We start from the raw sequence: 113,697 nt of genomic DNA, 5'->3' as shown, positions 1-113,697 counted from the left end.
CCAACCTATAGCGATCAAGTTCCTTCGGCTTCTCCATGAAGAGCCCACCACCGAGTAGATCCACGTATACGACGTCCAGTTCTCGGGAGGGGCCTCGCAGGACAGCGAAGCTGCCAACGGCCGCTGCATGTGCGCCCTTGGCGAAGGGCAGGACCTGCACAGTGACGTGCGGGCGTTCAGAGGTTGCCAGCAGGTGCTGGAGCTGCTCACGCATGACCTCGTGGCCACCTACCCGGCGGCGTAGTGCGGCCTCGTCCACGACGCACCAGATGTGCGGGGGCTCCTCGCGGTCGAGCAACTCTTGCCGCTTCATGCGGATGTCGACCATGTGCTGAACTTCCCTCTCCGGGCACTGCACCTCTGAGGCGCGATGCACTGCCTCGGCATAAGCACGCGTCTGGAGTAGCCCGGGGATGTACATGCAGGCGTAGTGGTCCTCGCGTACGACCTCGTCCTCCAGCGTGAGCATGAGGTTCATGGAGTCTGGGATCGGGTCTGCCAGCGAACGCCACCAGCCCTGAATCTTCGCTCCCTTCGCGAGCTCAACAAGGGCTTGGCGTTCCTCATCCGAGGCGCCGTACTCACGGCAAAGTGCATCGACGGCCGGCCACTTGACTGTGCCTTCCTTGGTCTCGTAGCGGCTGAGCGTTGCTTTGGAGATGCCGACGCGTGCGCCAGCCTCTTCGAGGGTCAGGCGCTTCAGCTCCCGGAGACGCCGGAGGTCAGCGCCAAGCTGGCGCCTGCGAGTGGTCGGTCCAACTGCCATGACATCGGCCCTCCGTGTAGATGCCTCTGATCGTCCTAGCCACCCGAGTGGGACGGCAAGAAGGTGTGCGCCGGGGGCGCGTGCAGTCGGCCAGCGCTCCCGTAGGTACTTGATGAGAGTTCCATTTTGAGAGTTTCAATGCAACTCTCTGTATGTCAGGTGTTGCGTGCTGCAACCGAGCTTCGCCGAGGAGGAGTTGAACGATGGGTTGTATGGCCGGTGTGATGAGGAAGCCTTGGCACCTCCCCTTCGTCGCACAGCCTGAAGAGGTGGCCGCGCTCCGTCGTGCCATGCGTTTTCATCTCGGGCTTTGGGGCTTGCATGAGGTCATCGATGACGCTCAGCTCTGCCTGAGTGAACTCGTGACCAACGTCGTCACGCATGTTGGCGCAGGCACTCCGGCCGCGCTCGCCGTCTCCATGAACAGCACCCGATTGAGGATCGAGGTGCATGACCCCGACGTCCGCGCACTGCCCACGCTGGTTGCGGCGGAGGCCGTCTCCGAGGCCGGCCGCGGCATGGCCCTCGTCGACGCCCTTGCTGCTCAATGGGGTGTCCAGCTCACGCCAGGTAAGAAGGTGACTTGGTGTGAGTTGGCGACCGGCTTGTCAACCGAGTATGGGCATTGTGGAGGGGCTCGGATCAATCGGGTTGAAGCGTTGCTAGTCGAGTACCCGGTGGGTAGTGCACGGCTGCAGAAGTCCGCGGGCGGCAGCGTCCTAGGTCTGGTCGCAGCGGAGCAAGCAGCTGTCGACCTGATTGCAGATCTGCTTCATTGGCTCAGAGCCCATGGCCGCGATGCCGACACCGCACTTGACCGCGCGCAGACTCACTTCGAGGCGGAGATCTCGGAAGCCGAGGGCAATTCGAAGTAGGGCTCGGGCCAACTGACGGAGCCGTCTGCGTGGGCTTGGGCGACGTGCTGCAACAGGAGGCTTGTGGGGTCTTGTATGTCTACCTCGGCCTCCTTGCCGAGTAGGCGGGTCGTGATGGGGATCGAGGGATAGTCGATGCCGAGCAGTCCGCATATATGCTCGAACTCGTCGTTTTTGTTGCCTTCTCCCAGGTTGGACTCGAGATAGTCGTGGAGGCGCGAGGTTATATCAAGCATGGCGTTACCGCTGTCAGATACGTGGTAAATGCCGCCTTGTAGGCTCTCACTACCGAGGAAGCCGATGATGAAGAGCCTCTCGACCTCGTATCGCAGCGCGTCTAGGCTGACGTTCAGGTCCTTGGATGCAGTTCTGTGGTTTCGGTAGCCCTGCTTCTTGACGTACGACAAGATCGCAATGGGGAGGCCGGGGCGCTTTGAGGCAGCGAAGCGCGTGACGTCCTGAGGGGTGAGCCCTCCCAGGGCCACCTGAAGGAGGAGATCCTTCGTTATCTCCTCCCTCAGGGAGGCGTAGATCGCCTCGCGAGACTTATCGTCACCTGCGTTGAAGTCCGCCGGAACCCAGAAGACGCGTAGACGTGACAGTCGATTCCGTAACGGGCCCCTTAGGTAAGACTGTGTTACTTCGGTGAACCGGGCCCGGTGTCGACTTTCGTGACGTGCGATATAGACGGCGGCGTGAATGTCCTCCTCATTGAGGAACGTTCTGAGGTCCTTGTCTATGCCGTCCCCGCCGTGCTGCCACAGAGTCTGACCTGCAACTACCTTCGACCAGTCCCTCTTGAGGTCGCACGAGAAGTCAAAGAGCTTTCGCTGTCCTTCTGTGTAGCCGAACAGTCTTGACTTAGATGCGCTTTCCATGATCCGTAATGCGGCGGATGACAGAAAATCGTGTTCCCTTGATGTCGCCATGGTGTCTCCTGGGGCAGTGGGGGAGCTTACTTTGCTGCGAACCTCGTGTAACCCGTGCCGTTCGGGAAGACGACGTCAATTCGCTCCGTGTGGAGAAGATTCAGCAAGTCATCCTGTGGCTTTTCGGGGAGCAGTACAACCAGTTGAGGGTTGCGCCGCTCGATGTGCCTCACGTAGTCCTTGAGTTGCCCGATTGCCGTGCGAACTTCCTCACGACTGCTGTCGCCCCTAACTGAGTAAAGCTCGTGCTCGGTGGCGTCATAGAGGTCAGTCTTGAGGATGGTTGTCGTGCCCGCGATCTTGATTTGGTACGCGTAGACCTCATGCTGCTGCTTCTTCAGAACATCGAGGTAATGTTCCCGCAGGTCTGATTGCCTGAGATCGGCTATGAGGCTCGGCTGGGCGGCGCGCCGGCTCTCTGAGACTCGTCTTCTCTTGGGCTCGACCATCCGTGGCTCTAGTATTCGACTTGTGGCTACGGCCGCTGACACCCGCTCGGCGTTTGTTGTGTCGGCACGCGTGATGATGTCCTTGGCGATGCGTTCGAACTCGCCTTTTGGACGGAGACGGAAGACGATGATGCGGCGACGCTCCTTCGCCTCGTCCAATGCCTCGCGCACGGTATACGGCTGCTGCGAGTCCAGTTCAAAGTCGCCAACATATCGCTGACGCTTCGCGGCGGACTTTGAGCCAGGTACCTTTCCCGATGCCATGAAGACGCGGAGAGATCTCCCCGTGTCTGCGTGGTACAGGACAGCCGCGTTGCGGGAGCCGTTCAGGCCGAGAAACGTTTGCTCGCCGCGGGTGCCCTGGCCGGTGTACTCGAATATCGGCCCCCGCTCGTCCTCTTCCTCTAGCCAGCCGTCCTCGTAGCCGTACTTCTTGCCGCTGTCATGGTCTACGTAGATGAGGATGTTTGGGGTGGAATCAGAGGGAATGATCCCTCCTTGTGTCCCACCGCCAAACAGCTTCTTCATCGCTGCGCGCGTGGTCATCAGCCCGGGCTTGATCGAAGCTAAGTCCATGGTCTGACGTTAGCCGATCACTCTGACACCGAGCGTGGTCAACTAGCTTGCGTTGATGGCCGCGTATGACCAGACGTCGGCTGGCAGTTCATGCTCCAGGCGCCATGTGATCGCCATCGGCTTGTTGCCCGTATGGCCTTCGTAGACGGCTGGCCCGAGCAGCATCCAAGGCTGAGACTTACCGATGTCGGTGTTCTTGTACCTGCGCATGAAGAGCAGGACGTGGCTGCCCCGTTGGGCGTGGCGCTGGTAGCGCAGGCCCGTGGGGGAGGTCTCGGCCGTCGAGTTTTGAGACTCCCAGTGGAAGAGTGTCGGGCTGAGGGCGTAGTCCCTGTATCGGACAGTGGGCGAGAAGTCCTTCTCGTTCTTCTCCAGCGTGATCAGGAGGGCGTCTGTCTGGAGGTCCTCGACCCACTGGACGCCTTGCGCGAACGACCTAGGCATCTGGCCGCCAAAGCGTGCTACACCGAGCGCCGCAAGGACCTCGGAGCGGTTATAAGCGCAGTGGACCTTGAGCGGGACTTGGCTGTGGCTGCCGGACAGGGGGATGGGGAAGTGATCCGCTTGTTCTATGACGTAGGACAGGACCTGGCGAAGCTCGTCGCGGACGACGGGTTGGTCGCGCAGTGCGTCGAGGCCTTGTTGGAAGCTGGTGAAACCGCCTGCGTTGTCCCACAAGTTGAAGAAGAGCATCCGGGCGTAGGCCTGGTCCGTGGGGTCTAGCTCGTCGTAGTCCGGTACTTCATCGGCGAGAAGCCGGAGGTACGCGTTGGCTCGCTCAGGGTCGTCGACGTGCAGGAAGGCGTGGACGCGTTTGAGAAGGGCCGATTCGCCGGTAGGAGCAGAAGTGTCGAGCAGGCCGGCTCGCCGCAGGATGGTCGTCCAGGAGTTGTCGCTCTTGTACAGCTCCTTGATCTCCCTACGGCTTTCTCGCAGGTAGTCCGTCAGCTGAGGCGTGTCGTAGGCCTTGACTTCGTTGACCAACGTCTTGACGGTGGCGCTGAGTTGGGTGCGAATGTTGCCAAGCACCAGGTCCTTGGCTTTGCCTTCCAAGATGATCTGGCATCCGGACGGCAGAAGCGGAAAGTCGTGCTCGATGTGGTCGACGAGCCGGTTCCTGGAGAGGTTCGTCAAGGCCCGGAACTGCTCTTCAAAGCGGAACTCCGCCCGATGCTGTCCGATGAAGTCGAGGACCGTGAGCACGGGCTTCATCTCAGTGCGCCGTAGCCCACGGCCTAGCTGCTGTAGGAAGACCGTGGCGCTGTTGGTGGGGCGCAAGAGGAGGAGAGTGTCGACATCGGGGATGTCGAGGCCTTCGTTGAACAGGTCCACGGAGAAGATGACCTGTAGTTTCCCCTCGCGTAGGTCCGCGAGTGCTTGAGCTCGTACGACGGCAGGCGAGTCGCTGGTGAGTGCGGCTGCTTGGAATCCGGCTCTTTGGAAGAAGTCCGCCATGAAGCGGGCGTGCTTCTTGTCCACACAGAATCCCAGTGCGCGCATCGCTCCGGGGTGGGAGATCTTGTCTCGGATCTGCTTGACGACGATGCGTGCGCGCGCCTGGTTGCCCGTATAGAGGTTGCCGAGTTCCTCGTCCGTGTACGTGCCCCGCTTCCAGCTGAGGCTCGTCAGGTCTGTGCCATCAGGGATGCCGAAGTAGTGAAAGGGGCACAGCAGGTCGTTTTCGAGTGCCTCCCAGAGTCGCATCTCGGCGGCGATGCGGCCGTCGAAGAACTCGTCCTGCACATTGAGCCCGTCCATCCGCTCGGGGGTCGCGGTCAGGCCGAGCAGTTCCTTGGGCTTGAAGTGATTGATAACGCGGCGATAGGTGGTGGCCGTAGCGTGATGGAACTCGTCGATGACGATGACGTCGAAGTGGTCCGCAGCCAGCTCCTCAAGTCGCTGGATGTTTAGGGACTGGACGCTGGCAAAGACGTGGTCCCACGCGTGCGGGTCCTCACCGCCGTAGAGCAGCTCGCCGAATGAGGCGTCGTCCAGCACCTCTCGGTAGGTACGGAGAGATTGCTTGAGGATCTCCTTGCGGTGGGCGACGAACAGCAGTCGGGGCCTGCGGTTGCTGAAGCCCTTAGCCAGGCTTCGGTAGTCCAGAGCTGCCATCACCGTCTTGCCAGTACCAGTGGCTGCGACCAGCAGGTTGCGGTTGATGCCTCGGAGTTCGCGCTCCACCCGTAGCCGCTCCAGCATGTCCTGCTGGTAGGGGAAGGGTCGTACCTCCAGCCCGGACAGGTTGATCTTCAAGTCAGCGGTGGAGGTGGCGCCACTTGCATGGGCTAGAGCTTGGTCGATGCGCTCGGCGTGGTGATCGGGGTCGTACGTCTCGAACGCGGAGTCGTTCCAGTACGCGTCGAAGGTCGCCTCGAATTTGTTGAGTACAGCCGGTGTGGCGATGGAGGATAGACGAACGTTCCACTCCAGCCCATCTAGGAGCGCAGCCTTCGACAGGTTCGAGCTGCCGACGTACGCGGTGTCAAAGCCTGTGTGCCGTCGGAAGAGCCATGCCTTGGCGTGCAGTCGAGTGGACCGGATCTCATAGTTGACCTTGACGGTAGCGCCGAAGTCGCGGACCAGACGGTCGAGTGCGTGGCGGTCGGTGGCGCCGATGTAAGTGGTCGTGATGACCCGGATTGGTACGCCCCGCTCCTTCGCGGCGCGCAACGAGTCCTCCAGGACGCGAATGCCGTACCACTTCACGAAGGCACAGAGCAGGTCGATGCGGTCTGCCGTAGCGAGTTCCGCCCTGAGCTCGGAGCCGAGACTAAGGTCTTCCGGAGAGTTTGTGATGAGCGAAGTCTCAGACAGGGGCGTCAGAGGACGTAGAGCGTAGACGCCCGGAGCTTCCTGTTTGGCCAGTGCCAGCAGCTGGCGAGGGCCTTCAACGATGGAGCTTGCACCCTCGGCATGGGCTTCGGTCGGGTTGTTCGCGTCGTTGGCCAACGACTCAAGGATGCGGTTCGCGGTCGTCACGCGTTCCTCGGGCGGAAGCTCGCTTAGTCGCTGACTAACTGCCTCACCGATGTAGCGAGCCAGCACGTGGGGCGACGACTCCGGCGTGACTTCAGCTTCGATTGCCTTCCAACCCGCAGCACTGAAACCTTCGAGCTCGTCGTGCAAGCCGTGGGTGATCAGTTTCTCGTAGAGCCCTGCGATCGGCTTCGACAGCCCCCCATGCTCGGCCACGACTGCTCCCCTGATCCCTCGTGGTTCTCGTACACGATCACTCGTGACGACATAGATCAGTTCTAACAGCAATCACTGTCATTTGAGGGCTGTACCAAAAGGTGACCTACGGTGCTGTTGGACCGCCCGCCTCCTGGCCAGTGTCGTGCCTCCACGCCCCGCCTCAAGGGCGCTCCAGCACGGGTGAGAAGCGAGCGGGCGGCCCGGGGAAGCGGGGGTTGGAGGTGGGCGGCGGGACTGGTGGCTGTCCAGCCCGGGGCGAGGGTGTACGCGGCAGGGGTGCGGCGCACGCCGGGGCGGCTCGGCGGCTTACGGCTCGGTCGGGGCGGCTGACGGTGACGGACGGGCCTGAGGCGGAGGTGGCCGGTGCAGTCGTTTTTGCCCCGCCGGCTCCTGCTGGTCGCAGTGGAGAGGGAGTGTGAAGCGGTCGCTCATCCCGCTGCCGGGGCGACGTAGATCGAGAGCTGTGTCGGACTTCCGCCGGTGTATCGGGCTTCGGCGAGGGTTGCGACCAGGTCGCGGAGGATGGTCAGCGCGATGGAGAGATCGCCTTGCGCGCCCGCGACGGGCCGGGCGTCGGGCCAGACGATGACCACGGGGGGATTGCAGTGCGTGGAGCTGGCCCCAGACCGAATCCGAGAGGGCGTCCCACAGCGTGCGGGAGGTGCCGAGCGGCGGGTCCAGGGGAAGTGCGTTCCGCACGGCCGCGAAGAACGCCTCCTTGTCGGTCCGCCCGGCGGTGGAGAGCGTGAAGACGGGAATGCCCTGGCGGGAGGCCTCGTCGAGGATCCCGGGAATGTCCGCTCCGGGAACCTCGTGGAAGCCTCTGTCGATCACCATGTTCAGAACCGCACCGGGGCGTCCCCGCCGGTCCGGATCTGGCCGCTGAGCAGGGTGTGAGCGGCCGGCGTCCGAGGGGCAGCAGGTCAGTCGGTGTACGGCCCGGGCTACTCCGCGATCTCCGTCCGTTCCCACCAGCGGTACACCGTCGCCGAGCCCTCCTCCGTCTCCTCGTGGCGGGTGGTGACCTTGTAGTGCTCGTAGCCGCCCATGTGGGGGATCTTGAGTTCTTGGCCGGGCGGGGTGACCGGGACGACCTTGCCTGCCAGGTCGTCCGGTCCGCCGTCCAGGAGTGCTTTGGTGGTCATACGTCCATTTTGCCCCGCGAGGGGGTGGCGCATGCTGGGGGCCGCGGCCGCCGGTCCTCGTCAGGCTGCGACCGGGCCGTGGCACTGGCCGTAGGGGCGGTCCGAGCCGCACCAGCAAGCCGAATCCTGCTGCGGGGGCCAGGCCACCGCTCGGCCCCGGGCCGCCAGGGTCGTCGCGTACTGGGGGAGCAGGGTGGGGTCGGACGGGGACGAGAGTTCCGAGGCGGCGAAGGCCTCGTAGGAGGGGACCGTGCCGGTGACGATGCCCAGATTCGGGGTGCCGGAGGACGCCAGTTCCCGGAGGGCGGACTCTATGGTCGCGAGGTGGGCCTCGTGGGACGGGTACTCCGTCTCCAGGGCCGGGTACGCCTCCAGGAGCTCCGTGAGCTCCGTGGCCGGCCAGTGGAGGATCGCCACCGGGAAGGGGCGGGAGAGGGCCTCGCGGTAGGCACCCAGTTCCGCTCGGAGGCGGTGGATCTCCGCTTCCAGCTCTGCCGGATTCTCCGAGCCCAGGGACCAGACGCGCTTGGGGTCGTGGAGCTCGTCCAGGGAGACGGGGAGGGAGTGGACCGAGTCGGCCAGGGCGTCCCACTCGTCGTGGGCCTTGCCCAGCATGCGGCGGACCCGGTGGCGGCCGAAGAGGAGGGGGTGGGCCGGCTGCGGGGGCTGCGGGACGCCGGTCAGGAGGTGGCGGACGGCCTCCGTGAACGTGTCGTGCGCTGCTTCCAACTCGTCGTGGTTCTCGAGGGCCTCCGCGACGATCACCCAGGGGGCCGGGTCTCTCGGGGACGCCGCCCGGACGCCCTCGATGATCGCTCTGGCCTCGGCCTCGTGGCCGTACTCCCAGAGGTTCGAGGCCTTCAGGGCGCGGACCAGGTGGGGGTTCTCCAGGCCGTCCGTGGAGGACAGCAGTCGGTCGTAGAGAGTCGTGGCCTCGGGGCGGTCGCCGGAGAGTTCCAGGTGGGCCGCGGCGCGCAGCAGCAGGGCCTCGGCGTCCTCGGGGTAAAGGCCGGCGGTCCGCTCCAGGCGTGCCGCCTCGGCGGTGTGGTCGACGTTCTCGGCAGGCGTGTCGGGGCGCATGGGGGACACCGTACTGCCGGGAGGTGACGAGCGTGAGAGATGCGCAGGCCGGACCCCCGGCCTGCCCCAGTTCCTCATGCTCGCCATCCCGGCTCCACGGTTCGCCCCGAACCGCCGCCGTGCCGAACCGCCACCGTGCGGACGCCGGTCTACAGCGTCACTCCGTCTATCTGGAGTGTCTGGACCGACTTCGCCGCGAAGGGGACGCTCACCGATTTTCCGTTCAGGCGGATGTCCGAGTGCGGGGTGTAGAGGTCGCCGCCGCCCGTCGTCACCGTGTTCCAGCGGGGGACCGCTCCTCCCGAGCCGCCCGTCACTGTGGAGAAGCGGGAGAGGTCGAAGGTGAGGGTCTGGGCGGAGGTGGAGGTGTTGACCGCTACCAGCACCAGGCGGCGGGACGTGGCGTCGTGGGCCGCGACCGCGTAGCTCACTCCTGTGTCCAGGATGGTCATGCCGGGGCGGATGTGGCGGCTGAACTGGGCGAGTACGTAGTGCTTCGTCTGGACGGTCGTCGGCTGGAGGGTGTTCGCGTCGTAGGCGATCATCGCCCAGCCGGTCGACGGATCCATGACTTGCCAGTAACACCACGCCGTGGGGTGCAGCCAGCGGAAGTCGTAGCAGAGGTTCGACGCCAGGGTCAGGCCCGTGCCGTCGCTGTCGCCCGTCTCGGAGTTCCAGAGTTTCTTGCGGGACGTCGTCACCACGTCCGTGTAGAGGAGGTCGCGGCGGCCGCCGGAACCCTGGTAGCCGTGCACGTTGACCTGGGAGACCAGGGCTTTCGTCGAGGAGTCGAAGGAGGACCAGGTTGAGCGGGCGGTGTCGTAGTTCGTCTCGTCCGAGGCCGCGATGCGGATGTTCGTCAGGCCGCGCTTGTCCAACTCGCTGCGCATGTAGGGGAGTACGGCGGCCTGGACCGCCGGGTCCAGATGGCAGCCCTCCTGGGTGCCGGTCGCGGTCCACCAGGTGGAGGCCGGCTCGTTGAAGGGGTCGACCGTCGCGAAGTTCACGCCCCAGTTGTTGCGTGCGTAGAGGGCTGTCGCCGCGAGGTGGGAGGCGTGCTGGCGGTAGTTCCAGGTCTGGAGGTTGTTGCCGCCGTTCGCGGCGCCCGAGGGGTTGTGGTTGGCGCACATCCACCACATGGGGGAGTTGGCGAAGAGTTCGGTGATCGCGCCGCGCTGGGTCGCCTTCCCGAGCATCGCGCGCTGGTTGGCGTCCGCCGACCACTTCCAGGCGGAGGAGGTGGGGTCCTCGTTGTTCCAGTCCTGCCAGAAGCCTTCGATCTGCTTGAAGCCGGGGATGTTGGGCGACTTCACCATCGTCTCGCCGCCCACGCTGTTCCAGCTGGACGCGCCGAGGTTGTAGCGGGCGATGTTGAGGCCCAGGCCGGGGAGGGAACGGCCGTTGTACGTCACCGACTTGGTGGTGAAGAAGAGGTCCGCGAAGTCGTCCCGGGCGCCGAAGACGTTGGCCCACCAGGCGAGGGAGGTGCCCCAGCCCTCCCAGGTGCCGTACGTGGTCGAGGGGGTGACGGCGATCGTGGCGTCCGCGTGTGCGGTGCCCGTCGCCAGGGCGCTGCCGAGGAACGTACCGCCTGCTGCGGCCAGCAGGGTTCTGCGTCGTATCACGGCTCCTCCGTAGGGGAGTTCGGGGCAGGCGCCGGTCCCCCCGGTCCGGCGTCGCGGGTCGGCCCGCTGATGGCATCGAGAAGCATCGGGTGTGGCAGGTGTGTTGTCGAGAGTTGTGACGAACCTTTCTAAAACCCGTGTACGAAGGGTCGGACGCGATCGGCGGAGCGATCCTGTATAACGAACTGGAGAGGAACGAACGGGGAGTCGGGCGAGTGCGCGTACGGGAGGAGGGGCAGATCGTGGTCCGTGGCTGGGCGAGTCTGCGTCCCGCTCTCGTGCTGCTCTTCCTCGTCCTGGAAGTGGCCCTGCTCGACACCGGCAGCCTCTCCGCCACCGTCGCCCTCGCCGCGACCGCCGCCGCCTCGGCCGCGCTCGCGGTGTGCGCCCTCCTCGGCTCGCGCTGCGCACCCGTCGTGCCGCGCACCCGGGTGCGTACGGCCATCCGCGACCGTGATCTCCGTACGGCCTTCCTGCCCCAACGCGACCCCGACGCCAGGGGGCGCACCCGGCCCCGGGCACCCGGTCACGCCCTCCGGGCGACCGTCGCGTAGGGGGCCTCCACCCATCTGACCCCCGCGCGGGTCGTCATGCCGCCATGCACGTTTCCGGCACGACGAGACCCCCGGAGGGCTCACCCATGTCCGTCTTCGCCAACCTGGTCGAGCAACTCGCCGACCTCCTTCAGCCGCTGTTCGGCGCCTCCGCGGCCGCCGCCGCGATCGTCCTGTTCACCGCACTCGTACGACTCCTCGTCCACCCCCTGTCCCGGGCCGCCGCACGCGGTCAGAAGGCCCGGACCGCGCTCCAGCCGAAGATCGCCGAGCTGCGGAAGAAGCACGGGAAGAACCCCGAGAAACTCCAGCGGGCCGTACTGGAACTGCACGCCGAGGAGAAGGTGTCGCCGCTCGCCGGCTGCCTGCCCGGGCTGCTCCAGGTCCCCGCGTTCTTCCTGCTGTACCACCTGTTCTCCAGCGACACGATCGGCGGCGAGGCCAACGCGCTGCTCGGTCACCAGTTGCTCGCCGCGCCGCTGGGCGGGCGGTGGGTGGATGCCCTCCAGGGGGGTGCCTTCGGGGGTGCGGGGCTCGTGTACGCCGGGTTGTTCGTGATCGTCGCCGGGGTCGCCGCGTTCAGCTTCCGGCTCAGCAAGCGCATGATGGCGGCGAACCCCTCCGTACCGGCCGCCGGTGGTGAGCAGATGGCGGGGCTCGGGGCGGTGACCAAGGTGATGCCGTTCATGTCCTTCTTCACGCTCGTCACCGTGGCGGTGGTGCCGCTGGCCGCCGCGCTGTACGTGGTGACCAGTACGACGTGGAGTGTGGTGGAGCGGGCTGTGCTGTACCGGTAGCCCCTGGCGCTCTACGAGTTTCGAAAGGATGATATTCCCGGAACTTCCGTCCTCCGCTCGCCTGATGCTGGTAGAAGAAGCCCCATGGCGCGGGCCGTGGGACACGGCCCGGGTGGGAGGCGGGGGACATGGGACGCAGGCATCTGGTGTACGTGCTGCCCGGAATCGGTGGCAGCGTGCTGGAACGGCCCGAGCACGGCACCGAACAGCCGAAGGTGGTGTGGGACGCGGGCTTCGGCGACATCGCCGGCCTGCTGTCCCGGCCGGGCCGACTGGCGCTGGACGAACCGCTGCGGGCGGTGGGGCTGATCCGCTCCAAGCGGCTGCTGCCGGGCTGGACCGTCGTCCCCGGCTACGAACGGCTGGTCGCGAACCTCCAGGCGCTGCCCGGTGCGGTCGTCGACACCGGGCACCCGGACCGGCGGAACCCGGCCGCCAACGTGGTGCTGTTCCCGTACGACTTCCGGCTCGGCGTCAGGCATGCCGCGAAGCTGCTCGCAGCCGACGTCCACGACCGGTTGAAGGATCTCGCCCCGTCCGAGCGAGTGGGGCGGGTCGTGGTGGTCGCCCACTCGATGGGCGGTCTGGTCGCCCGGTACTGGCTGGGCCCGCTGGAAGGCCGGCCGCTGTGCCGGGCCCTGATCACCCTGGGCACCCCGCACCGCGGCGCTCCCAAGGCCTTGCAGCTGCTGGCCGACGGCGTACGGGTGGCGGGGGTTCGGCTGGCTCCGGTGAGCGATCTGCTGAGCCAGTGGCCGTCGGTCAGCGAATTGCTGCCCCGCTACCCGATGGTCTGGGACACAGTCTCCGCGGCTCCCCTTTACCCCCACGATGTGCCCCTGGGCAGCCTGCGCCCCCTGGCGAAGCAGGGGTTCGCCCTGCATGAGGAGATCGAGCAGGCGTGGCAGGAGATGCCGCGCAGCGGCACCGAGCCGCAAGTCGTGCCCCGGCTGGGCTGGAGCCACCGTACGGCGGGCTCCGCGGTGTGGGACGGCCGTGCACTGAAGGTCAGCAAGAAGCTGCCGGACTGGCTGGAGCTGGCGGGCTGGGAGGAGGACCACGGGGACGGCACGGTACCGGCGATCTCCGCCGTCCCGGTGGAGATGGACGGCCACGACACCTCCGGCTGGCGGGCCCGTGATCGCCACGGCCCGATCGTCTCCGCCGGCTGGATCCCCGGCCTGGTCCAGGCCTACGAGGAACGGCAGAGGCTGTCCGCGGCCCGCGGTGAGGAACGCCAGGCCGCCCTCGGCCTGGACCTGGACGAACTCCACGCGCAGGGGTCCGCGATCCCGCTTCAGGTGCGGTTGCGTGGGGACGGCGTGCCGCCGGAGGCCACCATCGACCCGGGTTCGCTCGCGGTCTGGGCTTCCCTGCGCCCGGTGCACGGGCCTCGGGGCGCGGTCGCGGAAAGGCGACTGGAATGGGACCGCGACAGGGGCGGCTACGTCACCGAACTGCCCGGGCCGGAACCCGGCTTGTACGACGTGCGGGTGAGCGCGCGTGCCGTGCCCGGGGTCGGTGACCTGTCCGTGTCGGACAGCCTCGCGGTGGTGGCCCCATGAGCCTCATGAGCCCCAACAGAGCCGCCGGTTCGTGGCCCCGCTGGTCCCTCGAAGGGGAACCGGCCGCGCTGGCCAAGTACGTGCTGCCCGACGAGGTCGCCGCCCTGCTCCACCTGCCCGGGCCCCCTGCCGACAGCCGCCTCGGGCAGGCCCAGGCCGTCTACGAGGCGGTGGCCGGGGCCGGGATCACCTACTCCCATGAAGCACCTTCCGACGATCCCGGCCGGCAGGTCATCCGTCAGCCCGGCGAGGTGCTGTGGTGTCCCAAGCACGCCACCTGCCTGGACCTGGCCCTGATCCTGGCCGGGGCATGTCTCCATTCCGGCCTGCACCCCCTCGTCCTCGTCCTCGACCCGCCCCAGCCCGGGCGCGCCGCCCACGCCCTGCTCGGCGTGTGGATCGACGACCCCGACGACTCAGACGACCTCGACGGCATCCGGTTGCCGGATGCGGATGTGTGGGACGGCCGCCCCGACGGCTTCGACGAACTCGTCCAGACCGACCCGACGGGACCGTCGAGGCCGCTGCTGCTGCTCGACCCGGTCGGTGTCGCGCACGCCCTGCCCTCCTCACCCATCCTCGGCACCAGTGCCGCTTTCGCCGAGGCGGCTGCCGCCGGGGCCCGCTACGCCCGTGAGTGGAACTGGCGCCTGGCGGTCGACATCCGCCGCGCCTGGCGCGAACGCGACACCCACACCCCGGCCGACCGCCCCGACGACCAGCCGCTTCGCTCGCCGTACGTGGCCCTGGACCCGGAGGTCCACCGGCCTCTGCAAGCGCTGCGGGCCGAGCACAGAGTGGTGCCCTTCCAGGCCCGGGACGAGCTGACCATCCTCACCGACTGGTGCCACATGGTGGCCCAGGGGGCCTACACCGGCGTCACCGTCGTCCACGGTGTCGGCGGCGCGGGCAAGACCCGGCTCGCCCTGGAACTCGCCGACCAACTGGCCACCCACCACGGCTGGTACACCGGCTACCTGCGCGAGCACCCGACGGGACGGGACTGGCTGGGCACCGTCGTCTCGCCCACGCTCATCGTCCTCGACTACGCCGACGCCCGTACCGCCGACGCCGAACAACTGCTGACCATCCTCAAACGCCGCACCGACCGCGGCGCCGCACCCGCGATCGTCGTCATGACCGCCCGTGCCGTCGACGGCCAGTGGCTCACCGCCCTGCGCGGAACGTGGAACCGAGACGGTCACCTCGTCCGCGAGAGTGCCCCTCTCCACCTGCCGCCCGAACACCCCGACGGCGCCGCACTTTTCCGCCGCGCCGCCCGCACCTTCCACCATGGTCCCGATGAGGACCTCGACCTCGAGGCCGCCGACCGGGCCGCCCCCACTGACTGGACCACCCTCGACTACGTCCTGCTGGCCTTGCTCGCCGCCCGCAGCCCCGGTCGGCTGCCCACCACCCGTGAGGATCTGTACGAAGAGGTCCTCACCCATGAACGCGCCTACTGGGCCCAGACCTACAGGAAGAACGCGAGGCTGGGCCGAGACGCCGACGCGCCTCTCGACGTCCTCAACCGGGCCGTCGCCAGCCTCACTCTGCGCGCGCCCACCACTCGCAAAGAAATCAATGTCGCCCTGCGCGCCGTGGAGGAGCTTTCCGACGCCGCCGAATGGCGCGAGACCATCCGCACCACCCTGACGACCTGTCTGCAGCCCGGCCCCGACGAACCTCTCGTCCTGCGCCCTGACCCCATCGCCGACCACCTCACGCTCCACCAACTCCGCGACGACGAAGACTTGCTACCCGGGATCCTGGACGGCCTCGACGACGATCGTCTCCTGGTCGCCCTGCGCCAGCTCAACCGTGCCGCCATGGCCGCGCCTGACAGCGCCACACGCATGGTGACGGCCTGGGTCAGCGGTGGTCCAGAGCGATGGAGGCCTGTCCTCCAGGTCGCCGCGGAACAAGGCGGTACCGCGCTGGCCGCTCTCCACCAGCTCGTCGACGACGAGCCGGCGGTGCCCTGGCTGGACGACCTTTCCGACGCCATTCCCTTCGCCACGATCGTCCTACCCGAACTGGGCCTGCACGCCGACCTTTGGCGCTTGTCGATTCTGCGGGCCGATGACACCACCCACCCCGCCAGGCTTGCTGAACAGCTCCAACGCACCAGCCATCGCCAAGCCGCTACCCGGGACTGGCGGGCGGCACTTGCTTCCGTGACTGAAGCTGTCGACCACTACCGCACTCTTGCTCAGGCCGACCCTGATCCGTATCTGCCGGATCTTGCAGGCGCTCTGAACAACCTCTCCGTCCGGCAGCGTGAGGCCGGGGATCGGCGGGCGGCGTTGGCTTCGATCGCCGAAGCCGTCGAGATCCGCCGCACCCTTGCCCAGGCTGACCCTGATGCGTATCTGCCGGATCTTGCGGGCGTTCTGAACAACCTCTCCGTCCTCCAGAGTGACACGGGGGACCGGCAGGCGGCACTCGCTTCCATCACCCAAGCTGTCAACCACTACCGCACCCTCGCCCGGACCAGCCCTGCTGCCTACCTGCCCGACCTCGCTACGTCTCTGAACAACCTCTCTGTTCACCAGCGTGAGGCCGGGGATCGGCGGGCGGCGCTGGCTTCGATCACCGAAGCCGTCGAGATCCGCCGCACCCTTGCCCAGGCCAGTCCCGCTGCCTACCTGCCCCACCTGGCCGCCTCCCTGAACAACCTCTCCGGCTATCAGGGGGAGGCCGGGGATCGGCGGGCGGCGCTGGCTTCGATCACCGAGGCTGTCGATCATTACCGCAACCTCGCTCAGGACAGCCCTGCTGCCTATCTGCCCGACCTCGCCATGTCTCTGAACAACCTCTCCATCCAGCAGGGTGAGACCGGGGACCGGCGGGCGGCACTGGCCTCCATCACTCAAGCTGTCGACCGCTACCGCATTCTTGCTCAGGCCAGCCCTGCTGCCTATTTGCCGGATCTCGCCGTGGCTTTGAACAACCTCTCTGTCCGGCAGAGTCAAGCCGGGGATCGGCAGGGGGCACTGGTTTCGATCTCCGAGGCTGCCGATCATTACCGCCGCCTTGCTCAGGAGAGCCGTGCTGCCTATCTGCCCGACCTCGCCGGCTCTTTGCACAACCTCTCCAGCTGCCAGGCTGGGATCGGGGATCATCGGGCGGCGCTGGTTTCGATCACCGAAGCTGTGGAGATCCGCCGCACTCTTGCTCAGGAGAGCCCTGCTGCCTATTTGCCGGATCTCGCCATGTCCCTGAACAACCTCTCCATCCAGCAGGGGAGGACGGGGGATCGGCGGGCGGCGTTGGTTTCGATCTCCGAGGCTGTCGATCATTACCGCACTCTTGCTCAGGAGGACCCTGCTGTCTATCTGCCGGATCTCGCCATGTCCCTGAACAACCTCTCCGGTTGTCAGGGGAGGACCGGGGATCGGCGGGCGGCGCTGGCTTCGATCTCCGAGGCTGTCGACCACTACCGCACTCTTGCTCAGGAGGACCCTGCTGTCTATCTGCCGGATCTCGCCATGTCCCTGAACAACCTCTCCGGCTATCAGAGTGAGGCTGGGGATCGGCGGGCGGCGCTGGCTTCGATCAGCGAAGCTGTGGAGATCCGCCGCGCTCTTGCTCAGGAGAGCCCTGCTGCCTATCTGCCGGGCCTCGCCATGTCCCTGAACAACCTCTCCATCCAGCAAGGCCAGATGGGGGACTGGCAGGCGGCACTGGCCTCCATCACCCAAGCTGTCGACCATTACCGCCGCCTTGCTCAGGAGAGTCCAGCTGCCTATCTGCCGGATCTCGCCGGCTCTTTGAACAACCTCTCCAACCGGCAGGGTGAGGCTGGGGATCGGCGGGCGGCGCTGGTTTCGATCAGCGAAGCTGTGGAGATCCGCCGCGCTCTTGCTCAGGAGAGCCCTGCTGCCTTTCTGCCGGATCTCGCCGTGGCTTTGAACAACCTCTCCATCGAGCAGGGTGAGGCTGGGGATCGGCGGGCGGCGCTGGCTTCGATCAGCGAAGCTGTGGAGATCCGCCGCGCTCTTGCTCAGGAGAGCCCTGCTGCCTATTTGCCGGATCTCGCCATGTCCCTGAACAACCTCTCCATCCACCAGGGTGAGGTTGGGGATCGGCGGGCGGCGCTGGCTTCAATCTCCGAGGCTGTCGATCATTACCGCCGCCTTGCTCAGGAGAGCCCTGCTGCCTTTCTGCCGGATCTCGCCATGTCCCTGAACAACCTCTCCATCGAGCAGAGTGAGGCTGGGGATCGGCAGGTGGCGCTGGTTTCGATCACCGAAGCTGTCACCTACCTCCGCCCCCTTGCTCAGGCCAGCCCCGCAGCCCATTTGCCCGACCTCATCATGGCCCTGCGTAATTTCTCCAACCAACAGAGTGTCATAGGCGCCGCCTCTGCCTGGGAGGGCGCTATCTCCGACCTGGGACTCAACCCACTTGCCCAAGCGGAACTTCGAGCCCAATACGCCGCGTACCTCGCCACACACGCGGACTCCGGCCTTGCCGCCGAAGAACTGGTCCGGGCGGCGCATGCCTGTGGAGTCGGCGACCGGCCGGCCTTGAGCCGGGCCAGGCAACAGGTACGAGGTGTTGCCATGAGCCTGGGTCTCCGGGATCCGCGACTTCCGGACTGGGCCGTGGACCCCCTCCCCGACAGCGTTCTGGACCTACTCGACCAGTGGGCCCACGTCACCGACTGGCCCACCACCGAAGCTTTCCTACGCGCGCATGCCGACCGGCTTCGACAACCGGACTTCCGGCATCACCTGGAACTGGCAGCGGTTCTCGCCCCCGGGACGCCTGCCATCGACTTCCTCATCAGCGTCCTCGGACATGTCGACACCGAAGGCCTCGACACTGTCCTGGACCGTGGAAGGCACGAACACGAGGTCCGACAGACGCTCTCCGAGTGGATCGCGACTCCCACCTGGACGGAGTCGAAGGACTTCCTCGATGAGCACCGCAGCACCCTGAGCACACCGGAAGTCCAGACCTTGCTCGCCGGAAAAGATGAACCGGAAGCGCGCCAGCACCTGGTCATCCTCCAGCTGGCAGAAACCCTCTCCCACGACCAGGTCTACGAGATCGTCACGGACCTGGACGCCGCGACCGAGCACGCCTTCACCGCCGTCGACCAGGCAGATGTCCCGCTCCTGCATCGCGTCCTGGCCGCCCACGAGGACCTGCTCGCCGGCATCACCGGGGCGTTCTTCGCCACCGTGGCGGCCGTGGCCAGCGGCGACACGGACCAGGCGCGCCGGCTCGCCCAGGCCATCGCCGAGCACGGCACGGACACACAGTGCCGGGCCTACGCGATCCGGCTCCGACGGCTCGTCGCGCTCGCCCCCGATCTGGCCGAAGCGGGCGAACTGGCCGACCTCATCCACCCCGACAAGCCTGCCTGATCAATCGTTGCTCCGATGGTCCAGCACGTGAACTGGGTATTGCGGAGTGACCTCCCAGCTTGGAGGATCGACCAGTCCTCCGATGGCTGCCCCGCCGCATCCGGGCCGCACGCCTCCGGCGGGCGCCCGCGATCTAGGGAGACGTGATCATGAAGCTGCTGCGAGTCGGTACGGCGGGGGCGGAGCGGCCCGCGCTGCTCGACGCCGAGGGGGCCCTGCGGGACCTGTCGGGCGTCGTCGCGGACGTCGACGGTGCGCTGCTCGCGGACGAGGAGGCGCTGGGCCGGGTTCGTGCCGCCGCCGACGCCGGTGAGCTGCCCGTCCTGGATGCCGCGGGGTTGCGGGTCGGGCCGCCGCTGGGGCGGATCGGCAAGATCGTCTGCATCGGGCTGAACTACCACGACCACGCGCGCGAGACCGGTGCCGAGCCGCCCTCCGAGCCCGTGCTCTTCATGAAGGCACCGGACACGGTGGTCGGGCCGAACGACACGGTGCTCGTGCCGCGCGCGTCCCGCAAGACCGACTGGGAGGTCGAGCTGGCCGTCGTCATCGGGCGTACGGCGAGGTATCTGGAGTCCGCGGAGGAAGGGCTCGCGCATGTCGCCGGGTATGCGGTGGCGCACGACGTGTCCGAGCGGGAGTTCCAGATCGAGCGGGGCGGGACGTGGGACAAGGGGAAGAACTGCGAGACGTTCAACCCGCTCGGGCCGTGGCTGGTGACGGCGGACGAGGTGCCGGATCCGCAGAACCTGTCGATGCGGCTGTGGGTCAACGGGGTGTTGAAGCAGGACGGGACGACGGCCGAGCAGATCTTCCCGGTGGGGGAGGTCGTGCGGTATCTCAGTCACTTCATGACGCTGTATCCCGGGGATGTGATCAACACCGGGACGCCGGCGGGGGTGGCGCTGGGGGCGCCTGAGCCCAAGCCGTTCCTTCGGGGCGGCGACGTCGTGGAGCTGGAGATCGAGGGGCTCGGGCGGCAGCGGCAGGAGTTCAAGGACGCCTGAGGGGTGGGGAGCTGCGCTTCGCCCGGCGGCTGCAGGGCGTGTGTGGCTTGTCGCGCAGTTCCCCGCGCCCCCAGGAGACGAAGGTCAGTCCAGCAGGGACGCCAGCTCGCGCCAGGCCTTCCGCGGAAGGGCGTCCCGCGGCTGGTCGTCGACCACCTGGAGGGCCACGTGGTCCGCGCCCGCCTCGAAGAACGTGTCGATCTTGGTGCGGATCGCCGTCTCGTCGCCCCAGGCGAACAGGGCGTCGACCAGGCGGTCGCTGCCGCCGTCCGCGAGGTCGTCCTCGGTGAAGCCGTGGCGGAGGAAGTTGTTGGTGTAGTTCGGCAGCGGGAGGTAGATGCCGAGGAACTCGCGGGCGAGGGCGCGGGCCCGGGTCGGGTCCGTCTCCGGGACCACCGCCAGTTCCGGGGCGAGCAGGGGGCCCTCGCCGAGGAGTTCGCGGGCGCGGGCGGTGTGCTCGGGGGTGACCAGGTAGGGGATCGCCCCGGCGGAACGGTCGCGCGTCAGCTCCAGGCTCTTCGGGCCGAGGGCGGCCAGGACCCGGCGGTGCGCGGGCAGCCCGGCGGCGTCCAGGCCGTCGAGGTAGGAGACCAGGGCCGAGTACGGGCGGCGGTACTGCTCCGCCCGCTTGGCGTGGCTGACGCCGAGGCCGAGGAGGAAACGGCCGGGGTGGGTGGCCTCCAGCTCGGCGAAGCTCGCGGCGGTGGCGTCCGGCTCGTGCTCCCAGATGCTCTGGATGCTGGTGCCGACGGTGAGCCGTGAGGTCGCCTCGATCAGCGGGGCGGCGTTGGCGGCGGAGGTGTTGCCGCCCAGCCAGACGGCGCCGTAGCCGAGTTCCTCCAGTTCGGCGGCGGCCTCGGCGAGTTCGCCGCGCCGGTCCGGGTCCTCCGAGCGCAGGCCTACGCTCCAGATGCCGTACCGGCCGACGGTTTCCTTCAGGGCGGTGGTCATCGGTTGCGATCCCTCCGGTTGGGCGCCGTGTTCGATCATGCGTACAGCAGGTGCCAACCGGAGGGGTCCGGTGGTAATTCCGTCCTCACCGTTCCTGGTTGCCCTGCTTGCTCAAGTACTCCTCCAGCGCCTCCACCACGAGCCGGTGGTCCTGGAGCTGCGGCAGCCCGGACACCGTGACCGCGCCGATCACGCCCACGCCCTCGACGGTGATCGGGAAGGACCCGCCGTGCGCCGCGTAGGTGTCGGGGTCGAGGCGCGAGGACTCCTCGAACGTCGTGCCCTTGGCGCGGAAGCGGGCGCCGACCAGGTAGGACGGGGAGCCGTAGCGCTCGACCACCCGGCGCTTGCGGGCGATCCAGGCGTCGTTGTCGGGCGTGGAGCCGGGCAGCGCCGCGTGGAAGAGCTGCTGGCCGGCGCGGTGGATGTCGATGGCGACCGGGGCCTGCCGCTGCCGGGCCGTCTCCACGAGGAGCGAACCGAGCGCCCAGGCGTCGTCGTACGTGAACCGGCGGAACACCAGGCGGCGTTCCTCCCGCTCCAGCTCCTCCAGGCTCGGGGTGAGCTCCGGGTGGAACTTGGGGCCGAGTTCCTGGTGGTGGGAAGGGTTGCTCTTGTGTGTCACAGCGTCACCGTCACCTTCTCGCGGGCCGAACGACGGGCGGCCTCCAGCACGTCCAGGGCGGCGGCCGCCTCCACCGCGGTCACCGGGTTCGGGGCGCCCTCCAGCAGGGCCTTCGCCACGGCCGCATAGTAGGCGGGGTAGTCGCCGGGGAGGGTCGGCTCGGGGCGGCCGCCGCCGGTCACCGGGGACTCACCGGAGCCCACCCGGCCCCACAGCGACTCGGGCTCCACACCCCAGTCGGGCCCCGGACGGTGGCCTTCGCGCAGGGCCGCCTCCTGAGGGTCGAGGCCGTGCTTGACGTAGCCCGCGGCGGAGCCGAGGACGCGGAAGCGGGGGCCGAGCTGGGCGGTCGTCGCGGAGACGTAGAGGTGGGAGCGGACGCCGCTGGTGTGCGTGATCGCGATGAACGTGTCGTCGTCCGCCTCGGCGCCGGGGCGGCGCACGTCCGACTCCGCGTACACGGTGGCCGCCGGGCCGAAGAGGACCAGCGCCTGGTCGACGACATGGCTGCCCAGGTCGTAGAGCAGACCTCCGATCTCTGCGGGGTCGCCGGACTCCCGCCAGCCGCCCTTCAGTTGCGGGCGCCAGCGCTCGAAGCGGGACTCGAAGCGATACACGTCGCCCAGCTCGCCGTGGGTAAGCAGCTTGCGCAGGGTGAGGAAGTCGTTGTCCCAGCGGCGGTTCTGGAAGACGGAGAGGAGCAGGCCGCGCTCCTCGGCCAGGGCGGCGAGCTCCCGGGCCTCGGCGGCCGTGCCGGCGACGGGCTTGTCGACCACGACCGGCAGTCCGGCCTCGAGGGCGGTGGTCGCGAGCGCCACGTGCGTCTTGTTCGGGGACGCCACGACGATCAGGTCCAGCTCGGCGGCCCGTTCGAACAGCTCGTCCGGTGTCGCGGCGAGGCGTATGCCCGGGAACTCGGCGCGGGCCTGCTGCTGCCGTTCGGGGCTCGAGGTGACCACCGTGTCGAGGGTCAGGCCCTCGGTGGCGGCGATCAGCGGGGCGTGGAAGACGGAGCCGGCGAGGCCGTAGCCGACGAGGCCGACGCGGAGGGGCGAGCCGGGGGTGCCGGACGTGCCGAGCGGGGTGCCAGTCATGCGCCCCACTTTCGCAACGCTGTTGCCAAAGTGCAAGCGCCGGGGACAATGGGGGCGTGAACAGGGCGGACGAGCGTACGGGCGGGGCCGGCGGCATGCGCGCGGCGGGAGCGGCCGGGGCCGGGGTGAACCTGCTCGCCCTGCGCAGCCACAACACCGCGCTGGTGCTCGACCTGCTGCGGACGGCCGGGCCCGAGGGCATCAGCCGGCTCGAACTCGCCGAGCGGACCCGGCTCACCCCGCAGGCGGTCAGCAAGATCACGGCCCGGCTGCGGGAGGACGGTCTCGCGGTGGAGGCGGGGCGCCGGGCGTCGACCGGGGGCAAACCGCGCACGGTGCTCCGGCTGGTGCCCGAGGCGGGGCACGCGGTCGGGGTGCATCTGGACCGGGACGAGGTGCGGGTCGTGCTGATGGATCTGCGCGGGGCCGTGGTGGGGGAGCGCCGGGCCCCGCTGGACCTGGGGGCCGGGGCGGGGGCCGTGCTGGCGGCGGTGACGGGGGTGGTGCGGGAGACGGCGGACGAGGTGCTGTCCGCCGTCCCGGCCGTCGGGGCCGGTGCGCTCGCCCGGGCCGGTTCCCCGCTGGGCGTGGGCGTCGCGCTGCCCGGGCCGCTCGACCACACCCGGGGCGTGCTGCACCGGGTGACCGGATTCCCCGAGTGGGACGGCTTTCCGCTGCGGGAGGCGCTGGCGGAGCGGCTCGGGGTGCCGGTGGTGATCGACAAGGACACCAACGCGGCGGCGCTGGGACTGGCCGCCGGGGGAGAGGGCGGCTCCTTCGCCTACCTGCACCTCGGCACGGGGCTGGGGGCGGGTCTGGTGATCGGGGGCGGCGTGCACCGGGGTGCCCGGACCGGGGCGGGGGAGTTCGGCCACCAGGTGATCCAGCTCGACGGCCCTCCGTGCACCTGCGGTGACCGCGGCTGTGTCGAGGCGCTGTGCCTCGCCGCGGTGGCGCGCGGCGACACGGAGGAGGCGGCACGGGTCCTGGGCGCCGGGGCGGCGAACCTGGTGGGGCTCCTGGACATCGACGTCGTCCTGCTGGGCGGCCGCACGGTGGGCGCGACGCCGGAGCCCTTCGTGCGCGGCGTCGGCGCGGTACTGGGGGCGCGGGCCCGGCGGACGGGGCAGGACGCGGTGCCGGTACGTGTCGCGGCGGGCGGTGGGCGAGTCGTGGCCGAGGGGGCGGCTCAGTTGGTGTTGGGGCCGGTGTTCGGACGAGGGGACGGCTGAGGGGCTGCGTGCCTTGGATGCGGACGGGGTGTGGCGGCCGTGGAGGCGGTGTCCGGGAAGATCCGCCACAGGTGGTACTCCAGAACCGTCCGTACGTCCGCGAGCGAGCGGCGCCCGTGCAGGACGTCCAGGCCCAGCCCGACCGCTCCCGACACCAGCAGGTCAGCCTCGTGGGCCCGGTCGATGCCCGGTGCCGTACGCCCTGCCGCCTCGCCCACCGCGATGATGTCCGCCACGAGCCGTTCCAGCGGCTGCTCGGCGGCCAGGAAGACCTGCGCGAGCTCGGGATCGGTCAGGCTCCGCGCGTAGTACGCCGTGAACACGCGCAGGGCGAAGGCACGTTGCTCGTCCAGCGGCAGGAACTCGTCCAGCACCGCCCGCAGCAGCGCGCCCGGCTCCGTCAAGTCGTACGGGATACGCCCCTGGGCCAGCCGCTCGTTCTCCTCGTGGAGCAGGCGCAGCGCGTCGACCAGCAAGGCGTGCTTGGAGTCGAAGTGGTACTGCACGACCCGTAGCGACACCCTCGCCTCCGCCGCGATCCTGCGCATGCTCGCCGCGTCCAGCCCCTGCTCGGCCGCGATGCGCCACACCGCCTCGGCGATCCGCCGCCGCTGACGCGCCCGGACCTCCGTCGGCCGGGACACGGGGGGCGTGCCCGGGCCGGGAAGCGGCTGCCTGCGCCGGCGGTAGGCCCGCGCCTGGCAGCTCCGGGAGCAGTAGACCGGCGGCCGGCCTCGACCTGGACGAGCCGTGGGCTTTCCGCACACCTGGCAGGTGCGGCCTTTTTCGTCACGCATCGCCTCACGATAACGCGTTGAGAAAGTGTGATGTAAATCGAGAATTCTCCCTGAGACAGGGCGGTTCAACTCTCGCTGATTGGTACGTTCGTAACGTCTCCTCACACCGCTCCCCACAGAAGGGAAACAATGAAATACGACGTCCTTCAGGTTCTCGGCATGGTGCTGCTGGTGGTGTGCGCCCAGGCACTCGTCCGGCTCGTCGTCGACGACGGCGAGCGGGGGCTGCTGGGCGGGCTGCCCGGTGGGTTCCTTCCGCTGCTGCTGGCCTACGCGGTGCTCACCGCCGCCGGTGTCCTCCTGACCGGCTGGGCCCACTCGCGTGCGAAGGCCCTGGGGCGTCGCTGAGGCGCTGCCCTTCCGCACTCGGGCACTGCCCCGCTGTCCGCCGGCCGCGTGGATCCGTACCGCTTTTCGGGTCCCGTTCCGGGCGAGTCGGCTTGCCACCGGCCTCATCCGGCAATGTCACATGTCCATGCGACCCTGCACGCCCGCTCACCTCTGCCTGGCGGCGGCAGCCGCCGTCCTGCTCACTGGTGCCCACCCGGCCTACGCGGACGACCCGGCGCCCGCCTGCGCCGCGCCCGACGACCACACGTTCCCGCTCACCACCCGTGTCCACGGCGGGCCGCACTCCTACGCGGCCGGGGGCGGGTTCGGGACCTGGTACCTCGACCTGACGAACACGACCGACCGGCCCTGCACCGGCATCCACCCCGTCGTCGTGCTCGTCGACGCCAAGCGGGCGCTGGAGCCGTCCCAGCCCCGGCTGGAGTTCTTCGAGGGGGCCCGGCCCCACACGGTGCGGTTCGAGAAGACCGGCGAGGACGAACTCGTCGGGGCGCTGGCCGACGACGAGGCGCGGTTCGCCGGGTTCACCGTCGGTCCGGGGAAGACCGTCACCGTGCGGATGCGGCTCGCCATCACCTCGGACGCCGTGCCCAACGCCGTCACCGCCAACGCCGCCGTCGTACAACGGCACGACGACGACGGGGACTGGGTGGGGCAGTCGAACGACTACCGGTTCGGCATCGACGGAGGCGGCCCGGACGACGGCGGCGACACAGGCGATACGAGGGACGACGACGGGACCGACTCCCACCCGGAGCCGGAGGCCACCGCACCTGAGCCGGACGCCACCGCGCCGGACTCGCACGCCACCGCGCCGGAGCCGGAGGCAAGCGCTCCGGAGTCCGAGGGGACCGTCCCGCCCCGCGAGGACCGGTTCCCCCTCGCCGAGGAGCTCGCCCGCACCGGAACCGGCATCAAGCTGGCCGCGGCCGCCGCCGTGCTGCTCACCGCGGGCGGGGCCCTGCTCCTCGTGCGCCGCCGCCGCTGAGACGATCGGCCGTCCCGTCCCTCGGGACGCCGGGAGCCGACCGTTCCGCAAGATCCGGCCACTGTTTAGGCTGGGGCTGCCTGGACCGCGCACGGCAGGAGACCTCGCACATGGCAGACCGCAAGCCCATCGAGTCGTGGCTCACCGACATGGACGGTGTGCTCATCCACGAGGGTGTGCCGATCCCCGGCGCCGACGCCTTCCTGAAGAAGCTGCGCGAGTCCGGGAAGCCCTTCCTGGTCCTCACCAACAACTCGATCTACACGCCGCGCGACCTGCACGCCCGCCTGAAGCGCATGGGCCTGGAGGTGCCGATCGAGAGCATCTGGACCTCGGCCCTGGCCACCGCCCAGTTCCTGGACGACCAGCGGCCGGGCGGCTCGGCCTACGTCATCGGCGAGGCGGGCCTCACCACCGCGCTGCACGACATCGGCTACATCCTGACCGACCACGAGCCGGACTACGTCGTCCTCGGCGAGACCCGCACCTACTCCTTCGAGGCCATGACGAAGGCGGTGCGGCTCATCCTCGGCGGTGCCCGCTTCATCTGCACCAACCCCGACGAGACCGGCCCGTCCACCGAGGGCCCGCTGCCCGCGACGGGCGCGGTGGCCGCGCTGATCACCCAGGCGAGCGGGAAGAAGCCGTACTTCGCGGGCAAGCCGAACCCGCTGATGATGCGGACCGGACTGAACGCCATCGGGGCGCACTCCGAGACCAGCGCGATGATCGGCGACCGGATGGACACCGACGTGCTGGCCGGCATGGAGGCCGGGATGCAGACGTTCCTGGTGCTCACCGGGCTGACCCGGCCCGAGCAGGTCGAGGACTTCCCGTACCGGCCGTCGCAGGTCGTGGACTCGATCGCGGACCTCGTCGACCGGGTCTGACCTGGGCCGACCTCCGAAAGCGGGTCGCCCGCGCCCAAACCCGTCGTCACCCGTACGGAGCAGGAACCGCGTCCCGGAGGATGCGATGACCCTCTGAGCGGGGGAGGCTCCAGTGGTCTGGAGGTTCACGATGGGTTCCCTGAGAGTCACTGTCTGTACGAGCGTCCTGGCCGTGACCGCCCTGACCCCGGCGGCGTACGCGGCGGACACGGGGGGCGTCTCGGTGATCCCGGCGTCCCCCGCGCCCGGCAGTGATGTCACGCTCCGCGTGACCGACTGCGCGGAGCGGACGGCCGTCGCCGCCTCGTCGGCGTTCGTCGCGGACGCGCGGCTCGCCACCGTCACCGAAGGTGAACTCGTGGGCGAGAGCCGCGTCCGCTCCACCCTCACGCCGGGCACGTACACGGTGAAGGTCACCTGCGGGGCCGCCGAACGGACCGGCACGTTCACGGTCCGCGGACGCACGGGCCAACAGCCGCCCGCACCCGGAGCCGCACCGGGAGCCGCCTCGGGTCGGGTCGGCCGGCCCCCCGCGCCCGGGACCGCCGGGCGGCCTCCGGCACCGGGGACGGCGATTCAGCCCCCCGCACCTGGGACGGCCGGCCGGCTCCCCGCGCACTCGCACAGCAAGGCCGGGCAACTCCTCGCACCGGAACCGGAGGCGTCCGGACAGCTCCCGGCACCCGGCACGGCCGGTCAGCCCCCCGCACCCGGGACCGCCGGACGGCCACCCCTGCCCGAGGGCGGTGGGCAACCGTCCGCGCCCGGACACGACGGGCACTCGTCCACCCCCCTGCGGCCGGGCGCGCACGCCTCGCCCGTCGCTCCGGTCGCCGCCGGTGGCGGTGGCGCGGCGGACCTCGTCGCGGCGGCGGACCGCGGGACCGTCCCCGGCACCGCCCGGGGAGTGAGCCCGGGAACCGCCCAGGGAGTGGTCGGCCTGGTACTCGCGGGTGTCGCCGCGCTGGTCATCGCGCTGGGCGGCCTCCGCCGCAGCCGTGGAACGGAATGACCATGTCCGACCAGTACTCCGACCAGTACCAGGATCAGCTCAAGGGACGCTCCTCGGGCACCGGCCGCCTGCTCGCCGGTGTGGCCTGGGTGGTGCTGCTGCTCGGGCTGTGGCTGTGGGGCCGTGAGGTGACCGACGTACGGCACGGCGTCTCCGCGCCCGCCACGGGCGACATGGCGGCGGCCGGACGCCCCCCGGACGTCAAACTGCCCCCCGCGCACCGGCCGCTGCGGGACGCACTGCCGCAGCGCGTCGACATCCCCGGACTCGGCGTCCAGGCACCCGTCGTGGCGCGCGGCCTGGACGCACGCGGGGCACTCGATCCGCCGCCGTACGACCAGCCGGGCGTGGTCGGCTGGTACGCGGGCGGGGCCACGCCCGGGGCGCCGGGCACCGCGCTGATGGTGGGTCACGTCGACACCGCCTCCCGGCCCGCCGTCTTCTACAAGGTCAGTGCCATGCGGCCCGGCCAGACGATCCGGGTGGTCCGGGCCGACACCGAGGTCGCCGAGTTCACCGTCGAGTCCGTCCAGATCCTCACCCGCGACCGCTTCGACGCCCACCAGGCCTACGGACCCCGCAAGTCGGGCCGGGCCGAACTGCGCCTCATCACCTGCGGCGGCAGCTACGACCGTACGACCCGCAGCTACACGGCGAACGTGGTCGTCTCGGCGTACCTGACGGGAACCGGCCGGTAGGGGGCTTCTGCGGAACGGCCACCTGACCCGGTCGGCGACCCGCTCCCCCTGAAGTCGCCGACCGGGCTGGTCCTCGACCGCGCGCGCACGGGCTGCGGGAGTGACCCGGCGAACTGCGCGGGAGGCTGCGGGAGCCACGGCGGGTGAATCTCTGGCCGGAGCCGGGCGTTGCTGAGAAGACTCTAGGACCAACGGGCCGCCCGGGCCTAGAGGTTGAATGACGCCAAGTCCCGATACGGTGGCGCTGCGTCACCGCGCAGGCCGGGTTCGGCCTCGTGCGCCGCGGGACGTATGTCAGGATTGAGACTTGGAACGGTGCACCCAAGGGGGAGTTGGATGTACGGCAGCAGGGGGGCCGGGGCGTCCGCCGCGAGGCGGATCTCCACAGCGGTGCTGGGGGCGGCACTGCTGATCACGGGATGTTCGTCCGGCGGAGGGGACGGAGCGGACAAGGACGCCGACGCGGGCGCCGGGATCACACAGCAGCCCAAGGGGACCGCCCCGTTCTGGGTCAACCCGGACGGCACCGCGGCCCAGCAGCTCGCGGACCTGGAGGAGTCCGGCAAGAAGCAGGACGCCGAGCAGATCCGGAAGATAGCGGAGCAGCCGGTCGCCGAGTGGATCGGCCCGGACAACCCGGAGGAGCAGACCCGGGGCTTCACCGAGGCCGCCGACAAGGCCGGCCGGACGGCACTGCTCGTCCTCTACAACATCCCGCACCGCGACTGCGGCCAGTACTCGCAGGGCGGCGCCGCCGACGGCAACGCCTACCGCGCGTGGCTCGACGGCGTGGCGGCGGGCATCGGCGACCGGTCGGCCACGGTCATCCTGGAACCGGACGCCCTGCTGCACCTCGTCGACGGCTGCACCCCGGAACAGTTCCACGAGGAACGCTACGACCTCCTCAAGGGCGCCGTCGGCAAGCTGAAGTCCCTGAAGGACACGAAGGTGTACCTGGACGCGGGCAACGCCGGCTGGCAGCACCCCGACCAGATCTTCGAGCCGCTGAACCGGGCCGGTATCGCCCAGGCCGACGGCTTCTCCGTCAACGTCTCCAACTTCTACTCCACCGAGGAGTCCATCTCCTACGGCAAGCAGCTCTCCGCCAAGGTCGGCGGCAAGCACTTCGTCGTCGACACCAGCCGCAACGGCAAGGGCCCCTACACCGGTGGCAAACCCGACGAGCGCTGGTGCAACCCGCCGGGACGCGCGCTGGGGGAGACGCCGACGACGAAGACGGCGGACCCGCTGGTCGACGCCTACCTGTGGGTGAAGCGGCCGGGCGAGTCGGACGGGGAGTGCAAGGGCGGGCCCAAGGCGGGGCAGTGGTGGGCGGACTATGCGCTGAAGCTCGCGAAGGCCAGTTCCTAGAGGTCGGGGCAGACGTTCTCGACCTGGTCGGGGTCGACTGCCAGGTCCTTTTCCCCCTCGGTGAGTTCCCGTTCCGCGAGGGCGCACAGCCGGTCCATCCAGCGGTCGGGGTCGAGGGGGATCACCGAGGTGCGGGAGCCGTCGATGATCGTGAGCGACTTGCCGTCGGTGCTCGGTGAGATGACGGAGCCGTAGCCGACGTAGTAGCGGTAGGTGTCCTGGCGGTTCGCCACGTCCCAGACGACTTGTTCGCCAGCTGCGGTCGTGGTGTGGAGCATGCGGTCGCCGAGGAAGCGGCCGAGGTAGTAGACGCCGCTGGATGTGAGGTCCTTGTTGAACTTCTTCTCCCGTACGTCCCAGAGGCGGACCAGGCCGCCGGAGTACTGCACGGCGAGCAGCTTTCCGTCGGGGGACAGGCTGAACGACCGGATCGGCCGGTCCTTTTCGGGGTTCTTCTTGAACCACCTCGTGAACTCTCCGGTGGTGAAGTCCCAGGTGCCGAGCTCGTCCAGCGTGCGCACCAGTGCCTGCGGTTTGCCGGGAACGGCGGTGGCGAAGGTGCCCGCTGCCTCGTTGGCGAGCTGTGCGGGTACCTGGGCCCTGGGCTGGTAGGTCTCACCGTCCGGCTTACCGGTGTCGAGCCGCCAGCGGGAGACGTACGACAGTCCCGAGATCACGGCGTGGTCATCGTCGGAGAAGCTCAGGTTGATCCACGACGGAGTGAGACCCGTGAGGCGGTCCGGGCCGACAGCCGTGAGCTCCTTCGGAGCAGGCAGCTTGAGGACGTGCTCTTCGGTGAGGGAGTCGTCGTCGATTCGCCAGACCAGAACCGTGCGCTGGTCTTCGGCGATGGTCAGCATCCTTCGCCCCTCCGGGCTGAAGGCGGCGTACATACGTGCCAGGGGCTGCGACGGACGCGCGGTCGCGAGAAGCTTGCGATGCGCCAGGTCCCACAGTTGGAGCCCCGTGCCGTTGGAGTCGACGACCGCCATCCTGCCACTCGGTCCGTCCGGCGTACGGATGCGGTTGAGGAGGACGTCGGTGTCGAAGGACGTGGGTGGCCGGACCCGTACGGTGACGATGCTGCCGCCGATCGCGACGGCGGCACGCAGGTCACTGGGGGGCCCGGCCAGTGCGACCGCAGGAGAGTTCGCCCGGCCGGTGATGTTCTGGTCCTCCGGAGCGGCGGCGGGGGCGTCGAACGTGGCCGGCCAACCCTTCTCCAGGTCGACGACCAGGAATCGCATTCGGCCGAGGTCGGTACCGATACGGCCGGTGGGGTTGACCAGGTAGCGGCCCGTGGCGTCGAGCCGGGGTGTGTTGAGCGGGCACAATCCTTGGAAGCTGCTGTTGTTCCAATTGCGGAAGCGTTGAGGCGACTCACCGAGCCGCCATGCTTCGAGAGCACCTTGAGCCGTGCAGGTGACCAGGACACCGCCGTTGCCGCTGACCGTCGCGGAGGCTGCGGTCTGCTCGCCCCAAGGGCGATGCAGCGCACCGTCCTTGAGATCCCATGAGACCAGCCGGCCTCGAGCGTCGTCCGTGTCGGCGTCCTCGGGCACTGTCCGCGCCACCACCGTGTCGTCCGCGCCGAACCAGGCCTGTGCGACGTCCCAGCCCTTCGGCGGGCTGAGAGTGCGGCCCGTGCGGTGACCGTCGCTCGTGTTCCAGACGAGCACGCCCTCTCTGGGGATCGCGGCGAGGATGCGCTTGCTGTCCCCGGCGAAGCGCAGGTCGTGGACCCGGCGGGGGTTGTTCTCGACGGCCTTGTCCTGGCGAAGTGTGACCGGCCGCAGTTTCCCGGAGGAGGACGGGACTCCGAGGGAGATCACGCCCCAGTCGGTCGCCCTGGCCACGATGCGGCCATCCGGCGAGACGGCCGTACGGTCGTTGTTGGCTCTCTTGGTGAGCCTGACGGGTTTGGGCCGGGCTTTGCCCCGCAGGTCGAGTTTCACGAAGTCCCCGTTGGCCAGCACGGCGTACGCGAACGTGCCGTCCTCCGTGAGCGTGACGTCCTCGACGTCGTTGCGGTTTTCCATCACGACCCGCTCGACATCCTGCAAGCGCAGATACTGCGCCAGCAGTGCCGAGCGCGCCTCGGGCCGTGCCTCGGCCCGGTACGCCCCGACCGCGTACAGCGAGGAGATGGTCAGGGATGCGCTGTCGAACGATGCGGCCTGCTGCGCCAACCGGTCCGACGCCAGCCGCCGCTGCTCCGTCAGCAGGTTCAGATACAGCACGGACACCACCGTCGCCGCCACCACGGCCAGCACGGTCACAACGGCCCACAGCACCCGCAGATACCGCTTCCGGCGCTCGGACCGCGCGGCCTCCTGCTCCTTACGGGCCCGCAGCCCGACACTCGCCTCGATGAACTCCCGGTCCTCGTCCGTCAGTTCGTCACGCCGCTCGGCGAGCGACTGCTCCGCCACCGACAGTGCCGGATCCTCCAGCAGCAGCCCGTCCGGCCGCCCCTCCCGCCACCACCGGGCGCGGTCGTACCGCAGCTCCCCGCGCCAGGCCAGGAACGCACGGTCCTTCTCCAGCTGATCGGCCAGCGGCTGCCAGTGCTCGATGAGGGCCTCGTGGGCCAGCTCGACCGTCTCGCCCCGCTCGGGATCCGCACCCAGGACGAGGACCCGCTCCTCGGCGAGCGCGCCGGCGACGGCCCACCGCTCCTCACCCGCCTCGCGGCGTGAGAGCCGGGCGCGCAGGGCGGTGCCGCTGCCGGGCGGCAGCTGTATCAGGGCGCGAAGCAGTCCGGCCGCGACCTCCGGTGTCGTACCGCGCAGCGCCCGCTTCCACGCCGAGTCGGCCCTGCTGCTCAACACCCCGGCGAGCCCGCCGAGTTCGTCGTAGGTGTCGAGGCGGAGCCGGCCGCCGACCTGGCGTTCCCACAGGGTGGTCAGGACGAATCCGAGGAGGGGCAGGGCTCCGGGGCGGCCCGTCGCGTCGTCGATGAGCCGGTCGGCCAGGCCGCTGTCGTACTCCACCCCGGGGAAGGCGCGCAGGGGCAGCCGGACCACCTCGGTGAGCTGCTCGCGGGTCATCAGGCCCAGCTGGTGCGCGGGCGCCCCGCCGACCAGGCGGCTCAGCTCCGGGTGGCGCAGGGCCGCGTCCTGGAAGTCGGTGCGCAGCGCCACCAGGACCGCCACCCCGGGGTGCCGGCAGGCGTCGAGGAGGGCGTCCACCAGGGCGCGCAGCTCCTCCTCGGGACGCAGCAGCAGGGCCTCCGCCTGGTCGATCGCCAGGACGAGTCCGGGGGCCGACCGGTGGGCGCGCAGCTCGTCGCGGACCACCGACGCGTCCGGCAGGCGGCCCTCGGCGCGCAGCGTCACGACCTCTACGTCCTGCTCCTTCAGCCGGGGGAGTACGCCCGCCATGAGGAGGGAGGACTTGCCGGAGCCGGAGGGGCCGGTCAGCGTCACGCAGCCGTCGGGTGCGGATCCGCGCGGGCGGAGCAGGTCGACGACCGCGGTGACGTCCTCGTCCCGGCCGAAGAAGTGCGCGCTGTGCTCCTCGGTGTAGGGGCGAAGCCCCGGGAAGGGGGAGTCGGGGGCGAGCAGTTCGGCCAGTTCCGGGAGTTCGTCGAGGATGGTGCGGGTCGGGATGCAGAAGCTCTGCCCGCGGTGCGCCGGCGAGATCGAGGCGACGATGCCGACGACGGCACCGAGGTCCTCGTCCCAGACGGCCGAGCCGCTGAAGCCGGGCTGAACCGGGTCGGTCTGTCCGTCGAGCGGCGACATCTGGAGTCGGCCCGTGCCGGTACGGCCCCGCAGCCGGGCGGTGTGCCAGCCGCCGCCCGTGTCGTCCCTCGGCAGTCCGAAAACGATGGCCGTGTGGTCCCAGACGTCCCTGGGCGCCACCATGACGACCGGCCGGGCCTCGGGCAGCGGGCGGGACAGGGACAGGACGGCCACGTCCCCGGTGCCGTTCGCGCGTACCGGGACCCAGTCCCGTACGACGGCCTCGGTCTCCTCGCCCGTACGCAGGACCAACCGGACCCGCACCGGGTGCTCGGGGCGTTCCTCCCGCCGCGTCGGCAGGCCCGCGGCGTCCAGTACGACATGGGCGCAGGTCAGCACCAGCGTGGGCGCGACGATCACGCCCAGGCCGCCGATATGTCCGTCAGCGCCCGTGACCTGTACGGTCGCGGCGGCCAGGACGTCCTCGGCCACCGGACCCGACGTGGTCGACTCGGTCATCTCCCGTTTCCCCCGCCACCGTTGACCACACGCCTTGCCGATGTCGTACCGAGAGCACACCAGACCGGGCGCTGCCGTCAAGAACGTTTCCCGTCACCCGGACATGCGGAAGGGGCGCCCTCCTCACCGGAGAGCGCCCCCAACCAGCCGATTCCTACGGCACCTTGACCCACTGGGCCTTGCTGGGCGTGCCGTCGGCGTTTGTCACGAACAGCATGTACCAGCCCGACTGGACCAGGTTCCGGTTCTCCGGCACGGTCACCTTCAGTTTGTCGCCGGACGCCTTGAAGTCCAGGGCGATCGACCGCTGGTCGACGTCCGTGACGTGCGTGGCGGCGCTCGGGCGGATCAGCCGGACCTTCTTGACCGACTGGGCGTCCGAGGAGGTGAAGGTGCCCGTCCCGCCGCGCTCGATGGTCTGCGGCCCGCCGGACAGCGAGGGACGGTTCCCGTCGCCGTACAGGTACGGCGGCGTGTAGATCTCGATGCGCTGCTCGAACTCGCCCGGCTTGGTGTTGGCCTTGTCCGCGTAGAGCGAGTCCGAGCCGAAGAACATCACGCGGCCGTCGGGCAGCAGGATCGACCCGGAGTGGTAGTTGCGGCCGACCAGCGGGTCGGCGACCCGCCGGAGCTCGTTCTTCGCCGTGTCGTAGAGATGCGCCTGGAAGATGTTGGAGTCGCCGCGGCCGCGGTAGTCCTCCGAGCCGCCGGAGACCAGCACGCTGTCGTCCGGCAGGATCGAGGCGTTCGGGTAGCGGGTGCCCTTCTCCAGGGACGGGCCGTCCTTGAAGCGCGGGTCCGGGTCCTTCAGGTCGACGATCCGGGTCTTCTCGCTGGACTGCGCGGACTCGCCGACGCCGCCGCCGCCGACGACCATGTACTTCTCGTCCTGGGCCGGCGGCAGCAGCACCGTGCCGGACGTCTCCATCAGCTTGGGGTCGCTCAGGCCCGGGATCTTCGTGAACTTGTTGGTGTCCACGTCCCACACGCCCGGCTCGCGGCCCACGTTATCCGGCCCGTAGCCCGCGTTCGAACCCGAGTAGAAGACCTTGCCGTTCTGCATGAGGAACAGCGCCGGGTAGGTCGGGAACTGCCGGACCTTGCCGGTGTAGGTCCACTTCTTGGTCTTCGGGTCGAAGACCTCGTTCTTGCCCGGGACCAGCTGGCCGATGTCGTCGAGGCCGGAGACGCTGAGGATCTTCCCGTCGCTCAGGGTGGTGAGCGTCGGGTACCAGCGGGCCTCCTTCATCGGGTCGACCTTGATGTACTTCTCGGCTATGGGATCGAACTCGAAGGCGTCCCGGATGCCCTGGAAGTCCTTCTTGTCGAGGGCGAGCTTCTGGGCGATGCCGTAGGTGTTGCGGGCGTCGTCGCCCTTGAGGCCGGTCACGCGGTAGTTGTCCTGCGTGCCCGTCTCGTACTTCTTCCCGCGCTTCTGCGCCTCGACGTAGATACGGCCGAGCCCGGGGTCGTTGCGCAGGAACCTGCCGGTCGCCTTGTCGAAGACCTTCTTCGCGCGCGGCACGAGGACGGGGTCCTTGGAGACGAAGGTCTTGCCGTTCTTCTTGCCCGTGAACCTGGTGCCCGCGGGCAGGGTGATCGGCTGGTCCGGGTTCTCGTTGTGGACGATCATCAGGCCGCCGGCCTTGGTGACGTCACCCTTGAGCTTCTCGTACCGCTTGGTGCCGCCCGCGATGAGCAGGTTGCCGTTGGCGAGCTGCGTGTGGCCGGTGCAGAACAGGTCGGCGGGTGTGGGGACCTTCTTGATGGTGCCCTTGACCGGGTCCCAGATCCGGGTGTCGAACTTCTTCGCGTCGAAGTTGTCCTGGTTGTTTCCCGAGCCCGCGACGAGCAGCACCTTGCCGGTGCGCAGCAGCGCCGCGTGGATGGTGTTCTGCCGGTACTCCTCGGGGAAATCGACGATCTCCCACTTGCCGTTCGCGGCCTTGTACTCCGGCTTGTTGATTGTGTACTGGTGGTATTTCTCGGTGCCGAAGCGGTAGAGCCACGGCCCGTTCATCCCGGCCAGCGCGAGTACCACCGCCGTGCCGATCGCGAGTCGACGGGCCCGGCGGCGGCCTGCACGGTCGTTCATTCCTTACGTCCCCCAAGTCCACCAAGGGCGATCTGCATGGTCTGGTCGGATCCTCCGACCTCCCCGTTCGCGCCCGGGGCGGCGGCCCAGCTGGGCTTGTGCTGCGGGGCGTGCGCCGCGGGCTGCTGCGGGATGGGCAGCGGCTGTGTGCGGTTCGGGCCCGCAGGGTCCTGCGGCTGCTCCCCGGCGGGGGCGGCGGGCTTCTTCGCGTCCTGCCGCAGCTGCCAGCGCCAGGCGAAGACCGGCGAGGCGGTGATGAGCAGCGCGAAGGTCGCCCAGATGATCATCGCGGGGTGGGAGTGGCCGAAGACGAAACCGGCGGTGATCGAGGCGGCGAAGATCAGGATGAAGTACCAGTGGTAGCGGAACGTGCCGAACCAGCGGTCCGGGCTCGCCGAGTCGCCCTTGGGCGTCACCACGAACTTGCTCTTGCGCCGCAGCACGGAGTCGATCAGCGCCTTCGCGTACAGCGGCGCCGACAGCGCGGACATCACCATGCCGGCCACACCGCCGGAGCCCTCCGGCTCGTGCGGCGAGACGTTGTGCCGGCGGTTCCAGACGTACAGACCGATCTGCAGGGCGGAGGCGTTGCCGTAGAGCATCAGCCAGACCGCCGGGTCGATGTTCACACCCGAGGCGCCCATGCCCAGGAACAGCGCACAACTCAGCGCAGCCAGGATCCAGTTCATAGCCGACATCGGATAGAAGATGATCATCATCGTGTAGTTGAAGAGCTTGCTCGGCGGCAGCGAGTACCAGCCCTTCCAGTACTGCTTGAGGATCGTCTCGTACGTCCCTCGCGACCAGCGCATCTGCTGGGTGAAGAAGTCCGTCCAGGCGCTGGGGCCCTCACCGACGGCGAGCACGTCCGGGGTGTAGACGGAGCGCCACTTGTTGCCCGTCGCCGGGTTCTTGTGGCGGTGCATCTCGAAACCGGTCGCCATGTCCTCGGTGATCGAGTCGTACAGACCGCCGATCTGCTTCAGCGCCTTGATGCGCACGGCGTTGGAGGTGCCGACGAACATCGGGGAGCCGTAGCGGTTGCCCGCGCGCTGGATCAGCGCGTGGAAGAGGAACTGCTGCGACTCGGCGGCCTTGGTGATGGGGTTGTCGTAGTTGCCGTAGACCTGCGGGCCGATGACGAAGCCGACGTCCGGGTCGCGGAAGAAACCGAGCATCCGCTCCAGGTAGTTGGGCAGCGGCACGTGGTCGGTGTCGACCGAGGCGAAGAAGTCGTAGTCGTCGCCGTGCGCCTCAAGCCAGGCGTTGTAGTTGCCGTGCTTGGTCTTGGCGCGGTGCGGGCCCTTGGCCTGGTTCCACTTCGCGACGCCCTTGCGGGAGAAGTGGTGCACGCCGAGGCGCTCGCAGACCGCCTTCACGTCGGGGTCGTCGCCCTCGTCGAGCAGCCACACGTGCATGAGACCCCGGTGACGGATCCTCACCGCCGCCTCCAGGGTCTTCGTCACCATCTCCAGCGGCTCCTTGCCGGGCACGAAGGAGGTGAGGAAGGCCACTCTGGTGCCGGTCTCGGGCACCACCGGGATCGGGTCGCGCGCCACCAGCGTGGCGTGGGCGTTGGACAGCACGTTCATGCAGCGGAAGAACTCGATCAGACCGATCGAGACGAGCATGACCATGTCGAGCGCGGGCAGCCAGTCGAAGGCCGGGTAGTCGCGCTCGGTCCAGTGCTCGGGCTGGAGCAGCCAGAACAGCAGCACCAGGGAGAGCACCGGAGCCGCGGCCAGCATCAAGGCCACCCGTATGCGGTGCGGCTCCTGGGAGATGAGGGAGCGGTACTGCACCCGGTAGGGCTTGCCCGGGTCGGGCTGGGTGAGGGGGCCCGCGAGCCGGCTGTAGTGCTCGTAGTCGTATCTCGGCAGAGTCTTCTTGATCCGCCGGAAGGTCCCCGTGGTGCTCATCCGGTGCGCCGGCACCCTGAGCTGGGTGGTCTGGGACGGGTCGTGGTCCTGTCGGGCGCCCGTCGGCCTCGACGTCATGAGTCATCCCCCCACACGCGAAAGAGCCGCGTGTTTCGTCGCTTGCTTCCGTCTGCGACCGGTCCCCCTCGACCTTCACAGACGTATCAGTGGTGGATCGCGGTCACCACGTCTTCCACACCTTATAGACATGGCAACGCGACCTTCCGGTTGCATGATGCCCCCCTCGGCATCGCTCCTTGAGCGGGGGCCCCTACCCCCGCCCAGTCGGCAACCGGCCCTTTTGCCCCCCAACTGCCGCGAATCCGCAGCATCTTGAAAAACCAGATGACCAGGGTTCTACGGCGTCCATCATGATCGCAAGACGCGAAACCCGGTGTTTACCGGTCATACGCGTTCATTGTGACGGGTGTGGGGGAGCTGTGGAGCGGTTGTGGACAGGCGGGCGCGGATGTTCCCGAAGTGCTCTCTTATGGCCTCCTCCGCGCGCATCGCGTCACCGGACCTGACCGCGTCGAGGATCTCCCGGTGCTGCCGGCAGGTCACCTTCGGATCCTGCGGCTCACCCCCGAGGTCCGTGCGGACCCGGTGGAAGGCGTCCCAGAACGCCTCCAGGACCTCACTCAGCAACACGTTGTCCAGCCCCCGGTAGAGGGTGGCGTGGAAGGCGCGGTCGGTCTCGGCGAGGCCGGCTCCGTGCGCGGCCTCCTCTTCCATACGGTCGACCAGCGCATCCAGTTCAACGAGATCCGCATCCGGTATCCGGCCTGCGAGCCGGGACACCAGCCCCGTCTCCACGGCCTCCCTGAGCTCCAGCAGCTGGAGCAGGGAGTCCTCGCCCCGGTAGTGCCCGGCGACCGTGCGGAAGGCGAGGCCCTCGATCATCGGGGCCAGGGACATCGGGCCGACGTAGGTGCCGAAGCCGTGCCGGATCTCCACGATGCCCATCGCCTGGAGCGCCTTCAGTGCCTCCCGCACCGAGTTCCGGCTCGCGCCGAGGTACTCCATCAGCTCGGGCTCGGTCGGCAGCGGGGCCCCGGAGGCCAGCCGGCGGTCGATGATGAGCTTCTTGATCCGCTCCTGGAGGTCTCGCGCTGCCATGGCGAGAGGGTAGCGGTCGGACCGCGCCGGGGCTGACCACGGGCATACGAAAAGCCCCCCGCTTCCGCGAGGGGCTTCCGGTCGGTGCGCCGCCAGGGACTCGAACCCCGGACCCGCTGATTAAGAGTCAGCTGCTCTAACCAACTGAGCTAGCGGCGCTCGCTGACGTCATAACTCTACAGGACGCCCGGAGGTGCTCCTGACCACCCGGCCCGGTGCCGGGACGTCCCGGCCGAGGCGTCCGGTTACATCATTCGGACCGTCAGCATGCGCGTCCGGAAGACAGTTGCGAAACTGACGACGTCCCGCCCGGACGCGCACTCGCGCGGCCATTTCCACCGGAAGTGTGAGGGGAATCGCATGGAGTCTCCGGTATTCGAGCAAATCGACCCGGCGAGCGACTGCGACTGTCCCGGCTGCGTCCACTGGCGCCGTGCCCTGCCGCGTTCCCGGACCGGCCGCATCACCGCTCACCCGGCCGCCCGCCGGGCCCTCGCCCTGGCCGCCATGGCCTCGGCGGCGTTCGGCGCGAGCCATGCCGTCCCGGCCGTGGCCGCCCCGACCGCGTCACACCGTCCAGGAGTTTCCGCAGGTGACGAGCGTGACACCCCCCAGGGCGACCAGGCTCCGCTGCACGGGCCCGACGGCCGTCCGGTCAAACCTCCCGCCTCCGCCGAACCCGTCGCCATCACCCGCGCGGAGATCATCAGCCGGGCCAGGACCTGGGTCGCCGCGAAGGTGCCGTACAGCATGAACAAGTACTGGTCCGACGGGTACCGGCAGGACTGCTCGGGCTATGTGTCGATGGCCTGGAAGCTGCCCGGAAACGAATGGACGGGCAGTCTCGCCCAATACGCCGAGCGGATTTCCAAGGAGGAACTCCAACCGGGCGACATTCTGCTGTTCCACAATCCGGCCGACGCCCAGAGCGGCTCGCACGTCACCATTTTCGGCGGCTGGACGAATTCCGCGCACACCTCCTACACCGCCTACGAGCAGGCCCGCCCGCGCACCCGCCGCAAGACCACCCCTTACGCCTACTGGACCGACTCCAGCCGGTACGTCCCTTACCGCTACAAGGGCATCACCCAGGAGCCGGCCAAGGGACCGGACTCGGGACCGGTCGCGGGGGCGGAGCCGGGGTCGGCTTCGGGTGCAGCTTCGGGGCCGGGTGCGGGGCCGGGCTCCGGGTCGGCTTCAGGGACGACCTCGGGATCGGACTCGGGGTCAGCTTCTGGACCGGCCTTGGGATCGGACTCGGGGTCAGCCTCGGGGTCGGGCGCGGGGTCAGCTTCGGGGCCGTCCTCGGGGGCAGCTGCGGGGTCGGACTCCGGGCAGGTGCCCGGATCAGGTCCGGGAGCAGGCTCGGGACCAGGCTCGGACCCGGCGGCCCCCGGACCGGCCCAGGGGCCGGAGAGAGGGACGCCCGGCGCACCGGCCACCGTCACGCCGTACCCCGGTGCGGTGTATTTCGGCCCCGGCGCGAACAACAAGTACGTCCTGCAGCTCGGCCGCATGCTCGTGGCCCGCGGCGCCGGCGCCGCCTATGGCTCGGACCCGGGGCCGCGCTGGTCGGACGCCCACCGGCGGGCCACCCGGGCCTTCCAGCGGGCCCAGGGCTGGAAGGGCGCCGACGCGGACGGACTGCCCGGACCGCGCACCTGGGATCTGCTGGTCAGCGGCAAGGGCAAGGACGTCGGACCCGGGGCGGTCGGACCGCGGTCCTCCTCCCACGGCGTCCCCGGCTACCCGGGGCGGGCGATGTTCCGGCCCGGAGCGGCCAACCCGCACATCACCCGGATGCGGAAGCAACTGGTGCGCAAGGGATTCGACAGGTTCTACGCGACCGAGCCGGGGCCGCGCTGGAGCGAGGCGGACCGGCGAGCCGTCGAGGCCTTCCAGCGCACCCAGGGCTGGCGGGGCGGAGCGGCGGACGGCTTCCCGGGACCGGAGACCTGGCGGCGGCTCTTCTCCTAGCCCCCTGGGCCTTTGACGACAGGGGCGACCGGCCCTGTGACCGTTGTGACGCAGCTGGCGCGGAGGCTGGAGGCACGCATGAGCACGACCACGTCCCACCCGTCCGAGCCCGACGGACCGGCCGGCACGCAGGCGAGGCCCGGCAGGCTCATCCAGAACGAGTCCACCACCGAGATCCCCGTCCACCTGCTGTTCCGCGACGAGCCCGACCTGGCGCCGGGACCGCCGAAGCCGGCGGTCGTGGGCCGCGGGCAGGGCACGGGGGAGCAGCCGCGCCTGAGGCGCCCGGCCGTGGCGGCGCGCCCGGTGCCACGGATCGACGCCGACCTGGTGGAGCGCTCCGCGCGGGTGCTGCCAGGTGCGGCGGGTGTACTGGCGGGGGTGTGCGGGGCGGCCGGTTGCGTGGCCACCTCGTGGTGGGCCGGGGTGCTGCCGCCGCTCGCCCTGGAGGCACTGCGGCTGCCCGCGCACGCCGGGGCCGGGCCCGGTCCCGCGCAGTGGGCGGCGTACGCGGGAGCCGGGGCGCTCGGTCTCTTCGGGTTCGGCGGGCTGGCCCGGGGCCGGACCGGGCGGGCCTGGGTGCTCGACCTGTTCGGCCGTTACCGGGGGACCGTCCGGCGCTCCGGCCTGCTGTGGGTCAACCCCTTGTTGCTGCGTCGCCGGGTGGACGTGCGGCTGCGGCACTGGCGCAGCGAGCCGGTGCCCGCCGCCGACGGCTGCGGGGTCGCGGTGCGGGCGGTCGTGCTGGTGGTGTGGCGGGTGCGGGACACCGCGCGGGCCACGCTGGCCGTCGAGGACCACGAGAGGTATCTGCGCGAGTGCGTCGAGGCGGCGCTCGCCCGGGTGCCGGTCCAGACCCCCGGCGGGACGAAGGGCGCCACGGACGCGGCGGCCGAGGCACTCACCCGGCTGGTGGCGGCGGACACGGACCCGGTCGGCCTGGAGGTGTTCTCGGTGCAACCGCTCCGGGTGGAGTACGACCCCGAGGACACGCTGACCCGGCTGACCGTGCGGGGGCTGGTCGAACTCGACGACTCCGAGCGGAAGGCGCTGGTGAAGGACCTGACGGCTGCGTTCCGCGCGGGACGGGGAGAAACGGGCCCGTGATTGGTATGGACATGTTCAACTAGCGCCCATACTCTCAGACTTGGTCTAGACCTACCTGCACGGCTCACTGAACCTCCCCCACGTTCTCCAGGAGCGGCAGCATGCGTACCAGGACCAAGTTGTCCGCAGCCGCGGTGGGACTGGCCACGACCGGAGCCCTCGTACTCTCCTCCGGCGGAGCCAGCGGCCACGGCTACACCGACCTCCCCGTCAGCCGGCAGAAGCTCTGCCAGAACGGCACCGTGACCAACTGCGGATCCATCCAGTGGGAGCCGCAGAGCGTCGAGGGCCCCAAGGGCTTCCCGGCCTCCGGCCCGGCCGACGGGCAGATCTGCAACGCCGGCCTCGGCCAGTTCGGCCAGCTCAGCGCACCGCGGACGCCGTCCGGCGGGGCCTGGCCCACGACCAGGGTGACGGGCGGCCAGAACTACACGTTCCGCTGGCAGTTCACGGCTATGCACGCCACGACCGACTTCAAGTACTACGTCACCAAGCCGGGCTGGAACCAGAACCACAACCTGGCCCGGTCCGACCTCAACCTCACGCCGTTCTTCACGGTGCCGTACAACGGCCAGCGGCCGCCGTCGACGCTCTCCCACAGCGGCAGGCTGCCGACCGGGCTGAGCGGGCATCACGTCATCCTCGCGGTGTGGACGATCGCCGACACGGGCAACGCGTTCTACGCCTGCTCGGACGTGACCTTCTGAGGTTCCCTTGAGTCACCGGCGCGGCCGGCGTGGGTAGGTTCCTCCCACGCCGGCCGACCGATGGCCGCGCAGGGCCTCGGGGGAGCTCATGGAAACCTTGTTCTACGTCGTGCCCGCGCTCATGATCGCGGTCGCCTCCTGCGCCGCGGTCGCGGTGATCCGCCGCTCCGTCCGGGTCGGCCGTGCCTGGAACAGCGGCCTGACCGCCGAGGCGCGTTGTCTGCGGACGTACACCACGACGAGTGGTGGCGGTGACAGCTCGGTCCACACGACTCTGCACCACGTCTACGAGTTCACCACCCGCGAGGGCCGCGGCGTCCGGTTCGAGGAGCAGGGTGGGCCGGGGACGACCCTCGAGGGCGACATCGTCACCGTGCACTACCCGGCCGACCGCCCGGAGCACGCCACGGCCAGGCCCCCGGCGCCGGGGAGGCTCGCTGCGGGCACGGGATGCCTGCTCGCCTTCCTCGGCACGTTCATCCTCTTCGCGATCGGCTTCATGGTGGTGACGCACGCGATGTTCTCCGCCGTCGGCGACTTCCCGCAGCCGTAGCGCTCCACATCTGACGGTACGTCAATTACCGTGCGTCCTCATGGAGTCCACTACGGGACGCACGGTCGCGGAGCTCGTGGCGGCCCGGTGGGGTGACCACCGGCCGGGGTTGTTGTCCGAGGGCGTGGTGCTCACGCAGCACGAGGTGGCGGCCGGGGCCGCCGCCCGGGCGGCCCTCCTTGCCGACCTGCTGCCACCCGGCGCCGAACCCCACCTCGGCGTGCTGCTCGACAACACCCCCGAATTCCCGCTGTGGCTGGGCGCGGCGGCCCTGGCCCGGGCGGCGGTCGCCGGCGTCAACCCCACCCGCCGGGGCGCCGAACTCGCCCGCGACATCCTGCACACCGAGTGCCGGATCCTGGTCACCGACCGATCCCACCTGCCGCTGCTCCAGGCCCTGGACCTGCCCGGCGTACGCCTGCTGCTCACGGACACGGCCGAGTACGCCGACCTCCTGGCCCCCTACGCGGACGCGCACCCGGATCCGTCCCTCGTCGTCCCGCACGACCGCTTCCTCCTCTACTTCACCTCCGGCTCGACCGGCGCTCCCAAGGCCGCGCTCTGCTCCCAGGGCCGTCTGGCGGCCGCCGGACGCTCGCTGGCCGGTCAGTTCTCCCTGACGCCGGACGACGTGCACTACCTCTGCATGCCGCTGTTCCACGGCAACGCGGTGATCGCGGGCTGGGCACCCGCCCTCGTCACCGGGGCCGGCGTGGCACTGCGCCGCCGCTTCTCGGCGTCCCGCTTCCTGCCGGACGTGCGCCGCTACGGCGCGACGTACTTCACGTACGTGGGCCGGGCGATCCAGTACGTGCTGGCCACCGAGCCGAGCCCCGAGGACCGCGACAACCCGCTCCGGCTGGGCTTCGGCACGGAGGCGGGCGCCGTGGACGCGGCGGCCTTCGAGCGGCGGTTCGGGGTGCGGCTGGTGGAGGGGTACGGCTCGTCGGAGGGCGGGGCCGCGGTGCAGTGGTCGCTGGGAACACCGCCGGGGGCGGTCGGCCGGGCCGCACCCGGGCTGGTCGTCCTCGATCAGGAGACCCGCGAGGAGTGCCCGCCGGCCCGCTTCGACGGGGCGGGGCGGCTGCTCAACGGGGACGAGGCGATCGGCGAGCTGGTCAACCGGGGGCCGAGCCCCTTCGAGGGCTACTGGCGCAATCCGGCGGCGGAGGCGGAACGGCGCAGGGCCGGCTGGTACTGGACGGGTGACCTCTTCTACCGGGACGCCGACGGCTACCTCTATTTCGCCGGCCGCACCGACGACCGCCTCCGCGTCGACGGCGAGAACCTGGCCGCCGCGATGATCGAGAACATCCTCGCCCGCTACGAGGGGGCCGCCGCCGTCGCCGTGTACGCGGTGCCGGACCCGGTGACCGGCGACCAGGTCATGGCGACGATCGCCGGCACGTTCGACCCGCTGTCCTTCGCGGAGTTCCTGCTCGCCCAGCCCGACCTGGGCACGAAGATGGCGCCCCGGTTCGTGCGGGTGGTGGAGCGGATGCCGGTGACGGCGACGAACAAGATCCACCGTGCGGCACTGCGGAAGGAGGGCGTCCGATGCGCGGATCCGGTGTGGTGGCGGCCGCCGGGGGAGTGCGTCTACCGCAGGCTGACCAGCGCTGACCTCGAACACGCCGAAGGGCCTCCCGCTCCCACGAGAGGCCCTTCACCGGTGCGCCGCCAGGGACTCGAACCCCGGACCCGCTGATTAAGAGTCAGCTGCTCTAACCAACTGAGCTAGCGGCGCATGACTCTCGCCGACCGCCGGAACCGTGTTCCGCGGTGGGCGACGGGAAAATACTACCCGGTCCCGAGGGGTGCTTCTGACCACCCGGCGCCGGGCTGCGACCGGGCCTAGATCGCCATGGACAGCAGCACCGGTGCCGCGTTGCGGTTGAGGGTGTCCGCGGCCTGGCGCAGGCGGTGGGCGTGCTCGACCGGGAGGGACAGGGCCAGGCAGCCGACGGAGGAGCCGGCCGTGATGGGGACGGCGGCGCAGACCGTGCCCACCGCGTACTCCTGGAGGTCCAGGACGGGCACGGTGGGCGGCTGGGCCTCCAGCCGGGACAGCAGCAGCCGGTCGCTGGTGATGGTGCGCGAGGTGAGGCGGGCCATCTTGTGCCGGGCGAGGTGGTCGCGGCGGCCGGCGTGGTCGAGCTGGGTGAGCAGGCTCTTGCCGATGGCCGTGGCGTGGGCCGAGGAGCGGAAGTCGACCCACTCGTTGACCTTGGGGGTGGCGGGGCTGTCGGCGTACTGGGTGATGCTGATCTCGCCGTCGACGTACCGGCTCATGTAGACGGCGGCGCCGACCGAGTCGCGCAGCCGGTCGAGGGTGCGCTGGAGCTTCTCGCGCAGGGTCTGCTCGTGGTGGTGGGCGGAGCCGAGGCGGGCCAGGGTCTCGCCCGTGACGTACGCGCCGTCGGCGATCTGCTCGACGTAGCCCTCGCGGCGCAGCATCCGCAGGAGCGTGGTCAGTCGCTCCGGTCCGATGCCGGTGTGCCGGGAGAGGTCGGTGTCGGTGACTCCGGTGGAGCTCCGCGCCACGGTCTCCAGGACGCGCAGGGCTTCCTGTGCCGAGTGGTACGGGGTGGTCGGCGGCTCGTGCTTCAGCGCCACGGTGGTCTCCCCCTGCGCTTGCTGTTGGGCCGAATCCGGACAGCGAATCCCCTCCACGATAACGAACAATGGGCTTGTGGAGAGCGGGGGTTGACAAGATTCACGGGGCCCGGGACCGGGGCATCACCCTTCTGGCATATGCCAAGAGCATGCCCCGATCGCCGGGCCCCGCGTCGGGCCTGGTCGCACGGTGTAGTCAGAGCACCGCGCTGAGGAACTCCCGCGTCCGGTCCTTCTCCGGCTCGCTGAAGATCTTCTCCGGCGGACCGGCTTCGATGACCCGGCCCGAATCGAACATCAGCACCTGGTCGGAGATGTCCCGGGCGAAATTCATCTCGTGGGTCACACAGAGCATCGTGATGTCCGTGGAGCGCGCGATGTCCCTGAGGACGTCGAGCACGCCCGCGACCAGCTCCGGGTCGAGCGCGGAGGTCACCTCGTCCAGGAGCAGCACCTGCGGCCGCATCGCCAGCGCCCGGGCGATCGCCACCCGCTGCTGCTGCCCGCCGGACAGCTGTGCCGGGTGGGCGTCGCACTTGTCGGCCAGGCCCACCATGTCCAGCAGGCCCTTGGCCCGTTCCACCGCCTCGTCCTTCGACATGCCGAGGACGGTGACCGGCGCCTCGGTGATGTTCCGCAGCACCGTCATGTTCGGGAACAGGTTGAACTGCTGGAACACCATCCCGATCTTCTTGCGGACCTCGCGGACCTCCTTGTCGGAGGCGGGGAACAGCTTCTGCCCGTCGACCGTGATCGTGCCCTCGTCGGGCTTGAGCAGGGTCATCAGCAGCCGCAGGATCGTCGTCTTGCCGGACCCGGACGGGCCGATCAGGGTGACGTGCTTGCCGGCGTCGACGGAGAAGTCCAGGTGGTCCAGGACGGTGTTCTGGCCGAACCGCTTGGTGACCTGCTCCAGCCGGATCAGCTCGCCGCCGCTCCTGGCGGGGTTCTTCTCGGGGTTGGGGAGAGTGTCAGTGGACAAGGCGTCGCTCCAGGGCTCGCAGGAGAAGGGAGGCCAGATAGGAAATGACGATGAAGGCCGCTCCGATCACCGTGAGCGGCTCGGTGAACTGGAAGTGCTCCTGCGAGAACAGGCGCGCGTGACCGAGCATCTCCAGGACGGTGATCGCCATCAGCATCGGCGTGTCCTTGAGCATCGCGATGACGTAGTTGCCGAGCGCGGGGACCACCCGGCGCACCGCCTGCGGCAGGATCACCGCGGTCCAGGTCCGTCGCAGGGGCAGGTTCAGCGCCGTCGCCGCCTCCCACTGGCCGACGGGTACGGCCTCGATGCCGGCGCGGTAGACCTGCATCGTGTACGTCGAGTAGTGCAGCCCGATCGCGAAGACACCGGTGCTCAGCGCCGAGAAGGTCAGGCCCCACTCCGGCAGCACGTAGAAGAGGAAGAACAGCTGCACCAGCAGCGGGGTGTTGCGGACGAACTCCGTGACCGCCCCGACGGGCCAGGTCACCCACCGCGAGGGCACCCGCATCAGCAGCGCCCACACCAGGCCCAGCACGAACGAGATCAGCGAGCCGAGCACCAGGATCTGGAGGGTGACCAGCAGGCCCTTCCAGAAGTCCGGCATGAAGTCGGATACCGCGCTCCAGTCCCAGTTCATGCGACACCGCCTCCGACGCCAGTCGTCTGCGGACGGCTCAGCTCCTGGGCGGGTGTGCTCCCGGCCGGCTTGCCGACTCCGCCCTTGAGCTTCTTCTCCAGACCGCGCATGACCCGGGTGAGCAGGAAGGCGATCGCGAAGTAGATGAGCAGGATGTAGGTGTAGATCTCCGCGCTCTCCTGGAGCGCGAGGCGCACCAGGTTGCCGCTGAAGGCCAGGTCACCCATACCCATGATCGACACCAGCGCGGTGCCCTTGAGCAGTTCGATGAGCAGGTTGGAGAACGGCGGGATCATCTCCGGCACCGCCTGCGGCAGCAGGATCAGCCGCATCCGCTGCCAGGGCGTGAAGCTGAGCGCGATCCCGCCCTCCTTCTGCGCCGGGTCGACCGCGTTCAGCGCGCCGCGCACGATCTCCGAGCCGTACGCCCCGTAGGTCAGGCCGAGCGCGAGCGTGCCCGCCCACAGCGGCACCAGCTGCCAGCCGAAGGCCGGGGGCAGCACGAAGAACACCCAGAAGATCATCACCAGGGCCGAGGTCCCGCGGAACACCTCGGTGTAGAAGCCCGCGAGGAAGCGGACGATCCACAGCCGGTGGGTGCGCGCGACGCCGACCACGAAGGACACGGCGGCCGCCATCAGCGCGCTGCAGACGAGCAGCTGGATCGTGACCCAGACGCCCTTGAGTACGAGTTCCCACAGTCCCGAGGTCATCCGCCGCAGAGCTCCTTCGCGGTCAGATCCGTCATCTCGGCCTCCGTGAATCCGAAGGGCTTGAGGATGCGGAACAGCTCACCGCTCTTCTTGAGCTTGCGCAGCTCCACATTGAAGGCGTCCCGCAGGTTGCTCTCCGTCGGCCGGAACGCGAAGGCACCCCCGTCGACGTGCGGCTTGCCTTCCACGAGCGGCTTGAACGGCTCGGTGGACTCCGCCTTGGCCGACTTCTTCACCACCTCGCGTACGGTGAGCGCCGTGCCGGCGAACACGTCCACGCGTCCCGCCTCGACGGCGTTCAGCCCCGCCACCTGGTCCGGGACGATGAGGATGTCGCTCTCCTTGTACCCCGCCTCGACGGCGTACTGGATCTCGGCGTAGCCGGTGCCGGTGGCGAACTTCGCCTTCTTCGCGACGACGTCCTTGTAGCTGTGCAGCCCCTTCGGATTGCCCTTGCGCACGATGAACGCGTCGAGCATCTGGTAGTCGGGGTCGGAGAAGATGACCTGTTCGCAGCGCTCCGGGTTGACGTACATCCCGGCGGCGACGACGTCGAACTGCTGGGAGTTCAGGCCCGGGATCAGGGAGCCGAACTCGGTCGGCACGGGCTGTACCCGGTCGATGCCGAGGCGCTTGAAGATCGCCTTGGCCAGTTCCGGTGCCTCGCCGGTGAGCTTGCCGTTCTTGTCGATGAAACCGAACGGGATCTCGCCGGCGATACCGAGACGGACGACCCCGGCGGCCCGGAGCCGGTCGAGCAGGTCGCCGCCTTCCGTGCTCGACGCGGTGGCCACCCGGCTGCATCCCGTGGCGCCCAGCGCGCCGAGCGCCGCGACCCCCGCGAGCAGCGACCGGCGTGTGGGCCCGGATGCAGATCCGGACACGGTCTGGGACTTGGGTTCCGGACTTCTCAGTGGGCTTCTCTGTGGTGGAGCCATGGGCGCGCGGCTACCCGAACGCATCAGAGTTATGCCGACTTTTTCGAGCCCCGCACGTATCCCCGTGCGCCCTTGACCGCGGGGGCGCCGGGCACTCCCATGGAGGCATGGCTGATCGCTTCATCGAGGTCTCCCTGGTCAAGCGCGACGTGACCTGCACGGCAAGGCTGCTGGACGACCGTGCCCCGATCACCTGCGCGACCGTCTGGGACGCCCTTCCGCTGTCCGGTGACGTCTACCACGCGAAGTACGCACGTAATGAGATCTACGCACTTTTCCCGCCCTTCGCCGAAAAAGAGCCGCCTCTGGAGAATCCGACCGTAACTCCCATTCCGGGCGATCTGTGTTATTTCGCCTTCGCGGGGACGGAGTTGGGAACGAAGTCCTACGGCTACGACCGAGAGGTCCAGGCCGGAACCACCCTCGTCGACCTGGCCCTGTTCTACGAACGCAACAACCTGCTGCTGAACGGCGATGTCGGCTGGATCCCCGGCATCGTCTGGGGCCAGGTCGTCGAGGGCCTGGACGCCATGGCCGAGGCGTGCAACGACCTGTGGCGGTCGGGAGCGGCGGGGGAGACGCTCAGCTTCAAACGGGCGTAGGCCCGGCGCCGGACGCCACCCCGGCCTCGTACAGCGCGTGGGCCGCCCGCAGCACCAGATCGTCCCGGTGCCGGGCGGCCACGAGCTGCAGACCGATCGGCAGACCGTCCCCGTCGGCGCCGACCGGCACGCTCGCCGCGGGCTGCTGGGTCATGTTGAACGGATAGGTGAACGGGGTCCAGCCGGTCCACCGCCGGTGGCCGGATTTCTTCGGTACCTCGGCGCCCGCCTCGAACGCCGTGATCGGCATGGTCGGGGTGACGAGCAGGTCGTAGGTGTCGTGGAAGCGGCCCATCCGGCGGCCGTGGTCCATCCGCACGTCCACCGCCGCGAGATAGTCCAGCGCCGAGTAGCGGGCGCCCTGCTCGCAGATCTCCCGCAGACCCGGGTCCAGCAACGCGCGCTGTTGCGGGCCCAGATGCTGGGTCACCCGAGCCGCCCCGCTGAACCACAGGGTGTGGAAGGCGTCCACCGGGTCGGTGAGGTCCGGGTCGGCCTCCGTGACGTACGCGCCGAGCTCCGCCAGCCGCTCCACCGCCCGCCGCACCGCCCTCGCGACCTCCGGGCGGACCGCCACCTGCCCGCCCAGCGACGGCGAGTACGCCACGCGCAGCCCGCGCACCCCGCCTGTCAGGCCGTCCGTGTACGAGCCGGGCGGCGGGGCGAGCGCCGACCAGTCACGCGAGTCCGGATGGCCGATGACGTCCATCAGCAGCGCCGCGTCCGCCGCGTCCCGGGTCATCGGCCCGACGTGCGCCAGCGTGCCGAAGGCGCTCGCCGGGTAGAGCGGCACCCGTCCGTACGTCGGCTTCAGCGCGAAGATCCCGCAGAACGACGCCGGGATGCGCACGCTGCCGCCACCGTCCGTGCCCAGTGACAGCGGGCCCGCGCCGAGCGCCACGGCCGCGGCGCTGCCTCCGCTCGAACCGCCCGCGGTGCGCGACCGGTCGTACGGGTTGCGGGTCACGCCGCTGAGCGGCGAGTCCGTCACGCCCTTCCAGCCGTACTCGGGGGTCGTCGTCTTGCCGAGGAACACGGCCCCGTGCTCCCGCAGTCGGGCCACCGAGGGCGCGTCCTCGTCCCAGCGGCCCGCCGGGTCCACCGCCTTGGAACCACGCAGGGTCGGCGCGCCCCGCAGCAGCAGGATGTCCTTCACCGTGACGGGCACGCCGTCCAGCAGCCCGAGCGGCTCACCGCGTCGCCATCGCTCCTCCGACTCCCGGGCCCGGATCAGCGCGTCCTCGGCGGTGAGCCGGACGAAGGCGTTCACCTCCGGCTGGATCGCTTCGGCCCGCTCCAGCGCCGCGCGGGTCGCCTCCACGGGACTCCACTCGCCCTTGCGGTAGCCGTCGAGGAGCCGTACGGCGGTCAGGTCGGTGAGCTCGGTCATCCACCCTCCAGGGAACGTCAGTGTCCGGGTACGTACCCACGCTGCTTGTCGACCACGTTCTTCAGGGGCTCCCCGGCCGACCACAGCTCGTACAGCTCAATGAACTGAGTACCCAGTTCATCGCGCCAGCCGACGATGTCGCCGCTCATGTGCGGGGACACGATCAGCCCCGGGACCTGCCACAACGGACTGTCGGGAGCCAGCGGCTCGGACTCGAAGACGTCCAGGGCGGCGCCCGCGATCCACTGCTTGGCCAGGGCCTCGGCCAGCGCGTCCTCGACGACCAGCTGGCCGCGGCCGATGTTGACGAACCGGGCGGACGGCTGCATCACGCCGAAGCGGCGGGCGTCGAACATGCCCCGCGTCTGCTCCGTCAGCGGCGCCGCCGCGATCACCCAGTCGGCCCGCGCCAGCAGCCGGTCCAGATCCTCCGGGCCGTGCACGCCGGTGCGCGGGGTGCGCCCGACGAGCGCGGTCGTGATGCCGAGCGCCCCCAGCATGCCCGCGATCGCCCGGCCGATCGGCCCCGAGCCGACCACGACCGCCCGGCCTCCGGCGACCTTCTGCGACTCGCGGTGCCGCCAGGTCCGCTCCCGCTGCAGCTCCAGTGTGCGCGGAAGGTCCTTCGCCATCGCCAGCACGAGGGCCGCCACGTACTCGGCGATCGGCTGGTCGAAGATGCCGCGCGCGTTCGTCACCACGGTGTCGGAGGCGGCGAGTTCCGGACACATCAGGTGATCCACACCGGCGCTCGCCGTGTGCACCCAGCGAGGCCGCGGGCCCTCGCCCGGCCAGGCGTCCCGTACGGCGTGCGAGGTGAAGTCCCACACCAGCAGTACGTCCGCGTGCGGGAGGCGCTCGGCGAGGCCCTTGGCGTCGGTGTGTTCGACATGGGCGCGGCCGGTGAGGCGGCCGAGGCGGGGCAGGGGTTCGGCGTCCAGGACGAGCAGGGTGGGGGTGGGCATGAGCAGCCGTTTCTCCAGCCGTACGGCGGGGCGGCCGGGCTTCGGGGCGCCGGCCGGGGACGACGAGTTAACCAGGTGTTGACCAATGAGTGATCCGGGCGGATTGACCACGCTCGCACCGGAACCTACCGTCGTCAACACGGGCGTTTCCACGATCCGTTGCACTTCGGTTGCCCAGTGTGAGGCCGGTGCCCTGCATGGACGTCTCTTTTCTCGGCGGGCCCAGCCCGCAGCGCGGGGTCGGCGTCGTCGCCCCCTTCGACTTCGCACTCGACCGCGAGCTCTGGCGCTGGGTGCCGGACGAGATATCCCTGCACATGACACGAACGCCCTTCGTGCCGGTCGAGGTCAGTCTCGACCTGGCACGCCTGGTCAGTGAGCACGAGACCCTCGGCGAGGCGGTGCGCACGCTCAACGCGATCGCCCCCGAGGTCGTCGCCTACGCCTGTACGTCCGGCAGTTTCGTCGGCGGGGTGATGGGCGAGCGCGCGATGTGCGACGCGATGAGCCGGGCCGGTGCCGTACCGGCGATCACCACCTCGGGCGCGCTGCTGGAGGCCCTGGTGGAGCTGGACGTCCGGCGGGTGGCGCTGGTGACGCCGTACACGGTGTCGGTGACCCAGTCGCTGGAGGCGTACGTCGCCCAGGCGGGCGTCACGATCTCCGGGTGCGCCTTCATGGGCCTGACCCGGCACATCTGGAAAGTCCCTTACCGGGAAGTCGTGGACATGGCGCGGCAGGCCGTACGCGGCGACGCCGACGCCCTGTTCATCAGCTGCACCAACCTGCCCACCTACGACGTCATCCCGCAGCTGGAGGCCGAGCTGCGCATCCCGGTGATCTCGGCCAACCAAGTGACGATGTGGGCGGCGCTGCGCCGACTGGGTACCCGTGCGGTGGGACCGTATCAAGCGCTGATCAATCCCGAGGCGCGGTCCGGTCTCGTACCGCCGGGGGCGGACCCCGGTCCCGTACTGCCGGAAGAAGAGCAGCAGCAGGAAGGCTGGACATGACAGCAGTGGGCTTTCTCTACCCGGGGCACTCCGCCGAGGACGACTATCCGCGCATCGAGCAGTTGCTGGGCAGTGACATCCGGGTGGACCTGGTGCACACCGACATCGGTGAGGACGCGCACCGGGTGGACGCGCTGCTCGAGATGGGTTCCGCCGGGCGGCTGGCGGCGGGTGTCCAGGAGCTGCGGCACGCCGGTGCGGAGGCTGTGGTGTGGGCCTGCACCAGCGGCAGCTTCGTCTACGGCTGGGACGGCGCGCAGGAGCAGGTCCGCACCCTGGCCCAGACGGCCGGCATGCCCGCGTCCTCGACGTCCTTCGCGTTCGCGCACGCGGTACGGGAGCTGGGGGTGCGGCGGGTCGCGATCGGCGCGACGTACCCGGAGGACGTGGCGCAGCTCTTCGCGGCGTTCCTGCGCGCGGACGGCGTGGAGGTCGTGTCCGTCAACAGCTCCGGCATCATCACGGCCGCCGAGGTCGGCACGTGGGGCGAGACGGAACTCCTGGCCCTGGCCCAGAACTCCGACCACCCCGACGCCGAGGCCCTCCTCCTGCCCGACACGGCCCTGCACACGGCGGCCCACATCCCGGCCCTGGAGAAGACACTCGGCAAGCCGATCCTCACCGCCAACCAGGTCACGGTCTGGGAAGCCCTGCGCCTGGCGGACCGCCGCGTGAACGCCCCGGAACTGGGCGCCCTGTTCACGAGGGAGCCGATCGTCCAGGCATGAGGCCGGGGGCGGTCCTCGCCGTCCGCGGCAGCTGCCGCGGACGGCGAGGACCATCCGGACAAGGCGAATCGGCGTTCGGTGCCCTCGAACTCGTGCCCCATGTGGGCCGGAATCGGTCCTACCCCTTCAGTGGCGCAAAAGCGGGCATATGTGTGCGAAAAGTCGACCAAGAGCTGAGGAATGCTCAACTCCACTGAAACATCCACCGCTTGAGTTGACCGAAAGCGCGTTCCCCCTCCGGTGTTCGCCCCGTGCACACTGGCCACGTCCGCAGCCACTCGTGCCGTGAAGGACGATCCCGATGGCCGAATCCGAGCCCTTCAGATCCCGTGTAAGCGCTGTCCAACTCTCCGGGCGCCTGTTGTGCTGGAACCTGGGTGCGGCGATGATCACTGCCGCGGTGGACGCCGTACTCGATCCGCACGCCCGCTGGTGGGGTGCCGTGTGGACGCTGCCGTGGTACCTCTTCTGCGCAGCCGCCCTCGTGTGGGGTGTCCTCCGCGCCCGCGAGAAGGCAGGCCGGCGGCCGCCGTCCGAAGAGGTCCGGAGCGACTGGGAACAGGCGGCCTGACCGGCCGCCCGGGAATAACCGGAGACAGTCTCCTGTTAACGCCGGACGACAGCACACGGCCGACAGCAGGAGGCACCCCACCGTGGCGGCAGACGACACACGCGGCGACGAGATCCGCGGCGCGGCGCAGGGCAGCGCCCCCGTCCCCCTCTCCGTACTGGACCTGGTCACCGTGGGGGCCGGCCGCACCGCCTCCGACGCGCTGCGCACCAGCGTCGACCTGGTCCGCCTCGCGGAGGCCCGCGGCTTCCACCGCTACTGGGTCGCCGAGCACCACTCCATGCCGGGCGTGGCCTCCTCGTCCCCCGCCGTGATCCTGGCCCACCTCGCCGCCCACACCGGCCGCATCCGCCTCGGCTCGGGCGGTGTGATGCTGCCCAACCACGCCCCGCTCGTGATCGCCGAGCAGTTCGGGACGCTGGAGGCGATGGCCCCGGGCCGGATCGACCTCGGCCTCGGCCGCGCGCCGGGCACGGACGGCGCCACGGCCGCCGCCCTGCGCCGCACCGACCGGCTGAACGAGGGCGCCGACGACTTCCCCCAGCAGCTCGCCGAGCTGACCCGGTTCCTCGACGACGACTTCCCCGACGGGCACCCCTACCGCCGTATCCACGCCGTACCGGGCCCGGTCCAGGCGACCAGCCCCGGCGGCGTCCAGTCCCCGCACCGCCCGCCCCTCTGGCTGCTCGGCTCCTCCGGCTTCAGCGCCCGGCTGGCCGGTGTCCTGGGACTGCCGTTCGCCTTCGCCCACCACTTCTCGGCGCAGAACACCGTCCCGGCCCTGGACCTGTACCGGGAGTCCTTCCAGCCGTCCGCCGTGCTCGACGAGCCGTACGCCCTCATCGGCGTCTCCGCCCTCGCCGCCGACGAGGAGAAGGAGGCCCGCCGGCAGGTGCTGGCCGCCGCCCTCAGCATGGTCCGGCTGCGCACCGGACGCCCCGGCCTCGTGCCCAGCCCGGAGGAGGCGGAGGCCTACGAGTTCAGCCCCGTGGAGCGCGACTTCGTCGACTCCTGGAACGCCAACGTCATCCACGGCACCCCGGACGAGGTCCGCTCCGGCCTGGACGACCTCGCCAAGCGCACCGGCGCCGACGAGCTGATGATCACGGCCAACGCACACGGCGGCGACGTACGCCTGCGCTCCTACGAGCTGATCGCCGACGCCTACGGTTTGCCGACACCCGCCTCGGTCTGAACGTCCGGCGTCCCCAGCAGCTCGGAGATGCGGTCCGGCGACACCGGGCGGGAGTAGAGCCAGCCCTGTCCGGTGTCGCAGCCGATGCGCCGCAGCCGGGTCGCCTGCGCCGAGGTCTCCACGCACTCGGCCGTGACGGTCAGCCCGAGCCGGTGGGCGAGCTGGATCATCGCCTCGACCACGACCTCGTCGGCCGGGTTCGGGCGGGTGGCCGAGTCCCGGTCGTCGTACTGGAAGCCCCGGACGAAGGAACCGTCCAGCTTCAGCACCGACACCGGCAGGCGGCTCAGGTACGCCAGGTTCGAGTAGCCCGTGCCGAAGTCGTCGATGGCGATGCGTACGCCCATGTCGCTGAGCGCCTTCAGGGCCTGCAACGGCCGGCCCGCCGAGCCCATCACCGCCGACTCGGTGAGCTCCAGCTGAAGCAGGCCCGGCGCAAGGCCGGTCTCCGCGAGGGTCTCGGCCACGTCCGCCACCAGGTCGGAGTCCCACACCTGCCGGACCGCCACGTTGACGCTGACGAAGATCGGCGGCTCGTCCGGGTGGTCGAGCTGCCAGCGGCGCGCCTGCCGGCAGGCCGTGCGCAGCACCCAGCGGCCCAGCGGAACGATGGAACCGTCCTCCTCGGCCAGTCCGATGAACCGATTCGGCGTCAGTACGCCGAACTGGGGATGGTTCCAGCGGACGAGCGCCTCGACCCCGTGCAGCCGGTCGTCCTCCATGCCGACCAGCGGCTGGTACTCGAGCTGGAACTCACCCCGGTCGATGGCCGGCCGGAGCGTGGAGACGAGGGCCTGACGGGTCATGCGGTGGGCGTTGCGCTCCGGGTCGAACAGCGTCCAGCGGGACTTGCCGTCGGCCTTCGCCCAGTAGAGGGTCGTGTCGGCGTCCTGCACCAGCGCGGTCGCGGTGGTTCCCGCCGCGTGCCGCTCCACCACCCCGATCGACGCCGAGACCGACAACCGCCGGCCGGAGATGTCGAACGGGTCCTGGATCGCCTCCAGTACCGACTCGGCGAGCTCGGCCAGTTGTTCGGTGCCGGTGGAGTCCTCGACGAGCAGCGCGAACTCGTCCCCGCCGAGCCGCGCCACCAGCGGAGCGCTGGTGCGTGAGTGACCGGACGCGTCCGCGCAGCGCGTGAGGCGCTCGGCGACGGCGGCCAGCAGCCGGTCGCCCACCCGGTGTCCGAGGGTGTCGTTGATGGCCTTGAAGCCGTCCAGGTCCAGGTAGCACAGCCCGATCCGGCCGGTGCCGCTCTGCTCGTACGACTCGGCCTCCAGCGCGGCCGAAAGCCGTTCGAAGAACAGCGTGCGGTTGGGCAGCCGGGTCACCGGATCGTGCATCTGCAAGTGCCGCAGCCGGGCCTGGAGTTCGCGGCGGCCGCTGATGTCGGCGACCGACAGCAGCACGCCCCGGTCCTCGGCGGGCAGCGGCGCGACCGTCACCTGCACCCACAGCGAGTGCCCGTCGGGGTGCTTGAGGCGGCGCGTGCAGCGCAGCCGGGACTGCCGGCCGCGCAGCACCTCGCCGTAGGCGTGCCAGGTGCGGGCGTCGGAGGTGAGGTCGACCAGGTCGGCTGCGACGGACCCGGCGAGCTCGTCGGGGGAGGTGCCGAGCAGCGCGGCGAGCGCGTCGTTGGCGCTGACCACCGTCCCCGCGCGGTCGACGACGGCCATGGCGAGCGGAGCGGCCGTGAAGACGGAGCGGTACGGCGGACGCGACGGGGGCTCGGTACGGGGAGACGTGTCGATCTCACTCTCTGTGACGACCGGCCGGTCGAGGTCTGCCGCGGGCGCCGGCCCTTCGAAGGTTCCGCTCACCGCTCGCTCCCGCATGTATTCGATCTCTGTCCGTGCAGGAAAGGTCAGGAAAGTGTGCCGATCATAGAGGCTGGCCCCAGGGCCTTCCAGCCGGTGTCCAGTGTCCCCGGTCAACCCGCCCTTCTGCCAGATCGTTTCTGCTCAGCCCTGGACGGCTTCTTCAGGCCCCCGACCAGTTGTGACGTTCTGTGAGTGTTTCCAGGGCATCGGCTTCCGCAAACTTTCGGCTCCTTCACCCGACTGGTGCAGGCAAACAGGGCGCAGTACGACAAATCACAACAGGCTGGGTGCGGTGTCCCGTGAACCGCACCCGGAGGTGGCCGTGCCGCGTCAGTTCCCGCGCGCCCGACTGCGCAGCACCGCGGCCGTGTTCACCACCATGTCGGCCCTCGCCGCGACCTCCCTCGGCACCGGGTTCTCGGCCGCCGAGCCCGACTCGGCCGAACCCTGCGCCCTGACCCGCACCGACGCCCACCACTCGGAGGGCCTGGACACCTGGAACGCCGCCTATCCCCGCCCGGCCCGGGCCCTGGACGCGGTCATGGTCTTCCTGTCCTTCCCGGACGCCCACCCGCTGACCACGCCGCAGGAGCTGACCGCCGACCACTTCCCGGCCACCACCCGCTTCTTCGAACGTGCCTCCTACGGCCGCTTCACCCTGCGCCCGCACCCGCTGCGGAACTGGATCCAGATGCCGAAGCCGTCCACGGCGTACGACATACAGCGCGACTGGAGCGCCACGCACCGGGCCGCCTACCTGCGGGACGCGCTGACCGCGGCCGACCCGCAGGTCGACTTCTCGCGCTACGACGTCGTGTACTTCGTCGCCGACCCGGACGCACCCGGCGTGGACTCCGACGCGACCAAGGTGGTGAACCTCACCGCCCCGCTGCGGGCCGACGGCGCCGACCTGCGCCGGGTCGTGACGGTGTTCGAGCGGCATCCCCCGGACCGGCTCGTCCTCGCCCACGAGACCGGGCACGTCTTCGACCTGCCCGACCTCTACCACCGGCCGGTGGACGGCAAGGGCGACTGGGACACGCACGTCGGCGACTGGGACCTGATGGGCAGCCAGTTCGGACTGGCCCCGGACCTGTTCGGCTGGCACAAGTGGAAGCTGGGCTGGCTGGACCAGCGGCAGGTGCGGTGCGTGCAGGACGCCGGGCCCGCCCGGCTGACCCTGGAGCCGCTGGCGGCGGGGCCCGGAGTGGCCGTGACGGGTGCCGCCGGAGCGCCGACCTTCGGGCTGGGGCGGGGCACCAAGCTGGCGGTGGTGCGCACGGGCCGCGACAGCGTGCTCGCCTTCGAGGCGCGCGGGCCGGTGGGCAACGACCTCGGCGCGTGCCGGCAGGGGGTGCTGGTGTACCGGGTGCGGGGCGAGGCCCAGTCCGGCGGTGGGCCCATCGAGGTGATCGATGCCCATCCGCGCACCGACGCCTGCTGGGAGAACTCGGTCTACCCGCCCCTCGCGGACGCGCCCATCGGCGTCGGGGAGAGCTTCACCGTGCCGGGGGAGGGGGTGCGGGTGGAGGTGGAGGGGAGGACCGCCTCGGGGGCGTGGACGGTGAAGATCACGGCCGGGCGTTGAGGGGGCATGCGAAAGGCCCCTCGCTCGCGCGAGAGGCCTTTGCTGTCTGTGCGCCGCCAGGGACTCGAACCCCGGACCCGCTGATTAAGAGTCAGCTGCTCTAACCAACTGAGCTAGCGGCGCCTGCTGACGTCGTAGACCTTAGCACCCTGGTCGGCGGGAGGAAAAATCGATATCCGCACGGCGGAGCGGGCCGCCCGGACGGCCGCCCAGAGCAGTACCTCGGGGCCGGGGAGCCAGGGCTGACGGGTGTCGGGGGCGACGAGCCAGCGGGCGGGGGAGGCCGTCTCCGCGGGGGGCGGCACGGTCACCGCGTCGCCGGTGCCATGGCAGAGAAGCGGGGGGACGGCGGCGGTGCGCCGGGCCTCCCCGGTGTCCCGGGGGCGGGCGCCCCACTCCTCCCACTCCAGCAGTGCCGGCAGCCGCTGGGCCGTGCCCGGCGCGGCGAACAGCAGCATCCGGCCCCGGTACTCCGCGACCGGACCCGAGCCGGGGCCGTCGTCCCACAGCCGGTCGAGCATCCGCCGCCCGAACATCGCGGGCGCGCTGACCACGTCGAACACCGAGCCGCAGGGCAGCACGACCGGCGCGTCCGGGCGCTCCTCCCAGAGGGCGAGCGTGCTCCGGGGATACGTTCCTGCCGAAGCGAGCCAGGCGGCTCCGTCCGGGGTGACGTGTGAGGCGTTCCATGCGCTGCTCATGCCGCCCATGTCTACCGGCGGTGAGTACGCGGTTCCCGAGGGTTGCGGGAAAACGGGACAGGAGGGGGTGGGAGGGAGTATCTTGCCCGCCTGGCATATGCCACGTAGATCGGCAAGGCTGCAGCGGCCGGTCTCACACCGGGTCGACGGGCCCCCGGCCCTCGCTGCCGCCGCGCATCAGGTCCCGGCCGAACTCGACCATCTTCTTGGCGTAGTCCTCGGTCCACTCGGCCCGCTCGGCGATGTCCGCCGCCGTCAGCCGGTCGAACCGCCGTGGATCGGCCAGCTGGGCCGCCGCCACCGCCTGGTACTCCACCGCCCGGTCCGCCGCGGCCCGGAACGCCAGCGTCAGCTCCGTCGCGCGGGCCAGCAGCGCGCGGGGGTCGTCGATCGACTCGAGGTCGAAGAAGTGCTCAGGATCGGAGGCCGCCTCCGCGGGCTCGAAGAGCAGGGGCGCGGGGCGTAGCCGCGGTTCGTTCCGACGCGGCGTGGGCTCCGCCATGTCTTCTCCTCCTCGTACGTCGCGCTGACCCTCCCGGTGGAGTGGGCCACCGTCCATTGTCTCGCGGGCGCGCAAGTGGGCATCGCGATAGTGGTACGGCGCCCACACCACCCGGCGTTCGCCCACAAGCGGGTTACGGACGCCACACCAGCCGATGTTCGGCCAGATCGCGGAGCAGCCCGCAGGCGGATGTGTGTTTGGGACGGGTCAGGGCCGCCACACCACCCGGTGCTCCGCCAGCCGAGCCAGCACCGCGTGGTTCGCCTCCCACCCGTCCGGGAACTTCACCACTGTCCCCAGCTGTACCGGCTCCGTCGACGGATAGTCGTCCAGGAGGTCGCTCACACCTGCCCGGCAGACCACGATGCACGCGTGCCGGTGGCGGGAGGCCAGGACGCAGAGGCGGCCCGTCTCCAGGTGGAAGGCGGTGGCGTCGGGGCGGCCGGAGAGGGGGTGGAGGACGACCGTGACGTCGTACTCACGGCCCTGCAGCCGGTTCGCCGTGTCCACGATCACGTCCTTGACGCCGAGGCCGGCCAGTGCCGCGCGCACCGCCGCCGCCTGGTCCCGGTGGGCCGTGCCCACGGCGACCCGGTCGGCCGTCAGGGGCGACGGGTCCGGTGAGCGTTCCGACGTCGCCGCGCCGCCCCGGTCCAGCAGACGTCGTACGACCATGGCCACCGCCCGTACCGCCTCCGGGTCCGTGCGCGGGGTGTGCCGCGCGGGCAGCTCCAGCAGGCCCCAGCCCGACTCGGCCGCCTCGTCGATCACCCGGTCGGGGCCCGAGCGGTCCGACGGCACGGCGAAGGACAGGCCGCGGTCGCCGGGGCCGGTGCCGCTGCGGAACGGCGTGTACGGGTAGAACGCGTCCGAGACCAGGGGCGCCGCGGACGCCGGAAGCCGCCAGGAGACCGGCAGCCGATGCTGCGGCAGGTCCGGGTTGTGCGCGAGCAGCGTCGTGACCGCCGAGGCCGACGGGTCGTACGTGAGGCCCGCCCACTGCTCGCCGCCGACGATCGAGAACGGGTCCAGCTGCCCCGGGTCGCCCACGAACAGCGCCCGCTCGAACAGCCCGGCCACCGCGAGCAGCGCGTCCGAGCGCATCTGGTACGCCTCGTCGACGATCGCGTGCCGCCACGGTTCGTCGACCTTGACGTGCCCCCATTTCGCCGCGGTCGAGATCACCACGGCCAGCCCGGCGAGGTCGGCCGCCTTCGCCGACTTGCGGACGTTCTGCAGATCGTCGAGCGCCCTGTCGTACGGGTCGGCGTCACTGCTGTGCAGCCGCCCGACCGGCAGCTCGGGGTTCTTCTCGGCGAGCCGCAGGACCAGGTCGTCGACCTGGGCGTTGGTCTGTGCGACCACCATCAGCGGATGGCCGGCCTCGGCCAGTTCCAGGGCGGCCCGGACGACGAGCGTGGACTTGCCGGCACCGGGCGGCGAGTCCACGACGACACCGCGCGCGGTGCCCTGCAGCGTGTCGTGGAGGATCGCGTCGGTGGCCCGGCCCGCGGCGGCCGAAGGGTCGAACACCGTGGTCACAGCACATCCTCCTCGGTCACCGGGTCCGCCGCCTCCAGGGTCGCCTCACCGGGCGGCCCGCCGTGCGTCCACGGCGTCTCCTCCGGGTCCGGCAGCTTCGCCCCGCCCCGCTGCTCGTGCTCGAAGAGCGTGAAACAGACCCGGTCGCCCTTCTCCGGCACCGACCCCGGCTCGGGCTCCTTGCCGCGGCCCATCTTGTCGAGGACCCGCAGCACCACGTACGCGCCGTTCTCCTCGACCCCGACGAACTCCGCCGACTGCGGCTTCCCGCCCAGCGACCGGTACACCTTCGTCCGCTCCCCAAGGTGCGGCCGGTCGTCCGTCCGGACCGTGACCAGGGGCCGCGGGCTGGGCCGCTTGCCCTCGCTGTACGCCATCACGACATCGGTGACCTCGCCCGCGAACGCCTCCCCGGACAGCCGCCGCCCCGCCATCACCAGCGGGTCGTCGAGGGCCTCCTGCGCCTCCAGCCGGGCCTGCTCGCGCTCGCGCGTGGCGAGCTTGTTCGCGGCGGTGACGGCGTCGTCGCGGCGCGGCTGCGGCGGCTCACCGGCCAGGACCCGGTCCCGGTGGCCGGTGAACGACCAGCGGTCGCGTGTCCACCGCTCCTCGACATGCGCCCCCGCGGGCAGCTCACGCAGCAGGTCCAGCCCCCGCCACACCGCGTCCCAGGTGGGCCGGGTGCGGCTGAACACCAGGTCGCGGATCTCCCGCTCGGCGGCGGTCAGCACCCCGAACCGGTCGTCGGCCTGCAAGCCGTCCTCGGCCGAGGCGAGGGCCGTGCGGGCACGGTCGTAGCGCTCGATGGCCGGGGCGAGCAGCTTGTTGTCGAACGCCGGGTCGGTGGCGGGACCGGCCGGGGGACACGTCAGCTGGCCCCGCTCGTCCCGCTCCAGCTCGGCCCGCAGCGCCGCCTCGGCGCCAAAGACGCCCTCCGGCGGATCGATCCAGGCGAGCAGCGCCCCGAGGTGCTGGTCCTCCAGTGTCGACTGCCCGGTCGCCCAGTGCCGGCCGAGGACGTCGGTCACGGCCAGCAGCAGCGAGGAGCCGGGCACCCGGGCCCGCTCCCCGAAGTGCGTCAGCCACCGCCCGAGCAACGGCACCCGCGGCGGCGCCGGATAAGGGGCCTCCGGGTCCTGCTCGGCCGTACGCCGGAAGCGCGTGGAGCGCCCCAGCAGCCGCACCAGGTCGATGCCCGCCCGGCTCGGCACGATCAGCTGCGGGGCGTCCGCGCACAGGTCGACCTCGACCTTGACCCGCTTGCCCGTCTCCGGATCGGTCTCGGTGCGCTCGGCGGCTTCCACCACCTCGGCGTACGCATCGACGTACGGCAGCACCACATCGGCGAGTTCGGCCAGGAACGCGAACCTGAGGTCGCGGTCGCGGGGCTGCGGGACGGCCAGCAGCCGCGGCGCATCCCGGTCGGTGCCGACCAGCGCGCCGAGCGGGGCGCCGGTCTCACCGGCGGTGGTGAGCGGCACGAACACCAGCGGGTGGTCGGACAGGTGCCGGTGCCGGACCGTCGCGGCGGGCTGGGCACGGCCCGTGCTGACGGCCTCGAGCCGGGCCAGGGTGGAGATCAGCGACACGCCGCCTCCAGCGCCCTGGGCGCTCCGCCTCCGGGGCGCCTCAGCCGGTGTCGAGGGGACGATCGTGCTCGACCCTTCGGGCCTCCGCGCGCTCGCCCCCTCGACACCGGCGCGCCCCTCCGGCTCCGCGCGTGCCTCGGCACGCAGGGCCGCCGCCCGCCTGAGAGCCGCCACGGCAGGATCGCCGGGGTCGCCCGCCTCGCCGCGGGCCGCCGCGAGGACGTCCTCCACGGTCGTCAGCCCGCCCAGCTCCGCCCGCACCGGGCGGCCCAGCGAGGTCACCGCACCCGCCTCACGGGACCGGGTCCGGCAGTGGAAGGCCAGCTCGCACGTGGACAGGCACTCCGGCGCGTACGCCGCCGGGACCGACTCCACGGCGGCCGTCAGCTCGTCGCCGGGCAACTCGGGGGAGAAGCACGTGCCCTCGGGGAGCGCCTCGGCGATGTCCTCGATGCGGGTGAGCCTGGCCAGCTGGCGGGCCGTCACCGCACGCTGCTTACGGATGTCGACGGCGGACGCCGCCGGCAGGTTGGAGAAGTCCCGGGGGCAGACGAGGAGGATCCGGTGCCGCACGCGCGGGGAGGACTCCAGCCGGGCCGCCACCTCCTCCAGCGCCAGCACGTACACCGCCGCCTGCCGGGCCGCCGCCCCGACCTTCGCAGGGTCGGCCGAACCGTCCAGCAGCGGGAAGGACTTGATCTCGACCACGGTCCAGCTGCCGTCCGGATGCACCACCACCGCATCCGGTTCCAGGAACGCCGGGGAGCCCGCGACGTCCAGCGCGAGCATCGGGTGGTCCAGCAGCGTCCACGCGCCCGAGTGCTCGGTGGCCTCCCGCAGCTCCAGCTCCGTACGGGCCGTACGCCCCTGGGGGCCGCTCGCGGTCAGGTCGGGCACGCGCGCCTGGTCGGGCGGCTCGGCCGTCCGGTCGAGCTTCTCGTGCACCAGCCGCAGCAGCTCCGCACCGCCGTCGGCCTTGACCTTCGCCTCGAACGCGTTGCCCCGCGTGAGCGCGAACTGAGACTGGCCGAAGACCGAGGGCGAGCCCAGCGCGCTCGCCAGATCCGCCTTGTTCACCCCGGCGCCGTCGAGGATCGCGCGCCGCGCACAACCGGGGTTGGCGGCGAGGGCCGCCAGTGCGCGCGCGTCCAGCGCCTTCGCGGGTACGTCCGGGCCGCGCAGCTCAGCGAGCCGGTGCCGGAGCGCCGTCCCCCGCGTCCTGGGGAGAGGCACTGCCGGCCTCGGCTCCCGCTCCGAGCCGCGACTCGCGCTGCCGTGGAATTCGCTCACCCGCGGAAGTCTGGCATCCGGCACTGACAATCGAGGAACCCGTGGCGGAAGAGGCCGCCGTGACCGGCGCGACTCGCGGTACGAACCGCCCCCTGACCCGGTCCGCCGCGCGCATCACGAACGGCGCCAGCAGCAGTCCGGCGCCCATGACGGCCGCGCCCGCGACCGCGTCGAGGAAGTAGTGGTTGGCGGTGCCCATGACCACGATGGTCGTGATCAGCGGGTAGGCGACACCGGCTGCCTTCGCCGTACGCGTGCCGCCGTAGCGCCAGAGCATCACTCCGCACCACAGGGCCCAGCCCACGTGCAGACTCGGCATGGCCGCGTACTGGTTGGTCATGCCCCCCATGCCGCGCGGGGCACTGGCCGCGCCGCCCCACCAGCCGTACGAGCTGTACTGCGCCATGGTGTCCACGAAGCCGTGACTCGCGTCGAGGAGCCGGGGCGGGCAGGTCGGCATCAGGGTGAAACCGATCAGGCCGATGAGAGTGGACGTCATCAGCCAGGTGCGCGCGGCGCGGTAGCGCACCGCACGCGAACGGAAGAGCCAGACGAGGATCACCGGCGTGACCAGGTAGTGCAGCGACGCGTACCAGAAGTCCGCCGGTATGCCTATCCAGGCCTCGCGGGTGAAGAGACGGTTGAGCGGGTGCTCGAAGTTGAGATACAGCGCCTTCTCGATGCGCAGGAGCGCCAGGCCGTTGTCGACCGCCCCGGAGACGTCGCCCCGGGCCAGGAGCCGGCCCGCCGTGTAGCACGCGTACACCAGCAGGATCAGTGGCAGCTCGGTCCACCAGCGCAGCCGGGGCGCAGGGGCCGCCTCGGTGCCCGGTGTCTCGGTGTGCGGCATCCGATCGCCCTCCCCCTTCGTCGTCACGCGGCTCCCGCCTGGCCGGTCGTGTCACCTTACGGCGTGTGTGCGCGCCCTGGGGGCGCCCTCCGGTCCTCGAAGACGCAGAGATCGCCCCCCGGGTTGCCCATGACCAGCGTGCGCGATGATGGACGGGTTCCGCTTGCGTTTTCCTCCCGGAAAGGTTCCCCATGGCTCCGCGCATCCTGCTGGCCCGCCACGGACAGACCGAATGGTCACTGTCCGGCAAGCACACCGGCAGGACCGATGTACCCCTCCTGGAGGAGGGCAGGCGCGGAGCCAAGCTGCTGGGCGAGCGCCTGCACCGGGCCCCCTACGACGGTCTGCCCGGTGTCGAGGTGCGGACCAGCCCGCTGGTACGCGCGCGTGAGACCTGCGAACTTGCCGGCTTCGGTGACCGTGCGCGCACCTGGGACGCGTTGCTGGAGTGGGACTACGGGGCGTACGAGGGCATGACCCCCGCGGACATCCAGGCCGTCCGGCCCGGCTGGCTCATCTGGCGCGACGGTGTCCCCGAGGGGGAGACGCTCGCGGAGGTCACGGCCCGGGCGGACGAGGTGGTCTCCTGGGCCCGCTCCGAGGACCGTGACGTCCTGGTCTTCGCCCACGGGCACGTCCTGCGCTCCCTCGGGGCGCGGTGGCTCGGCCTGCCGATCGACTTCGCGGCGCGGATACGGCTGAATCCGACGTCGTTGTCGGTGCTGGGGTGGGCGTACGGGGAGCCGGCGATCGAGAGCTGGAACGACTTGGGGCACCTGGTCTGACCGAGGCCGGGTTGGGTGCGCAACCCGGCGCTGCGGGGTGCCGCTGCACCCACCCTCCCCCAAGCTCTCGACTTCGCTCGAGCAGGGGGGACCCCCATCGCCCCAGCGGCACGACTGCCCGCAGTTAGGTCATCCGTGGCACTGACGCATGCCTCTCCAGGAACGCCGACACCCCCGAAGCCCGGCGATGCGGCAGCAGCACCCGTGCCGTGGCCGCCAGCATCGTCTGGATCCGGGACGACTGGACCTCCTCCAGCAGATCCAGCACCCGCATCCCCGCCAGGGCCGCCTCGTCCGGCCGCCCACCCCGCGCGAGGTCGTCCGCCAGCTCCGCCGTGTACAGCGCGATGTTCCGCTTGAAGTGCGGATCCTGCAGCTCCGCCGCCCGCCGCGCGTGCCGTGCCGCCCGGGGCCAGTCGCCGAGCGTGGACCAGCACTGCGCCTCCAGACCCTCCAGTTCGGCCTCTCCGTAGAAGGACATCCACTCGGGATCGGCGTCCGAGGGACCCCGTTCGAAGAGGGCCTGGGCCCGGGCCATGGCCTGCTCGCAGCCGACCCGGTCGGCGAGGCCCGCCCAGCCGCCCGCCTCGCGCAGCGCGAGCAGCGACATCAGCCGGGCCGAGCCCACCGGCCGGGCGACGCGCTGTGCGGCCTGGGCGGCCCGGACCGCCTCACGGGGCCTGCCCGCGTCGCGCGCGAGGAACGCCGTGTTGCAGAAGGCGTGCGCCTCCAGGCCCGGGTCGCCGGTCATCCGGGCGGTCGCCAGTGCCTCCGCGTAGTGGGAGCGGGCGTCGTCGAAGCGCCCCGAGTCATGGGCCAGCCAGCCCACGGAGATGGCCAGTTCACCGGCGCCCGAGTAGAGCCGGTCCGCCGTGGTCTGCCGGGTCGTGCCGGCGTCCAGCAGGGCGTAGGCGGCGCGCAGCGGGGCCGCGGCACGGCGGTAGAGGCCGTCGGCGCCGTGCCGGTCGTCGAGCAGCCGGATGCGGCGGACGGCTTCTTCCAGGGCGCCCGCGTCACTGGCCCCGGCGCGGCGCACGCGGCGTTGTGCCGCCGAGGCGTCGCGGGCGAGGCCGACGGGCCCCAGCGAGGCGGCGGCCACGGTGGCGCCCCCGGTCATGAATGCGCGACGTAGCACGTCGCTCTCCTCGTAGGTGTCGTGCGGGTGGTGCGGGTCGTACGGGTTCTCCCTTTCATACGGCTCACACGCTCCACTGGGTTCATGGGTGGCGTTCGCCGGGTTCGCGGCGCACGTAAGAGGCGTGTCCTCGGTGTCGCGCGCCCGGCGCCCGCGTACCGACGAGCGGGGCGCGAACCCCAGGTCGGTGAGCGTGCGGCCCGGGAACATGTGCCGGAACACCCGTTCGTAGGCGTAGTTGGGACAGCGGATCTCACCCGCCTCGACCCGGCCGATGTACCGCGCGTCACAGCTGACCTGTTCGCCGATCTCGAGTCCGGCCCGGCGGATCGCCGCGGCGAACTCGGCCGGTGAGCGCTGTCCGCGCAGTTGCCGGAAGGCGAGGTTGGGCCGCAGTGGCCGGTTGGGTTGAGACGAGGTCACCGTTGACGACGCCATGGCCGGGTCCTCTCGTGCGAACCGTCGAACCATGCCGGGTTCGGGGCAGCTTGTACGTGTTGTCCGTATGGTCTGCCCCGTGCCCGGCGGGCAAGAACGTACCTGCTGTGCCGGAGTCGCCACGCTGGGTTTGGCTACAAACCGGATATCTCATGCGTGATCTGCCATGAAGTGCCATCCTTTGCGGCCGACTTTCCCCGTAGCCCTTGACGCCCCGCCGCGTTGAACCCTGCGGACCGGGAGGCCCCCGACTTCCGACCGCTCGTCCAGACAGGGGTTCCGTGGTGGAGGCCGGGATGGCGACCAGCCAGATCAACGATCCTCGTACGCCGCCGAGTACGCCGGCGGCCGGCTGCGACGTGGTCACGGTGCCGGCCCGGCAGGGGCTGGAGGCGGTCGACATCCTGCGGCGCGGGACCGGTGAGGCGGTCGGGCCCGTGCTGCACGACGACGGCGGTGGCACACTCGGCTTCCTGGTACCGCCGGGGACGGCCGCGGCGTGGGACGTGCCGGGGAGTACGTGCACGGAGACCGACGGACGCGGACTGGTCCTGGCCCCCGAACCCCCGGTGCAGGGCTCGGACTGGCTGCTGCCGCCCGGCGAGGCGGACCTCGCGACGGATCCCGCGGTGCTGCGCAAGGCCCTGGGGGAGGCGGCCCGGACGATCAAGGCGGCGGACAGCTGCCGCTGACGCGACCGGACAGCACCGAGCCGCCGCTGCCCGCTGAAAAGCTGCCCCTGCCGCTGTCGCTGTCGCTGCCGCCCGAGCGTACGTTCTGCTTAGCCGCCCACCCTGATAATGACCCCATGGGAAAGTCCAGGGGCGGTCGGCGCAGGCAGGCCGGTGCGGAAGCCGTCGTCGAGAGAGTCGACGGCGGTCTGGCCGAGCTGATCCCCGACCGCGACCGGGCCCGGGCCTGGACCCTGCTGATCGACGGAGCCCCGCAGTCGCACGTCGACCTGGACGACCCGGCCTACCTGTCCTTCGAGTACCAGCGCCGGCTCGGGCACGTCATCGACCTCGTCGCCCCACCGGGCCGGCCCGTGCACGCCGTGCACCTCGGAGGCGGCGCGCTCACCCTCGCGCGGTACGTCGCCGCCACTCGCCCCCGCTCCACCCAGCAGGTCGTCGAGCGGGACGCCCCCCTCGTGCAACTGGTCCGCCGAGAGCTGCCGTTGGACGCGGGCAGCCGGGTCCGGGTGCGGTCCGTCGACGCCCGCGAGGGACTCGCCAAGGTGCCGGACGGCTGGGCCGACCTCGTCATCGCCGATGTCTTCAGCGGGGCCCGGACACCGGCACACCTGACCTCGACCGAGTTCCTCGACGAGGTACGCAGGGCCCTGAAGCCCGGCGGCGCCTATGCCGCCAACCTCGCCGACGGGCCGCCGCTCGTCCACCTGCGCGGCCAGATCGCCACCGCCGCCGCCCGTTTCGAGGAGCTCGCGCTGGTCGCCGATCCGGCGGTGCTGCGCGGCAAGCGCTTCGGGAACGCCGTCCTGGTCGCCTCCGACCACCCGCTGCCCGTCGCCGAACTGACCCGTCGCGCCGCCTCCGACCCGCACCCCGGCCGGGTCGAACACGGCAGGACGCTCACCGACTTCACCGGCGGGGCCGTACCCGTCACGGACACCGCCGCGGTGGCGTCCCCGGCGCCGCCCGCATCGGTGTTCAGATGACCCCTATCACCCCGTACGGCGCTCAGTAGGTCCCGATCTCCACGCGCGGCGGCCCGTCGTGCCAGGTGCAGAAGACCGACACCCGGTCCGCGCCCGAGGCGAACTCCACGCGGATCCACGACTCCGTCTTCCACACCTGCATCGACCAGCCCGAAGCCGGTGTCGCCGAGACGAGGGACGCGGAGACCGGCCCGAGGTCGAAGGCCGCCCGGCCGCCGTCGGTGTCGTAGCTCCGGATCTGACCGGTGGGGGAGGGACTCGCACTGGCCGGCTTCGAGGGGATGGGGCTCGGCTTGCGGGGCTCGGGCGGCGTCGCGCTCGGCTTCCGTGGCGCCGGACTCGTCCGCCGCGTCGGCGGCGCCAGTGCCTTCGACTCCTGCCGGGCCGCTTCGGCGGCCTTGACGGGCAGGGCGCGCGGCGGGTCGTAGACCGTGCCCGCCATCACCGTGTGCACACCCCACCACGACAGCGTGACCGCCGCGCCCGTGGCGAGCAGCCAGGCCAGTACGTGTACGAGTCCTCTGCGCATCGCGGGCCATACTGCCTCACGCGCCCCGCGAGTTGTCACCGAACAGGAGTCTCGCCAGGGCAGGTTGTCCCCAGGCGAGGAGTTGTCCACAGCCCCGCACCGGCTTGTTCGAAATGGCGTACGGTGCGGCGCATGGCAAGTGTGCTCGTGGTCGAGGACGACCAGTTCGTACGCTCCGCGCTCATCCGGCATCTGACCGACGCCTCGCACACCGTGCGCAGCGTCGGCACGGCGCTGGAGGCGCTGCGCGAGGTCGCCCACTTCCGCTTCGACGTGGTGATCCTGGACCTGGGACTGCCCGACCTCGACGGGTCCGAGGCCCTGAAGATGCTGCGCGGCATCACGGACGTCCCGGTCATCGTGGCCACCGCCCGGGACGACGAGGGGGAGATCGTGCGGCTGCTGAACGCGGGCGCGGACGACTACCTGACCAAGCCGTTCTCCGTCGAGCACCTGTCGGCCCGCATGGCGGCCGTGCTGCGCCGCGCCCGCTCCGGCGCGGCGGAGGGGGAGCCGTCCCCGGTGATCCGGGTCGGCGGCCTGACCGTCGACCCGCTGCGCCGGCAGGCCGAACTGGACGGCGGGCGACTCGACCTCACCCGCCGAGAGTTCGACCTGCTCGCTTTCCTGGCGCGGCGGCCCGGTGTGGTCGTCCCCCGCAAGGAACTGCTCGCCGAGGTGTGGCAGCAGTCGTACGGTGACGACCAGACCATCGACGTCCATCTGTCCTGGCTGCGCAGGAAGCTGGGCGAGACGGCCGCGAACCCGCGCTATCTGCACACCCTTCGGGGCGTCGGGGTGAAGCTCGAACCGCCGGGGGCGGAGGCGCCGCGATGAGGTGGGCCCTGGTCAAGGTGGCACTGGCGGTGACCTCCATGGTCGTGCTCGCCTTCGCGGTCCCCCTCGGACTCGTCATCCGCGAGCTGGCCCGGGACCGTGCCTTCTCGGGCGCCGAGCGCGAGGCCGCGGCCGTCGCCCCGGCCCTGTCCATCACCACCGACCGCGACCAGCTCGAACGGGTCGTCGCCGCCGCCGGTTCCGACTCCGGGATGGCGGTGCACATACCGGCGGGCGACGGTCAGGAGGCCCTCGAACTCGGGCGGCGGCGCGCCGCGGACGAGGACATCGCGGCCGTGCGGAAACTGGGCCGCGCCTCCACCACCGGCGTCGCGGGCGGCTCCACGCTGCTCCAGCCGGTCGCGCTCAGCACCGGTGAGATCGCGGTCGTCGAGGTGTACGTGCCGGAGGCCGAGGTCACCAACGGTGTGGGCACGGCGTGGGCGGTGCTCGCGGCGGTGGGTGTCGCGCTGGTCCTCGGCTCGGTCGCGGTCGCCGACCGGCTGGGCGTGCGGATGGTCCGGCCCGCCAAGCGCCTGGTGGAGGGGGCGCGGGAACTGGGGGAGGGCAAGCTCGGGGCCCGCGTGCCCGAGGAGGGGCCGACCGAACTGCGGCTCGCGGCGGTCGCGTTCAACTCGATGGCCGACCAGGTCGTCCAACTCCTGGCGAACGAGCGGGAGCTGGCGGCCGACCTGTCCCACCGGCTGCGCACACCCCTGACCGTGCTGCGGCTCAACACCGCCTCGCTCGGCGAGGGTCCGGCCGCCGACCAGACCCGGACCGCGGTCGAGCAGCTGGAGCGCGAGGTCGACACCATCATCCGTACGGCCCGGGAGGCCAAGCCGCAGACGGCCGCGGCCGGTCCGGGCGCCGGATGCGACGCGGCCGAGGTGGTCCGGGAGCGGATGGCGTTCTGGTCGGCGCTCGCGGAGGACGAGGGCCGCAAGTGGCGAGTGGCCGGGGCCGACCGGCCCGTGCGCATACCCGTGGCCCGTAGTGATCTGGCCGCCGCGCTCGACGCGCTGCTCGGCAACGTCTTCCGGCACACCCCGGAGGGCACCGCCTTCGCGGTCGACGTGCACAACGGCGAGGACGCGGTGATCGTCCTCGTCTCGGACGCGGGCGCCGGCATATCCGACCCGGAGGCGGCGATGGCGCGGGGCCGCGGCTCCGGGAGCGACGGCTCGACCGGGCTGGGCCTGGACATCGTGCGCCGGCTCGCGGAGTCGACCGGCGGGGATGTCCGGATCGGGTCCTCGGTGCTCGGCGGGACCGAGGTGCGGATCTGGATCCAGCCGGCCGGCCGGGCGCCGGTGGGCAGGGGGCACCGGCAGCTGCGGCGCAGGCGGCCGGGCAGGCTGGCCGCCGCCTTCAAGCAGCACTGATCCCTCCCTACCCGCGGGTCGGTCACGTTTCGACAAATGAATTCGACGCCTCTTGACGCATGAACGGACATACGGCTGTTATTGCGCCACCGTGTTCGGTCAAGTTGATTTCTGGTCGATTAAGACCAGGTTTCACGCCACACCCTCGTGGCCGAACCCTGCACCCAGGAGCCGTTCATGCACGACCACTCCCTCTCCGGACTGTCCCTCCCCGCCCCCAGCCGCCGCACCCTCCTGCGCGGCATGGGCGGCGCGGCCCTCCTCGGCGCGGGCATACCCCTGCTGAGCGCCTGCGGCGGCAGCGGCACCGCCGCGGACCCGAAGACGGTCACGCTCGGCTCGAACTCCTCGGACGCCGTCCCGAAGAAGGCGTTCGCCGAGATCTACGCCGCCTTCGCCAAGAAGTCCGGCATCAAGGTCGACGTGAACACCAAGGACCACAACACGTTCCAGGAGCAGATCAACTCCTACCTGCAGGGCACGCCCGACGACGTGTTCACCTGGTTCGCCGGCTACCGCATGCAGTTCTTCGCGGCGAAGAAGCTGGCCGCCCCGATCGACGACGTGTGGCAGAAGATCGGCGGGGACTTCCCCGACGCGATGAAGAAGCTCAGCAAGGGCGAGGACGGCAAGTACTACTTCGTGCCGCTGTACACGTACCCGTGGGCGGTCTTCTACCGCAAGAGCGTCTTCGCCCAGCACGGCTACAAGGTCCCCACCACCTGGGACGACTTCGTCGCCCTGTGCAAGCGGATGCAGAAGGACGGCCTGGTCCCGATCGCCTTCGGCGACAAGGACGCCTGGCCCGCCATGGGCACCTTCGACCAGATCAATTTCCGCACCAACGGCTACGACTTCCACGTCGACCTGATGGCGGGCAAGGCCTCCTGGAACGACCCCAAGGTGCGCAAGGTCTTCGACCACTGGACGGAGATCCTCCCCTACCACCAGCAGGGCGCGGTGGGCCGCACCTGGCAGGACGCGGCACAGACCCTGGTGGCGAAGAAGGCCGGCATGTATCTGCTGGGCACCTTCGTCGGCCAGCAGTTCACCAACAAGGCCGATCTGGACGATCTTGACTTCTTCGCCTTCCCGGAGATCGACCCGCAGTTCGGGCAGGACACCGTCGAGGCGCCCACCGACGGCTTCATGCTCTCCAAGGCCCCGAAGAACCGCGACGGCGCCGTCAAGCTCCTGGAGTACCTGGGCACCCCTGAGGCCGAGCTGATCTACCTCAAGGCCGACTCGAGCGTGGTGGCCGCCTCCACCAAGGCCGACACCTCCTCCTACACCGCGCTCCAGAAGAAGTCCTTCGAGATGATCTCCAGCGCCAAGAGCCTGACGCAGTTCATGGACCGCGACTCCCGGCCGGACTTCACCTCCACCGTGATGCAGCCCGCGCTGCAGAACTTCATCCGCAACCCCAAGAACGTCGACAGCATCCTCTCGTCGATCGAGCGCCAGAAGAAGACGATCTTCGCGTCCGCATGAGCACCGACACCACGAAGTCCCCGCAGGCGGCGCCCCTCGTGCCGCCTGCGGGCACCGCACCCGTCAAGAAGCGCCCCGCACACGGCCACGGCCGCCTGCTGACCCGTCGCGACCGCGTCACGCTCGGCCTGATGGCGGGGGTGCCGACGATCCTGCACGTCGCCCTGGTGTGGCTGACGGCGCTGGCCTCCATCGCGCTGGCCTTCACCACCTGGGACGGCATCGGCTTCGACTCCATCACGTGGGTCGGCCTGCAGAACTTCCGGGAACTGTTCACCAGCAACCCGCAGTTCTGGCCCGCCGTCGAGCACAACGTCATCTGGTTCGTCGTGCTGATCCTGCTGCCCACGCCCTTCGGCCTGTTCCTCGCCGTGCAGCTGGACAAACGGATCCGCTTCAGCCGCGTCTACCAGACCGCGTTCTTCCTGCCCGTCGTGGTCTCGCTCGCGGTCACCGGATTCGTCTGGCAGCTCGTCTACAACCCCGACACCGGCCTGATCAACAGCATCATCGGCGCCAACGAGCCCGGCCACTACATCGACTGGATCGGCAACCCGGACCTCAACCTGTGGGCCGTCCTGGTCGCCGCCTCCTGGCGGCACGCCGGCTACATGATGATCCTCTACCTGGCCGGCCTGAAGAGCGTCGACCCTTCCCTGCGCGAGGCCTCCGCCCTCGACGGCGCGAACGAATGGCAGACGTTCAAGAACGTCGTCTTCCCGACGCTGCGCCCGACCAACACCGTCGTCCTGGTCGTCACCATCATCGAGGCGCTGCGCGCCTTCGACCTGGTCTTCGTCTTCAACAAGGGCGCCCAGGGCACCGAACTGCTGTCGATCCTGGTGACCAACAACATCATCGGCGAGTCCAGCCGCATCGGATACGGCTCGGCCATCGCCGTCGTGCTGCTGGTGATCTCCCTCGCCGTGATCATCCCCTACCTGATCGCGACCTTCCGGAAGGAGCGGCGCGCATGAGCCACGCCCTGGTGAGCAAGCAGCGCACCCCCGTCCGCCCCGCCCGGATCCTGCTGCACACCTTCCTCGTCGTCACGGCCCTGGCCTGGCTCGCCCCCCTGCTGTGGGCCCTGCTCGCGGCCATGCGTCCGTACGCGGAGACCAGCACCAAGGGCTACGTCTCCTGGCCCGACAAGCTGAGCTTCGACAACTTCACGGCCGCCTTCCAGCAGTCGGACATGCTGCACTACCTCGGCAACACCCTGATCATCGCAGTGCCGGCCGTACTGCTCACGCTGCTGCTGTCCTCGATGGTCGCCTTCTACGTCAGCCGCTTCGACTTCCGGCTCAACCTGTTCCTGCTGCTGGTCTTCACGGCCGGCAACCTGCTGCCCCAGCAGGTCATCATCACCCCGCTGTACCGGCTGTACCTGCTGATCGACCTGCCCGGCATCACCATGAGCGGCAAGCTCTACGACTCCGCCCTCGGCCTGGTCCTGATCCACGTGGCGTTCCAGTCCGGCTTCTGCGCGTTCGTGCTCAGCAACTACATGCGCTCCCTGCCGCACGAGCTGACCGAGGCCGCCCTCGTCGACGGCGCCTCCGTCTGGCGGCTGTACTGGCAGATCGTCCTGCCGCTGTGCAAGCCCGCGATGGCCGCCCTCGCCACCCTCCTCTCCATCTGGATCTACAACGACTTCTTCTGGGCCATCGTCCTGATCTCCACCGGCCAGAACATGCCGATCACCTCGGCGCTGAACAACCTCTCCGGCCAGTACTTCACCGACCCCAACCTGGTCGCCGCCGGCGCCCTGCTCACCGCGATCCCGACCCTGATCGTGTACTTCGTGCTCCAGCGGCAGTTCGTCAGCGGCCTGACGCTGGGCGCCAACAAGGGCTGACCTCTTCCGAAAGCGGCCCGCTGACGACTGCGGCGAGTTTCCTACTTGTTTGATAATCTCGACCCATGGGTGAAATTCCGTACGGCGTCGGTGAGGGGCCCGCTACCAGGGTCAGCCTCTCCCTTCCGGAAGGGACAGCGGAGGCGATCCGGCGGCGGGTCGGCAAGCGTGAGTTCTCGGCGTTCATCACGGACGCCGTCGAGCGTGAGCTGCGGGGTCAGATCCTGGACGAGTACCTCGCCGACTACGAACGCCGCAACGGGCCGATCTCCGAACACGAGCAGGAACGCGCGCGCCAGGTCTTCGACGAGGTGTTCGCCGAGGAGGGCCAGTGGCCCGCCGCAAGCTGAGTCACGAAGGCACTCTCGTGCTCGACTGCGAGGGGCTGTCCGGGTTCATCGGTGATCATGAACCTGTCGTCGCCCTGGTTGCCGAGGCGCGCAAACGGGGGATGGAAGTGGTCATCAGCGCGCTCACCCTCATCGAGGCGGTCCACCACAGAACGGACAGGGCTCGACTCGCCTGGGTCCTCTCGGGCCTGCGGATCGTGCCGATCGGCGACGAGGAGGCCAAGGCCGCCTCGGCCATGCTGATCAGCGCGGGACTGCACGGGCACACGTACGCGATCGACGCGGCAGTGGCGGAAATGGCGCTGCGCCAGCGTCGTCCGGTGGTCATGCTCACCTCTGACATCGACGACATGTCCAAGCTCTGCGGGGACAGGGTGCGTCTCGTCGCCGTCTGATGACGATCGCTTCGGGCGGACGCGAAACACACGGGGCGCGGCACTCCCCTAAGGTGCCGCGCCCCGTCCCCCCCGCCCCCGAGGCGGCTGAACCGCCTCCGAGGTGGCTAGACCGCCCCCACCTCCGGCAATGCCCCCGCCCGCGCAGCCCGCCCGTACCAGCGGGCGCTCGTCTTCGGGGTGCGCTCCAGCGACGCGTAGTCCACGTACACCGCGCCGAAGCGCTTGCCGTAGCCGTACGCCCACTCGAAGTTGTCCAGCAGGGACCACAGGAAGTAGCCGCGGACGTCCGCGCCGTCGGCGATCGCGCGGCGCACCGCGGACAGGTGGCCGTGGAGGTAGGCGACGCGCTCCGGATCGTGCACCCGGCCGTCGGAGTCGATCTTGTCGTCGTAGGCCGCGCCGTTCTCGGTGATGTACAGCGGCAGCCCCGGCGCCTCGCGGGTGTAGCGCATGATCAGCTCGTGCAGGCCCGTCGGGTCGACCGTCCAGCCCATCTCGGTGCGCTCGCCGGGAGTCTGGTGGAACGCCACGTCGTCCACGCCCGGCCACGGCGAGTGCTCGCTCGCCCCGTGGCCGTCGGCGCGCGGCCCCTTCGCGTTCGGGTCCGCCGCCGACACCAGCGAGGGCGTGTAGTAGTTGAGGCCCAGTGCGTCCAACGGCTGGTTGATCAACGCCAGATCGCCGTCCAGGACGTAGTCCCAGTCCGTGACCCCGGCCGTCGCCACGTACAGCGACTCCGGGTAGGCGCCGTGCAGGATCGGGCCGTGGAAGACCCCGCTGGCCAGGTCGTCGATCTTCCGGGCCGCGGCCAGGTCCGCCGGCTCCTGCGAAAGCGGCCGCACCGCCGCCGAGTTGAGGGCGACCGCCACCTGGTTGCGGGCCGGCATCACCGACCGCAGCGCGGACACGCCCAGCCCGTGCGCCAGGTTCAGATGGTGCGCGGCCCGCAAGGCGGCAGCCGGATCCGTACGGCCGGGGGCGTGCACCCCGGAGGCGTAGCCGAGGAACGCGCTGCACCACGGCTCGTTGACCGTCATCCAGTGCTCCACACGGTCGCCCAGCGCCTCACCGACGATCCGCGCGTACTCGGCGAAACGGTGCGCCGTGTCCCGCTCCGGCCAGCCGCCCGCGTCCTCCAGCTCCTGCGGAAGGTCCCAGTGGTAGAGCGTGACGGCCGGCTGGATGCCCTTCGACAGCAGCTCGTCGACCAGCCGGCGGTAGAAGTCCAGCCCCTTCTGGACCGCCGGGCCGCGCCCCGTCGGCTGCACCCGGGACCAGGAGACGGAGAAGCGGTAGGCACCCAGGCCCAGCTCCGCCATCATCGCCACGTCCTCGCGGTACCGGTGGTAGTGGTCGACAGCGATGTCACCGGTGTCGCCGCCCTCGGTCTTGCCCGGCGTATGGCTGAAGGTGTCCCAGATCGACGGCGTACGGCCGTCCTCCCGCACCGCACCCTCGATCTGGTACGCGGAGGTCGCCGCGCCCCAGAGGAAGGTGGGAGGGAAGGTCACCGAAGTGGCCGGGTTCTCGGAGTCAGGCATGGAAGCGCTCCCATTGGAGGTCGTGAGACCGACGGTGGAGGGGGGAGGGGGAGGATGAGGGGCCGGAGCGGCGCTGACCCGGCCCCACGGACGGCGGGTCAGCCCTTCACGGCACCCTGCATGATGCCGCCCACGATCTGCTTGCCGAAGATCGCGAACACCAGCAGCAGCGGCAGCGTGCCCAGCAACGCGCCCGCCATGATCAGGGACTGGTCGGGCGTGTAGCCGCGGCCCAGACCCGCGACCGCGACCTGCACGGTCGGGTTGCCCATCTGGGTCAGCACCAGGAACGGCCACATGAAGTCGTTCCAGGTCTGCACGAACGTCAGCATCCCGAGCACGGCCATCGCCGGCCGCGCCGCCGGGAACACCACGTGCCACACCACCCGCCAGCTGCTCGCCCCGTCGACCCGGGCGGCCTCGATGATCTCGTCCGGCAGCGCCTGGATCAGGTACTGCCGCATGAAGAACACACCGAACGCGCTCACCAGCGACGGGAAGATCACCGCCTGCAACTGGTCCGTCCAGTCCAGCTTGGCGACCATCATGTACAGCGGGATCACGCTCAGCTGCGGCGGCACCATCATCGTGCCGATCACGATCAGCATCAGCGCGCCACGGCCCCTGAACCGCAGTTTGGCGAAGGCGAAACCGGCGATCGTCGACAGGAAGACGATGGTCAGCGCCGAAGTGCCCGCCACGATCGTGGTGTTGAAGAACGCCTCGCCCAGATTGGCCTCGTTCCAGGCGATCTCCAGCTTGTCGAACAGCCCCGAGCCGAACCAGAACGGCGGCGGCGTCTGCGCGAGCCGCTGGTTGTCGCGCGAGGCGGCGATCGCCGTCCACACCAGCGGGAACAGCGACACGATCGTGAACACGATGAGGATCGCGTACGCGATCGGACCGCCGTGCAGCGTCCCGCCGGCCCGCGCGGACTTCGGCAACCGGGGGCGTTTGGCAGTCTCGACGGGCTTGGTGTCCGGGGGCGTCACAGTCGTCGTCACGGCCACACTCCTTAACTACTGGCGCGCAGCCGGCGCGAGATGACGTAGTTGACGATGCCGATGACGATCAGGATCAGGAACATCGTCCAGGCGATCGCCGAGGCCCGGCCCAGGTGCTGGGCCACCCAGCCCTGCTCGTACAGGTACAGCCCGAGCGTCTGGAACTGGTGCTCCGCGCCGCCGGACGCCCCCTTGTTGACGTCGAACAGCAGCGGCTCACCGAAGACCTGCGAGGCTCCGATCGTCGAGACGACGGCGGTGAACAGGATCGTCGGGCGCAGCGCCGGCAGCGTCACATGGAGGAACTGCTGCCAGCGGTTGGCCCCGTCCAGCGCCGCCGACTCGTACAGGTCCTGCGGGATCGCCTGCATCGCGGCGAGGTAGATCAGCGCGTTGTAGCCCGTCCAGCGCCAGATGATGATCGTCGAGACCGCGATCTGCGAGGGCCACTTGTCGTTCTGCCAGTCGACCGGGTTGATGCCGACCATGTCGAGCAGCCAGTTGATCATGCCGTAGTCACGGCCGAAGAGCAGCACGAACACCAGCGAGGCCGCGGCGATCGACGTCGCGTACGGCGCGAGCATCGCGACCCGGAAGAACGTCGAGGCCCGCAGCTTGTAGTTGAGGATGTGGGCGATGCCCATCGCCATCAGCAACTGCGGAACGGTGGAGATGATGCCGATGGTCAGGGTGTTCTTCGCCGCGTTCCAGAAGAACTCGTCGTCGAAGATCCTGGTGTAGTTGCGCAGTCCGACCCAGTTCATGTCGGTCGGCGCCGTCAGTTCCACCTGGTGCAGCGAGGCCCAGCCCGTGTAGATCAACGGGAACAGGCCGAACGCGACGAACAGCAGGAAGAACGGGGAGACGAAGGCGTACGGGCTCCAGCGGATGTCCCGCTGCCAGCGACGGGACAGCCGGTCCCGGCGCCGCCGCTCCTTCTCCACGGCCGCGGCGTCCCCGGGCGGGCGACCCGGGGCCGCGCCCCCCTCCACGGGGGGCGCGGCGGTGTCGTGACGGGTGGCCATACGGGTCACTGGTCCAGCTTGTTGTCGATGGTCTTGACCGCGGAGTTCCAGGCCTCGTCCGCCGACTTGCCCTTCGTCACCAGGAACACGCCGTTGTCCGACAGACCCTGCATGATGATCTGGTCCTTCGGGCCGATCACCTGGACCGGGGCGCCCTTGGCGGCCTCGGCGAAGACCGTGCCGATCGGCTGGTCACCGGTCATCTCGTTCTTCGCGCCGGTCACTTCGGGCCTGGTGTAGGCGGCCGGGGTGCTCGGGAAGTTGCCCTGCACCTTGAACAGCTTCGCCTGCTGCTCCGGAGCGGTCAGCCAGGCCACCAGCTTCTGGGCCTCCTTCACGTTCTTGCCGCTCTTCGGCACGGTGAGGAAGGTGCCGCCCCAGTTGCCGCCCTTGGGCGCCGCGGCCACGGCCCACTTGCCGGCCGCGTCGGGCTGCGACTTGCCCTTGATCGTGCCGAGCATCCACGGCGGGCAGGAGATCGTGGCGAACAGGCTCTTGGAGATCGTGGTCTCCCACGACGGCTGGAACTGCGTCTGCGACTGGACCAGCCCCTTCTCGGCGGCCTCCGAGGTCAGGTCGAAGGCGGCTTTGACGGCCGGGTTCGTCTTGTAGATGACCTTGCCGGAGGCGTCGTAGAACTTCTCCTTCTCGCTGCCCAGGATCGCGTTGAGCAGGCCGCCGGGGGAGTCCATGAAGTAGGTGCCCTTGGGGGCCTTCGCCTTGTACCGCTCGCCGACGGAGACCAGCTTGGCCCAGTCACCGGCCCACAGCTTGCCGACCTCGGCGGGGTCCGTGGGCAGCCCGGCCTTCTGGTACAGGTCCTTGCGGTAGCAGAGCGCCATCGGGCCGACGTCCGTGCCGAGGCCGATCGTCCGGCCGTCCTTGGTCGTGGCCTGCTTCCACTTCCAGTCGAGCCAGGTGTCCGGCTTCACGCCCGAAACCTTGGACATGTCCTCGAGCTTGTCGGACTGAGTGGCCGTGACCTCGGCTATGTTGGCGACTTCGACGGCCTGGACGTCGAGCAGGCCGCTGTTGGTGGTGAGGTGGTTCAGCAGCGCCGGGTAGTAGTTCTCGTTCCGCTCGATGACGTTCTCGGTGATCTTGATGTTGGGATTGAGCTTCTCGTACTCGGCGTAGAGGCCGGATTCCTTGAAGCCCATGGTGCCGAAGAGCCCCAGCGAGATCGTCGTCTTGCCCTTGCCGTCTCCGTCCGACGAGCCGGAGCCGTCGTTTCCGCCGTCGTCGGCACAGCCGGCCAGCAGCCCGGCGCCCAGCGACGCGACGGCCGCGAGAACCATCGCCTTGCGGGCGGTTCGGATGCGTGCTCGCATGTCGTCCTCCTGTTGCCCTGACGTGCCGACCCCCCGGCCAACTGCATGTTGGACCCGTTTTTTACTCGCTTCGGCGCGGGCGGGGAACGTGCGGGTTGTGTATGTGTCAGGTACTGTGGGAGCGCTCCCACCAGTGATGTGTTGAAGGTTCGCGGGTCGGGGCGGGGGTGTCAAGGGACCGGACAGGGAGATATGCGTTCAGTTATCGGGCTGTTAACTGGCCCCCGACCGGGAACGGTTGCCGCCCGGGGCGGCGGTATCCAGCCAGTCGATCAAGCTCGTCCGGTGGAAGCGGAAGGCCCGGGGCGGCAGCCCTCCACAGCGGTCACTTCCATCGGCGGGCCTGTTAAATTCCAGGCCAGCCGCAGAGTGCGGGTCTGGACGGGAAGGCGGAGCCCATGGCAAGCCACGGAGCGCGGGGCCGAAGCGGTGGCCGGCCCACCCTCGAAGAGGTGGCGGCGCGCGCCGGTGTCGGCCGCGGCACCGTCTCCCGGGTGATCAACGGTTCGCCGAGAGTCAGTGACGCGACCCGGGCGGCGGTGGAGGCCGCCGTCGCGGAGCTCGGCTACGTCCCCAACACGGCGGCCCGCGCCCTGGCCGCCAACCGTACGGACGCGATCGCGCTGGTCGTGCCCGAGCCGGAGACCAGGTTCTTCGCGGAGCCGTACTTCTCCGACATGCTCAAGGGCGTCGGGGCGGAGATCTCCGACACGGAGATGCAGCTGCTGCTGATCTTCGCGGGCAGCGACCGGGAACGGCAGCGGCTCGCCCAGTACCTGGCCGCCCACCGGGTGGACGGTGTGCTGCTGGTCTCGGTCCACGCGGACGACCCGCTGCCCGACCTGCTGGCGCAGCTGGAGATCCCGGCAGTGATCAGCGGCCCGCGATCGTCGGCGGAGACGCTGCCGTCGGTCGACTCGGACAACTACGGCGGTGCCCGTCAGGCCGTCGAGCACCTGCTGTCCCGCGGCCGCCGCCGGGTGGCCCACATCACCGGCCGCCTCGACGTCTACGGCGCCCAGCGTCGTGTCGACGGCTACCGCGACGCCCTGAGCGACGCGGGCCACGGGGTGGACGAGGCGCTGATCGAAGGGGGCGACTTCACGGAGGAGGGCGGCCGCCGTGCCATGGAGGCGCTGCTGGAGCGCCACCCCGACCTGGACGCCGTCTTCGCCGGCTCCGACGTCACCGCGGCCGGCGCCCGCCAGGCGCTGCGCGAGGCCGGGCGCCGCATCCCCGACGACGTGGCGCTCGTCGGCTACGACGACTCCGCCATCGCCCGCCACATGGACCCGCCCCTCACCAGCGTCCGCCAGCCCATCGAGGAGATGGGCCGACGGATGATCGACCTCCTCCTCACCGAGGTCGCCGACCGCCGCCCCCTGGCGTCCCGGGGCCTGGACCGGCGTCAGATGGTGCTCGCCACGGAACTGGTGGTGCGGTCGTCGTCGTGACGGCCCGTCCTTTCCCCCGCCCAACTGGCGCTCGGGAGAAGCGCGGTCACGTCCTCGCCGGTACCGGACGGCGGAGCAGGTAGGCGGCCGCGACCGACACCAGCACGGCCATACAGGCGATGAACACCAGCCCCGCGCCCTCCAGGCCGATCGGGTGGGTCAGGAGGCCCACGCCGATCACCGGGAGGGAGATGCCCGTGTAGGCCACCACGAACAGGGTCGAGATGACCTCCGCGCGCTGGTGCCCGGGAGACGCGGCGGCCACCTCGGCGAGCGCGCCGCGGAACGCCAGCCCCTGTCCGACCCCGCCGACGATCGCGCTCAGGACGACCAGCGTCAGGAGGCCCCACCGCAGCGCGCCCGCGAGCAGCGCCAGTCCGGCGAGGAGTCCGGCGCAGCCGAGGGGGAGGGAGCGCCGGACGCCGACCACACCTACCGCCAGTTGCCCCGCGGTGGAGGAGAAGAAGGCGAGCGCGACGACCAGACCGCTCACCGCGTGGTTGTGCAGGTCCAGGGACCGGGCGAGGAAGTCCGGGCTGACCGAGGTGAACAACCCCAGCAGCGCGAAGCCGACGAACGAGGCGATCGCCGCGGGCGCGAACACCGCCCGCACCTGCGGGGGCAGCGCGGGACGCTGCGGCCGTACGGTGCGCAGCGGCCGCCGCTCCCGCACGGTCTCCGCGAGGCGCAGCACGACGAGGGCCGCCCCGGCCACCAAGCAGAGGTGGACGACGAACGGCAGGTACAGCGGCCAGTCGGCGTACTGCGCCAGCACTCCGGACAGCAGCGGACCGATGCCCAGTCCGCCCATGTTGGCGGCCGTCGCCACGAAGGTGGCCCGGGAGGTGCCGCCCTCCGGCGCCAGTTCCATCACGTAGGCCGTGGCGGCACCGGTGAACAGCCCGGCGGACAGCCCCGACAGCAGCCGTCCCGCGTACAGCCAGTCCAGCCCGGTGGCGCAGAGGAAGCAGACGGCGCTCGCCGCGGCGAAGGCCAGTCCGCACAGCAGCACCGGGCGCCGGCCCACGGCGTCCGAGGCGTTGCCGACCAGCAGCAGCACCGCGATGACCGCGAAGGCGTAGAGGGCGTACACCACGGTCACCGTCAGGTCGGAGAACCCGAACTTGGCCTGGTAGAGGGGATAGAGGGGCGTCGGCAGCGTGGTGCCGGCCATGCATACGGCGAACACGGCCCCGCCGAGCACACACGCATGCCATCCGCGATGTCCACCGTCCATGGCGCCGACCGTAACCGCGACCGTCGCCAGGGCCGGGACCGGCGCGCAAAAAGCTTCAGCCGGTGGCTTCTGTCGAAACCACCGGCTGATCGCTCAGGGTGAGTGACGGGACTCGAACCCGCGGCATCCTGGACCACAACCAGGTGCTCTACCAGCTGAGCTACACCCACCATGACCGGCTTGGAGGTCAGTGACTTCCCCGACCGGCCGAGAAAAAGTGTACAGGGTCCGAAGGGGTGCTCGCGCACGCCTTTCCCGGCGCCCCCCGACGGGCCCCTGTCGCGCCTACTGAGCAGGCAGAACGTGCTTCGCGGCGATCGTCTTCGCGGTGTCCGAGTCGGGCCCGGGCTGCGGGACGAAAAGGGCCTCGCGGTAGTAGCGCAGTTCGGCGATGGACTCGCGGATGTCGGCGAGCGCGCGGTGGTTGCCGTTCTTCTGCGGGCTGTTGAAGTACGCCCGCGGGTACCAGCGGCGGGCCAGCTCCTTGATCGACGACACGTCGACGATCCGGTAGTGCAGGTAGTCCTCCAGCGTCGGCATGTCGCGCAGCAGGAAGCCGCGGTCCGTGCCGACGGAGTTGCCGCACAGCGGGGCCTTGCCCGGCTCCTTGACGAACTCCCTCACGTACGTCAGGACCCGCTCCTCGGCGTCCTGCAGCGTCGTGCCGTCCGGCAGCTCGGCGAGCAGCCCGGACGCGGTGTGCATCTGACGCACCACCTCCGGCATCGTCTCCAGCGCCCGGTCCGGCGGCCGGATGACGATGTCCACTCCTTCGCCGAGCACGTTCAGCTCGGAGTCGGTCACGAGGGCGGCCACTTCGATGAGCGCGTCGTCCGACAGCGAGAGGCCGGTCATCTCGCAGTCGATCCACACCATGCGATCGTTCATGTGTCTCACCTTACGGCGGGCCGCCCCGGGCCGAGCCGGCGGTGCGGTGACCTCGTGGGCAAGGCCCGGCGGGCCCCGGAACGGAAGCCGGGTCCGCGGAGGCTTCACCCCGCGGACCCGGTCACCCGATCATGTCGCGCTGCGTTGCCCCGGCAGGCTCGCCCGGGACGATATGTACGCTTCCCGACCGTTGTCCGACGCGGCCGAGGCCGACAGCGCCGGGGGCGCCCCGATCGCACCGGCCGCCGCCGTTCGGCGGGACTGGATCGGGACGGGGTGCTCCGGGTGGAGGGAGCCGGGCGGCTGGCCCGGCTGACCGGGGTGGCCCGGGTGGGTGGAGTGGCCGCCCGGGACGCCGGACCCGGGCCCGCCCTGGGCGGCCTCGGTGTCCTGGGGCCGCTCGCCCTGCGGGCGCCGGGCCCGGTAGGCGGCCCGGTACGCGGCCGGGGACGAGCCCAGCTGGCGGCGGAAGTGCCCGCGCAGCGCGACCGGCGACCGGAAGCCGCAGCGCCCCGCCACCTCGTCCACCGAGTAGTCCGACGTCTCCAGCAGGCGCTGCGCCTGGAGCACCCGCTGCGTGATCAGCCACTGCAGCGGGGCGCTCCCGGTCAGCGAGCGGAAGCGGCGGTCGAACGTACGGCGGCTCATGTACGCGCGTGCCGCCAGCGTCTCCACGTCGAACTGTTCGTGGAGGTGCTCCAGCGCCCAGGCGACGACCTCGGCCAGCGGGTCGGCGCCGATCTCCTCCGGTAAAGACCTGTCGAGGTAGCGCTCCTGGCCGCCGCTGCGGCGCGGGGGCACGACGAGCCGCCGGGCCAGGGCACCGGCCGCCTCGTTGCCGTGGTCGGTGCGCACGATGTGCAGGCACAGGTCGATGCCCGCGGCCGTGCCGGCCGACGTCAGCACGTCGCCGTCGTCGACGAACAGCTCCCTCGGGTCGACGTGCACCGACGGGTAGCGCTTGGCCAGCGTCGGCGCGTACATCCAGTGTGTCGTCGCGGGGCGGCCGTCCAGCAGGCCGGCCGCCGCGAGGACGAAGGCGCCGGTGCACAGCCCGACGATGCGGGCGCCCTCCTCGTGGGCCCGGCGCAGCGCGTCGAGCGCCTCCTCCGGTGGCGGAGAAGTGATCGAACGCCAGGCCGGTACGACGACCGTGCCCGCGCGGGAGATCGCTTCCAGGCCATGCGGTGCGCTGAGTTCCAGGCCCCCTGTGGTCCGCAGCGGGCCGTCCTCACCCCCGCACACCAGCAGTCGGTAGCGCGGCACCCCGGCGTCCTGGCGGTCGATCCCGAACACCGACAGCGGTATGGAACTCTCGAAGATGGGGCCGCCGCTGAACAGCAGCACCGCGACGATCTCCTTGCGGCGTCGCCCGGAAAGCTTCCGGGCCACGGCTTCCGGCGCGGCAGTGGAGTCGTGGCTCATACTGCTAAGCCCCCCTCGGTGGTCGCGGCTCCTCGGTTGTGTCGCTCCTGCACGTTTCCCCTCGGTCCTGCACGAGTCCCCCGCCGTAGACAGTCAAGATCGAATCTACTGTGTCCCGTCGCGCCGAGTTGGCCGGTTCGGCACTCGGCAGATTGTCGACTTGGCAACTTGGCGTGAAGCATTCGATCACGAAGCGTTGCACTCGTGGGGCGTGCAGGGAAGTGCGCCTTGTCGCGGTGGCCAATCCACGTAGGGTGCGCAGGGCCCTGGAGGCCCTTTCCGTGCAGGTCAAACGGGGGTTGGGGGGTGGTGGGGCACGGTGATGCACGGGTGCGAGAAGTTGGCTGAAAACCGACGTGCACGTGCACGGAAACCGGTCAGCTGACCGGTGTATCTCCTCCGGTGTGCCGTCCGCCACGGTGCGACCCCGTTCCGGTGCGGTGGTGCCTGCCCCGGTGGGGCGCCCGGTCCTCGGCCGCCATGCGCGCCGCGCCGCGCTCGGACTGGCGCAGCAGCACCCGGCAGGCGCCCGTGACGGCCGCGAGGCCGAGGGCGGTGCCGGCGGCACCGGCCGGCGAGGTGCCGTACCCGAGGAGCACGACCGGGACGAGCAGGCAGCTGAAGGCCGCCCAGCGGACCACCTCCGTCGCGGTGTCCCGCGGCGGCGGGGTCCCGCGGTCCGCCTCGGAGGCGGGGCGTGGTCCGGACATGCGTGCTCCCTGTGGCGTGGCTCACGGGGTTCAACGCTCGGCCCCCGGGGCAGGTCACTGTGCGACCGGATGACCCCGGATCACCCTCAGGGGTAAGTGAATCCTGTGCAAACCGCCTGTACAGCGCAGCAACCATTGCGTTACGGGCGTCGCCTCGTGCATGCTCCCTGGAACCCGCACGCACGGCGGGCGGGGTCTGGGCTAAGGAGGCGTGCCGCCGTACCCTTGGGGGTATGGGGTTGGGAAGACCATTCCCGGACACAGCTCCGCCGCACTCTGTCGTCCCCCATATAAGGATCACAACGCCGAGACAGCCATGGCCGGTCACGAATTCTTCGAACCCGCGGACCGCAAGCGGCCCGTCGCCGATCCCACGGCGGCCGAGCCCCTGGCGGCGGAAGAGCCACGCCATTCCTGCGATCCCGCCTTCAAGCACGGCGTGGTCGTCGGTTTCGACGGCTCCACCTCCAGTGAGCGCGCCCTGGCGTACGCGATCGGCATGGCCCATCGCTCCGGCTCGGGCCTGATCATCGTCCATGTCGCCAACCGGCTGCCGACCACGGTGTGGGCCGGCTGTGAGCCGCCCGTCTTCGTGGACGTGCCGGACCACCGGACCGAGGTGCTCGGTCTCGAGCTGGCCTGTGCGGACTACCTCGCCGAGGTTCCCTGGATCCTGGTCGAGCGCGGCGGGGACATCTGCCACGAACTCGAAGAGGTCGGCCGGGAGTACGAGGCCGACGCGATCGTCGTCGGGTCGACCCACGGCATCGTCGGACGGATCTTCGGCTCGGTCGCCGGGCGGCTCGCCAAGCGGGCACAGCGGCCCGTCGTCGTCATTCCCTGACGCTCAACTCCCTTGGTGCGACGCGCGAATCTACTCGTGCGTACTAGGTGCTTTGTGCCCTTGTGAAGGGCATATACGGGACACCGCACAACTGCACATGCACGAAGGGAGCCCCGCCGTGGACAAAGACGTCTCCGCGGGAAGCGGAACCACGACCGTGGTCGGTCGACTCGCTCTTGGAATCACCCTGTTGGCCTTCGGGCTGGGGCACGCCGATGTGATCGACGGGGTGTCAGCCGCTGACGCCGTGTCAATCGCCCAGTACGTGGGCGGGATCGCCCTCTTCGTCGCCGGGATGATGGCTCTCCGGGAGCGGGACTTCGCCGAGGGTACGGCGTTCCCGGTGCTCGGGGCGTTGTGGTTCACGTGGGCCGTGTCCGACACGGCCTCCGGCAACGAGGCAGGGCTGTTCCTGCTGTTGTTCGCCCTCGTGGCGCTTTCCCTGACGCTCGCGGGAGGGGATCGGCTCGGGCAGGGCGTGTACGGGCTGTTCTTCGTCGCCCTGTTGCTCATGGCGATCGCGAGTTTCGCCGGCAACGACGGGCTCGTGAAGGTGGGGGGCTGGTTCGCCGTCGCCGCGGGTGCGGTGGCCTGGTATGCCGCTACCGCGGTGTTGGCGCACTGGCCGACTGTTCTGCCTCGACGTGCTGCCGGCCGGGGGGTGACGGCCACCGGTTAGCTGCGCCGGCTGGGGAGTTGGGCGGCTTCCCGGCGATGAAAAACGGACCCCCCGTGCCTGGTGGCAGCGCGTGGGGGTCCGTCATCGCCCCTAAAAGAGGGTCACTTACTCAACCGTCACCGACTTCGCCAGGTTCCTCGGCTTGTCGATGTCGCGGCCCAGGGCCAAGGCCGTGTGGTACGCCAGGAGTTGGAGGGGGATGCCCATCAGGATGGGGTCGAGTTCGTCCTCGTTCTTCGGGACGACGATGGTTTCGTCGGCCTTCTCCTGGTGCTGGTGGGCGACCGCGAGGATCTTGCCGCTGCGGGCCTTGATCTCCTCCAGGGCGGCGCGGTTCTTCTCCAGCAGGTCGTCGTCGGGGACGATCGCGACCGTGGGGAGGGCCGGCTCGATCAGGGCCAGCGGGCCGTGCTTGAGCTCGGAGGCGGGGTAGGCCTCGGCGTGGATGTACGAGACCTCCTTGAGCTTCAGCGAGGCCTCGCGGGCCACCGGGTAGCCCCGCACACGGCCGATGAAGAGCATCGAGCGGGCCTCGGCGAACTGGAGGGCCAGCTTCTTGACGTCCTCCTCGTGCTCCATGATCTCGGCGATCTGCGCGGGCAGCTTGCGCAGGCCCTCGATGATGCGCTTGCCGTCACGGACCGACAGGTCGCGGGTGCGGCCGAGGTGCAGGGCGAGGAGCGCGAAGGCCACCGTGGTGTTGGTGAAGCACTTCGTGGAGACCACGCAGACCTCGGGCCCGGCGTGCACGTAGATGCCGCCGTCCGCCTCGCGGGCGATCGCCGAGCCGACCACGTTCACCACGCCCAGGACCCGCGCGCCCTTGCGCTTGAGCTCCTGCACGGCGGCCAGGACGTCGTAGGTCTCACCGGACTGGGAGACCGCGACGTACAGGGTGTCGGGATCGACGACCGCGTTGCGGTAGCGGAACTCCGAGGCCGGCTCGGCGTCGGCGGGGATGCGGGCCAGCTCCTCGATCATCTGGGCGCCGATCATGCCCGCGTGGTACGAGGTGCCGCAGCCCAGGATCTTGACGCGGCGGATGCGCCGGGCCTCGCGGGCGTCCAGGTTCAGGCCGCCCAGGTGCACGGTGGAGAAGCGGTCGTCGATGCGGCCGCGCAGCACGCGGTCCACGGCGTCGGCCTGCTCGTGGATCTCCTTGTGCATGTAGGTGTCGTGGCCGCCCATGTCGTAGGAGGCGGCCTCCCACTCGACGGTGGTGGGCTCGGCGGTGGTGCGGGTGCCCTCCGTCGTGTACGTGCGGAAGTCGTCGGCCTTCAGGGTGGCCATCTCGCCGTCGTCGAGGGTGACGATCTGGCGCGTGTGGGCGACCAGGGCGGCGATGTCCGAGGCGACGAACATCTCCTTCTCGCCGATGCCGAGGACGACCGGGGAGCCGTTGCGGGCGACGACGATCCGGTCGGGGAAGTCGGCGTGCAGCACGGCGATGCCGTAGGTGCCCTCGATGAGCCGGAGGGTCTCGCGGACCTTGTCCTCCAGCTTCGTGGCCTGCGAGCGGGCGATCAGGTGGGTGAGGACCTCGGTGTCGGTCTCGGACAGGAACTCGACGCCGTCCGCCTCCAGCTTGCGGCGCAGGTCGGCGGCGTTGTCGATGATGCCGTTGTGGACGACGGCGACCTTGCCCTCGGCGTCCAGGTGCGGGTGCGCGTTCACGTCCGAGGGGGCGCCGTGGGTGGCCCAGCGGGTGTGGGCTATGCCGGTCGTGCCCTTGAAGCGGGCCGGGACCTTGGCCTCCAGGTCGCGGACGCGGCCCTTGGCCTTGACCATCTTCAGGCCGGACGCCTTCGGGGCCGTGACGACGATGCCCGCGGAGTCGTAGCCGCGGTACTCCAGGCGCTGGAGGCCCTCCAGCAGGAGGGGGGCGACGTCACGCTTCCCGATGTAACCGACGATTCCGCACATGTACAGGTATTCCTCAGCCGTAGACGATACGCCGCAGCTGCCGGAGCGAGAGCTCCGGCGGCGCCACCGCGCGATATTTCAGATCCGCCCCGATCCGCTCGAAGATCGCCGCGTTCACCAGGCCCTGGGCCTGGAGCTCGCGGTGGCGGCGACGGACGTACTCCTCGGTCGTCTCGTCGAACCAGGCGAGCACGTCCTGGATCACCCGCAGTGCCTCGCCCCGGTTGAGAGGCGTGGACCGCGTCAGGTGATCAACGAGTTCGTCGTGCACTCGCTAGATCCTGGGGCACCGGCGGCACTTTCGCAAGGATCCTGCCCGGTTTCGGGCAGATGGCTGTTGGGGATCTTTGGGGGAACGTTGAACCTGTCATGAGCGCTTGTTCGCGAAGCGTCCACCGGACGTCCCGCATCCCGTTGCCCGAGGCGTCGATTTTTGGACGCCATGGACATTCCTCGTATGGGCGTACCCGAGCGGCTCGCCGAGCGCATGAGTATGGCCGAGCAGCACGAGTACCTGCGCGCCAGATTCTCCCGGCGCACGATGATCAGAGGCGGTGCCGTCACGCTCGGCGCCGTCGCGGGTGGCGCGTTCGTTCCCGGCGCCACCGCCCAGGCCGCCGTTCCCACGGCGCGCACCGCTCCCGCGACCGAGGCCGTCGACGGCGCCTTCGTCGCCCCCTTCGGCCGCCACCTCGCCTACGGCAACGACCCGCGCACGGAGATGACCGTCTCCTGGCAGGTCCCGGTCGCCGTCAAGAAGCCGTTCATTCGCATCGGCGCCCACCCCACGGACCTCTCCCGGAAGATCGACGCCGAGGTCCGCACCCTCTTCACCCCGGCCGGTGTCGGCGCGAGCGGCGACCACACCCAGTACTACCTCCACGCCCGGCTGACCCACCTGCGACCGGGCCGGACCTACTACTACGGCGTCGGCCACCAGGGCTTCGACCCGGCCGAACCGCACCTGCTGGGCACCCTCGGCACCTTCACCACCGCCCCCGCGCACAAGGCGCCCTTCACCTTCACGGCCTTCGGCGACCAGGGCGTCAGCTACCACGGCCTCGCCAACAACAGCCTGCTGCTCGGCCAGAACCCGGCCTTCCACCTGCACGCGGGCGACATCGCCTACGGCGACCCGACCGGCCAGGGCAAGACCTCCGACACCGGTTTCGACTCGCGCACCTGGGACCAGTTCCTGGCCCAGACCGAGACGGTCGCCAAGTCCGTCCCGTGGATGGTGTCGTACGGCAACCACGACATGGAGGCCTGGTATTCGCCGAACGGCTACGGCGGCGAGGAGGCCCGTTTCAGGCTCCCCGACAACGGGCCTGACAAGAAGCATCTGCCGGGCGTCTACTCCTTCGTCCACGGCAACACGGCGGTCATCTCGCTCGACCCCAACGACGTGTCCTTCGAGATCCCGGCCAACCTCGGCATCTCCGGCGGCACCCAGACCAAGTGGTTCGAGGCGCAGCTGAAGAGGTACCGGGCCGCGAAGGACGTCGACTTCGTCGTGGTGTTCTTCCACCACTGCGCCTACTGCACCTCCACCTCGCACGCCTCGGAGGGGGGTGTGCGCCAGGAGTGGGTGCCGTTGTTCGAGAAGTACCAGGTGGACCTCGTGATCAACGGTCACAACCACCAGTACGAGCGCACCGACGTGATCAAGGGTGACAAGGTCGCCAAGAAGCTGCCGATCGGCGGCACGGCGTACCCCGAGACCGAGGGCGTGGTGTACGTGACGGCGGGCGCGGCCGGCCGCAGCCTGTACGCGTTCAGCGCGCCCGACTCCTACGAGGGGCACGAGCACGAGGTCGACTCCGTGGCTTCCTTCGTGAACCTCAAGGACGGCAAGCAGAACGAGACCGTCGCGTGGTCGCGCGTGCGCTACCTGAACTACTCGTTCCTGCGCGTGGACGTCACTCCCGCGCCGAAGGGCCACTACACGACCCTGAAGGTGCAGGGCATCGCGGAGACCGGCGACCGGATCGACCACTTCACGGTGGCCCGCCGCGCCAAGTAGGACCGGGCGGCCCGGGCCGGGCTTCCGCGTCCGGCCCGGACCGCAACGGATCTCCGCCGCGGGGTGGATTGTCTGCCCCGACTCACGAGAGAGTGGTCCAGACCTCTTGGGGCTCTACGGCTCATGGAAGGGACACGCTTGTGAGAGACGGCCGTGTGAGACAGCACCACAGAACGCTCCGCCTTCTCGGTTCCCTGCTGCTGGTGGCGATGGGCGTCTCCGTGACAGGGGCCACCCCCGCGGCGGGGGCATCGCCCACCCCGCTCGACCGCGTGATCCCCGCGCCCGCCTCGGTCGCGCCGGGCGGGTCCCCCTACCGGATCACCCGAGGCACCCACATCCGCGTCGACGACTCCCGCGAGACCCGCGGCATCGGCGAGTACCTCGCGCGGATCCTCCGCCCCTCCACCGGTTACCGCCTGCCCGTCACCGCCCACGGGACCGGCGGTATCCGACTGCACCTCGCCCAAGGCCCGTTCGGCGCCGAGGGCTACCGCCTCGACAGCGGCCGCGAGGGCGTCACCATCACGGCGGCCGAACCCGCCGGCCTCTTCCACGGCGTGCAGACCCTGCGCCAGCTGCTCCCGGCGGCCGTCGAGAAGAGCTCCGTCCAGCCCGGACCGTGGCTCGTCGCCGGCGGCACCGTCTCCGACACCCCGCGCTACGGCTGGCGCGGCGCGATGCTCGACGTCTCCCGGCACTTCTTCACCGTCGACCAGGTCAAGCGCTACATCGACCAGCTCGCCCTCTACAAGATCAACAAGCTGCATCTGCACCTCAGCGACGACCAGGGCTGGCGCATCGCCGTCGACTCCTGGCCGCGCCTCGCGACGTACGGCGGTTCCACGGAGGTCGGCGGCGGTCCCGGCGGCTTCTATACCAAGGCCGACTACCGGGAGATCGTGCGCTACGCCGCCTCCCGCTACCTGGAGGTCGTCCCCGAGATAGACATGCCGGGCCACACCAACGCGGCCCTCGCCTCCTACGCCGACCTGAACTGCGACGGCGTGGCGCCCCCGCTCTACACCGGCACCGAGGTCGGCTTCAGCTCGCTGTGCGTCGGCAAGGAGGTCACGTACGACTTCGTGGAGGACGTGATCCGGGAGCTCGCCGCGCTCACGCCGGGCAGGTATCTCCACATCGGGGGCGACGAGGCGCATTCGACCAGCCATGAGGACTACGTGACGTTCATGGAGCGGGTGCAGCCGCTCGTCGCGAAGTACGGCAAGACGGTGGTCGGCTGGCACCAGCTGACCGGGGCGAGCCCCTCGCGGGGGGCGTTGGCGCAGTACTGGGGTCTGGACGGTACGAGTGCGGAGGAGAAGGCGCAGGTCGTGAAGGCCGCGCAGAACGGGACGGGGCTGATTCTGTCGCCGGCCGACCGGGTGTATCTCGACATGAAGTACACCAAGGAGACGCCGCTGGGGTTGTCCTGGGCGGGGTACGTCGAGGTGCGGCGGTCGTACGACTGGGATCCCGGGGCGTATCTGCCGGGGGTGCCCGGCGGGGCCGTGCGGGGGGTCGAGGCGCCGATGTGGTCGGAGACGCTGGAGAACTCCGGGCATGTGGAGTTCATGGCGTTTCCGCGGTTGCCGGGGGTTGCCGAGTTGGGGTGGTCTTCGGCGGCTTCGCATGACTGGGAGCGGTACAAGGGGCGGCTTGCTGCGCAGGCTGAGCGGTGGGATGCCCTGGGGATTGAGTGGTATCGGTCGCCGCAGGTGCCGTGGGGGTCTGGCGGGCGGTGATGCGCCTGCGGGTGCGTGGGGGCTTGTCGCGCAGTTCCCCGCGCCCCTAAAAGATTGCGCAGTTCCCCGCGCCCCCAAGCATGACGAGCACCCCGGAGGACCGTACTCCGGGGTGCCCGTCTGTCTGTGGGGTCAGAACTGTGCGATGGGGTTTTTCAGGTTGCCCACCAGCTGGAGGGCGCCGGACGGGTCCGAGAGGTCCACCATCTGTTCGTTGTTGCGGAGCTGGAGGCGGTTGAGGCAGGAGAGGGCGAACTCGGGGGCGAACATGTCGTACTGCTTGAACTTGTCGGCGAGTTCCGGCGTCGACTCCTGGTAGGCGCGGGTCACGTCCGCGACCGTGCGCCAGAAGTCGTCCTCCTCCAGGATCCCCTCGGAGGCGAGGTTCGCCGCGAGGAAGCGGAAGAAGCAGTCGAAGACGTCCGTGAAGATCGACAGGAGCTTCTTGTCCTCCGGGACCTCCACGCGCAGCCGCTCCACCGTCGGCGGCAGCACCGCGTCCGGGTCCATGACGGCGATCTCCTCGGCGATGTCCTTGTAGATAGCGCGCTGCACGACCCCGTCCTTCAACACCAGGATGACGTTCTCGCCGTGCGGCATGAACACCAGGTCGTAGGCGTAGAAGCTGTGGAGGAGGGGCGTGAAGTAGGCCTGGAGGTAGCGGCGCAGCCATTCCTTCGGAGTGAGGCCCGACTGCTCGATGAGCGCGCCCGCGACGGAGGCGCCCTCGTGGTCGACGTGGACCAGGGAGGCCATGGTGGCCAGGGACTCGCCGTCCTTCAGGGACGGCACCGGGCTCTCCCGCCACAGCGCGGCGAGCATCTTGCGGTACGGCGAGTAGCGGTCCGTCGCCTGCTCGTACTCCAGGTGCCGGTAGCCGACGGCGGCCCGCTCGCGGATGATCGACAGGCCCGTGGAGCTCAGCACCGGGTCGCCCTCGATCAGCTGGGCCAGCCAGTCGTTGATCGCCGGGGTGGCCTCCATGTAGGCGGCCGAAAGACCGCGCATGAAGCCCATGTTGATGACGGACAGGGCCGTCTTCACGTAGTGCTTCTCGGGACTGGAGGTGTTGAAGAAGGTCCGGATGGACTGCTGGGCCAGGTACTCGTCGTCGCCCTCGCCCAGGCACACCAGGTGTTTCCGGGCGACCTCGGCGGCGAAGGTGACGGTGAGCTTGTTCCACCACTGCCAGGGGTGGACGGGGATGAGGAGGTAGTCGGCCGGGTCGAGGTCCTGGTCGCGCAGGACACCGTGGAAACGCTCGACGGTCTCCCGGCCCAGTTCCTCGCGCAGGAACGACTCGTACTCGATGCCGATGCCGGCCGTGAACGCGGCACGTGAGCGGTGTGCCGCCAGCCAGATCAGCCGGACGGGGCTCGCGGTCTCCGGGGCGTACGACAGGTACTCGTGGATGCCGAAGCCGAGCCGTCCGTTGTTGGCGACGAAGCAGGGGTGGCCCTCGGTCATGCCGGTCTCGATGGCCTGGAAGTCGCCGCGGGCGAGCTCCGCCGCCGTCTTCTTCGGTTTGGTGAGCTTGTAGCAGGTGCCCGAGAGGGTGGAGGAGATCTCCTCCAGGTAGACGGGCAGGATGTCGTCGCTCAGGCCGAGGGACTTCTGGAGCTCGATGAAGAAGTCCAGGGCCGCCAGGGGGGCCTCGGCGCCGTCCCGGTGGCGGGTGATCGAGTCGGCGTCGACCTGCCAGTGGTCGAGCGCGCGGCGCACGGCGGTGAAGGTGTACCGGGTCTGGCCGTCGCTGCGGACGACGTACTCGCCGTCGCCGGTGGCCTCCGGGGTGATGAGCCGCTCGTGCGCGAACTCGGCGAGCGCCTTGCGGATCAGGAGGCGGTTGGCCCGCGCCCAGCGGTGGGGGGACAGATGCGCTACGGCGTCGGACAGGGTCATACGGCTACTCCTCGGGCGGCCAGGAACTGCTCGCGCGTGCAGAAGCTCAGCAGCGCGCGCTTCTCCGGCTTGTCGATCTCACGTGCGGGCACGAAGCCCACGGCCTCGTTCAGCTTGTGCACGGCCTTGTTGCTCACGTCGGGCTCGACGACGACTCGACGGGTGCGCGGGTCGGCGAACAGCTCCTCCATCACGGTGGTGATGACGGCCCGGGTGAAACCGTGGATCGGCCGGTCGGTGGGGGCGACCAGGAAGTGCATGCCGACGTCGCCGGGCTCCGGCTCGTACAGCCCGACCAGCTCGACGTACCGGGGGTCGTAGCTCTCCATCAGGAAGGCCGGTTCGCCGTCGTGCAGGCCCACGAAGGCGTGGTGGTGCTCGTGGGCCGCGATCCGCATGTACTCGCGCTCGACGTCCTGGAGCTTCGCGTCCTGCATCATCCAGTAGGCGGCCTTGGGGTGGGTGACCCAGGAGTGCAGCAGCTCGGCGTCCTTCAGCGGGTCGAGGGCGCGGACGGTGAGGGTGCCGATGCTCATACGGAGAACTCCTGGAACGCGATCGTCTTCTCGACCGGGTAGTACTCGGTGCCGAGCAGCTCGCGGATGATGTACGCGTTCCGGTACGGGCCCATGCCCAGGTCGGGGCTGGTGATGCTGTGGGTGTGGACGCCGGCGTTCTGCAGGAAGATCCCGCGGCCGGTGACGTCGACGGCGTAATTGCGGGCCACGTCGAAGTTGCCCCGGGAGTCGTAGACCAGGCGGTCCCGGACGGGCTTCAGGAACTCGGGCTCGGCGTACTTGTAGCCCGTGGCGAGGACCAGGCCCTCGGAGGTCAGCTCGAAGTCCTTCTGCTGCTCTTCCTGGCGGAAGCCCAGCGTGTACGTGCCGTTCTCGTACGCCGCGCTGTGCAGCGAGGAGTTGGTGAGCAGGCGGGTGGGCACGGGGCCGCCGAGGTTCTTCTGGTAGAGCAGGTCGAAGATCTCGTTGATCAGGTCGCCGTCGATGCCCTTGAACAGGCCCTTCTGCTCGGCCGTGAGGCGGTAGCGGGTGGCCTCCGGCAGCTCGCGGAAGTAGTCCACGTACTCCGGGGACGTCATCTCCAGCGTGAGCTTGGTGTACTCCAGCGGGAAGAAGCGCGGGGAGCGGGTGACCCAGTTCAGCCGGTAGCCGTGGACGTCGATCTCGCTGAGCAGGTCGTAGTAGATCTCGGCGGCGGACTGGCCGGAGCCGACCAGCGTGATCGAGTCCTTCTTCTGCAGCTCCGCCTTGTGCCGGAGGTAGCGGGAGTTGTGGATGAAGTCGCCGCCCAGGCCCTGGCAGGCCTCGGGGACGTAGGGCGGGGTGCCCGTGCCGAGGACCAGGTGACGGGCCCGGTACACCTCTCCGGCCTCGGTGTGCACGACGTAGACGCCGTCCTCGTAGCGCACTTCCGTCACCGTCGTGCCGAAGCGGATGGTGCTCAGCTTGTTCGCGGCCCAGCGGCAGTAGTCGTCGTACTCGACGCGCAGCGGGTAGAAGTTCTCGCGGATGTAGAACGAGTACAGCCGGCCCTTCTCCTTCAGGTAGTTCAGGAAGGAGTACGGGGACGTCGGGTCGGCGAGGGTGACCAGGTCCGACATGAACGGGGTCTGGAGGTGGGCGCCGTCGAGGAACATCCCCGCGTGCCACTCGAAGTCGGGCTTCGACTCCAGGAAGACGCCGTCGAGTTCGGCGATGGGCTCGGTCAGGCAGGCCAGGCCGAGGTTGAAGGGGCCGAGCCCGATGCCCACGAAGTCATGGGTTCTGGTCGGGTTTTCAGGACGCGCGGTCAAGGGATTCTCCCAGGTACTGCTCGGCGTGGCCGGCGATCAGGTCGAGGACGGCGGCGATGTCGGACGCCTGCGTCTCGGGGTTGAGCAGGGTGAACTTCAGGTAGTGACGGCCGGCGACCTTGGTGCCCGCGACGATGGCGTCGCCGGAGGCGAAGAGGGCCTTGCGGGCGTAGAGGTTGGCTCGGTCGATCTCGGCGGGGTCGGTGACGTTCGCCGGGATGCAGCGGAAGACCAGCGTGGACAGGCTCGGCTCCACGACCACGTCGAAACGCGGGTCGGCGGCGAGCAGCTTCCAGCCCTCCCGGGCCAGCTCGCACACCTCGTCGAAGAGCTGCCCGATGCCGTCGGCGCCCATGGTCCGCAGTGTCATCCACAGCTTGAGGGCGTCGAACCGGCGGGTGGTCTGCAGGGACTTGTCCACCTGGTTGGGGATACGTTCCTGCACCATGCGGCGCGGGTTCAGGTACTCGGCGTGGTAGGTGGCGTGGCGGAGCGTCGCCGCGTCCCGTACGAGGACGGCCGAGGAGCTCACCGGCTGGAAGAAGGACTTGTGGTAGTCGACGGTGACCGAGTCGGCGCGCTCGATGCCCTCGATGCGGTCCCGGTGCTTCAGGGAGGCGAGCAGTCCGCAGCCGTAGGCGGCGTCGACGTGCATCCAGGTGCCGAACTGCTCGCACAGCTCGGCGATCTCGGGCAGCGGGTCGATGGAGCCGAAGTCGGTGGTGCCGGCGGTGGCGACGACGGCCATGGGGACGAGGCCGTCCTTCGTGCAGCGCTCCAGCTCGCGGGCGAGGGCGACGGTCTGCATGCGCTTGTCGTGGTCGACGGGGATCGAGACCACGGCGTCCTGGCCGAGTCCGAGGAGCTTCGCGGACTTCTTCACGCTGAAGTGGCTGACCTCGGAGGCGAAGATGCGCAGTTCGGCGAGGCTGTCGCTCTTGGCCTCCTCGCGGGCGAGCAGCAGCGCCTGGAGGTTGGACTGCGTGCCGCCGGAGGTGAACACCCCGTCGGCGGCCGGGCCGAGGCCGATGCGCTCGGTCGTCCAGTCGATCAGTTTCCGCTCGATGAGGGTGCCGCCGGCCGACTGGTCCCAGGTGTCCAGGGAGGAGTTCACGGCGGACAGGACGGCCTCGCCGAGCACGGCCGGGATGACGACCGGGCAGTTGAGGTGGGCCAGGTAGCGGGGGTGGTGGAAGTAGATCGCGTCCCGGAGGTAGACGTCCTCCAGTTCGTCGAGCACCGCGGCGGTGTCGTGCAGCGGCTGGTCGAGGTCGATCTCGTCGATGCGGGGAGCGAGGGCGTCGACGCTGACGCCGGTGAACGGCCTGTCGGTGGCGGCGAGTTTGGCGGCCACCCGCTCGACTCCTTCGGTCACGGAGCGGCGGTACTGCTCCGCGGTGGTGCCGTTGAGCAGGTGCGAGCGCATGTGGGGGTCCTCCGGTGGGGACAGTCCGGTGCGGGACAGGGCGGCTGAACCGCCGGTTCAACTTAGGTAAGCCTAACCTAAGTTGCTGGGCGGGAAACCGTGCCCTTTCGTGACCGTGGTCACTCAGGTTTCGACTTTCGTCCGTCGTCGCCGGCGGATCGGCTACCCCTCCGTCCGCAACTGCTCCTCGCTCACGCCGTGGCGCCAGTAGCCGACGAACGTGACCCGGCGACGATCGATCCCCCGCTCGTGCACGAAGTGCCGCCGCAGCTGCTTCACACAGCCGGACTCGCCCGCGATCCATACGTACGGACGCTCGCCGGGCGGGAGTTGGGTGTCGCGAAGGATGTCGAGGGCCATGGGGGAGGAGCCCTCGACGCTCCTCTTCTCCTCCCGTACCAGCCAGGTGATCTCGGCGTCCGCCTCGGTCACGAGGTCCTGGACGTCCCCGGCGTGCGGCACCTCCAGCCACACCCGGGCGCGGACGCCCGCCGGGAGCGACTCGACGATGGCGGAGGCGGCCGGTACGGCGGTCTCGTCGCCCCAGACGACCACGAGGCCGGTGTCCTCGGGCGGCCGGAAACGGATCGCCCGGTTGTCGGCGATGGCCGGCCCGAGCAGCAGGACCCGGTCCCCGGCGGCGGTCCGCGCGGCCCAGCGGGAGGCGGGTCCGGCCTGGACATGGGCGCCCGGCTCGATGCCGTGCAGGGCGAAGTCGATGTCGATCTCGTCCGGGTCGCGGCGCAGTGCGCGCAGGGTGTAGGACCGCATCACGGCCCGTACGTCGTCGGGGAGTTCACGCCAGCCCTGCCACCAGCCGTCCCCGAGCTCGAGCGGCACGACCGGCTCGGGCTGCCCGGGGTGGGGCAGGAACAGCGACAGCGACTGGTCGCACCCGTCGGAGTGGAAGGCGTGCAGATCGGGCCCACCGAAGGTGACCCGGACCAGAGACGGACCGAGCCGCCTCGTCCGCACGACCTGGAGCGAGAAGAAACGGAAGGGGGCGGCTACGGCGGTGGTCATATCGGGCTCCTGAGTCTTCGTCAGGCGGTGGGGCGTGCCCTTTTAGGGGCGCGGGGAACTGCGCGACCAGCCACAGCGGACCCGCGGTCATGAACTCGGCACAGCCCCCACGGCGCTGAGCGATCAACTGACCTTCTTCGCGGTCTCGATGGCCTTCGCCAGCCCCTCCACCAGCGGCACACACTTGTCGTACGACAGAATCGGCTCAGCGGACCGCGAGATGACCTGCCCGGCCTTCACCGCGGGCAGCTTCTTCCACGTCGCCTCGGTGATGTTCGCCGGCTGGATCGCCGAGGACCGGTCGTCCATCATGATGATGTCCGCCGCGTACTTGTCGACGTTCTCCCAGCTCAGGCTCTCGAACCAACCGCCGCCCTGGGCCTTGGCCTTCTCCGGCGGCTCGACGAAGTTCACGCCGAGGGCCTTGAAGTACTCCAGGTCGACGGAGAGGTTGGTGCCGGAGACGTAGAAGAGCTCCTGGCTCGCGGAACCGGCCATCACCTTGATGTCGGGGTGCGCCTTGGCCGCCTTGCGCAGCCGCTCGGACGCCTCCTCGAACCGCTTCTTGGCGTCGGTGGCCTTCGCGGCCTTCATGTCGCCGCCGAGGGACTCGGCCAGCTCCCACATCCGCTGCAGCGGGGCGGTGAGCTGACGGTCATACACGGAGATGCCGACGCTCGGGGCCAGCTTGGCGATCTTGTCCTTGGAGTCCTCGGGGACGTACCAGAGGGTGCCGGCGTCGTCGAACATCGTGCTGATCAGCACGTCCGGGGCGAGGGTGGCGTACTTCTCCATGTTGAACTGGTCCCAGGCGTTGCCGAGGACGGTCACCTTGCTGATGTCCATGTCGCCGGCCTGGACATCGGGCTTGCCGTCCTTCGTCCTGGTCGGGCCGAAGACGCCCTTGACGGAGACGCCGTAGTCGTACAGGGCGGCGGCGACACCGGTGAAGGCGACGATGTTCGTGGGGACCTTGTCGAGCTGGACGTTCTTGCCGCGGTCGTCCTTGAAGGACCACGGACCGGACTTGGCGGCCGCCTTCGACTCCGAGCCGCTGTCCTTCGCGTCCTCACTGCCACACGCGGTCACGAGGGCCCCGAGTCCGAGGGCGCCGCCGGCGGCGAGGATGCCGCGGCGGGAGAAGTGGGCGGTTCTGGCGTTCGACATGACTGGGTCCTCGGTTGCTTTCATGCGTACGGAGCCACTGCGGGCGCGGCCGAGAGCCGCTTGGCTGGAAACAAGCTTAGGTTAGCCTAACCTCAAGATGTGTCCAGGGGGTCCTGGTAGCTGTGCCCAAGGGGTGCGGCGGGGATGCGCGACGAGACGGTGATCCGGATCACCGAGACGTCTGCGACTGTGTGGCGCCTGCGAGTTCAGCGTGAAGATTGGGTGTGGCAGGGGCTGTGATCGGCTGATACCTTCCAAGCGACCATCGAACCGAACACCGGTTCTCCATGCGCGCTTTCACGGGGGAATGCTGCGCCATGTCCTGCGCCGCCTTGCGTGTCACCTTGCTGCCCGTCGCTGTGCCCGCACTGGCCGCCCCGCGTTCATGAGCGTCACGGCCCCGGAAGGGACACCATCATGAGGAAGCTTCTCTCCACCACGGTCACGGGTGGCGCCGCCGCTCTCGCCCTTGTCGCCCTGGCCGCGGCCCCGGCCTTCGCGGGCACCGCCGACTCGCAGTTCGACGTGGTCTTCCCCGGCCAGAAGCCGCAGACCACCTACTACGTGCAGAACACCGGGACCCACTCCGGCAGCATGACCGGCAAGTCGGTCATGAGCTGGCAGATCATCGACGACCAGGTCGTCGACAACTCCAAGCGGTTCACCAGCTTCAAGATAACGACGCGGATCGAGGAGCGTCTGACCAAGACCAGCGAGGACCACGTCGTCACGTCGAAGACGTGCGACCTGACCAAGCTCGTCAACGACAACTACTCGTGGTTCCAGGTGGAGCCCGTGAACACCTGCGTCGCCCCGTCCACGGTGTACGACGGCGAGGTGTACTGGTCCACGGACGCGACGATCGTCTACGACATCGAAGGCGACGGCAAGGGAGCCATCACCCAGCAGACCCTCGGTTCGCCGCTGATCCACGGCTGACATCCGCGCACCGACGGGCCCTGAGCACACCGGTACTCAGGGCCCGGCCCGGCTCTCCTCCACGGACCGTCAGGGCTGGCCGTAGCGTCGGAACGCCGAGGTCTCCACGGTCCAGGGGCCGAACGGCACCGAATCCCCGAAGATGTACGGTTCCTTGCGGCTGTAACGGTTCTTGCAGGGGTCCGAGTGGACCTCGATGGTGCCGGTGCGGGGGTCGACGATCAGGTAGTGGGGGATGCCCATGGCGGGGTATTCGCTGAGCTTCTCGCCGTAGTCGTTGCTGGGGTCGGTTCGATCTCGGGGCCGGTCGCGCAGATGTAGCCGGGGTGCGTGGTCCCGAGCTGCTTGTTCAGTTGCTCGCGGATACGGTGGACCGTGCCCTCGTGACGCTTCGAGGGGCGCATCATGGCCAGTACCGGACCCGACGGGCCGATCTCCACGCTCCAGGCCCCTTCAAGGTGCTCGGCATAGGCCCCGAGCTCCTCGGCGAGTGCGCGCATCCTCGCGTAGTCCATGGTCCAAGGGTACGCAGGGGAAGGTGTGGGGGCCTGCATCATTGCTGGTGCGGGCCCCGTCGGGATCAGCTCACCAAACCCAGTTCCCGGGCGATCAGCATGCGCTGGACCTCGCTCGTGCCCTCGCCGATTTCCAGGATCTTGGAGTCGCGCCACATGCGGGCGACCGGGTACTCGTTCATGAAGCCGTAGCCGCCGTGGATCTGGGTGGCCTCGCGGGCGTTGTCCACCGCCACCGTCGACGAGTGGAGTTTCGCGAGGGCCGCCTCCTTCTTGAAGGGGGCCCCGGCCACCAGGCGGGCCGCGGCGTCGCGCCAGGCCAGGCGGGCCGTGTGGGCCTTCATCTCCATGTCGGCGATCTTGAACTGGATGGCCTGGTTGGCGGCGATCGGCTTGCCGAAGGCGTGGCGTTCCCTGGCGTACTTGATCGATTCGTCCACGCAGCCTTGAGCCAAGCCCGTCGCCAGCGCCGCGATCGCGATGCGGCCCTCGTCGAGGATGCGGAGGAACTGGGCGTAGCCGCGGCCCTCCTCGCCCAGGAGGTTCTCCGCCGGGACCCGGACGTCGGTGAAGGACAGCTCGCGGGTGTCCGAGGCGTTCCAGCCGACCTTCGAGTACGGGGCCGCGACCGTGAAGCCGGGGGTGGTCGAAGGCACGATGATCGAGGAGATCAGGGGCTTGCCGTCCGTCGAACGGCCCGTCACCGCCGTGACCGTGACCAGGCCCGTGATGTCCGTGCCCGAGTTGGTGATGAAGCACTTCGTGCCGTTGATCACCCATTCGTTGGTGGCGGAGTCCAGGCGGGCCGTCGTACGGGTCGCGCCCGCGTCGCTGCCGCCGTCCGGCTCCGTCAGGCCGAACGCGCCCAGGAGTTCGCCCGAGCAGAGGCGGGGGAGCCACTCCTGTTTCTGGGCCTCCGTGCCGTAGCGGAAGACGGGCATCGCGCCGAGGGAGACGCCGGCTTCCAGCGTGATGGCGACCGAGGAGTCGACCCGCGCCAGTTCCTCCAGGGCCACGCCCAGCGCCAGGTAGTCGCCGCCCATGCCGCCGTACTCCTCGGGGAACGGCAGCCCGAACAGGCCCATGCGGCCCATCTCCCGGACGATCTCGTACGGGAACTCGTGCCGCTCGTAGAAGTCGCCGATCTTCGGCGCCACCACCTCGTGCGCGAACTCCTCGACCGTGCGGCGGAGTTCCTCCAGTTCGGGGGAGAGTCGGTAGTCCATGGTGATCACTGCTCCTCGGTGCCCTCGTGGGACAGAGCTCGGACGGTGCGGGAGGGGCTGGGTCGGCCCAGGTGGGCGGCCATCCACGTGCTCGTGGCGACGAGGCGGCCGAGGTCGATTCCGGTGTCGATGCCGAGGCCCCGCAGCATCCACACGAGGTCTTCGGTGGCCAGGTTGCCGGTTGCCGACTTCGCGTACGGGCAGCCGCCGAGGCCGCCCGCGGAGGCGTCGACCGTCGTGACGCCCTGCTGGAGCGCCGCGAGGGTGTTGGCGAGTGCCTGGCCGTAGGTGTCGTGGAAGTGGACGCCGAGGGTGGCGGGCGGGATGCCCGCCTCGTCCAGGGCCGCGAGGAGTGCGACCACGTGGCCCGGGGTCGCGACGCCGATCGTGTCGCCGAGGCTCAGCTCGTCGCAGCCCATGTCCACCAGGGCCCGGCAGACCCGGACCACCTGGGGGACCGGGACGGCGCCCTCCCAGGGGTCGCCGAAGCACATGGAGAGGTAGCCGCGGACATGGACCGACTCGGCCTTCGCACGGGTCACCACCGGCTCGAACATCGCCAGTGCCTCGTCCACCGTGCGGTTGAGGTTGGCCTTCGCGAAGGACTCCGTGGCGCTGGCGAAGACCGCCACCCGCCGGGCGCCCAGGGCGAGGGCGCGGTCCAGGCCGCGTTCGTTCGGGACGAGGACGGGCAGTTCCACGGGGAGGTCACTCACTTCGGGGAACAACTGTTCGGCGTCGGCCAGTTGGGGAACCCACTTCGGATGCACGAAGCTCGTCGCCTCGATCGTGGTCAGGCCCGATTCGGCCAGGCGGCGGATGAAGTGCGCCTTGACCTCCGTGGGGACCGTCGCCTTCTCGTTCTGCAGGCCGTCGCGTGCGCCCACCTCGTGGATGCGGACGCGGGTGGGGAGGTCCGCGGTCGGGACCACCATGGGAAGGCCGGTCGTCGTCATGCCTCCACCTCCTCGTCGGGCGCGATGACCGCCAGGACCTGGTCCATGGCGACCGTCGAGCCCGGTGCCACGTCCAGTTCGGTGACCTTGCCGGCGTGCGGGGCGGAGATGACGTGCTCCATCTTCATCGCCTCCACCACCAGCAGGCTCTGACCGGCGGTCACCGCGTCGCCGACCGCGACCTTGACGACCGTCACCGTGCCCGGCATGGGGGCCGTGAGTGAGTCGGCGCCCGCCTGGGCCGCGCGGGTCAGGGACGCGGCCACCGGGTCGTGGTCGCGTACGTGCCAGGCGTCGCCGTCGCGGCCGAGCCAGTCGGCGGCGCGGTGGAAGGTGTGGCGGACGCCGTCCAGCGTCACCGTGACGCGGTCGCCGAAGACCGTGGCGGTGCCGCGCGGGGTGTGCTCCAGCGGCTCCTGCACCCTCAGGTGGAAGGCGGCGGGCTTCCGCTCACCGCCGAGGCGCCAGCCGCTCGGCACCGAGAAGGGATCCGTCCAGCCGCCCGGCTCGGGCCTGAGCCCTTCCAGGCGTACGGCGGCCGCCGCCTCGTACACCTCCTCCGGTACGTCCCTGGGGACGAGCCCTTCGACTTCCCGCTCGACCAGGCCGGTGTCCATGTCGCCGGAGACCACCGACGGGTGGGCGAGCAGGCGGCGCAGGAAGCCGGCGTTCGTCTGCACCCCGAGCGTGACCGTCTCCGCCAGGGCCGAGCGGAGCTTGCGCAGCGCGGTCGCGCGGTCGGGGCCGTATGCGATGACCTTGGAGAGCATCGGGTCGTAGAGGCTGCCGACCTCCGTGCCCTCCGTGAGGCCGGAGTCGGTGCGGATGCCGTCGCCCTGCGGTTCGCGCAGCTTCAGGACCCTGCCGCCGGAGGGGAGGAAGCCGCGGGCCGGGTCCTCGGCGCAGATACGGGCCTCCACGGCGTGGCCGGTCAGCCGTACGTCCTCCTGCGTGAAGGCGAGAGGTTCGCCCGCCGCCACCCGCAGCTGCCACTCGACCAGGTCCAGGCCGGTGACCAGCTCCGTGACCGGGTGTTCCACCTGGAGGCGGGTGTTCATCTCCATGAAGTAGTACGAGGAGGGGTCGCCGCCGGGGACGATGAACTCCACCGTGCCCGCGCCCCGGTAGCCGCAGGAGCGGGCCGCCTGGACCGCCGCCTCGCCCATCGCGGAGCGCGTCTCCTCGTCGAGGAGCACACTCGGCGCCTCCTCGATGATCTTCTGGTGGCGGCGCTGCAGGGAGCACTCGCGCTCGCCCAGGTGGACGACGTTGCCGTGGCCGTCGGCCAGGACCTGGATCTCGATGTGGCGGGGGCGGTCGATCCAGCGCTCGACCAGGAGTGTGTCGTCACCGAAGGACGCGCGGGCCTCACGGCGGGCCGACGCGATCTCCTCCTCCAGCCGGGTCAGGTCCCGCACCAGGCGCATGCCCTTGCCGCCGCCGCCCGCGCTGGGCTTCAGCAGCACGGGGGCGCCCAGCTCGCGGGCCGCCTCGGCCAGGTCGGGGTCGCGTCCGCCGGGGACCACCGGCACCCCGGCCGCCCGGACCGTCTCCTTGGCGCGGATCTTGTCCCCCATGAGCGCGATCGCGTCCGCCGGGGGGCCGATGAAGACCAGGCCCGCATCGGCGCAGGCACGCGCGAAGGCCGCGTTCTCGGCGAGGAAGCCGTAGCCGGGGTGGACGGCCTGGGCGCCCGTACGCGCCGCCGCCTCCAGCAGGCGCTCCGCCGACAGATAGCTCTCCGACGCCGGGGCCGGTCCGATCCGGACCGCCGTGTCCGCCTCGCGGACGTGCCGGGCGTCGGCGTCCGCGTCGGAGAAGACGGCCACCGAGCGCACACCCATCGACCGCAGCGTCCGGATGACGCGTACGGCGATCTCGCCCCGGTTGGCCACAAGCACTGTCTCGAACATCGTCGTCCGTCCCCTCACATCCGGAAGACGCCGAACTGGGGGTCACCCAGGGGCGCGTTGGCGCACGCGGTCAGGGCCAGGCCCAGGACCTGCCGGGTGTCCGCCGGGTCGATCACACCGTCGTCCCAGAGGCGGGCCGTCGCGTAGTAGGCGTTGCCCTGGCGCTCGTACTGGGCGCGGATCGGGGCCTTGAAGGCGTCCTCGTCCTCCGCCGGCCAGGACTCGCCGCGTGCCTCCAGCTGGTCCCGTTTGACCGTCGCGAGGACCGAGGCGGCCTGTTCGCCGCCCATCACCGAGATCTTGGCGTTCGGCCACATCCACAGGAAGCGGGGGGAGTACGCCCTGCCGCACATGGAGTAGTTCCCCGCGCCGTACGAGCCGCCGACCACGACCGTCAGCTTCGGTACGCGGGTGCAGGCGACCGCCGTGACCATCTTGGCGCCGTGCTTGGCGATGCCGCCCGCCTCGTAGTCCCGGCCGACCATGAAGCCGGAGATGTTCTGCAGGAAGACGAGGGGGATGCCGCGCTGGTCGCACAGCTCGATGAAGTGGGCGCCCTTCTGGGCGGACTCGGAGAACAGGATGCCGTTGTTGGCGACGATGCCCACCGGGTGGCCGTGGATCCGGGCGAAGCCGGTGACGAGGGTCTGGCCGAACTCGGACTTGAACTCGGCGAAACGGGAGCCGTCGACGACCCGGGCGATGATCTCGCGCACGTCGTAGGGGGTGCGGGAGTCGACCGGGACCGCGCCGTAGAGGCCGTGCGGGTCGACCTTGGGTTCGGTCGCCTCCGTGACCTCCCAGGGGAGCGTGCCGCGCGCGGGGAGGGTGGAGACGATCGTGCGGACGATGCGCAGGGCGTGCGCGTCGTTCTCCGCGAGGTGGTCCGTGACGCCCGAGACGCGGGAGTGGACCTCGCCGCCGCCGAGCTCCTCCGCCGTGACGACCTCGCCGGTGGCCGCCTTCACCAGGGGCGGGCCGCCCAGGAAGATCGTGCCCTGGTTGCGGACGATCACCGCCTCGTCGCTCATCGCCGGGACATACGCCCCGCCGGCCGTGCAGGAACCGAGGACCGCGGCGATCTGGGGGATGCCGGCGCCGGACATGCGGGCCTGGTTGTAGAAGATCCGGCCGAAGTGGTCCCGGTCGGGGAAGACCTCGTCCTGCATGGGGAGGAAGGCGCCGCCGGAGTCGACCAGGTAGACGCAGGGGAGGCGGTTGTCGAGGGCGACCTCCTGGGCGCGGAGGTGCTTCTTCACGGTCATCGGGTAGTAGGTGCCGCCCTTGACCGTGGCGTCGTTGGCGATGATCACGGTCTCGCGGCCGCTGACCCGGCCGATTCCGGCGATGACGCCGGCGGCCGGGGCCTGGCCCTCGTACATCCCGTCGGCCGCGAGCGGGGCCAGCTCCAGGAAGGGCGAGCCCGGGTCGAGGAGGGTGTCGACGCGGTCGCGGGGGAGCAGCTTGCCGCGCGCGGTGTGGCGGGCGCGGGCCTTCTCGCCGCCGCCCCGGGCGGCCGCGGCCAGCTTGGTGCGCAGCTCCTCGACGAGGGCGTGGTGCGCCTCCTCGTTGGCCCGAAAGGCCTCCGACGCGGGGTCTGCCGCGCTCGTGAGCTCCGGTGCCTCGTGCATCCTGCGGGTCCCCTCACTTGTTAATGAGCGTTAACGCATTTCCTTCAGGTTAACGACCGCTAACCTCCCTGTCTAGAATTGATTTCATGGCCACGAGAACCGACGCACCCACCCGCCGTGAGCAGATCCTCAAGGAGGCCGCGCGGCTGTTCGCCGAGCGGGGCTTCCACGGGGTCGGGGTCGACGAGATAGGCGCCGCGGTGGGGATCAGCGGGCCCGGGCTGTATCGGCACTTCGCGGGCAAGGACGCGATGCTCGCGGAGCTGCTGGTGGGGATCAGCGGGCAGTTGCTGACCGGGGCGAAGCGGAGGTTGGCGGAGGCGGACGGGCAGGTGGACGCGGAGGCGGTCCTCGACTCGCTGATCGAGGGGCACATCGACTTCGCGCTCGACGACCGGCCTCTGATCACCCTGCACGACCGGGAGCTGGATCGCCTCCGGGACAGTGACCGGAAGATGGTGCGGCAGCTGCAGCGGCAGTACGTGGAGCTGTGGGTGGGAGTGGTGCGGGAGGTGTACCCGGGGCTCGGGGAGCCGGCGGCCCGGTCCGCCGTGCACTCGGTGTTCGGGTTGCTGAACTCGACGCCGCATCTGGGGAGGGGCGGGGCGTTGCCCGGGCGGGGGGCCACGGCGGAGCTGCTCCACCTGATGGCCCGGGGTGCGTTCGCGGCGGCGGGGTCACACCAGTCTCCGGCGTGACGAGCGTTACCGGCCCCCACCCTGGACGCTCGTTGATACTCGCCGGTACCTTGGACTGAGCAAGCGCTTAGACAGCTAGGTCCGTGGAGGTGGCGGCGTGCGCCGTACGGTGTTCAACGAGGATCACGAGGCGTTCCGGGAGACCATCCGCGCCTTCATCGAGGCCGAGGTCGTACCCGTGTACGACGAGTGGTTCGCGGCGGGTCAGGCGCCCCGGGACTTCTACTACAAGCTCGGTGAACTCGGCATCTTCGGTATCAACGTCCCCGAGGAGTTCGGTGGCGCGGGCCTGGAGAGCCACAAGTTCGAGGCCGTGATGTACGAGGAGACCGCCCGAGCGGGTGTCCAGTTCGGCGGCTCCGGCGTGCACGTGCTGCTCGCCCTGCCCTACATCAAGATGCTCGCCACCGACGAGCAGAAGAAGCGCTACCTGCCGAAGTTCGTCAGCGGCGAGGAGATGTGGGCCATCGCGATGACGGAGCCGGGTACCGGTTCCGACCTCGCGGGCATGAAGTCCACCGCCAAGCTGAGCGAGGACGGGACGCACTACGTCCTCAACGGCGCCAAGACCTTCATCACGGGTGGCGTGCACGCCGACCGGGTGATCGTCTGCGCCCGGACCGCCGCCCCGACCGCCGACGACCGCCGCCACGGCATCTCCCTCTTCGCCGTCGACACCAAGTCCGAGGGCTACTCCGTCGGCCGCAAGCTCGACAAGCTCGGCCTGAAGACCTCCGACACCGCCGAGCTCGCGTTCGTCGACGTCAAGGTCCCCGTCGAGGACCTCCTCGGCGAGGAGAACAAGGGCTTCTACTACCTCGGCCACAACCTGGCCTCCGAGCGCTGGGGCATCGCCTTCGGCGCCTACGCCCAGGCCAAGGCCGCCGTACGGTTCGCCAAGCAGTACGTGCAGGACCGCACCGTCTTCGGCAAGCCGGTCGCCCACTTCCAGAACACCAAGTTCGAGCTGGCCGCCTGCCAGGCCGAGGTGGACGCCGCCGAGGCCGTCGCCGACCGGGCGACCGAGGCGCTGGACGCCGGTGAGCTGACCCCCGCCGAGGCCGCGAGCGCCAAGCTGTTCTGCACCGAGGTCGCGCACCGCGTCATCGACCGCTGCCTCCAGCTGCACGGCGGCTACGGCTACATGAACGAGTACCCGATCGCCCGCCTGTACGCGGACAACCGCGTCAACCGCATCTACGGCGGCACCAGCGAGATCATGAAGTCGATCATCGCGAAGGACATGGGTCTGTAAACCGGCCGTAGTCATTGACCGGTACAACAGTTGCCATGAGCAATGCACTCCAGGACCTCCTCGATCTGCTCGACCTCGAGCAGATCGAGGAGGACATATTCCGCGGCCGGTCCCGGTCCGCCGTCGTGCCCCGGGTCTTCGGCGGGCAGGTCGCGGCGCAGGCGCTCGTCGCCGCCGGACGGACGGTCCCCGCCGACCGGCACGCCCACTCCCTCCACGCGTACTTCCTGCGCCCCGGTGACCCCGGCGCGCCCATCGTCTACACCGTGGACCGGATTCGCGACGGCCGTTCCTTCACCACCCGCCGGGTGGTCGCCGTCCAGCACGGCAAGCCGATCTTCCACCTCTCGGCGTCGTTCCAGACGTACGAGGACGGGCTGGACCACCAGGCGCCGATGCCCGCCTCGCCCGATCCCGCCACGCTGCCCACCGGGGAGGAGCGGCTGCGCGGGTACGGCCATCTCGACCCCGAGGTCGTGGAGAAGTTCATCGAGGCACGGGCCGCCGTCGACCTGCGGTACGTCGACGAGCCGCCGTACGGGAAGTTCGGCGAGCGGCGCGAGCCGCACTCGCAGGTGTGGTTCCGGACCAACGGCAAGCTCGACAGCGATGTCGACGAACCGCTGCTGCACGTCGTCCTCGCCACCTACGTCTCCGACATGACGCTGCTCGACTCCGTGCTGCTCGCGCACGGACGCGGCGGCTGGGCCGTCGGGGACGTCGTCGGGGCCTCGCTGGACCACGCCATGTGGTTCCACCGGCCGTTCCGAGCCGACGAGTGGCTGCTCTACGACCAGGAGTCCCCGTCCGCGTACGGCGGCCGGGGACTGGGACAGGCCCGGATCTACACGCAGGACGGGCAACTGGCCATCTCGGTCATCCAGGAGGGAGTGGTCCGCGTCCCGCGCGAGCCGGACGCTAGCTGAGGCCCGCCTCCGCCAGCAGGTACGCCGTCATCGGGTCGTAGTGGCGCGGGCTGACGACGTGGTCGTCGAGGGGCACCGTCACCTGCACGGTGCCCTCGGCCTCGGCGACGAACAGGGCGGGGTCGTTGCAGTCGGCGTAGCCGACGGAGTCCACGCCGTGCTGTCCCGCGTATCCCGCCCAGCCGTGGTCGGCGACGACCAGGTCGGGCAGCGGGCGGCCCGCGCGCTCCAGGGCGGTCAGGATGGCCTTCATCGGTTCGCCCGAGTGGGTGTGCCACAGGGTGGCGCCGTGCTCCAGCACCGCCACGTCCGCGAACTGCATCACATAGCCCTCGTCCGTCGTCAGACCGTCCGGGATGACGACGATCTCGCAGCCCGCCGCGCGCAGGGCGGACGCGGTCGCGCGGTGCACGTCGAGCAGGCCACCGGGGTGACCGGTGGCGAAGAGGACCCGCTGCCCGCCGTCGGCCGCCTTGCGCAGCCGCCCGGCGAGCCGGTCCAGGGCCGCGACCGTCAGCTCGGGGTCGATGGTGTCCTGGCCGTACCGGTGCTCGGGGTCGTCGTTCACGCCGACCCGTTCCGCCATCACCGCGAGGACGTCCTGCTCGTCGCTCCAGCGGTCGCCGAGTTCCAGGCCCAGCCAGTAGTGGCGGTCACCGTTCGCCAGCTTGCGGTAGTGGGAGAGGTTGTTCTCGCGGGGGGTGGCGACGTCGCCCGCGATGCGCGTCCTGACGAGGTGGTCGACGAGTTCGGCGCGGCTGGGTGTCCCGGGTATCGGCATGCCTCCCATTGTGAGGCAGCCCCCGGTGGGCGTCCCTGGGGTATTGCTCCCTGGGATGTGCGTCACGTGCTCAGGGAGACGTGGGCGATGCGTGGGCCGAAGTACTCAGATCCGCCGCAGTGCGAACCAGAGTTCCATGCGTACGTCCGGGTCGTCCAGGTCCGTCTCCAGCAGGGCCGCGCAGCGGGCGACGCGCTGCCGCACGGTGTTGCGGTGCACGGACAGGGCGACGGCGGTGCGGTCCCAACTGCCGTGCAGGGACAGCCAGGTGCGCAGGGTCTCGGTGAGGGCGGGGTGTGCCGTGACGGGGGAGAGGAGCGCCCGGGCGTGGGCCGCCGCCTCGTCGGGCGGGACCAGGTCGGCCAGGGCGGGGCGCGGGGCGTGCCGGAGCAGCGGGGTCCGGGTCGCGCGGGCCCGGGCCAGGGCGCGGGCCGCCTGGGTGTCGGCGGCGGGCCAGTCCTCCGGGGCCGCGGCGGCGCTGACGCCCAGGGTCCAGCCGGGCAGCGGGGCAGGTGCCCGGTCGGCCGGGACCAGGACCCGTACGACCTCGCCCGCCGGGTCGACCAGGGCGGAGCCGAGCGCGGCACCCAGCGCGGAGGCCGCGACGGCGTCCGGAGGGCCCTGTCCGTCGGGCCGGGCGTGCACGACGAGCCACCGCCGGCCGCCGAGCAGCGGCGCGACCTCCTCGGGCGGAGCCCCCAGCAGCAGCCGCACCAGCGCGGCGGAACGGGCGGCGCCGGTGCCGCTCTGCTGCTCCCCGGTGAGCAGGGACAGCAGCACGGCCGCGACGGAGGCGACGGTGTGGTCCCCCGGCGCACGCTCCGCCGCGGCGACCCCGAGCACGAACCCGTGCCCGGCGCCGAGGGCGTAGGCGGCGAGGTGGGTGCCGGCGACGGTGTCGGTGGCGGAAGTGGGGTGCGGAGACCCCCCGGGGCTCCCGCCCGTC

The 113,697-nt window shown here is 70.1% G+C and carries 96 protein-coding genes, 4 tRNA genes and 1 pseudogene (2 of these 101 cut by a window edge); 43 read left to right on the top strand and 58 right to left on the bottom strand.

What is annotated here, in order from left to right; genetic code table 11:
- Positions 1 to 766: the 5' portion of a helix-turn-helix transcriptional regulator gene (locus tag ABZ016_RS04290; protein ID WP_356914994.1), read on the bottom strand. The gene continues 80 nt to the left of window position 1, outside the view; only the first 766 of its 846 coding nucleotides appear in the window; its start codon is at positions 764 to 766; its stop codon lies beyond the left edge, outside the window.
- A gap of 212 nt (positions 767 to 978) precedes the next feature.
- Between ABZ016_RS04290 and ABZ016_RS04285 the strand changes: the two genes are divergently transcribed.
- Positions 979 to 1,641 carry an ATP-binding protein gene (locus ABZ016_RS04285; protein ID WP_356914993.1) on the top strand — a complete coding sequence of 221 codons (663 nt, stop codon included), beginning with the start codon at positions 979 to 981 and terminating at the stop codon, positions 1,639 to 1,641.
- On the opposite strand, the gene ABZ016_RS04280 is transcribed toward ABZ016_RS04285, so the two are convergent.
- The 7 genes from ABZ016_RS04280 to ABZ016_RS04250 form a co-directional block, all read right to left on the bottom strand.
- The gene (locus ABZ016_RS04280) at positions 1,596 to 2,570 is read right to left on the bottom strand and encodes a hypothetical protein (RefSeq protein ID WP_356914992.1); all 975 of its coding nucleotides are present in this window, start codon (positions 2,568 to 2,570) and stop codon (positions 1,596 to 1,598) included. The two genes, ABZ016_RS04285 and ABZ016_RS04280, sit on opposite strands and share 46 nt — an antisense overlap.
- 26 nt (positions 2,571 to 2,596) lie before the next feature.
- Entirely contained in the window at positions 2,597 to 3,595 is a 999-nt protein-coding gene (locus tag ABZ016_RS04275) for a hypothetical protein (protein ID WP_356914991.1), read from the bottom strand.
- Between the two features lie 42 nt (positions 3,596 to 3,637).
- Positions 3,638 to 6,790 (bottom strand): DUF3427 domain-containing protein, encoded by a 3,153-nt coding sequence (locus ABZ016_RS04270; RefSeq protein ID WP_356914990.1) that lies wholly within the window; start codon positions 6,788 to 6,790, stop codon positions 3,638 to 3,640.
- 431 nt (positions 6,791 to 7,221) lie between these two features.
- Positions 7,222 to 7,386: a hypothetical protein gene (locus tag ABZ016_RS04265; protein WP_356914989.1), complete on the bottom strand. Its 165-nt coding sequence runs from the start codon at positions 7,384 to 7,386 to the stop codon at positions 7,222 to 7,224.
- A 351-nt stretch (positions 7,387 to 7,737) separates the two neighbouring features.
- A complete protein-coding gene (locus tag ABZ016_RS04260; protein WP_356914988.1) occupies positions 7,738 to 7,938 on the bottom strand; it encodes a DUF5988 family protein in 201 nt (66 codons plus the stop codon).
- Between the two features lie 60 nt (positions 7,939 to 7,998).
- Entirely contained in the window at positions 7,999 to 9,018 is a 1,020-nt protein-coding gene (locus ABZ016_RS04255; RefSeq protein ID WP_356914987.1) for an SEC-C metal-binding domain-containing protein, read from the bottom strand.
- 149 nt (positions 9,019 to 9,167) lie between these two features.
- A complete protein-coding gene (locus ABZ016_RS04250) occupies positions 9,168 to 10,643 on the bottom strand; it encodes a beta-1,6-galactanase (protein ID WP_356914986.1) in 1,476 nt (491 codons plus the stop codon).
- Positions 10,644 to 10,885: 242 nt separating this feature from the next.
- Here ABZ016_RS04250 and ABZ016_RS04245 point away from each other — a divergent pair, with 242 nt between their 5' ends.
- From ABZ016_RS04245 to ABZ016_RS04225, 5 genes are all read left to right on the top strand, one after another.
- A complete protein-coding gene (locus ABZ016_RS04245) occupies positions 10,886 to 11,197 on the top strand; it encodes a DUF6412 domain-containing protein (protein ID WP_356915053.1) in 312 nt (103 codons plus the stop codon).
- A gap of 86 nt (positions 11,198 to 11,283) precedes the next feature.
- On the top strand, positions 11,284 to 11,994 hold the full coding sequence (locus tag ABZ016_RS04240) for a YidC/Oxa1 family membrane protein insertase (RefSeq protein ID WP_356914985.1): 711 nt from the start codon (positions 11,284 to 11,286) through the stop codon (positions 11,992 to 11,994).
- A 128-nt stretch (positions 11,995 to 12,122) separates the two neighbouring features.
- On the top strand, positions 12,123 to 13,559 hold the full coding sequence (locus ABZ016_RS04235) for a hypothetical protein (protein WP_356914984.1): 1,437 nt from the start codon (positions 12,123 to 12,125) through the stop codon (positions 13,557 to 13,559).
- The gene (locus tag ABZ016_RS04230) at positions 13,556 to 18,937 is read left to right on the top strand and encodes a hypothetical protein (RefSeq protein ID WP_356914983.1); all 5,382 of its coding nucleotides are present in this window, start codon (positions 13,556 to 13,558) and stop codon (positions 18,935 to 18,937) included. Before ABZ016_RS04235 ends, ABZ016_RS04230 begins: the two co-directional genes overlap by 4 nt.
- Before the next feature lie 149 nt (positions 18,938 to 19,086).
- Positions 19,087 to 19,944 (top strand): fumarylacetoacetate hydrolase family protein, encoded by an 858-nt coding sequence (locus ABZ016_RS04225; protein ID WP_356914982.1) that lies wholly within the window; start codon positions 19,087 to 19,089, stop codon positions 19,942 to 19,944.
- Positions 19,945 to 20,028: 84 nt separating this feature from the next.
- Here ABZ016_RS04225 and ABZ016_RS04220 read toward each other — a convergent pair whose 3' ends face one another.
- The 3 genes from ABZ016_RS04220 to ABZ016_RS04210 form a co-directional block, all read right to left on the bottom strand.
- Positions 20,029 to 20,895 (bottom strand): LLM class F420-dependent oxidoreductase, encoded by an 867-nt coding sequence (locus tag ABZ016_RS04220; protein WP_356914981.1) that lies wholly within the window; start codon positions 20,893 to 20,895, stop codon positions 20,029 to 20,031.
- An 85-nt stretch (positions 20,896 to 20,980) separates the two neighbouring features.
- Positions 20,981 to 21,520 carry a heme-degrading domain-containing protein gene (locus tag ABZ016_RS04215; protein WP_356914980.1) on the bottom strand — a complete coding sequence of 180 codons (540 nt, stop codon included), beginning with the start codon at positions 21,518 to 21,520 and terminating at the stop codon, positions 20,981 to 20,983.
- On the bottom strand, positions 21,517 to 22,614 hold the full coding sequence (locus tag ABZ016_RS04210; protein WP_356914979.1) for a Gfo/Idh/MocA family oxidoreductase: 1,098 nt from the start codon (positions 22,612 to 22,614) through the stop codon (positions 21,517 to 21,519). Before ABZ016_RS04210 ends, ABZ016_RS04215 begins: the two co-directional genes overlap by 4 nt.
- Before the next feature lie 95 nt (positions 22,615 to 22,709).
- Between ABZ016_RS04210 and ABZ016_RS04205 the strand changes: the two genes are divergently transcribed.
- Entirely contained in the window at positions 22,710 to 23,846 is a 1,137-nt protein-coding gene (locus ABZ016_RS04205) for an ROK family transcriptional regulator (RefSeq protein ID WP_356915052.1), read from the top strand.
- Here the strand turns inward: ABZ016_RS04205 and ABZ016_RS04200 are convergent.
- Positions 23,804 to 24,643 carry a TetR/AcrR family transcriptional regulator gene (locus ABZ016_RS04200; RefSeq protein WP_356914978.1) on the bottom strand — a complete coding sequence of 280 codons (840 nt, stop codon included), beginning with the start codon at positions 24,641 to 24,643 and terminating at the stop codon, positions 23,804 to 23,806. The two genes, ABZ016_RS04205 and ABZ016_RS04200, sit on opposite strands and share 43 nt — an antisense overlap.
- A 129-nt stretch (positions 24,644 to 24,772) precedes the next feature.
- Between ABZ016_RS04200 and ABZ016_RS04195 the strand changes: the two genes are divergently transcribed.
- The 6 genes from ABZ016_RS04195 (at position 24,773) to ABZ016_RS04170 (ending at position 29,953) form a co-directional block, all read left to right on the top strand.
- Entirely contained in the window at positions 24,773 to 24,991 is a 219-nt protein-coding gene (locus ABZ016_RS04195; protein WP_356914977.1) for a hypothetical protein, read from the top strand.
- Positions 24,992 to 25,112: 121 nt separating this feature from the next.
- Positions 25,113 to 25,982 (top strand): LPXTG cell wall anchor domain-containing protein, encoded by an 870-nt coding sequence (locus ABZ016_RS04190; protein ID WP_356914976.1) that lies wholly within the window; start codon positions 25,113 to 25,115, stop codon positions 25,980 to 25,982.
- Between the two features lie 110 nt (positions 25,983 to 26,092).
- Positions 26,093 to 26,872 (top strand): HAD-IIA family hydrolase, encoded by a 780-nt coding sequence (locus ABZ016_RS04185; protein WP_356914975.1) that lies wholly within the window; start codon positions 26,093 to 26,095, stop codon positions 26,870 to 26,872.
- A gap of 172 nt (positions 26,873 to 27,044) precedes the next feature.
- On the top strand, positions 27,045 to 27,884 hold the full coding sequence (locus ABZ016_RS04180) for a hypothetical protein (protein WP_356914974.1): 840 nt from the start codon (positions 27,045 to 27,047) through the stop codon (positions 27,882 to 27,884).
- Positions 27,885 to 27,886: 2 nt separating this feature from the next.
- On the top strand, positions 27,887 to 28,582 hold the full coding sequence (locus tag ABZ016_RS04175) for a class F sortase (protein ID WP_356914973.1): 696 nt from the start codon (positions 27,887 to 27,889) through the stop codon (positions 28,580 to 28,582).
- A gap of 336 nt (positions 28,583 to 28,918) precedes the next feature.
- Positions 28,919 to 29,953 carry a glycoside hydrolase family 6 protein gene (locus tag ABZ016_RS04170; protein WP_356914972.1) on the top strand — a complete coding sequence of 345 codons (1,035 nt, stop codon included), beginning with the start codon at positions 28,919 to 28,921 and terminating at the stop codon, positions 29,951 to 29,953.
- Here ABZ016_RS04170 and ABZ016_RS04165 read toward each other — a convergent pair.
- The 5 genes from ABZ016_RS04165 to ABZ016_RS04145 all read right to left on the bottom strand — a co-directional run bounded on the left by ABZ016_RS04165 (position 29,950) and on the right by ABZ016_RS04145 (position 39,450).
- Positions 29,950 to 34,158 (bottom strand): trypsin-like peptidase domain-containing protein, encoded by a 4,209-nt coding sequence (locus ABZ016_RS04165; protein WP_356914971.1) that lies wholly within the window; start codon positions 34,156 to 34,158, stop codon positions 29,950 to 29,952. The genes ABZ016_RS04170 and ABZ016_RS04165 overlap by 4 nt on opposite strands.
- 154 nt (positions 34,159 to 34,312) lie before the next feature.
- Positions 34,313 to 36,253 carry a kelch motif-containing protein gene (locus tag ABZ016_RS04160; RefSeq protein WP_356914970.1) on the bottom strand — a complete coding sequence of 647 codons (1,941 nt, stop codon included), beginning with the start codon at positions 36,251 to 36,253 and terminating at the stop codon, positions 34,313 to 34,315.
- Entirely contained in the window at positions 36,250 to 38,250 is a 2,001-nt protein-coding gene (locus ABZ016_RS04155; protein ID WP_356914969.1) for a glycosyltransferase family 2 protein, read from the bottom strand. Before ABZ016_RS04155 ends, ABZ016_RS04160 begins: the two co-directional genes overlap by 4 nt.
- Before the next feature lie 327 nt (positions 38,251 to 38,577).
- Positions 38,578 to 39,291 (bottom strand): FadR/GntR family transcriptional regulator, encoded by a 714-nt coding sequence (locus tag ABZ016_RS04150; protein WP_356914968.1) that lies wholly within the window; start codon positions 39,289 to 39,291, stop codon positions 38,578 to 38,580.
- Between the two features lie 85 nt (positions 39,292 to 39,376).
- A tRNA-Lys gene (locus ABZ016_RS04145) sits at positions 39,377 to 39,450 on the bottom strand.
- A gap of 201 nt (positions 39,451 to 39,651) precedes the next feature.
- On the opposite strand from ABZ016_RS04145, the gene ABZ016_RS04140 reads away from it, so the two are divergent.
- The 5 genes from ABZ016_RS04140 to ABZ016_RS04120 all read left to right on the top strand — a co-directional run bounded on the left by ABZ016_RS04140 (position 39,652) and on the right by ABZ016_RS04120 (position 45,343).
- Positions 39,652 to 41,268, top strand: a complete 1,617-nt coding sequence (locus tag ABZ016_RS04140) for a peptidoglycan-binding protein (protein WP_356914967.1) — start codon at positions 39,652 to 39,654, stop codon at positions 41,266 to 41,268.
- Positions 41,269 to 41,346: 78 nt separating this feature from the next.
- Entirely contained in the window at positions 41,347 to 42,375 is a 1,029-nt protein-coding gene (locus ABZ016_RS04135; RefSeq protein WP_356914966.1) for an SPFH domain-containing protein, read from the top strand.
- Between the two features lie 101 nt (positions 42,376 to 42,476).
- Positions 42,477 to 43,082 carry a lytic polysaccharide monooxygenase gene (locus tag ABZ016_RS04130; RefSeq protein WP_356914965.1) on the top strand — a complete coding sequence of 202 codons (606 nt, stop codon included), beginning with the start codon at positions 42,477 to 42,479 and terminating at the stop codon, positions 43,080 to 43,082.
- Positions 43,083 to 43,170: 88 nt separating this feature from the next.
- Positions 43,171 to 43,635 carry a DUF3592 domain-containing protein gene (locus tag ABZ016_RS04125; RefSeq protein WP_356914964.1) on the top strand — a complete coding sequence of 155 codons (465 nt, stop codon included), beginning with the start codon at positions 43,171 to 43,173 and terminating at the stop codon, positions 43,633 to 43,635.
- Positions 43,636 to 43,675: 40 nt separating this feature from the next.
- Positions 43,676 to 45,343, top strand: a complete 1,668-nt coding sequence (locus ABZ016_RS04120) for a long-chain-fatty-acid--CoA ligase (protein WP_356914963.1) — start codon at positions 43,676 to 43,678, stop codon at positions 45,341 to 45,343.
- Here ABZ016_RS04120 and ABZ016_RS04115 read toward each other — a convergent pair.
- The 6 genes from ABZ016_RS04115 to ehuB form a co-directional block, all read right to left on the bottom strand.
- Positions 45,309 to 45,382: transfer RNA gene (locus ABZ016_RS04115), tRNA-Lys, on the bottom strand. The two genes, ABZ016_RS04120 and ABZ016_RS04115, sit on opposite strands and share 35 nt — an antisense overlap.
- Before the next feature lie 107 nt (positions 45,383 to 45,489).
- Positions 45,490 to 46,251 carry an IclR family transcriptional regulator C-terminal domain-containing protein gene (locus ABZ016_RS04110; protein WP_356914962.1) on the bottom strand — a complete coding sequence of 254 codons (762 nt, stop codon included), beginning with the start codon at positions 46,249 to 46,251 and terminating at the stop codon, positions 45,490 to 45,492.
- 196 nt (positions 46,252 to 46,447) lie between these two features.
- A complete protein-coding gene (gene ehuA, locus ABZ016_RS04105; RefSeq protein ID WP_356914961.1) occupies positions 46,448 to 47,233 on the bottom strand; it encodes an ectoine/hydroxyectoine ABC transporter ATP-binding protein EhuA in 786 nt (261 codons plus the stop codon).
- Entirely contained in the window at positions 47,223 to 47,873 is a 651-nt protein-coding gene (gene ehuD / locus ABZ016_RS04100; RefSeq protein ID WP_356914960.1) for an ectoine/hydroxyectoine ABC transporter permease subunit EhuD, read from the bottom strand. Before ehuD ends, ehuA begins: the two co-directional genes overlap by 11 nt.
- Entirely contained in the window at positions 47,870 to 48,586 is a 717-nt protein-coding gene (gene ehuC, locus ABZ016_RS04095) for an ectoine/hydroxyectoine ABC transporter permease subunit EhuC (RefSeq protein ID WP_356914959.1), read from the bottom strand. Before ehuC ends, ehuD begins: the two co-directional genes overlap by 4 nt.
- A complete protein-coding gene (ehuB, locus tag ABZ016_RS04090; protein WP_356915051.1) occupies positions 48,583 to 49,380 on the bottom strand; it encodes an ectoine/hydroxyectoine ABC transporter substrate-binding protein EhuB in 798 nt (265 codons plus the stop codon). Before ehuB ends, ehuC begins: the two co-directional genes overlap by 4 nt.
- 251 nt (positions 49,381 to 49,631) lie before the next feature.
- On the opposite strand from ehuB, the gene ABZ016_RS04085 reads away from it, so the two are divergent.
- On the top strand, positions 49,632 to 50,126 hold the full coding sequence (locus ABZ016_RS04085; protein WP_356914958.1) for a DUF3830 family protein: 495 nt from the start codon (positions 49,632 to 49,634) through the stop codon (positions 50,124 to 50,126).
- On the opposite strand, the gene ABZ016_RS04080 is transcribed toward ABZ016_RS04085, so the two are convergent.
- Both ABZ016_RS04080 and ABZ016_RS04075 read right to left on the bottom strand, forming a co-directional pair.
- Positions 50,113 to 51,516: an amidase gene (locus tag ABZ016_RS04080; protein ID WP_356914957.1), complete on the bottom strand. Its 1,404-nt coding sequence runs from the start codon at positions 51,514 to 51,516 to the stop codon at positions 50,113 to 50,115. The two genes, ABZ016_RS04085 and ABZ016_RS04080, sit on opposite strands and share 14 nt — an antisense overlap.
- 17 nt (positions 51,517 to 51,533) lie before the next feature.
- Complete coding sequence (locus tag ABZ016_RS04075) at positions 51,534 to 52,481, bottom strand: D-2-hydroxyacid dehydrogenase (RefSeq protein WP_356914956.1); 948 nt, start codon at positions 52,479 to 52,481, stop codon at positions 51,534 to 51,536.
- A 197-nt stretch (positions 52,482 to 52,678) separates the two neighbouring features.
- Here ABZ016_RS04075 and ABZ016_RS04070 point away from each other — a divergent pair, with 197 nt between their 5' ends.
- From ABZ016_RS04070 to ABZ016_RS04055, 4 genes are all read left to right on the top strand, one after another.
- On the top strand, positions 52,679 to 53,494 hold the full coding sequence (locus tag ABZ016_RS04070) for an aspartate/glutamate racemase family protein (protein ID WP_356914955.1): 816 nt from the start codon (positions 52,679 to 52,681) through the stop codon (positions 53,492 to 53,494).
- Complete coding sequence (locus tag ABZ016_RS04065; RefSeq protein WP_356914954.1) at positions 53,491 to 54,222, top strand: decarboxylase; 732 nt, start codon at positions 53,491 to 53,493, stop codon at positions 54,220 to 54,222. The genes ABZ016_RS04070 and ABZ016_RS04065 overlap by 4 nt, the downstream gene beginning before the upstream one ends.
- 385 nt (positions 54,223 to 54,607) lie before the next feature.
- Positions 54,608 to 54,793 carry a hypothetical protein gene (locus ABZ016_RS04060; RefSeq protein WP_356914953.1) on the top strand — a complete coding sequence of 62 codons (186 nt, stop codon included), beginning with the start codon at positions 54,608 to 54,610 and terminating at the stop codon, positions 54,791 to 54,793.
- An 82-nt stretch (positions 54,794 to 54,875) separates the two neighbouring features.
- A complete protein-coding gene (locus ABZ016_RS04055; RefSeq protein WP_356914952.1) occupies positions 54,876 to 55,988 on the top strand; it encodes an LLM class flavin-dependent oxidoreductase in 1,113 nt (370 codons plus the stop codon).
- On the opposite strand, the gene ABZ016_RS04050 is transcribed toward ABZ016_RS04055, so the two are convergent.
- A complete protein-coding gene (locus tag ABZ016_RS04050; protein WP_356914951.1) occupies positions 55,958 to 57,823 on the bottom strand; it encodes an EAL domain-containing protein in 1,866 nt (621 codons plus the stop codon). The two genes, ABZ016_RS04055 and ABZ016_RS04050, sit on opposite strands and share 31 nt — an antisense overlap.
- A 277-nt stretch (positions 57,824 to 58,100) precedes the next feature.
- Between ABZ016_RS04050 and ABZ016_RS04045 the strand changes: the two genes are divergently transcribed.
- The gene (locus ABZ016_RS04045) at positions 58,101 to 59,396 is read left to right on the top strand and encodes a M6 family metalloprotease domain-containing protein (RefSeq protein WP_356914950.1); all 1,296 of its coding nucleotides are present in this window, start codon (positions 58,101 to 58,103) and stop codon (positions 59,394 to 59,396) included.
- A gap of 49 nt (positions 59,397 to 59,445) precedes the next feature.
- Here ABZ016_RS04045 and ABZ016_RS04040 read toward each other — a convergent pair.
- The 6 genes from ABZ016_RS04040 to ABZ016_RS04015 form a co-directional block, all read right to left on the bottom strand.
- Positions 59,446 to 59,519, bottom strand: a tRNA-Lys gene (locus ABZ016_RS04040).
- The gene (locus tag ABZ016_RS04035; protein ID WP_356914949.1) at positions 59,510 to 60,097 is read right to left on the bottom strand and encodes a bifunctional DNA primase/polymerase; all 588 of its coding nucleotides are present in this window, start codon (positions 60,095 to 60,097) and stop codon (positions 59,510 to 59,512) included. The genes ABZ016_RS04040 and ABZ016_RS04035 overlap by 10 nt, the downstream gene beginning before the upstream one ends.
- Positions 60,098 to 60,230: 133 nt before the next feature.
- Positions 60,231 to 60,599 carry a hypothetical protein gene (locus tag ABZ016_RS04030; RefSeq protein ID WP_356914948.1) on the bottom strand — a complete coding sequence of 123 codons (369 nt, stop codon included), beginning with the start codon at positions 60,597 to 60,599 and terminating at the stop codon, positions 60,231 to 60,233.
- A gap of 207 nt (positions 60,600 to 60,806) precedes the next feature.
- A complete protein-coding gene (locus tag ABZ016_RS04025) occupies positions 60,807 to 62,141 on the bottom strand; it encodes an AAA family ATPase (protein ID WP_356914947.1) in 1,335 nt (444 codons plus the stop codon).
- Positions 62,138 to 63,730, bottom strand: coding sequence for a hypothetical protein (locus ABZ016_RS04020; RefSeq protein ID WP_356915050.1), 1,593 nt, complete (start codon positions 63,728 to 63,730; stop codon positions 62,138 to 62,140). Before ABZ016_RS04020 ends, ABZ016_RS04025 begins: the two co-directional genes overlap by 4 nt.
- A 1,183-nt stretch (positions 63,731 to 64,913) precedes the next feature.
- Positions 64,914 to 65,870, bottom strand: a complete 957-nt coding sequence (locus tag ABZ016_RS04015) for a phosphatase PAP2 family protein (RefSeq protein ID WP_356914946.1) — start codon at positions 65,868 to 65,870, stop codon at positions 64,914 to 64,916.
- A gap of 191 nt (positions 65,871 to 66,061) precedes the next feature.
- On the opposite strand from ABZ016_RS04015, the gene ABZ016_RS04010 reads away from it, so the two are divergent.
- Positions 66,062 to 66,655, top strand: coding sequence for a histidine phosphatase family protein (locus tag ABZ016_RS04010; protein ID WP_356914945.1), 594 nt, complete (start codon positions 66,062 to 66,064; stop codon positions 66,653 to 66,655).
- A gap of 124 nt (positions 66,656 to 66,779) precedes the next feature.
- Here the strand turns inward: ABZ016_RS04010 and ABZ016_RS04005 are convergent, their stop codons facing one another.
- Positions 66,780 to 68,228, bottom strand: coding sequence for a hypothetical protein (locus ABZ016_RS04005; RefSeq protein ID WP_356914944.1), 1,449 nt, complete (start codon positions 68,226 to 68,228; stop codon positions 66,780 to 66,782).
- Positions 68,229 to 68,524: 296 nt separating this feature from the next.
- On the opposite strand from ABZ016_RS04005, the gene ABZ016_RS04000 reads away from it, so the two are divergent.
- Positions 68,525 to 68,920: a hypothetical protein gene (locus tag ABZ016_RS04000; RefSeq protein ID WP_356914943.1), complete on the top strand. Its 396-nt coding sequence runs from the start codon at positions 68,525 to 68,527 to the stop codon at positions 68,918 to 68,920.
- A gap of 116 nt (positions 68,921 to 69,036) precedes the next feature.
- A complete protein-coding gene (locus ABZ016_RS03995) occupies positions 69,037 to 69,906 on the top strand; it encodes a fused MFS/spermidine synthase (protein WP_356914942.1) in 870 nt (289 codons plus the stop codon).
- Between the two features lie 22 nt (positions 69,907 to 69,928).
- Here ABZ016_RS03995 and ABZ016_RS03990 read toward each other — a convergent pair whose 3' ends face one another.
- Positions 69,929 to 70,435 carry a hypothetical protein gene (locus ABZ016_RS03990; protein WP_356914941.1) on the bottom strand — a complete coding sequence of 169 codons (507 nt, stop codon included), beginning with the start codon at positions 70,433 to 70,435 and terminating at the stop codon, positions 69,929 to 69,931.
- A 132-nt stretch (positions 70,436 to 70,567) separates the two neighbouring features.
- Here ABZ016_RS03990 and ABZ016_RS03985 point away from each other — a divergent pair, with 132 nt between their 5' ends.
- From ABZ016_RS03985 to ABZ016_RS03955, 7 genes are all read left to right on the top strand, one after another.
- A complete protein-coding gene (locus ABZ016_RS03985; RefSeq protein ID WP_356914940.1) occupies positions 70,568 to 71,272 on the top strand; it encodes a response regulator transcription factor in 705 nt (234 codons plus the stop codon).
- Positions 71,269 to 72,657, top strand: a complete 1,389-nt coding sequence (locus tag ABZ016_RS03980) for a HAMP domain-containing sensor histidine kinase (protein WP_356914939.1) — start codon at positions 71,269 to 71,271, stop codon at positions 72,655 to 72,657. Before ABZ016_RS03985 ends, ABZ016_RS03980 begins: the two co-directional genes overlap by 4 nt.
- A 177-nt stretch (positions 72,658 to 72,834) precedes the next feature.
- Positions 72,835 to 74,148 (top strand): ABC transporter substrate-binding protein, encoded by a 1,314-nt coding sequence (locus ABZ016_RS03975; protein ID WP_356914938.1) that lies wholly within the window; start codon positions 72,835 to 72,837, stop codon positions 74,146 to 74,148.
- Complete coding sequence (locus tag ABZ016_RS03970) at positions 74,145 to 75,125, top strand: sugar ABC transporter permease (RefSeq protein ID WP_356914937.1); 981 nt, start codon at positions 74,145 to 74,147, stop codon at positions 75,123 to 75,125. The genes ABZ016_RS03975 and ABZ016_RS03970 overlap by 4 nt, the downstream gene beginning before the upstream one ends.
- Positions 75,122 to 76,006 (top strand): carbohydrate ABC transporter permease, encoded by an 885-nt coding sequence (locus ABZ016_RS03965; RefSeq protein WP_356914936.1) that lies wholly within the window; start codon positions 75,122 to 75,124, stop codon positions 76,004 to 76,006. Before ABZ016_RS03970 ends, ABZ016_RS03965 begins: the two co-directional genes overlap by 4 nt.
- A 65-nt stretch (positions 76,007 to 76,071) precedes the next feature.
- On the top strand, positions 76,072 to 76,356 hold the full coding sequence (locus ABZ016_RS03960) for a hypothetical protein (protein ID WP_356914935.1): 285 nt from the start codon (positions 76,072 to 76,074) through the stop codon (positions 76,354 to 76,356).
- Positions 76,338 to 76,751, top strand: coding sequence for a DNA-binding protein (locus ABZ016_RS03955; RefSeq protein WP_356914934.1), 414 nt, complete (start codon positions 76,338 to 76,340; stop codon positions 76,749 to 76,751). The genes ABZ016_RS03960 and ABZ016_RS03955 overlap by 19 nt, the downstream gene beginning before the upstream one ends.
- Before the next feature lie 107 nt (positions 76,752 to 76,858).
- Here the strand turns inward: ABZ016_RS03955 and ABZ016_RS03950 are convergent, their stop codons facing one another.
- The 4 genes from ABZ016_RS03950 to ABZ016_RS03935 all read right to left on the bottom strand — a co-directional run bounded on the left by ABZ016_RS03950 (position 76,859) and on the right by ABZ016_RS03935 (position 81,655).
- On the bottom strand, positions 76,859 to 78,295 hold the full coding sequence (locus ABZ016_RS03950; protein WP_356914933.1) for a GH1 family beta-glucosidase: 1,437 nt from the start codon (positions 78,293 to 78,295) through the stop codon (positions 76,859 to 76,861).
- 98 nt (positions 78,296 to 78,393) lie between these two features.
- Positions 78,394 to 79,299 (bottom strand): carbohydrate ABC transporter permease, encoded by a 906-nt coding sequence (locus ABZ016_RS03945; RefSeq protein WP_356914932.1) that lies wholly within the window; start codon positions 79,297 to 79,299, stop codon positions 78,394 to 78,396.
- An 11-nt stretch (positions 79,300 to 79,310) separates the two neighbouring features.
- Complete coding sequence (locus ABZ016_RS03940; RefSeq protein ID WP_356914931.1) at positions 79,311 to 80,324, bottom strand: sugar ABC transporter permease; 1,014 nt, start codon at positions 80,322 to 80,324, stop codon at positions 79,311 to 79,313.
- A gap of 5 nt (positions 80,325 to 80,329) precedes the next feature.
- A complete protein-coding gene (locus tag ABZ016_RS03935) occupies positions 80,330 to 81,655 on the bottom strand; it encodes an ABC transporter substrate-binding protein (RefSeq protein WP_356914930.1) in 1,326 nt (441 codons plus the stop codon).
- A 398-nt stretch (positions 81,656 to 82,053) separates the two neighbouring features.
- On the opposite strand from ABZ016_RS03935, the gene ABZ016_RS03930 reads away from it, so the two are divergent.
- Positions 82,054 to 83,109: a LacI family DNA-binding transcriptional regulator gene (locus ABZ016_RS03930; RefSeq protein WP_356914929.1), complete on the top strand. Its 1,056-nt coding sequence runs from the start codon at positions 82,054 to 82,056 to the stop codon at positions 83,107 to 83,109.
- 46 nt (positions 83,110 to 83,155) lie between these two features.
- Here ABZ016_RS03930 and ABZ016_RS03925 read toward each other — a convergent pair whose 3' ends face one another.
- From ABZ016_RS03925 to ABZ016_RS03905, 5 genes are all read right to left on the bottom strand, one after another.
- Positions 83,156 to 84,346: an MFS transporter gene (locus tag ABZ016_RS03925; RefSeq protein WP_356914928.1), complete on the bottom strand. Its 1,191-nt coding sequence runs from the start codon at positions 84,344 to 84,346 to the stop codon at positions 83,156 to 83,158.
- Between the two features lie 97 nt (positions 84,347 to 84,443).
- A tRNA-His gene (locus ABZ016_RS03920) sits at positions 84,444 to 84,516 on the bottom strand.
- 115 nt (positions 84,517 to 84,631) lie between these two features.
- Positions 84,632 to 85,234 carry an oligoribonuclease gene (gene orn / locus ABZ016_RS03915; RefSeq protein ID WP_356914927.1) on the bottom strand — a complete coding sequence of 201 codons (603 nt, stop codon included), beginning with the start codon at positions 85,232 to 85,234 and terminating at the stop codon, positions 84,632 to 84,634.
- 129 nt (positions 85,235 to 85,363) lie between these two features.
- A complete protein-coding gene (locus ABZ016_RS03910) occupies positions 85,364 to 86,659 on the bottom strand; it encodes a helix-turn-helix domain-containing protein (protein ID WP_356914926.1) in 1,296 nt (431 codons plus the stop codon).
- A gap of 377 nt (positions 86,660 to 87,036) precedes the next feature.
- Positions 87,037 to 87,369, bottom strand: coding sequence for a hypothetical protein (locus ABZ016_RS03905; protein WP_356914925.1), 333 nt, complete (start codon positions 87,367 to 87,369; stop codon positions 87,037 to 87,039).
- Between the two features lie 316 nt (positions 87,370 to 87,685).
- On the opposite strand from ABZ016_RS03905, the gene ABZ016_RS03900 reads away from it, so the two are divergent.
- Together ABZ016_RS03900 and ABZ016_RS03895 are read left to right on the top strand one after the other, a co-directional pair.
- Positions 87,686 to 88,213 (top strand): universal stress protein, encoded by a 528-nt coding sequence (locus tag ABZ016_RS03900; RefSeq protein ID WP_031114250.1) that lies wholly within the window; start codon positions 87,686 to 87,688, stop codon positions 88,211 to 88,213.
- A 118-nt stretch (positions 88,214 to 88,331) separates the two neighbouring features.
- Positions 88,332 to 88,892 carry a GPR1/FUN34/YaaH family transporter gene (locus ABZ016_RS03895; RefSeq protein WP_356914924.1) on the top strand — a complete coding sequence of 187 codons (561 nt, stop codon included), beginning with the start codon at positions 88,332 to 88,334 and terminating at the stop codon, positions 88,890 to 88,892.
- A gap of 105 nt (positions 88,893 to 88,997) precedes the next feature.
- Here the strand turns inward: ABZ016_RS03895 and glmS are convergent, their stop codons facing one another.
- Positions 88,998 to 90,815 carry a glutamine--fructose-6-phosphate transaminase (isomerizing) gene (gene glmS / locus ABZ016_RS03890; protein WP_356914923.1) on the bottom strand — a complete coding sequence of 606 codons (1,818 nt, stop codon included), beginning with the start codon at positions 90,813 to 90,815 and terminating at the stop codon, positions 88,998 to 89,000.
- A gap of 13 nt (positions 90,816 to 90,828) precedes the next feature.
- Positions 90,829 to 91,086, bottom strand: a complete 258-nt coding sequence (locus tag ABZ016_RS03885) for a hypothetical protein (RefSeq protein WP_356914922.1) — start codon at positions 91,084 to 91,086, stop codon at positions 90,829 to 90,831.
- Positions 91,087 to 91,272: 186 nt separating this feature from the next.
- On the opposite strand from ABZ016_RS03885, the gene ABZ016_RS03880 reads away from it, so the two are divergent.
- Positions 91,273 to 92,838 (top strand): metallophosphoesterase family protein, encoded by a 1,566-nt coding sequence (locus tag ABZ016_RS03880; protein ID WP_356914921.1) that lies wholly within the window; start codon positions 91,273 to 91,275, stop codon positions 92,836 to 92,838.
- Positions 92,839 to 92,993: 155 nt separating this feature from the next.
- A complete protein-coding gene (locus ABZ016_RS03875; RefSeq protein WP_356914920.1) occupies positions 92,994 to 94,583 on the top strand; it encodes a beta-N-acetylhexosaminidase in 1,590 nt (529 codons plus the stop codon).
- Positions 94,584 to 94,715: 132 nt separating this feature from the next.
- On the opposite strand, the gene ABZ016_RS03870 is transcribed toward ABZ016_RS03875, so the two are convergent.
- The 6 genes from ABZ016_RS03870 to ABZ016_RS03845 form a co-directional block, all read right to left on the bottom strand.
- Complete coding sequence (locus ABZ016_RS03870) at positions 94,716 to 96,485, bottom strand: IucA/IucC family siderophore biosynthesis protein (RefSeq protein WP_356914919.1); 1,770 nt, start codon at positions 96,483 to 96,485, stop codon at positions 94,716 to 94,718.
- The gene (locus ABZ016_RS03865; RefSeq protein WP_356914918.1) at positions 96,482 to 97,021 is read right to left on the bottom strand and encodes a GNAT family N-acetyltransferase; all 540 of its coding nucleotides are present in this window, start codon (positions 97,019 to 97,021) and stop codon (positions 96,482 to 96,484) included. The genes ABZ016_RS03870 and ABZ016_RS03865 overlap by 4 nt, the downstream gene beginning before the upstream one ends.
- On the bottom strand, positions 97,018 to 98,295 hold the full coding sequence (locus ABZ016_RS03860; RefSeq protein WP_356914917.1) for a lysine N(6)-hydroxylase/L-ornithine N(5)-oxygenase family protein: 1,278 nt from the start codon (positions 98,293 to 98,295) through the stop codon (positions 97,018 to 97,020). The genes ABZ016_RS03865 and ABZ016_RS03860 overlap by 4 nt, the downstream gene beginning before the upstream one ends.
- Complete coding sequence (desA, locus tag ABZ016_RS03855) at positions 98,279 to 99,721, bottom strand: lysine decarboxylase DesA (protein ID WP_356914916.1); 1,443 nt, start codon at positions 99,719 to 99,721, stop codon at positions 98,279 to 98,281. Before desA ends, ABZ016_RS03860 begins: the two co-directional genes overlap by 17 nt.
- Before the next feature lie 162 nt (positions 99,722 to 99,883).
- Positions 99,884 to 100,744: a siderophore-interacting protein gene (locus ABZ016_RS03850; protein ID WP_356914915.1), complete on the bottom strand. Its 861-nt coding sequence runs from the start codon at positions 100,742 to 100,744 to the stop codon at positions 99,884 to 99,886.
- Positions 100,745 to 100,867: 123 nt separating this feature from the next.
- Positions 100,868 to 101,911 (bottom strand): ABC transporter substrate-binding protein, encoded by a 1,044-nt coding sequence (locus tag ABZ016_RS03845; protein WP_356914914.1) that lies wholly within the window; start codon positions 101,909 to 101,911, stop codon positions 100,868 to 100,870.
- A 417-nt stretch (positions 101,912 to 102,328) separates the two neighbouring features.
- Between ABZ016_RS03845 and ABZ016_RS03840 the strand changes: the two genes are divergently transcribed.
- The gene (locus ABZ016_RS03840) at positions 102,329 to 102,850 is read left to right on the top strand and encodes a hypothetical protein (RefSeq protein ID WP_356914913.1); all 522 of its coding nucleotides are present in this window, start codon (positions 102,329 to 102,331) and stop codon (positions 102,848 to 102,850) included.
- Positions 102,851 to 102,919: 69 nt separating this feature from the next.
- On the opposite strand, the pseudogene ABZ016_RS03835 reads toward ABZ016_RS03840, so the two are convergent.
- The 5 genes and pseudogenes from ABZ016_RS03835 to ABZ016_RS03815 form a co-directional block, all read right to left on the bottom strand.
- Positions 102,920 to 103,365: pseudogene (locus ABZ016_RS03835) on the bottom strand (Uma2 family endonuclease).
- Between the two features lie 65 nt (positions 103,366 to 103,430).
- Entirely contained in the window at positions 103,431 to 104,591 is a 1,161-nt protein-coding gene (locus ABZ016_RS03830; RefSeq protein WP_356914912.1) for an acyl-CoA dehydrogenase family protein, read from the bottom strand.
- Between the two features lie 5 nt (positions 104,592 to 104,596).
- Entirely contained in the window at positions 104,597 to 105,547 is a 951-nt protein-coding gene (locus ABZ016_RS03825) for a hydroxymethylglutaryl-CoA lyase (protein ID WP_356914911.1), read from the bottom strand.
- Positions 105,544 to 107,460 (bottom strand): acetyl/propionyl/methylcrotonyl-CoA carboxylase subunit alpha, encoded by a 1,917-nt coding sequence (locus tag ABZ016_RS03820; RefSeq protein ID WP_356914910.1) that lies wholly within the window; start codon positions 107,458 to 107,460, stop codon positions 105,544 to 105,546. The genes ABZ016_RS03825 and ABZ016_RS03820 overlap by 4 nt, the downstream gene beginning before the upstream one ends.
- A gap of 14 nt (positions 107,461 to 107,474) precedes the next feature.
- Positions 107,475 to 109,091, bottom strand: coding sequence for a carboxyl transferase domain-containing protein (locus tag ABZ016_RS03815; protein WP_356914909.1), 1,617 nt, complete (start codon positions 109,089 to 109,091; stop codon positions 107,475 to 107,477).
- Positions 109,092 to 109,177: 86 nt separating this feature from the next.
- On the opposite strand from ABZ016_RS03815, the gene ABZ016_RS03810 reads away from it, so the two are divergent.
- From ABZ016_RS03810 to ABZ016_RS03800, 3 genes are all read left to right on the top strand, one after another.
- Entirely contained in the window at positions 109,178 to 109,789 is a 612-nt protein-coding gene (locus tag ABZ016_RS03810) for a TetR/AcrR family transcriptional regulator (RefSeq protein WP_356914908.1), read from the top strand.
- 97 nt (positions 109,790 to 109,886) lie between these two features.
- Complete coding sequence (locus ABZ016_RS03805) at positions 109,887 to 111,044, top strand: acyl-CoA dehydrogenase family protein (protein ID WP_356914907.1); 1,158 nt, start codon at positions 109,887 to 109,889, stop codon at positions 111,042 to 111,044.
- A 35-nt stretch (positions 111,045 to 111,079) separates the two neighbouring features.
- Positions 111,080 to 111,970, top strand: coding sequence for an acyl-CoA thioesterase II (locus ABZ016_RS03800; RefSeq protein ID WP_356914906.1), 891 nt, complete (start codon positions 111,080 to 111,082; stop codon positions 111,968 to 111,970).
- Here ABZ016_RS03800 and ABZ016_RS03795 read toward each other — a convergent pair.
- Both ABZ016_RS03795 and ABZ016_RS03790 read right to left on the bottom strand, forming a co-directional pair.
- On the bottom strand, positions 111,963 to 112,751 hold the full coding sequence (locus tag ABZ016_RS03795; RefSeq protein WP_356914905.1) for a phosphatase: 789 nt from the start codon (positions 112,749 to 112,751) through the stop codon (positions 111,963 to 111,965). The two genes, ABZ016_RS03800 and ABZ016_RS03795, sit on opposite strands and share 8 nt — an antisense overlap.
- A 105-nt stretch (positions 112,752 to 112,856) precedes the next feature.
- Positions 112,857 to 113,697 carry the 3' portion of a PucR family transcriptional regulator ligand-binding domain-containing protein gene (locus ABZ016_RS03790; protein ID WP_356914904.1) on the bottom strand. It continues 641 nt past the right edge of the window, so only the last 841 of its 1,482 coding nucleotides appear in the window; its start codon lies off the right edge, out of view — the gene reads right to left on this strand; it ends in the stop codon at positions 112,857 to 112,859.

It is taken from the genome of Streptomyces sp. NPDC006372 (assembly GCF_040612515.1).
GTDB lineage: Bacteria > Actinomycetota > Actinomycetes > Streptomycetales > Streptomycetaceae > Streptomyces.
The sequence above is the reverse complement of the archived record's forward strand: the minus strand, read 5'-3'. Positions and strand labels throughout refer to the sequence as shown.

Coding starts and splice junctions, on each gene's coding strand:
- ABZ016_RS04285 (WP_356914993.1), top strand. CDS start 979: ATGGCCGGTGTGATGAGGAAGCCTTGGCACCTCCCCTTCGTCGCACAG.
- ABZ016_RS04280 (WP_356914992.1), bottom strand. CDS start 2,570: ATGGCGACATCAAGGGAACACGATTTTCTGTCATCCGCCGCATTACGG.
- ABZ016_RS04275 (WP_356914991.1), bottom strand. CDS start 3,595: ATGGACTTAGCTTCGATCAAGCCCGGGCTGATGACCACGCGCGCAGCG.
- ABZ016_RS04260 (WP_356914988.1), bottom strand. CDS start 7,938: ATGACCACCAAAGCACTCCTGGACGGCGGACCGGACGACCTGGCAGGC.
- ABZ016_RS04255 (WP_356914987.1), bottom strand. CDS start 9,018: ATGCGCCCCGACACGCCTGCCGAGAACGTCGACCACACCGCCGAGGCG.
- ABZ016_RS04240 (WP_356914985.1), top strand. CDS start 11,284: ATGTCCGTCTTCGCCAACCTGGTCGAGCAACTCGCCGACCTCCTTCAG.
- ABZ016_RS04235 (WP_356914984.1), top strand. CDS start 12,123: ATGGGACGCAGGCATCTGGTGTACGTGCTGCCCGGAATCGGTGGCAGC.
- ABZ016_RS04230 (WP_356914983.1), top strand. CDS start 13,556: ATGAGCCTCATGAGCCCCAACAGAGCCGCCGGTTCGTGGCCCCGCTGG.
- ABZ016_RS04225 (WP_356914982.1), top strand. CDS start 19,087: ATGAAGCTGCTGCGAGTCGGTACGGCGGGGGCGGAGCGGCCCGCGCTG.
- ABZ016_RS04220 (WP_356914981.1), bottom strand. CDS start 20,895: ATGACCACCGCCCTGAAGGAAACCGTCGGCCGGTACGGCATCTGGAGC.
- ABZ016_RS04210 (WP_356914979.1), bottom strand. CDS start 22,614: ATGACTGGCACCCCGCTCGGCACGTCCGGCACCCCCGGCTCGCCCCTC.
- ABZ016_RS04205 (WP_356915052.1), top strand. CDS start 22,710: ATGCGCGCGGCGGGAGCGGCCGGGGCCGGGGTGAACCTGCTCGCCCTG.
- ABZ016_RS04200 (WP_356914978.1), bottom strand. CDS start 24,643: ATGCGTGACGAAAAAGGCCGCACCTGCCAGGTGTGCGGAAAGCCCACG.
- ABZ016_RS04195 (WP_356914977.1), top strand. CDS start 24,773: ATGAAATACGACGTCCTTCAGGTTCTCGGCATGGTGCTGCTGGTGGTG.
- ABZ016_RS04190 (WP_356914976.1), top strand. CDS start 25,113: ATGTCCATGCGACCCTGCACGCCCGCTCACCTCTGCCTGGCGGCGGCA.
- ABZ016_RS04185 (WP_356914975.1), top strand. CDS start 26,093: ATGGCAGACCGCAAGCCCATCGAGTCGTGGCTCACCGACATGGACGGT.
- ABZ016_RS04175 (WP_356914973.1), top strand. CDS start 27,887: ATGTCCGACCAGTACTCCGACCAGTACCAGGATCAGCTCAAGGGACGC.
- ABZ016_RS04170 (WP_356914972.1), top strand. CDS start 28,919: ATGTACGGCAGCAGGGGGGCCGGGGCGTCCGCCGCGAGGCGGATCTCC.
- ABZ016_RS04165 (WP_356914971.1), bottom strand. CDS start 34,158: ATGACCGAGTCGACCACGTCGGGTCCGGTGGCCGAGGACGTCCTGGCC.
- ABZ016_RS04160 (WP_356914970.1), bottom strand. CDS start 36,253: ATGAACGACCGTGCAGGCCGCCGCCGGGCCCGTCGACTCGCGATCGGC.
- ABZ016_RS04155 (WP_356914969.1), bottom strand. CDS start 38,250: ATGACGTCGAGGCCGACGGGCGCCCGACAGGACCACGACCCGTCCCAG.
- ABZ016_RS04150 (WP_356914968.1), bottom strand. CDS start 39,291: ATGGCAGCGCGAGACCTCCAGGAGCGGATCAAGAAGCTCATCATCGAC.
- ABZ016_RS04140 (WP_356914967.1), top strand. CDS start 39,652: ATGGAGTCTCCGGTATTCGAGCAAATCGACCCGGCGAGCGACTGCGAC.
- ABZ016_RS04135 (WP_356914966.1), top strand. CDS start 41,347: ATGAGCACGACCACGTCCCACCCGTCCGAGCCCGACGGACCGGCCGGC.
- ABZ016_RS04130 (WP_356914965.1), top strand. CDS start 42,477: ATGCGTACCAGGACCAAGTTGTCCGCAGCCGCGGTGGGACTGGCCACG.
- ABZ016_RS04125 (WP_356914964.1), top strand. CDS start 43,171: ATGGAAACCTTGTTCTACGTCGTGCCCGCGCTCATGATCGCGGTCGCC.
- ABZ016_RS04120 (WP_356914963.1), top strand. CDS start 43,676: ATGGAGTCCACTACGGGACGCACGGTCGCGGAGCTCGTGGCGGCCCGG.
- ehuD (WP_356914960.1), bottom strand. CDS start 47,873: ATGAACTGGGACTGGAGCGCGGTATCCGACTTCATGCCGGACTTCTGG.
- ehuC (WP_356914959.1), bottom strand. CDS start 48,586: ATGACCTCGGGACTGTGGGAACTCGTACTCAAGGGCGTCTGGGTCACG.
- ABZ016_RS04085 (WP_356914958.1), top strand. CDS start 49,632: ATGGCTGATCGCTTCATCGAGGTCTCCCTGGTCAAGCGCGACGTGACC.
- ABZ016_RS04080 (WP_356914957.1), bottom strand. CDS start 51,516: ATGACCGAGCTCACCGACCTGACCGCCGTACGGCTCCTCGACGGCTAC.
- ABZ016_RS04075 (WP_356914956.1), bottom strand. CDS start 52,481: ATGCCCACCCCCACCCTGCTCGTCCTGGACGCCGAACCCCTGCCCCGC.
- ABZ016_RS04070 (WP_356914955.1), top strand. CDS start 52,679: ATGGACGTCTCTTTTCTCGGCGGGCCCAGCCCGCAGCGCGGGGTCGGC.
- ABZ016_RS04065 (WP_356914954.1), top strand. CDS start 53,491: ATGACAGCAGTGGGCTTTCTCTACCCGGGGCACTCCGCCGAGGACGAC.
- ABZ016_RS04060 (WP_356914953.1), top strand. CDS start 54,608: ATGATCACTGCCGCGGTGGACGCCGTACTCGATCCGCACGCCCGCTGG.
- ABZ016_RS04050 (WP_356914951.1), bottom strand. CDS start 57,823: ATGCGGGAGCGAGCGGTGAGCGGAACCTTCGAAGGGCCGGCGCCCGCG.
- ABZ016_RS04035 (WP_356914949.1), bottom strand. CDS start 60,097: ATGAGCAGCGCATGGAACGCCTCACACGTCACCCCGGACGGAGCCGCC.
- ABZ016_RS04030 (WP_356914948.1), bottom strand. CDS start 60,599: ATGGCGGAGCCCACGCCGCGTCGGAACGAACCGCGGCTACGCCCCGCG.
- ABZ016_RS04015 (WP_356914946.1), bottom strand. CDS start 65,870: ATGCCGCACACCGAGACACCGGGCACCGAGGCGGCCCCTGCGCCCCGG.
- ABZ016_RS04010 (WP_356914945.1), top strand. CDS start 66,062: ATGGCTCCGCGCATCCTGCTGGCCCGCCACGGACAGACCGAATGGTCA.
- ABZ016_RS04005 (WP_356914944.1), bottom strand. CDS start 68,228: ATGGCGTCGTCAACGGTGACCTCGTCTCAACCCAACCGGCCACTGCGG.
- ABZ016_RS04000 (WP_356914943.1), top strand. CDS start 68,525: ATGGCGACCAGCCAGATCAACGATCCTCGTACGCCGCCGAGTACGCCG.
- ABZ016_RS03995 (WP_356914942.1), top strand. CDS start 69,037: ATGGGAAAGTCCAGGGGCGGTCGGCGCAGGCAGGCCGGTGCGGAAGCC.
- ABZ016_RS03990 (WP_356914941.1), bottom strand. CDS start 70,435: ATGCGCAGAGGACTCGTACACGTACTGGCCTGGCTGCTCGCCACGGGC.
- ABZ016_RS03985 (WP_356914940.1), top strand. CDS start 70,568: ATGGCAAGTGTGCTCGTGGTCGAGGACGACCAGTTCGTACGCTCCGCG.
- ABZ016_RS03980 (WP_356914939.1), top strand. CDS start 71,269: ATGAGGTGGGCCCTGGTCAAGGTGGCACTGGCGGTGACCTCCATGGTC.
- ABZ016_RS03975 (WP_356914938.1), top strand. CDS start 72,835: ATGCACGACCACTCCCTCTCCGGACTGTCCCTCCCCGCCCCCAGCCGC.
- ABZ016_RS03970 (WP_356914937.1), top strand. CDS start 74,145: ATGAGCACCGACACCACGAAGTCCCCGCAGGCGGCGCCCCTCGTGCCG.
- ABZ016_RS03965 (WP_356914936.1), top strand. CDS start 75,122: ATGAGCCACGCCCTGGTGAGCAAGCAGCGCACCCCCGTCCGCCCCGCC.
- ABZ016_RS03960 (WP_356914935.1), top strand. CDS start 76,072: ATGGGTGAAATTCCGTACGGCGTCGGTGAGGGGCCCGCTACCAGGGTC.
- ABZ016_RS03950 (WP_356914933.1), bottom strand. CDS start 78,295: ATGCCTGACTCCGAGAACCCGGCCACTTCGGTGACCTTCCCTCCCACC.
- ABZ016_RS03940 (WP_356914931.1), bottom strand. CDS start 80,324: ATGGCCACCCGTCACGACACCGCCGCGCCCCCCGTGGAGGGGGGCGCG.
- ABZ016_RS03935 (WP_356914930.1), bottom strand. CDS start 81,655: ATGCGAGCACGCATCCGAACCGCCCGCAAGGCGATGGTTCTCGCGGCC.
- ABZ016_RS03930 (WP_356914929.1), top strand. CDS start 82,054: ATGGCAAGCCACGGAGCGCGGGGCCGAAGCGGTGGCCGGCCCACCCTC.
- ABZ016_RS03925 (WP_356914928.1), bottom strand. CDS start 84,346: ATGGACGGTGGACATCGCGGATGGCATGCGTGTGTGCTCGGCGGGGCC.
- orn (WP_356914927.1), bottom strand. CDS start 85,234: ATGAACGATCGCATGGTGTGGATCGACTGCGAGATGACCGGCCTCTCG.
- ABZ016_RS03910 (WP_356914926.1), bottom strand. CDS start 86,659: ATGAGCCACGACTCCACTGCCGCGCCGGAAGCCGTGGCCCGGAAGCTT.
- ABZ016_RS03905 (WP_356914925.1), bottom strand. CDS start 87,369: ATGTCCGGACCACGCCCCGCCTCCGAGGCGGACCGCGGGACCCCGCCG.
- ABZ016_RS03900 (WP_031114250.1), top strand. CDS start 87,686: ATGGCCGGTCACGAATTCTTCGAACCCGCGGACCGCAAGCGGCCCGTC.
- glmS (WP_356914923.1), bottom strand. CDS start 90,815: ATGTGCGGAATCGTCGGTTACATCGGGAAGCGTGACGTCGCCCCCCTC.
- ABZ016_RS03880 (WP_356914921.1), top strand. CDS start 91,273: ATGGGCGTACCCGAGCGGCTCGCCGAGCGCATGAGTATGGCCGAGCAG.
- ABZ016_RS03870 (WP_356914919.1), bottom strand. CDS start 96,485: ATGACCCTGTCCGACGCCGTAGCGCATCTGTCCCCCCACCGCTGGGCG.
- ABZ016_RS03865 (WP_356914918.1), bottom strand. CDS start 97,021: ATGAGCATCGGCACCCTCACCGTCCGCGCCCTCGACCCGCTGAAGGAC.
- desA (WP_356914916.1), bottom strand. CDS start 99,721: ATGCGCTCGCACCTGCTCAACGGCACCACCGCGGAGCAGTACCGCCGC.
- ABZ016_RS03850 (WP_356914915.1), bottom strand. CDS start 100,744: ATGACCACCGCCGTAGCCGCCCCCTTCCGTTTCTTCTCGCTCCAGGTC.
- ABZ016_RS03845 (WP_356914914.1), bottom strand. CDS start 101,911: ATGTCGAACGCCAGAACCGCCCACTTCTCCCGCCGCGGCATCCTCGCC.
- ABZ016_RS03840 (WP_356914913.1), top strand. CDS start 102,329: ATGAGGAAGCTTCTCTCCACCACGGTCACGGGTGGCGCCGCCGCTCTC.
- ABZ016_RS03830 (WP_356914912.1), bottom strand. CDS start 104,591: ATGGACTACCGACTCTCCCCCGAACTGGAGGAACTCCGCCGCACGGTC.
- ABZ016_RS03825 (WP_356914911.1), bottom strand. CDS start 105,547: ATGACGACGACCGGCCTTCCCATGGTGGTCCCGACCGCGGACCTCCCC.
- ABZ016_RS03820 (WP_356914910.1), bottom strand. CDS start 107,460: ATGTTCGAGACAGTGCTTGTGGCCAACCGGGGCGAGATCGCCGTACGC.
- ABZ016_RS03815 (WP_356914909.1), bottom strand. CDS start 109,091: ATGCACGAGGCACCGGAGCTCACGAGCGCGGCAGACCCCGCGTCGGAG.
- ABZ016_RS03810 (WP_356914908.1), top strand. CDS start 109,178: ATGGCCACGAGAACCGACGCACCCACCCGCCGTGAGCAGATCCTCAAG.
- ABZ016_RS03800 (WP_356914906.1), top strand. CDS start 111,080: ATGAGCAATGCACTCCAGGACCTCCTCGATCTGCTCGACCTCGAGCAG.
- ABZ016_RS03795 (WP_356914905.1), bottom strand. CDS start 112,751: ATGCCGATACCCGGGACACCCAGCCGCGCCGAACTCGTCGACCACCTC.